Source organism: Pseudomonas sp. PvP009 (assembly GCF_017832995.1).
GTDB lineage: Bacteria > Pseudomonadota > Gammaproteobacteria > Pseudomonadales > Pseudomonadaceae > Aquipseudomonas > Aquipseudomonas syringae.
Genome location: NZ_JAFIBG010000001.1, coordinates 3,719,323 through 3,834,665, shown reverse-complemented (window position 1 = coordinate 3,834,665; position 115,343 = coordinate 3,719,323). Strand labels below are relative to the sequence as shown.

Sequence of the window (115,343 nt, the reverse complement as noted above, 5' to 3'; positions counted from 1 at the left end):
ACACCCGTTCGGGCTAATGACGGGGTCTCCCAGATTTTCAGCCAAGCCTTTTTCCCATCTGCTAGAGGCAGTCCAGAGGCTGCCAATACCAATGCATGTTAATAATAAGAAATGCCTTTTGGAATGTTTCATGTTTTCGGCTCTACAGCTACTGGCTGGTCGCCTATGCATTCAGGAAAGTTTGGGCCGATATAAATTATTCCTGCTGTCACTTTCGGTATTGATGGATAGCCCCAATTTAATGACCCGCTTGTGTACTGAAGGTCATAGATTTTGCTTTCGCCGATCAATGCGCCGGTATGATTATTATATAAGCGATAAAAACCAGGGTACCCCCACAACGGAAACCACTTGGGCTCGATATCCTCATTAGGATCGGACTCTCGATGAAATATACCGGGCAGTACCCAGTATGGTTTAAATCGTTCAACACGATAGCAACCATTTGGACTGACCGTGTCTGCGCCCAGTTTTGTAGCCAGCGCTTTTTCCCACCATTCCGATGCGGTCCAGAGACTGCCCGCTAGGGTGGCGTACGTTAGAAAAAAGGCTATTCGGCGCGATGAGGTTTTCAAGCCAACCCCTTAAGTTCGATAGTCTGGTTGACTGGCTTCCATAATATATCCGAATAGATTAGAAAGTCGCCTCCGTTACCTGTTTTTTCTCTATATCCACGGAAGTGCATGTTTGTAATTGCGGAAAAAGGCCCGTCCTTCAAGCGTATTACGAGATGCCCTTGTGGTGTTAGAGTAATAATGGATTCTGCCTTAGTCAGTACTCGGTCTTCTGTCCAAGTGCCTAAGTATTGCAGTCCATTAAAGTCATAGTGGTCTCGAATGTAAAAACCAATGTGTTCTATATTGAAATATATTTTTTGTTGTTGCGTGATAATGTTTTCTTTGGTTTTTGTTTTTCCTACTAATCCGACTTTTAATGTTGCTTTTCCTAAGGCGCCATACATGTCATCCAATGCGTCCCATGTGTCTCCAAGTAATGAAAAATTAATTTGGGACATAGAATCCATTTCTCTTGCTGACATACCATAAAATCCCAGATTTATCTGATTATTTTGCTGCCAGCCAGCTTTTCTTAATCGTGTTTCCAACTGCTCCAAGGCGTTAGGTGTACTTAGCCTCGACTCAGCCACCTCAACAGCCTGCCTGCATCGATCAAACTGCATTGCCCATTCCATCTTCACGATGCTTTCATCGCACTGCGCGGGAGACAGGCTCATTGGGTCAGGCTGTGTTTCCTGCTCCTTCCACTCCTCCGGCATCTCCCACGCTGGACTGTCAAACCGTCTTTGCATCAGCGCCGCTGCCGTATTCCACCCCATGTTGCGCATGGCTCCTGGGATGCGGGAGAGGGCGAGGCTTTGGATGATGACTTCTTTGGCCGGGGTGTCTGTCGGGGCGTAGGTGTGTGAGGCGCCTTGGGGCAAGGCGAAGTAGGTGTCGGGGCCCAAGGCGTTGGTGCGCTGGAAATCGTTCAGAGACATTGGGGTTACTCCATGACCGGCCAGGGTGCGGTGGTTGCGAGTTGTAGAGCGGTGACCGCAGGGCTTGCATGGCTGCGGCTGTAGCCCAGCAGGTCAAGCGCGCCGACGGCAGTGCAGCGTTGGTCTTGCATGACCAAATAGCCCAGATGGCCAAGGCTGGAACGCTGTTGGTTGAACAGACGAAATCGTTCGTCGCATGCCATTGAGTTCCGCTGGCTCGGCAACGAATCAACGGCCTGCACACCGCCATCCAACGCACCTTCGCTGGCCACCTCCTGATGATGACCAGCCGAAGTATCGGGCACAGGCTTCACAGCACCGGATCGCCTCTCGACCCGAAAGAAGTTTTGTTGCCTGGATATCAACCGGGCCCCGCAACTGGTCAGGTCGCCTTCCAGTGCGATGATGTTTCCGTCGATATGGAAGTTGTTTTTTTCTCCGAGGATTTTGCTGGCGCCATGCAGCGGACAGATAACGTCACAGCCTCTGTGCGCTAAGGCGAAACCATTGATACGCTTTGTTTGATCGCCGTTGATGACAGACCCTCCGTGGTCTGTGGTATCGCCCTGAACGATGGCCAGAAGTTTCATGCAATGCTCCCTGCACACTTTTTATCAGCTGCACGAATTCCTGACGTCCGATAGGTTTAATCGACGTGTATGAACAGGCGCAGTGTTTTTATTAATGTGCTGGCAGAGATACCATTACTTTATATGTTCGCAAATAGCAGATCGCTATCTGGAGTGATTAAGGACTGAGCTTACGCTGGGCTAATAAAAATCTTACGAATGGGCTGGATATTTCCCACGGAAATAGAACGTTCAGCGGCGGGTACCAGCAATCGTCAGGGTTCGCCATGCCTGATTAATAAACACGACGAATAGACAGGCGCAGGAAGTTATCGATTCGGTCGAGCCTGTCGATCAACCGCCCCCGAGTACCACACTCAGCGCATTGCGCGCATCGTCCAGTTGCACCAGTGAAGCGTGGCGTGCGCCCAGTGCGTCGCGGTTCTGGATGGCGGTGAGGATCGCCTTGTGGCGTGGCATGGCCAGTTCGTGCAGGTTGGGACGCTTGTTGGAGTATTTGAGCGCTTCGCGCAACGCCAGTGACAGCATGTTGCACAAGTGCGCCAGCAGGTCGTTGTGGGTGGCGTCGGCGATGCGGCTGTGGAAGTCGAGGTCGGGTTGCAACAGGTCTTCCGGCGTCGGCGCAGCTTCCATGCGCAGATAGGCTTCGTGGATCGACTCGATCTCTGCGTCAGTGGCATGCTGCGCGGCCAGTGCGGCAACCGCTGGCTCGATGACCGCGCGTACGCTGGTCAGCAGATGGAAGAACTCATTCTGCGGCGAGCTTTGCATGACCCAGTGCAGCACGTCCGGGTCCAGCAGATGCCATTCGCGGCGCGCCTTGACTACCGTGCCCACACGCGGACGCGAATAAACCAGACCCTTGGCCACCAGAACCCGTGTCGCTTCGCGCAGGACCGGGCGGCTGACGGCGTACTCTTCGCAGAGCAGCGCTTCGGCAGGCAGCTTTTCGTCAGGCTTGAAACGGCCGGATACGATCTGCATGCCCAGTTCCTGGACGATACGGGCGTGCATGCTTTTTCGGTCGGAAGGCTTTCGATAATCCATGGGAACGCTGGTCGGTCCTGGCGGTAATTGCTGGGCATCATACCATTGCGTAACACTTGCGGCGGCTGCCTGAGTCAGGCAAACCGCCGCTTTTGTCAGTGCGAGTGGCGGGGCACTTCGGAGCCTCTGCAACCGACCAGGAAGTCGAAATCACAGCCCTGATCCGCCTGCATCACCCGGTCTACGTACAGCTGGCGATAGCCACCCAGCAGCAATTGAGGCGGAGCCTGCCAGTCGGCGAGGCGCGCAGCCAGTTCGGCTTCCGGGATGTCCAGATGCAGACGCCCGCCAGCGCAGTCCAGCTCGATCCAGTCGCCTTCCTTGACCACCGCCAGCGGTCCGCCCGCTGCGGCTTCCGGCGCCACATGCAGAACCACTGTGCCGTAAGCCGTGCCGCTCATGCGCGCATCGGAAATGCGCACCATGTCAGTCACGCCCTGCGCCAGCAGCTTGGCTGGCAAGCCCATGTTGCCGACCTCGGCCATACCCGGATAGCCCTTGGGGCCGCAGTTCTTGAGCACCATGACCGAGTTGGCATCGATGTCCAGATCCGGATCGTTGATTCGCGATTTATACATCTCGAAATTCTCGAACACCACTGCGCGGCCACGGTGCTGCATCAGTGCCGGCGTCGCGGCCGAGGGCTTGAGCACGGCACCCAGCGGCGCGAGGTTGCCGCGCAGCACGCAAATCCCGCCGTCGGCGCGGATCGGGTTGTCCAGCGCGCGGATCACCTGATCTTCACCATAGATCGGTGAGTTGCAGGTGTTTTCACCGATGCTCTTGCCATTGACGGTCAAGGCATCCGGGTTGGGCAGCAGCCTGGCTTCGTTCATGCGGCGCAACACGGCGGGCAGGCCGCCGGCGTAATAGAATTCTTCCATCAGGAAGCGCCCCGACGGTTGCAGGTCGACAATCGTCGGCATGCCACGGCCCATGCGTGACCAGTCATCCAGGTCCAGATCGACGCCGATACGTCCGGCGATGGCTTTCAAGTGGATGACTGCGTTGGTCGAGCCACCGATGGCCGCGTTGACCCGGATGGCGTTTTCGAAAGCGGCCTTGGTGAGAATCTTCGACAGGCGCAGGTCTTCGCGGACCATGTCGACGGCCCGCATGCCGGACATGTGCGCCAGCACGTAACGCCGCGAATCCACCGCCGGAATGGCCGCGTTGTGCGGCAGAGAAGTGCCCAGCGCTTCAGCCATGCAGGCCATGGTCGAGGCCGTGCCCATGGTGTTGCAGGTGCCTGCCGAGCGCGACATGCCGGCTTCTGCGGAGAGGAATTCATCAAGGCTGATGGTCCCGGCCTTGTAGGACTCGTGCATCTGCCAGACGATGGTGCCGGCGCCGATGTCCTTGCCTTCATGCTTGCCGTTGAGCATCGGTCCGCCGGTGACGACGATGGCGGGGATGTCGCAACTGGCAGCCCCCATCAACAGAGCAGGGGTGGTCTTGTCACAGCCGGTCAACAGCACGACCCCGTCGATGGGGTTGCCGCGAATCGCTTCTTCAACGTCCATGCTGGCCAGGTTGCGGGTGAACATAGCGGTAGGGCGCAGGTTGGATTCGCCGTTGGAAAACACCGGAAACTCCACCGGCCAGCCGCCTGCTTCGATCACGCCACGTTTGACATGCTCGGCGATCTGCCGGAAATGCGCGTTGCAGGGGGTCAACTCCGACCAGGTATTGCAGATGCCGATGATCGGCTTGCCCTGAAACTGGTGGTCGGCAATGCCCTGATTCTTCATCCAGCTGCGGTACATGAAGCCATTCTTGTCGGCAGTGCCAAACCACTGGGCAGAACGGAGGGTCGGTTTTTTATCGGAGTCAGACATGATCGGCTCTCTTATTGTAAGACTTAATGGCGATACTGCTGGCTAAGGTAAGCCTAAAAAACGCGTATTGGAAGAGTTGTCAGTTTAAATAGTATTACTATATAGTCGTTCGTAGACGAGGGATCATCCTGGCGCATGTACAGCGTTATTCAGCACCCAGGCACAGAGGCGATCCCCGCAGGTTCCATAACAAAAACAATGGGAGACCGCCTACATGAGCCAGGAACTGCGGCTTATACGCCGCATCACGCTGAAACTGATTCCTTTCCTTATTCTGCTGTACCTGATCGCTTATGTAGACCGCTCTGCCGTAGGCTTTGCCAAGCTGCACATGGGCGCAGACATCGGTATCGGCGACGCCGCCTACGGGCTGGGTGCCGGACTGTTCTTCATCGGTTATTTCCTGCTGGAGATCCCCAGCAACCTGATGCTCGAGCGTTTCGGCGCACGCCGCTGGTTCGCGCGGATCATGATCACCTGGGGCGCGATCACCATCGGCATGGCCTTCGTCCAGGGGCCGCACAGCTTCTACGTGATGCGGTTTCTGCTGGGCGCTGCCGAGGCGGGCTTCTTCCCCGGTGTGCTGTACTACATCACCCAGTGGTTTCCGGTGCGCCATCGCGGCAAGATCCTTGGCCTTTTCATCCTCTCGCAACCCATCGCCATGATGATCACCGGGCCCGTTTCCGGTGGTTTGCTGGGCATGGACGGCATACTCGGCCTGCATGGCTGGCAGTGGCTGTTCATCGTCATCGGCACGCCGGCGATTCTGCTGACCTGGCCGGTGCTGCGCTGGTTGCCGGATGGCCCGCAGCAGGTCAAATGGATGGACCAGGCCGAGAAGGACTGGCTGACCGGTGAGCTGAAAAAGGATCTTGAAGAGTACGGCCAGACTCGTCACGGCAATCCGTTGCATGCCCTGAAAGACAAGCGTGTGTTGCTTCTGGCGCTGTTCTACCTGCCGGTGACCTTGAGCATCTACGGTCTGGGCCTCTGGCTGCCGACGCTGATCAAACAGTTCGGTGGCAGTGACCTGACCACCGGCTTCGTGTCGTCGGTGCCGTACATTTTCGGCATCATCGGTCTGCTGATCGTGCCGCGCAGTTCCGACCGCCTCAACGACCGTTACGGGCATCTGGCCGTGCTGTATGTACTGGGCGCCATCGGCCTGTTCTGCAGCGCCTGGCTGACCATGCCGGTGGCGCAGCTGGCTGCATTGTGCGTCGTGGCGTTCGCACTGTTTTCCTGCACGGCGGTGTTCTGGACCTTGCCAGGACGGTTCTTTGCCGGTGCCAGTGCCGCAGCCGGTATCGCGCTGATCAATTCGGTCGGCAACCTGGGCGGCTACATCGGTCCGTTCGTGATCGGTGCGTTGAAGGAAATCACCGGCAGCCTGGCATCGGGCCTCTATTTCCTGTCGGGCGTCATGGTCTTCGGGCTGCTGCTGACCGGCATCGTTTATCACGTGCTGGAGCGCAAGCATGTGCTGCCAGTGTCCGACTTCGCGGCGAGTGCCAAGGCGAGATAGGTTTTCAGCGGCCCATTATCTGAAAGGAGAATTTCATGCGGTTAGTACAGTTTGAATTGAGCGACGGTCAGCGTCGGGTCGGTCTGGTCGACGGTGACCAGGTGCGTGAGGTCCAGGGCGTCGAGAGTGTTCGCGAGCTGGCGCTGGCGGCGATCGAGGCGGGTTCGGCTCTGGCGCATCAGGTCGAGCAGCGGGGCGTTGGCGAAACGCATGACTATTCACAGTTGCTTGAGGAGCTGCGGATCCTGCCGCCGCTCGACCATCCTGATCCGGCGCACCTGCTGGTCAGTGGCACCGGGCTGACCCATCTGGGCAGTGCGTCGGCACGCGACAAGATGCACCAGCAGTCCGGCGACGAAGCCTCGATGACCGATACCATGCGTATCTTCAAATGGGGCGTCGAAGGCGGCAAGCCGGCGGCGGGGCAGGCCGGTGTTCAGCCCGAGTGGTTCTACAAGGGTGACGGCAGCATTGTCGTGCGCCCCGGACATTCGTTTTCGTTGCCGCCCTTTGCCGAAGACGGCGGGGAAGAGCCCGAGCTGAGCGGCCTGTACGTCATCGGTCATGACCGCAAGCCTTATCGCCTGGGCTTCGCCATCGGTAACGAATACTCCGATCACGTCATGGAGCGTCGCAACTACCTGTATCTGGCGCATTCGAAACTGCGCGCCTGTTCGTTCGGGCCGGAGTTGCGCGTGGGCGACTTGCCACAAAGCCTGTCGGGCACCAGCCGGGTCTGGCGCGATGGCAAGGTGCTTTGGGAGAAAGAGTTCCTCAGTGGCGAAGCGAACATGTGCCACAGCCTGGAAAACCTCGAATACCACCACTTCAAGTACGCACAGTTCCTCAGGCCCGGTGACGTGCATGTGCATTTCTTCGGCACCGCGACCCTGTCGTTTGCCGATGGCGTGCGCACACAGCCTGGCGATCGTTTCGAGATCAGTCAGGCCGAGTTCGGTAAGCCGCTGGTCAATGGCCTGGCACCGAGCGAGCCAGTGTTCCAGCCGGGCGGCATCGGCAAGCTGTAATCACAAACGCGCCGTACCTGTTTGATTGCCCACCGTACCAGCGCTCGGCGCTGGTACGGCTCTACTTGCGCGCCGACTGTATCTGCGCCTGCCTTTTGCCCTATCATTCGCGCTTTTGCTGGCCGGATGAATTTCATGACTACCACACCCACCACACTGCTCGCCGCACTCGAAGCCTCCACCATGCTGGAAATCGACGGTCTGCACGCCTGGGATTTCTCTCTGGGCGAGGAACTGAACGTCGAATGTATGGACGGCCGCGAGCGCAAGGTATGGCGCTTCACCAAGGCGCAAGTCGAGGCTGCGACCTTCGATGAGTCCCTGCAAAGCTGGGTGATCAATGACGGCAACGCCGATCACCGGATCATCTGCCTGGATGCCTTTACCCCCTCCGATGAAGATGATTCTGCGCAGGATTGAGTAAATGCGGGCTGGCGCTGTCATAGACCCCGACAGTGCCGTAACAGGCATCAATAACTTCGATAACAAGGGATGCCCCCATGCCCCATAAATTTCTGCCGTGGCTGGCGATTGCCAGTGCCATGAGCGCATTTACCCTGCAGGCCCAAGCCATGCCCGATACTGAATTGCTGATAGGTTCCTACACGCAAGGCAAGAGTGAAGGGATCTATCGTTTTGCCTTCGACAGCAAAACCGGGATGATCGATGCCAAGCCGTTGCAAGTGGTCAAGGCCGAAAACCCGTCCTGGCTGACCGTCTCCAGAGACCAGCGCTATCTGTTCGCGGTCAATGAAAACGGCCCCGGACAAAAAGACGTGGTCGGTAAGGTCAGCAGCTTTGCGATCGACCCGAAAACCCGTCAGATCACGCCGATCAACCAGGTTCAAAGCCGCGGTGAAGAACCGACGCACTCCAGCCTGAGCTATGACGGTCGCTACCTGTTCGTAGCCAACTATGCGGTAAACCCTGACCCGGGCGGCGCGCTGACCGTGGTGCCGGTGGGCAAGGACGGCACGTTGAGCGAAGCCGTTCAGGTGCTGCCGCTGGGGCCTGGAAGCAAGGTCAACAGTGAGCGGCAGATGTCGTCGCATGTGCACCTGGCCGTACCGACCCCGGATGACAAGTACGTGGTGACTGCCGACCTGGGCGCTGACAAGCTGTTCGTGTATCACTACGACGCAAGCCAGGCCAAGCCGTTGCAGCCAGCCAAGGTACCGTTCGTGCAGTTGCCGGGCGGTTCCGGACCCCGTCATACCCTCTTCAGTGGCGATGGCAAACATGCCTGGCTGGTACTGGAGATGACGGCTCAGGTGGCGGTGTTCGACTACCATGACGGCGCCTTCAAGCAGACCCAACTGGTCGACATGAAGAACAAGGGCGTGGAAGAGAAAAACGGTGGTGGCGCCTTGCACACTTCACCGGATGGCAAGTTTCTGTACGTGACCAATCGGGGTGACGCGAATCAGGTTGTGGTGTTCCGCATCGATCAGGCCAGCGGCAAGCTTGAAGAAATTCAGCGTCGTTCCCTGGAAGGCAAGGAGCCCCGCGAGTTCGCATTCGATCCGACTGGCCAGTTCATGCTGTTCGCCAATCAGAAGAGCAACCAGATCGTGACCGTTCGCCGTGATCCGCAGAGCGGGAAGATCGGTGAAACGGTACAGAAATTCGATGCAGATGCACCTTCTTACCTGCGTTTTCTGACTGACAAGTAAGCCGCCCCGGCTCCAGCCCTTACGATATAAGGGCTGGAGCCGTTATCATTCTTGATGATATGGGTTAGTGCTACAAAAGATTTCTGCTGAACCACCCTCGGGCGTAAGTTTGAGTCACGGCCATAACGGTCAGGACTTCAAACCAGCGTAAAGACAGACAAGAGGGGTGACCGACATGAATTTCAATCTTTTCTCCATCATCGCTGCATCTGCTATCTCGGCAAGCGTCGCTCTCCCGGCCAGCGCCAGTGTCGAAGTGAACGACAAGAAAGCCCACGCCGCTCAGACCTACACTGCGACCTATACAACCAAATACCTGCAACAGAGCGCTAATTTCTACGCAGCGCTGGACCACAAATCCGCCCAGTGATTGATCAGCCGTCACGCTTTCGCGAGCATGTTCGCCCACACAGGTCCCTGCGACTTACTGCCCAATGCGTGGCAGACCATGCACGGAATGTCAGGCGAGCCTGTTCGCGAAAGCGCTGGTGGCGGCACATCCACGCCTGGAAACGAGGCTTCTGCCCAGCGGGCGTAGGAGCGAACTTGTTCGCGAAGGCGGTACTTCGGGCGCTACATTTTCTCTGAATTTAACGTCCCTTTCGCGAACAAGCGAAGCGTCGCCCGGTCCGCTCCTACGCCCTCCCGGGCAGAATCAAAAGCTGGAGACTGCCAGGCGAGCCTGTTCGCGAAAGCGCTGGTGGCGGCAACATTCAAGAGCGGACGCAGAGCGTCCAGAACGGCATTCCCTCGCGGTGCGTGAGGAACGACAACCAACTGCCGTGCCTCACGTTCCGCGTCACAGGTCTCTCAGTGCCCCACCTCGATGGTGCTCAATCCATTGCCCTGACGACGCACCCTGATCTGCACCGGGATTCGTTCGTGCATTTCCTGGACGTGGGAAATCACGCCGACCTTGCGACCCTGCGCCTGCAGGCCGTCGAGGGCGTCCATCGCCAGTTGCAGTGACTCCGGGTCGAGGCTGCCGAAGCCTTCGTCGATGAACAGTGACTCGATGCGCAAGGTGCTGGATGCCATCGAGGCGAGGCCCAGCGCCAGTGCCAGCGAGACAAGGAAGGTTTCCCCGCCGGACAGCGAATGAACCGAGCGCAGTTCGTCGCCCATTTCCGTGTCCATGACCAGCAGACCGAGCATGCTGCCGCCGCGTTTCAGGCGGTAACGGCGCACCAGTTGCCTGAGCTGCGCATTGGCGTGGTGGACCAGCAGATCCAGGTTGTAGGCCTGGGCGATTTTGCGAAACCTGTCGCCTTCTGCCGAGCCGATCAACGACGCCAGACGTGCCCAGCGCAGGTATTCGCTGTTGGCATCGGCGATGCGCGCCTGCAGTTCGCTGTTGGCGTTGCGGCGACGCTGATCTTCACTGAGCTCGGCACGCAGGTCGGCGCAGTGCTGCTCACTGAGCGCCGACTGTTCATGGGCCTGTTGCAGCGCTGCCGCCAGTTGCGCACTGTCGGTCAGATCACTGTGTTGCGCCTGATGCTGTTGCAGGCGCTGATCGCGTTCCAGCTGCAACACTTTTGCCTGTTCCAGCGCCTTGTCGGTGCTGCTCAATTGCACACGCAGTTGCTCGACATGCGCATCGTCGTAGGTCAGCAACGTATCCAGCGCGCTGTCGTCGAGCTGCGGATGCTGAGCGCGCCATTCGCTGATCTGTACATCAAGTTCAGCCAGTTCCTGTTGCAGGGCCTGCTGCTGTTGCTGTCCGGACTTGAGTTCGGCAGCCAGTTGAATCAGTTGATTGTGGATGTCCTGCAGCGCCTGCGCTGCCAGACTTTCTGCCTGTCTGGCCTGCTCGATGGTTTGCTCCAGCGCCTGCTGCCATTGCTCTGCGCTCGCGTGCTCGCCCAGCAGACCGGCAAGCGTCTGCTGACTGTTCTGCCGTTGCTCGCCGAGTCGGGTGACTTCCTGCGCCAGTTCGGTCTGGCGATGCACGCGAGTCTGCTGCTCGACCTGCTGCTTCTCGATCTTCTGCTGGCGCTCGGTTTGCTCTTGCTGCTCTTCGTGTTGCTGCTCCAGTTGATCGAGACGCTGGGTCACCTGCTGTTCGAGCTGCAGCACGGTCGCTGATGCATCACCGCGCAGCCCTTCAAGCACCTGCGACGATACCAGCGGCGTGAATGCCGTCAGTTCTTCTTCCAGTCGCTGCCCGTCGGCCTCCAGTTGCTTGAGCTGCTCGGCAACATGACCCGCAGCGGTCTGGCTGGCTTCGGTCGCTGCCTGAAGCTGCTGCTGCAGGCGGGCAGCGTCTTTTTGCAGGGCCAGCAAGGCTTGCTGACGTTGCTCGTCACGGCTGATGACTTCGCTCAGTTGACTCAATTGCTGGCTCAACCAGCCGTCGCGCTTGTCGGCGTCGCGGTCGAGCAATTGGGCGGCGAGGGGATGTGACTCCAGGTCCGGTGCCAAAGCCTGATGGCGCGCGGTGAGCTGCTCATGCTGGCGCAGCAGCTCTTTCTGCCGGGCGATCACGCCGCCGACCTGTTCACGCAATTGATTGCGTTGCTCGGTCAGTACGTCCACGGCTTTCTGCGCGTTGGCCTGCTCGTTGTCGTCGTGTTGCGTGAGGCTTTCGAGCAGCGCCTCCGGCTGATGCCAGGGGTGTTCGATGCTGCCGCAGACCGGGCAGGGCTGGTCGTCCTGCAACTGCACGCGCAACTCCTCGACACTGGCGCTGCGGGCCAGGCGTTGGCGCTCCAGCAGTTGCCGGGTGACGGTCAGGGTCTGCTCGGCGACGGTCAGTTCATCACGAACGCGAAGGCCTTCGCTGTTGAGCTGTTCGCGTTGCTGCTGGGCGCTCTGCTGTTGCTGGGTGAGGTCGGCAAGCTGCCGGTCGACGTCCTGCTGACTGGCCCACAGACGGGCCAGCTCCTCGAAGGCACGCTGCTGTTTGCGGTTGTCCTGCAACAGGCTGCCGAGAATTTGCACCTGCTCGGTCACTGCCTCCACTTCGCAATCGGCTTCGCGGTACAGCAACTCCAACGCGCTGCGTTGCTCGGTCAACTGCTGATCGGCAGCGTTGGCACGTTGCTGCAGCGCAGGCAGCTCACTGTGGCCGTGCTTGAGACGATTGGCGATCAGCGTGAGGGACTTCAGGCGGTCACGCCACGCGTTCCAGGCCTGAGCCAGTGGCGCCAGTTCGCTGCTGTGCTGCAGTTGCCCGGCAATACGCTCAAGACGTTGCGCTACCTGCTGTTGCTGATCGAGCAGGGTTTGCAGGCTGGTCTGGCCCTGAACGCAGAGCTGCTCGCTTTGCTGGTGCAGGTCGGACGCCTTGGCCAGTTCCTGGGCCAGGTGATTCAGGGTGTTCTGTGCTTCGAAAGCCTGCAGCAACAGCGGTTTGGCGCTGCTGTGCGCTTGCTGGGCGTCCAGCAGGCTGGTCTGCGCCTGAGTACGGCGGCTTTCCAGCTGTTGCTGCTGGTCGTGCAGCGAGGTCTGCTGTTGCTGATACTGGCGAATCTGTTCAGCCAGCGGATCAAGCTGAGCATTCAACGTGACCCGACGCGCGAAGCGATGGCGCTGCGGGCCCAGGCGCTCAAGCTGGCCGAGGGTCTGGCGTGCTCCGCTGTGGTCGTCCCAGGCCTGTTGCGCACTGTTCAGGGCTTCCTGGGCAGCGAGCTGTTCGTCACGCAGGCGGTGCAGCTCGGTCAGCCACTGCTGTTTGATTTCCAGTTGCCGTTGCTGTGTCTGATGGGCCTTGAGCTGCTGCTGCGCGTCGCTCAGGCGTTGTTCCAGTTCAGCCAGCAGTTCCGGGGCCAGCGGGATGATGTTGCTGGCCTGCGCGGTCAGGGTTTTCAGGGCGTCTTCGGCTTCCTTGCTTTTGCTGTAGGCGCGCCGACCGAGCTGGCTGTAGATCGCGGTGTTGGTGAGCTTTTCCAGCAGTTCGCTGCGTTCCTTGTCATCTGCCTTTAGGAACGCGCTGAACTCGCTCTGGGCAAGCATCACGGCGCGGGTGAACTGTTCGAAGTTCAGGCCCAGGCGGTTTTCGATCAGTTGCTCGAATTCGCGTTTGCTCTGGTTGCTGAGGATTTGCTCACTGTCCAGATCGGTGAGGGTCTGGCGGCTGGCCTGCAGCTTTTTAGTGGCATTGTCGCGCGCGCGATTGGTTTCCCAGCGCGCGCGATAACGCCGCTGATCGATGCCGATGAAGTCCACCTCGGCGTAACCGCTGCCCGTGCCGCGGCGCAGCAGGGTACGTGGGTCGCTGGTGGTGATGTCGCCGTCGATGTCCGGGACCTTGGACTGACCGATATTGCTCAGCCGCGGAATCGCGCCGAACAGCGCCAGGCACAGGGCATCGAGCAGCGTGCTTTTGCCCGCGCCGGTTGGGCCGGTGATGGCAAACAGTCCGGCGCTGGCCAGCGGCTCGGCAGTGAAATCGATTTCAAAGGGGCCGGCCAGCGAGGCCAGGTTTTTCAGGCGAATGGCGAGGATTTTCATGGTTGCTCGCTCTCCTGCTGGACTTCACGCAGCAGCGTGGCGAAATCGGTCAGCGTCTGTTCGTCGACCTCGCTGCCGAAGTTGTCCTGCCAGGCACGGCTGAACAGTTCCTGAGGCGTAAGCTGGTCCAGCTCAATCAGCGTGGCGTCACCCTCGCTGCCGTCCGCGCTGCCCTTGCCGGCGTATTCGGCACCGATGCGTACCAGCCGCACAGCCTTGCCCTGTAGGGCGTTTTCGATCTGGTTGCGCAGGTCCGGCTGGGGTTCATCCAGGCGCACGCGCACTTCCAGCCATGGCTGGCGATCCGGGTCGGCAAGCAGGTCGATGTCCGGCAACGCCTTGAGCTGCACCAGCAAGTCGGCCAGCGGCGCAGGCCCGAGGCGCTGCAGATTGACGGCGCGAGGGATCAGCAGCGGCTCGACACTGGTCAGCGTCTCGCCGTCGCAATTGATTTCCAGAATCTGGTGCTGATAGCTGATTTCCGAAAAGGACAGCGGGATCGGCGAGCCGCTGTAGCGAATGCGCTCTTCGCCGTTGACCCGCTGCGGTTTGTGCAGATGGCCCAGCGCAACATAGGTGATGCTCGGCCCGAACAGGCTGGCCGGCAGCGCTTCGGCGTTGCCGATGATCAGGCTGCGCTCGGAGTCTTCCGAGACCGAGCCACCTGCCATGTGGGCGTGACTGATGGCTATCAATGCCTGACCGGGCTGGCGCTTGAGGTCAGCCGCCGCGATCAGTAGCTCATGCACCCGGCCGATGCCACGCAGGTAGTCATCGCCCAGGGTCGGGCCGGTGACCTCGGCGGGACGCAGAAAGGGCAGCGCCAGGCACCAGGCCTTGATGTCGCCATTGGCGTCCGGCAACGGCAACAGCAGGCGTTCGGCATCCAGCACGCCATCGTCCAGCCACATCACCCGGCCCAGCGCGTGGGTGCGCAAGCGGCGCATCAGCGGGGCGGGAAGTTCGATACGCGAGCCGGAGTCGTGGTTGCCGGCGATCATCACGATGGTCAGCAAGGGTTGCTGTTCGTGGGCGTTGACGATGAAGTCGTACAGGCGCTCCTGCGCTTTGACCGGCGGGTTGACGGTGTCGAAGATGTCGCCCGCGATCAACAGTACATCCGGTTTACGGTCGGCCAGACGGGCCAGCAGCCAGGTCAGAAAGCAGGCGTGTTCGAAATCCCGCTCCTGGCCGTGCAGGTTCTGACCCAGGTGCCAGTCAGAGGTGTGAAACAGACGCATTGGTTTACCTTGTCGTATAGGGGTGTTGCCTGAGCTGCATCATTTGGGATACAGCGGCGGCAACCCGGCATCACCTGCCGGGTCCTGAATATGTTCGGCGGCGGGCAGCTTGCGCACCGCGCGCCAGAGGTCCTCGCCCAGCCACAGCTTGCCGGTTTCGCTGTAAAGCGCACCGTTGAGACCGTCCAGAGCATCGGACAGCGGCACGAAACGCGCGGCCATTTCGGCCAGGGTTTCCGGCTGCTGACGTGCCCAGGCGTCGAGCGCCTGACGGGTGCCCTGCGGGTCGTTGGCCAGGCAGGCGCGCTTGAGGTCATCGAGTACGGTACGCGGGCTGGGCCCGGTCTGCACGGCCCGGGCGATTGCCGGCTGTCCACGGGCGCGCCACCACAGGCCGAAACCGAGCAATGTTGTGCAGACCAGCAGCAAGGTGCTCATCTGCCACGGCCAGACTGGCGGGCCGATTACGGTCACGCCGTTTGTGTCGTTGTTCACCGGCGTGTCCACCGCCAGACCCGGGTTGACGCTGATCTGCAGGGTGCGCGCGGGCAGGCTGCTGTGCTCCAGATGATCTTCGCGGGTATTCCACCAGGTCACTTCAACCGCAGGCAGGTCGATTGCGCCGGCGCGGGCGGGCACCAGGGCCTCGCGTTCTTCGCGCGTGCCGATCAGGCCGCGCTCGCTGGGCAGGTTGCGCAGTTGTGGCTGATCCGGGTAACGCCGCAGGCCGGGTACTTCTGTGGGCGGCAAGGGGGGCAGCTGCGCGCCGGCCAGCCCTTCGGCCTTGAGCGTCAGGGTGCGGGTCAGCGAATCGCCGACCTGCGTAGTGCCGGGTTCCGGGCTCCAGTTTTCTTCCAGATTGATACTGCGTGCCGGCAGCCAGGCGACATCGGCCGGGTAGTCGGCAGGCTTGGGCTTGACGGTCAACGGCACTTCGGCGGACTTGACCCGCACCGACCGGCCCGGCTGCGGGCCGAACGGATTGGCGTCCTGGGCTTGCGCACCCTCGGCAGGCGTCTGCACCAGCGTTGCACTGAACACTTGCGCCGGTATCTTCAGCACGCCGCTCTGCTGCGGGTAGATCGCGTAGCGTGTCTCGATCACCCCGTGGCGCACGCCGTTGATCAGCTTTTCGTAGGTGCGCGAATCACCCAGTTTTTCGACCCGCGCGTCCGGCACTTGCAGCGGGCTCAGGCTACTGTCGTCGAACAGTGACACCGAGTGGTAAACGCGCAGGGTCAGCACGGCCTGAGCCTGAACATACACGCTGTCCTGATCCAGGCTCGCTTCGATGAAGATCGATGCCAGATGGTTGCTTTGTTCCTGGGGCTCGCTCTGCAGGACCTGCAGGGTCAGCGGCTGGCTTTTCAGCTCGCCCAGTTGCAGCGACGGAATCAACACGCTTCCGGTCTCGCGGGGCAGCAGGGTCACGATCCAGCGCGTGGTGGCCTGGCTGCTGCCATCCAGAGTTTTCAGGCTGTTGAGCTGACGTGTGTCACGCACCTCGAAACTGCTTTCCAGCGCGCTCATGTCCGGCTTGCCGAACTGCGTCACATCGTCGGTTTCCAGCGTCAGCTCGACGGTCTCCCCGGCGTTGAGGCGCGTGCGGTCAACGCTGGCGGTCAGTTGCGCAGCCTGCAGCGATAAGGTGACCAGGCTTAGCAGCAGGCCGATCAATAAGGTGTACACGCGACTCATCGGGTCTTTTCCTGATGTTGCTGTTCGTAGCGAAATTTGCGCCGCAACAGTTCGCCCGGGTCATCCGGAATCTGCCTCAGCCACTGCTCCAGTTCCTGACGCCGCTCGCCGGTCATGGGGCTGTCGGCGGACTGTAGCGCAGGACGGGTGGTCTGTTCGTCGTCGGTCGACTCGCCCGCGGTGGCCTGGCCGCTGTTGTCCGGCGGCAGGCTTTCGCTGGTGCCGGGTTGATCCGATCGGGACGGATTCTGCTCGGCGGGCGATGCGCTGCTATTGGGGTCTTGCGACGCCTGCTGACCTTCTTCGCCCTGATCGGCCTTGTTCTGTTCATCCTGGGCAGGCTTCTGCTCATTGGCCTGATCCAGCAGGCTTTGCACCAGCGCCCGATTGGTTTGCGCTGCAGGGAAATCGGGCTGTCGGTCCAGGGCCTGCTCGTAGGCATCCAGTGCCGCTGCCAGCTCGCCGCTGCGGGCCAGGGCATTGCCACGATTGTAGTGGTCGGCGGCGCTGTTGCCTTCGGCAAACTGCCGGGCGGCGCTGGCGTAGTCTTGCGCCTGGTACAGCGCCACGCCTTTCCAGCGCGAGTCTTCGAAGCGCTGCGCTGCCTCGGCTGGACGATGCTGTTCCAGCAGTCGCTGGCCCTGTTGATCGGGACGCAGCCAGAGGTCCTGAAACTCGAACGCCTGGCTGTTCTGCGGAAACATGAACATCAGCGGCAGGCAGAACAGCCAGCCGCGCCGGCCGGCCAGTGCCGCGATCAGCAACAGCGGCAGCAGCAACCAGTGGCCCTGGTCAGCCCAGGTGTCGAGTTGCACGACCTGGCCGTCGCGGCTCATGTGTCGAGGGCTGGCCAGCAGACCGAGGCTGCGCAAGTCTTCTTCATCGCCGCGTGCCTGACGATAGCTGCCGCCGACCTGATCGGCGAAGTCGTTGAGGCTGGTACTGTCCAGACGCGGCACCAGAATCGCACCCTGATCATCCTTGAGCAGGCTGCCGTTTTCCTGCGTGACCGGCGCGCCTTCGGCCGTGCCGACCCCGAGAATCAACAGCGGCGGCGATTTTCCGCGCAATGCGGCGCGGATGCCCTGACGTTCCTGTTCGCTCAGCGACGAGGTGATCAACAGTATCCGCCCCTGACCCAATGCGCCCTGTTTGAGCAGGTGCAGCGCTTTCTGCACAGCCAGATCGGCGCGCTGGCCGGTCACCGGCATGATCGACGGTCTGATGGCTTCCAGCAGGTTGTGGCTGGTGACCAGATCATCGGACAGCGGCACCAGGGTGTGTGCGCTGCCTGCATAGACAACGATGGCGGTCTGCGCATCGCTGCGTTTTTGCAACAGGTCCAGCAGCTTGCGTCTAGCCTGTTCCAGGCGGGTAGGGGGCGTATCGGTGGCGAGCATCTGCGGGGTGAGTTCGAGAATGACCACCAGCGGATCGACCGGCTTCTGGCTGATCTGTTCGACGCGCTGCCAACTGGGGCCCAGCAAGGCGAAAAGGGCCAGCAACCAGGCGAGCCCCAGCGCGACCCATGGCAGTTTGCTGTTGCTGCCGCGCCCACCGTTGAGCAACACCTCATGAAAGTGAGTGGGCAGCAGCATTTGCCAGCGTCCGGCGCGTTTCTGCCGGCGCCAGAGTCGCCAGATCAGCAGCGCCAGCAAGGGCGTGATCAGCAGCCATTCCGGGCGAAACCAGTGCGGCCAGAGCCCGCTGATCATCGCGACCTCCACAGGCTTTTGCAGCGCTCTCGCCAGTTAATAGAACGCACCGCCGTCAGCAGGCGTTGCACTGCGTTGTTCGGCCACAACTCACGCAGCACCAGCAGCACACTCAATAGCAGCGCTGTCGCCAGTGGCCATTGATAAAGTGCTTGCGCCGGGCGCGCCTGGGTGGGCTGCTGTGCGACCGGCTCCAGGGCATCGAGGGTGGCGCGGATTTTTTCCAGCTGGTCGCCATCGCGCGCGCGGAAATACTGGCCACCGCTGAGGCTGGCGATTTCCTTGAGCGTCGGTTCGTCCAGATCAAGGCTGGGGTTGAGGCCCAGCACGCTTTGCAGCGCGTCCTTGTCCGGGTCCGAGCCGATGCCGATGGGGTAGATTTTTACGCCTTCTTCGGCAGCCAGCCGTGCGGCGGTGATCGGATCGATCTGACCGGCGTTGTTGGCGCCATCGGTGACCAGCACCAGCGCACGACTGGTGGCCGGACGCATACGCAGACGTTTCAGGGCCAGGCCGATGGCATCGCCTAGTGCGGTGTTTTTGCCGGCAATGCCTATCCTCGCCTCGTCGAGCCAGACCCGCACGGTGCGGCGGTCATAGGTCAGTGGTGCCTGGACAAACGCCTGGCTGCCGAACAGGATCAGGCCGACCCTGTCGCCCTTGCGGCCTTCGAGAAAGTCACCGAGCAGTTGTTGCACCAGCACCAGCCGGCTGACTTCATCGCTTTTCCATTGCATGTCCGGGTAGTCCATAGAGCCGGACACGTCGACCGCCACCAGCAGGTCGCGGCCACTGGCAGCCACCGGCAGTGGCTCGCCCAGCCATTGCGGTCGCGCTGTGGCGATCAGCAGCAACAGCCAGATCAACAGAAACGGCGCACGCTGTCTCCACACCGGTAGGTTGGCTTTGGCGCGGCGACCGCTCAGGCCTTCGAGTTCACTGAGAAAGCTGACCTTGAGCGCCGGCTCGCCACTGTCGGCCATGGGCAGCAGGGCGCGCATCAGCCATGGCAATGGCAGCAGGGCGAAGACCCACGGCCAGGCGAACTCAAACATGTTTGCGGATCCAGGTATCGACCGCCTGAGTCAGGCCGGTGATGGCCTTGTCGTCCAGTTTGCACTCGGGCTTGTACGCGCCTTCGACCAGAATCATCCAGCGCGTCAGGCCGGCAGCCGGGCAGCGGTTGTCGAGGAACGCCAGCCATTTGCGGCCGTTGAGGGTATGGCTCTGGCTGTGCGGGTAATGGTTACGGCACAGGCGTTTGAGCAGGCCGTTGATCTGCTGCAGCCAGGCACCGGCCGGCGCGCCGTCGTAGGGTTTCGGCAGGCTGGCCAGTTCCGCCAGCGCGGCGAGGCGAACCGGGTCCAGCGGCTGTTCGCTGCGCACTTTGCGGGCCTTGACCGGCAGCAGTTTGCGCAAGCGCCACAGGCCCCAGCCTGCCACGGGGATTAGCAACAGCAGCAGCCACCAGCCCGGCGCGAGCGGCCAGAAGCCGACGGCTTCGGGCGCAATCAGCGGCTCCAGCTGATCGAGGGGATTCATTTGCGCTTCACCGGACGACGCGCACTGAGGTATTCGCGCAGTTGTTCGACGAGCTCCGCCTGGGTGCTCAATGGCATGAGCAATACCCGCAGCTTCTGCGCCAGCAACTCCCAACGCGCCGTGCGCTCCTCGCCCTGTTGCCGGTAGGCGCGGCGCAGTTCAGGGTTGAGGGTGTCGATCTCCAGTTGCGCGCCGCGTTCGGCAAAACGCAGCAAACCGGCAGCGGGCAGAGCCCGGTCCAGCGGGTCGGACAGCGGCAGCAACAGCAGGTCGCTGTGGCGAGACAGCAGGCTCAGTTGTTGTTCTGCGGCATCGGACAGGGCGCGCTCGTCGCACAGGACGATGACCAGACTGCCGGGGCGCAGCACTTCCCGCGCGCGACGCAGCGCAGTACCGAACGCATCGCGGTCTGGCGGAATCTCGGTATGCAGCGACTGATTGACCCGTACCAGCCGGTTGAGCAACTGCAGCAGGCTTTGTTTGCTGCGTCGCGGCTTGATCTCGTAGTGTTCGTTATCGCCAAACACCAACCCGCCGACCCGGTCGTTGTGTTCCAGCGCCGCCCAGCCGATCAGCGCGGCCGCCTGAGCCGCGAGTACCGACTTGAACATCAGGCCGGAGCCGAAGAACAGCCGTTGGCTCTGTTCCACAAGAATGAAAATGGGCCGTTCGCGTTCCTCATGGAACAGTTTGGTGTGCGGCTCCTGCGTGCGTGCCGTCACGCGCCAGTCGATGCTGCGCACGTCGTCACCGGCCTGATAGACCCTTACCTGATCGAAGTCCACGCCACGTCCGCGCAGCTTGGAATGGTGCAGGCCGATCAGCGGGCTGCGCTGGCTTGGGGTGGAAAACAGCTGCACTTCCCGCACCCGATGACGCATCTCGATCAGCTCGCTGAGGCTGACGCGGATGCCCGACTGGGGGATCAGGTAGGGTTGCATGGGGTCAGGCGACGGCCACGACGTCGAGGATGCGCTGAATCACGCGATCCTGATCGATACCGGCAGCTTCGGCCTCGAACGACAGAATGACCCGGTGGCGCAAGACATCGAACAGCACCGCCTGAATGTCTTCGGGGCTGACGAAGTCGCGTCCGGCCAGCCAGGCATGCGCACGGGCGCAGCGGTCCAGCGAGATGGAGCCCCGCGGGCTGGCACCGTAGGCAATCCATTCGGCCAGTTCCGGGTCGAACTTGGCCGGGGTACGGGTGGCCATGACCAGTTGCACCAGGTATTCCTCGACCGCATCGGCCATGTACAGGCCAAGGATTTCCTTGCGTGCGGCAAAAATCGCCTGCTGGCTGACGCGGCGCTCCGGCTTGGTTTCGCCATTCAGGGCTTCGCCACGCGCCTGTTGAAGGATCTTGCGTTCGACGGCGGCATCCGGGAAGCCGATCTTGACGTGCATCAAAAAACGGTCGAGCTGGGCTTCTGGCAGCGGGTAGGTGCCTTCCTGCTCGATAGGGTTCTGGGTCGCCATGACCAGAAACAGCGGCGACAGGTCGTAGGTGCTGCGCCCGACACTGACCTGGCGCTCGGCCATGGCTTCGAGCAACGCCGACTGGACCTTGGCCGGCGCACGGTTGATTTCGTCGGCCAGCACCAGATTGTGGAAGATCGGCCCTTGCTGGAACACGAAGCTGCCGGTTTCCGGGCGATAGATTTCCGTACCGGTGATGTCGGCAGGCAGCAGGTCGGGGGTGAACTGAATGCGGTGGAACTGGGCTTCGATACCTTCTGCCAGCTCCTTGATGGCCTTGGTCTTGGCCAGGCCGGGAGCGCCTTCGACCAGCATGTGGCCATCGGCAAGCAGGGCAATGAGCAGACGTTCGATCAGCTTTTCCTGGCCAAGGATCTGCGTTGAAAGAAAAGTTCGCAGCGCAATCAGCGCTTCACGATGTTCCATCGGTGACGGTTCCTGGCAGGGCGAACAGCTGTGTCTGACGACTGCTGAGCTGGGGGCGATACTTTAATCCATCCAGGCAGGTATCGACTAACGACTCCCGCGTTTTTTATTGCATTTAAAGAAGTGCCTGTCATTTATGCAGGTATTGTCCTACGTGATCTATGGGGGGCCATGTAGGAAGGTTGGCTCTGGCTCCCGGAGCCACGGCGTCAGAGTCGATAGAAGCTCGCCGCGTTCTCCCACAGCGCCTGACGAGCGCCGCTTTCGCCCAGTGCGTCGATCAACAGCTCGATATCGTCGGGCCGGAAGGGGCGGGGGGCGCGGGTCGACGGCAGGTCGGTGCCGAACATCAGGGCATTCGGGTTGGCGGCGTGGATATCCCTGAGGGCCTCGCGCACCGGAAAGTCCACTCGCCCGAAACCACAGGCCTTGATCCGTACACCGCGCTCGGCAAGGCGCAGGACCACGGGCAGCCCTTCGGCACTCAGCCCCAGGTGATCGATGCTGATGGCCGGGAGTTTGCGCAGGCGTGTTTCGATGGGCGCCAGTTCCCGCGAGTCGATGTACAGCTCGGAGTGCCAGCCTGCGCGTTCATGGACACGCACGGCCAGTGCCTCCAGCTGGTCGAGCTGCTCCGAGCCGCCGCGCTTGAGGTTGAAGCGCAACGCACGCACGCCTGCCGCGTTCAGGGTGTCCAGCTCTGCATCGGTGACGCTGGCGGGCAATTGCGTGACACCGACGAAACCCGGTCCCAGCAGGCGCAGCGCCTGAAGCAGATAGCCCTGATCAAAGCCCTGAAAGGAGCCGGACACCACCGCACCGCCGTGAACGCCCAGCGGCTGGACCGTCGCAAGGTAGTCAGCGACACCGAACGGCTCCGGCAGATAGCCGTTATTGGCGATCAGCGGGAAATGCGGGTCGATGATGTGGCAGTGGGCGTCGAAAATGCGGTTCATGACACACTCCTGTTCGGCGAAGTGCTCACTCTAGCGCTTTTTTGATCATCAACTGATTGTGCTGGTGTAATTACCGACGTTTTCGAGAATGATCTGTAACGTCTGGTGAACGTCCTGCAACTCGCCTGCATCGGTGGCGTGGAGAATTTCATACTGATGGTGGCCATCGAGCTGCTTGGCGTCCTGCGCGTCGATTTCCACCAACAGGCGCTCGGCACTGAAGGTGACCTTCAGGCTGGACACGTTCAGTGACTTGTCGTCGCTGACGGTGATTTCCACTTCGTTCTCGTCCGGGAAACGGGTCAGGGAAAACAGCATGCCGTTTTCTGCGTGGCAGCAGAGCAGCGCCATATCGTCGTATTCGTCGTCGCACGGGTTGGCGATGAGGCTGGCGGTCTTGATTTGCATGGGTGGCTCCGGGTCTGTCCAGGTAAGGCGTGAGTGAATTTTGCCAGTCCCGGGCAAATAATGTCGGGCGATATTGGCACCATCGTACGCAGTGTATCGCGACCTGATGACCGAATATGTCGCAGCCTCGTAAGCAGTGTGCGCTCAGCTCTCGTTAAGCTGCATGACGGACAAGTGGTGTACGGTGTCGGGTGCGCGTAGCGTTTTTTCACCGCGCTATACAAATGTGACTACCCTGACACAGCGCGCGTTACTACTTTAGCTTTACACTCGATCAGGTGATGCCCACGCGATTGACTGCAAGGGCACCCTGGTTTCAACACCTTCTTCAAGCCTCCCCAATAAAAGCCAAAGCGGAGTACCACAGATGGCGTTCTTCACCGCAGCCAGCAAGGCCGACTTCCAGCATCAACTGCAAGCGGCACTGGCTCAGCACATCAGCGAACAGGCACTGCCACAAGTGGCGCTGTTTGCCGAGCAATTCTTCGGCATCATTTCTCTCGACGAACTCACCCAGCGGCGGCTCTCCGACCTGGCAGGCTGCACCTTGTCCGCGTGGCGCCTGCTGGAGCGTTTCGAACATGCTCACCCGCAGGTCCGGGTCTACAACCCCGATTACGAGCGCCACGGCTGGCAATCGACTCATACCGCCGTTGAAGTGCTGCATCATGATCTTCCGTTTCTGGTCGACTCCGTACGTACCGAGCTGAACCGCCGCGGCTATAGCATCCACACCCTGCAGACCACCGTGCTAAGCGTGCGTCGCGGGGCTGCTGGCGAATTGCTTGAGCTGCTGCCCAAGGGCACCACTGGCGACGACGTGCTGCAGGAATCGCTGATGTACCTGGAGATCGACCGCTGCGCCAACGTCAGCGAGTTGAACGTGCTGGCGCGCGAGCTGGAGCAGGTACTTGGCGAAGTACGCGCGGTCGTCGAAGATTTCGGGCCGATGAAAGCGCGTCTGCATGAGTTGCTGGCCAGTATCGATGCCAACGAGTCCAACACCGATGTCGAGGAAAAGGCCGAGATCAAGGTCTTCCTGCAATGGCTGGTGGACAACCACTTCACCTTCCTCGGTTACGAAGAGTTCGAAGTGCGCAACGACGCCGAAGGCGGCCAGTTGGTGTACGACGAGTCGTCCTTCCTCGGGCTGACCCGCCTGCTGCGCCCCGGCCTGACCCGCGAAGAACTGCACATCGAAGATTACGCGGTGAAATACCTGCAGGAACCGGTGTTGCTGTCGTTTGCCAAGGCGGCGCATCCAAGCCGCGTGCACCGTCCGGCGTACCCGGATTACGTTTCGATCCGTCAGATCGACGCGTCGGGCAAGGTCATCAAGGAATGTCGTTTCATGGGCCTGTACACCTCGTCGGTGTATGGCGAGAGCGTGCGGCAGATTCCGTACATCCGTCGCAAGGTCGCCGAGGTCGAGCGTCGCTCCGGTTTCGACGCCAAGGCGCACCTGGGCAAGGAACTGGCGCAGGTGGTCGAAGTACTGCCGCGTGACGACCTTTTCCAGACGCCGGTGGACGAATTGTTCACCACGGTCATGTCCATCGTGCAGATTCAGGAGCGCAACAAGATTCGCGTGTTCCTGCGCAAGGACCCGTACGGCCGTTTCTGCTACTGCCTGGCTTATGTGCCGCGCGACGTGTATTCCACCGAAGTACGCCAGAAGATCCAGCAGGTCCTGATGGACCGCCTCAAGGCCAGCGATTGCGAGTTCTGGACGTTCTTCTCTGAATCGGTGCTGGCGCGTGTGCAGTTGATTCTGCGCGTAGACCCGAAGATCAACCTGGACATCGACGTCGCCCAACTGGAAAACGAAGTTATTCAGGCGTGCCGTTCGTGGAAGGACGACTACGCCAGTCTGGTGGTCGAAAGCTTCGGTGAAGCCCACGGCACCAACGTGCTGGCCGACTTCCCGAAAGGCTTCCCGGCGGGCTACCGCGAGCGCTTTGCGGCGCATTCGGCAGTCGTCGACATGCAGCACGTACTGAGCCTCAGCGAAGCCAATCCGCTGGTGATGAGCTTCTACCAGCCGCTGGCCGGTGGCCGCCAGCAATTGCATTGCAAGCTGTATCACGCCGACACACCGCTGGCGTTGTCCGACGTGTTGCCGATTCTGGAAAATCTTGGCCTGCGCGTGCTGGGCGAGTTCCCGTACCGCCTGCACCATGCCAACGGTCGCGAGTTCTGGATTCACGATTTCGCCTTCACCTACGGCGAAGGACTGAACCTCGATATCCAGCAGCTCAATGACACCCTTCAGGATGCGTTCGTGCACATCGTGCGCGGCGATGCCGAAAACGATGCGTTCAACCGTCTGGTGCTCACCGCCGGCCTGCCGTGGCGCGATGTGGCGCTGCTGCGTGCCTATGCGCGTTATCTGAAGCAGATTCGTCTGGGCTTTGACCTGGGTTACATCGCCACCACGCTGAACAACCACACCGACATCGCCCGCGAGCTGACGCGTCTGTTCAAGACCCGCTTCTATCTGGCGCGCAAGCTGGGTTCCGACGATCTCGACGACAAGCAGCTGCGTCTGGAACAGGCGATTCTGACTGCGCTGGACGACGTGCAGGTGCTCAACGAAGACCGCATCCTGCGTCGTTATCTGGACCTGATCAAAGCCACGCTGCGGACCAACTTCTATCAGGCCGATGCCAACGGGCAGAGCAAGAGCTATTTCAGCTTCAAGTTCAACCCGCGCCTGATTCCCGAACTGCCCAAGCCGGTGCCCAAGTTTGAAATCTTCGTTTATTCGCCGCGTGTCGAAGGCGTGCATCTGCGCTTCGGCAACGTGGCGCGTGGCGGCCTGCGCTGGTCGGACCGCGAGGAAGACTTCCGTACCGAAGTGCTGGGCCTGGTAAAAGCCCAGCAGGTTAAGAACTCGGTCATTGTGCCGGTAGGTGCCAAGGGCGGCTTCGTGCCGCGTCGCCTGCCGACCACCGGCAACCGCGACGAAGTGCAGGCCGAGGCAATCGCTTGCTACCGCATCTTCATCTCCGGGCTGCTGGACATCACCGACAACCTTAAGGAAGGCGCGCTGGTGCCGCCGGTCAACGTCGTGCGTCATGACGATGATGACCCTTATCTGGTGGTGGCCGCCGACAAGGGCACGGCAACGTTCTCCGACATCGCCAACGGCATTGCCATCGACTACGGCTTCTGGCTGGGCGACGCCTTCGCTTCCGGTGGTTCTGCCGGTTACGATCACAAGAAGATGGGCATCACCGCCAAGGGCGCATGGGTGGGCGTGCAGCGTCACTTCCGTGAACGCGACATCAATGTGCAGCAGGACAGCATCAGCGTGATCGGTATCGGCGACATGGCCGGTGACGTGTTCGGCAACGGCCTGCTGATGTCTGACAAGCTGCAACTGGTCGCAGCGTTCAATCACCTGCACATCTTCATCGATCCGAATCCGGACCCGGCCACCAGCTTTGCAGAGCGTCAGCGCCTGTTCAATCTGCCGCGCTCGTCCTGGACCGACTACGACACCAGCATCATGTCCGCTGGCGGCGGGATCTTCCCGCGCAGCCTGAAAAGTATCGCCATCACCGAACAGATGAAGGCGCGCTTCGACATCAAGGCTGACAAGCTTACCCCGACCGAATTGCTGAACGCTTTGCTCAAGGCACCGGTCGATCTGTTGTGGAACGGCGGTATCGGCACCTACGTGAAGTCCAGCGATGAGTCGCACGCTGATGTCGGCGACAAGGCCAACGATGCGCTGCGCGTCGACGGCAACGAGCTGCGTTGCAAGGTGGTGGGCGAGGGCGGCAACCTGGGCATGACCCAGCTGGGCCGTGTCGAGTTCGGCCTCAATGGCGGCGCGACCAACACCGACTTCATCGACAACGCGGGCGGTGTGGACTGCTCCGACCACGAAGTGAACATCAAGATCCTGCTCAACGAAGTGGTGCAGGCCGGTGACATGACCGAGAAGCAGCGCAATCAGCTGCTCGAAAGCATGACCGACGAAGTCGGTCACCTGGTGCTGGGCAACAACTACAAGCAGACCCAGGCGTTGTCGCTGGCAGCCCGTCGCGCCTACGAGCGGATTGCCGAATACAAGCGCCTGATGAGTGACCTGGAGGCACGTGGCAAGCTTGATCGCGCCATCGAGTTCCTGCCCGCTGAAGAGCAGATTGCCGAGCGGATTGCGGCCAAGCAGGGCTTGAGTCGTGCCGAGCTGTCGGTGTTGATCTCGTACAGCAAGATCGACCTCAAGGAAGCGTTGCTGGAATCCCGTGTGCCGGATGACGACTATCTGGCGCGTGATATGGAAACCGCGTTCCCGCCTTCGCTGGGCGCCAAGTTTTCCACGGCCATGCGCGGCCATCGCCTGAAGCGCGAGATCGTCAGCACGCAGATCGCCAACGATCTGGTCAACCACATGGGCATCACCTTCGTGCAGCGGCTCAAAGAGTCGACCGGCATGAGCGCTGCTGCGGTGGCCGGTGCCTACGTGATCGTGCGTGACATCTTCCACCTGCCGCACTGGTTCCGTCAGATCGAGGCACTGGACTACAAGGTTTCGGCCGAAGTCCAGCTGGCGCTGATGGACGAGTTGATGCGTCTGGGGCGTCGTGCAACGCGCTGGTTCCTGCGTAGCCGTCGCAATGAGCTGGACGCCGGTCGTGACGTAGCGCACTTCGGTCCGCACCTCGCTGCACTGGGCCTCAAGCTTGACGAGCTGCTGGAAGGTCCGACCCGCGAGATCTGGCAAACGCGTTATCAGGCGTATGTCGAAGCCGGTGTGCCGGAACTGCTGGCGCGCATGGTCGCCGGTACGACGCATCTGTACACACTGTTGCCAATCATCGAAGCCTCCGACGTGACCGGGCAGAATGCTGCCGACGTCGCCAAGGCATACTTCGCCGTCGGCAGTGCGCTGGACATTACCTGGTACCTGCAGCAGATCAGCAGTCTGCCGGTGGAAAACAACTGGCAGGCGCTGGCGCGTGAAGCGTTCCGGGACGATGTCGACTGGCAACAGCGGGCAATCACCGTGTCGGTTCTGCAGATGGCCGATGGTCCTTCGGAAATCGATGCGCGTCTGGCCCTGTGGCTGGAGCAGCACACGCTGATGGTCGAGCGCTGGCGTGCCATGCTGGTCGAGCTGCGTGCGGCAAGCGGCACGGATTACGCGATGTACGCCGTTGCCAACCGCGAACTGCTGGACCTGGCCATGAGCGGGCAGGGCATTACCGTGTAACCAGGCTGTAAAAGCTGTACCCATAAAAAACCCGCATCGAAAGATGCGGGTTTTTTTATGCCTGACTGATAGGTTCGATCAGCCGCTTACTGCGCCGCAGACAGGTGCTCGTAAAGAATCGTCGCCCCCACCACGATCAACACGATACCGCCAATGATTTCAGCGCGTTTGCCGACCATGGTGCCCAGCACCCGGCCCAGCATCACGCCGATGGTGACCATGACCGTGGTCGCCAGGCCGATGGCCAGGGCGGCAACCACGATATTGACGTCGACAAACGCCAGGCCTACGCCGACTGCCAGTGCATCGATACTGGTGGCGAATGCGGTAACGGCGAGAATCCAGAAAGAATGCTGCCCCGGCTTTTCCTGCTCTTCGTCATCGTCGTGCTTGATGCCGTTGTAGATCATGTGCAGGCCGAGCACCAGCAACAGGGTGAAGGCGATCCAGTGGTCCCAGCTCTCGGCGAAGCGCGCAGCCACCTGGCCAATGCCCCAGCCGATGACCGGCGTGATGGTTTCGATGGCGCCGAATATGAGGCCCGTGCGCAACGCTTCGAGAAAGCGCGGTTTATGCAGGCTTGCTCCTTTACCGAGGGCCGCAGCAAAGGCGTCCGTGGACATGGCAAGCGCGAGAAAGAGGAGGGAAATCGGGTTCACGGTTATATCCAGTCGGGCTATGAGTCAACGACGCAACCACACGCCCGACTTTAGGCATGGATGCATCGTTGGTCTCGCCAACCAGAAGGTGTTCGCACCACGGCATGCTGCCGAGAATGTTGATACGAACGCTCTGTGACCGGAGTCAAGAGCAGGCTACTCCCCAACAAGGGCCGCCACTATAGCCATGTGAATGTGAAAAATATATGTACGGGGCCGAGTGAGGGCAAAAAAAACCCCATCACGAGGATGGGGTTCTTCTGATGCCTGCTTTCGTGCTTACACTTGAACAGCCGGGATGTTGGCGTTCGCAGCGGCTTCACGGAACTCGGCGATCTGATCGAAGCTCAGGTAGCGGTACACGTCCGCTGCCATGGTGTCGATCTGGTTGGCGTAGCCCATGTACTCTTCGACCGTCGGCAGACGACCCAGAATCGAGGCAACGGACGCCAGCTCGGCCGAGGCCAGGTAGACGTTCGCGCCGTCACCCAGACGGTTCGGGAAGTTACGGGTCGACGTCGACACCACGGTCGCGTTCGGTTCCACGCGTGCCTGGTTACCCATGCACAGCGAGCAGCCCGGCATTTCCATGCGTGCGCCAGCCTTGCCGTAGATGCCGTAGTAGCCTTCCTCGGTCAACTGGTGAGCGTCCATCTTGGTCGGCGGCGACAGCCACAGACGCGTCGGCAGCTGGCCCTTGACCTGATCCAGCAGCTTGCCCGCAGCGCGGAAGTGGCCGATGTTGGTCATGCAGGAGCCGATGAACACTTCGTCGATCTTCTCGCCCTGTACCGAAGACAGCAGGCGTGCATCGTCCGGATCGTTCGGCGCGCAGAGCACAGGCTCCTTGACGTCGGCCAGATCGATTTCGATGATTTCGGCGTACTCGGCGTCCTTGTCGGCTTCCAGCAGCTCTGGATTGGCAACCCAGGCTTCCATCGCCTGAGCACGACGCTCCAGGGTGCGAGGATCACCGTAGCCCTGTTCGATCATCCAGCGCAGCAGGGTGATGTTCGAATTCAGGTATTCGATGATCGGCTCTTTGGCCAGCTTGATGGTGCAACCGGCAGCCGAACGTTCGGCAGAGGCGTCGGACAGCTCGAAAGCCTGTTCGATGCTCAGGTTGTCGAGGCCTTCGATCTCCAGGATACGACCGGAGAATGCGTTCTTCTTGCCTTTCTTCTCTACGGTCAGCAGGCCAGCCTGAATCGCGTAGTAAGGAATGGCGTGAACCAGGTCGCGCAGGGTGATGCCAGGTTGCATCTTGCCCTTGAAGCGAACCAGGATCGATTCAGGCATGTCCAGCGGCATGACGCCCGTTGCAGCAGCGAACGCCACCAGGCCGGAACCGGCCGGGAAGGAGATACCGATCGGGAAGCGGGTGTGCGAGTCGCCACCGGTACCGACGGTGTCGGGCAGCAGCATGCGGTTCAGCCAGCTGTGGATGATGCCGTCGCCCGGACGCAGGGAAACGCCGCCGCGGGTCATGATGAAGTCAGGCAGCGTGTGGTGCGTCTTGACGTCGATCGGCTTCGGATAGGCCGCGGTGTGACAGAACGACTGCATGACCAGATCGGTCGAGAAGCCCAGGCACGCCAGGTCTTTCAGTTCGTCGCGAGTCATCGGGCCAGTGGTGTCCTGGGAACCGACGGTGGTCATCTTCGGTTCGCAATAGGTACCCGGACGAACGCCCGCTACGCCGCATGCCTTGCCGACCATCTTCTGCGCTAGGGTGTAGCCCTTGGTGCTTTCGGCTGGCTGGTCAGGTGTCTTGAATAGGTCGAACTCCGGCAGGCCCAGTTCGGCGCGCGCCTTGCTGGTCAGGCCACGGCCGATGATCAGTGGAATACGGCCGCCAGCGCGGACTTCGTCGAGCAGCACCGGGGTCTTCATTTCGAAGGTGGTGATGACTTCGTCGCTGTCGTGCTTGCAGACCTTGCCAGCGTAGGGATAGACGTCGATCACGTCACCCATGTTGATGTTCGAGACATCGAATTCGATTGGCAGAGCGCCCGCATCTTCCATGGTGTTGTAGAAGATCGGAGCAATTTTGCTGCCGAAGCAGAAACCGCCGGCACGCTTGTTCGGGACGTAAGGGACGTCGTCGCCGAAGAACCAGAGTACCGAGTTGGTCGCCGATTTACGCGAGGAACCGGTACCGACCACGTCACCGACGTAGGCAATCGGGAAGCCCTGACCGCGCATTTCTTCGATCTGCTTCATCGGGCCGATGGCGCCCTGCACGTCAGGGACGATGCCTTCACGGGCCATTTTCAGCATTGCCAGCGCGTGCAGCGGGATGTCCGGGCGCGACCAGGCATCAGGGGCAGGGGACAGGTCGTCGGTGTTGGTTTCGCCGGTGACCTTGAAGACGCGCAGGCTGATCTTGTCGGCCAGCGTCGGGCGCTTCTTGAACCACTCGCCGTCAGCCCAGGACTGCAGAACAGCCTTGGCGTGCGCATTGCCGCTCTTGGCTTTTTCGGCCACATCGTGGAAGGCGTCGAACATCAGCAGGGTGTGCTTGAGTTGCTCGGCAGCGACCGGCGCTAGGGTGGCGTCGTCGAGCAGTTCAACCAGGGTGACGATGTTGTAGCCACCTTGCATGGTGCCGAGCAGTTCGGTGGCGCGTTTTCTGTCGATCAGGGGAGAAGTGGCTTCGCCCTTGGCCAGGGCAGACAGGAAACCGGCCTTGACGTAGGCAGCTTCGTCAACGCCTGGCGGAACGCGATTGGTGATCAGATCGACAAGGAAAGCTTCTTCGCCAGCCGGGGGATTCTTCAGCAGCTCGACCAGGCCTGCAGTTTGTTCGGCGTTAAGCGGCTGGGGCACGATGCCCTGGGCGGCACGCTCTTCGATATGTTTACGGTAGGCTTCAAGCACAGTATTAACCCTCATCAGTGGTCCCAAATGGGTGTCCGGGACGCTCATCCAGAAATCGCCCGTACCCACGCAAGGCTTATTGAGCCTTGTTGGCAGGGTGTCGGTGATTCCTAACAGAAGCTGTTTTCAAAGTTTTACGCCTGCAGGGCGGGGGGAGTGGCGGTCGACACGGCCATTCGTGATGAGGGAATGGCCTGTCGACGCCGCACTGCGGGATTAACTTGACTGTGCTCGTGACGCTTTGAAAACAGCTTCCAACGGACATTGGCGCCTTAAAAGGCTCGCTGATTCTACGCCAAAACTTTGCCAAAGGTAAGTTAGCCCCTACATCTTCGGGGGTGAACTTGCTTAGACAAAGGGCTAACATGAGCCCTTGTTTCGCCTTCCCCAGTCCTGCCTGACATGCCCGATTACATTATCAAAACCCCCTGCGTCGGCCTTTGCTCCACTGTTTACGGGGATCTGGTGTGCCGTGGCTGCAAGCGCTTCCACCACGAGGTCATCCACTGGAACGGCTACAACGAAGACGAAAAAAGAGCCGTCTGGCTGCGTCTGGAGCAACTGCTGGTCCAGGTGATGACTGCCAAGCTCGAAGTCTTCGATGCCGACAAGCTGCGTGCGCAGCTCACCCAGCGCAAGATCCGCTTTGTGCCGCACCAGTCCGAATATTGCTGGGCTTACCAGTTGATCGCCCGTGGCGCGCGGGTCATCAGCCAGGTCGAGGCCTACGGTTTCGTGCTGTTGCCGGAGTTTCGCGACTGGACGCTGCCGGAACTGCGCGATGCGATCGACCGCGAGTTTTTCCTGCTGTCCGAGGCGCACTATCAGCGCTATATCGCGCCAGGGTTTCTGCGCGACGCATTCGGCGCCTGACACACCCGGCATGCTTTTGTGTCGCGAGGCATCGTTACTGCTCGTATAATGCGCGGCCGTGCCTCTCCGTCATTCTGTGAGCCTATGTACCCGATCCCTGAAATCGAAGCCTTTCTGCTTTGCCGCACACCCGACAGCTGGGTCCAGGCCGCGCTGCGCAATCTGGACATCCTGCTGATCGACCATGCGAACAACGAGAAGAAGGCCGCCGGGGCTGCGTTCCAGTTCATGTTTCAGTACAACGACAAGTTCGACCTGTTGAGCAAGATGTCACGTCTGGCCCGGGAAGAGCTGCGCCATTTCGAGCAAGTCATCAGCATCATCAGAAAGCGCCAGATCCCCATGGCCAACATCAGCTCGGCCCGCTATGCCGGAGCTCTGCGCAAGCTGGTGCGCAATCACAACCCGTACCGGCTGACCGATGCGCTGATCGTCGGTGCCATCGTCGAAGCTCGTTCCTGTGAGCGCTTCGCCGCGCTGGTGCCGCATCTGGACGAAGAGCTGGCCAAATTCTATGGCGGTCTGCTCAAGTCCGAAGCGCGGCACTTTCAGGACTACCTCAAGCTGGCTTACAGCTACGGCGACAAGGCTGATGTCGATGCCAAGATCGAGGAGATCCGTCTGGCCGAGCGTGAGCTGATCGAAAGCCCTGACGAAGAGTTCCGTTTTCACAGTGGCGTACCTGTCGCCGCCTGATTCCTCTCGCGTTCCCTCCAAAAACGACCGTCTTGCCAGCGGTCGTTTTTTTATGGGCATTTAGTAAGCAAGCTAATAAATGCTTTGACAACGGCTGCCTAGGCAGTAATATTTTGCAATCACTGCTTAGGCAGCTATCTGGGTCAGTTCATGAAACATTTCAGCCCCGACAATTTTGAATCCAGCCTTATCGGGCTGCTGGTCGGTCGTACCAATGCGCTCAAAGACCGCATGCTCGACAAGTACCTGCTGCCCTATGACGTGACGTTCGCGCAGTTCAAGGTGCTGATCATCATTGCCCAGTTTTCTACCGATACCCCCGTGGAATTGTGTCGGCACCTGTCGCTGGACAGCGGTTCGATGACCCGCATGCTCGATCGCCTGGAACAGAAAGGGCTGGTGGTGCGCCAGCGCTCCGCGACGGATCGTCGTCAGGTGCGTCTGGCGCTGACCGAGCAGGGGCAGGCGCTCTGCGATCTGCTGCCGCAGATTGGCGCGGACGCGATGAACGACACGTTCGCGGCGCTCGACAGTGAAGAGGTCGAGAGCCTGAACAGAATTCTCACCAAGGTGCTGGTGGCGGCTGATGACCACATCACCCTGACTCGTTTGAGCTTCAACCCCAAAGCTAAACGCTGAGCGGCCGACGCATTGGCAGGCGTGAGCCTGATCGCCGTCGTTCCGTCGCTTCGCTGATTAAAGGTAACTGCCATGGCCACTGCTGCCGCTGAAAACACATCTGCCCCGGCTCCTGAACAGGAGCCGAAGTCCGGCAAGCGCAAGTTCATGCTGATCGGGCTTGCCATTGTCGTGGTGATCCTCGCACTGGGCATCTGGGCCTGGTACGAGATCTACGGCCAATGGAGCGAAGAGACCGACGACGCCTATGTCAATGGCAACGTGGTCGAAATCACCCCGCTGGTCACCGGAACCGTCATCAGTATTGGTGCGGACGATGGTGATCTGGTGCACGCAGGGCAGGTTCTGCTCAAGTTCGACCCGAGCGATGCCGAAGTCTCGCTGCAAAGCGCCGAGGCCAATCTGGGCAAGGTTGTGCGCCAGGTGCGCGGCCTCTACAGCAACGTCGATGGCATGAAAGCGCAGCTGGCCGCACAGCGTGCTGCGGTGCAGACCGCTCAGGACAACTACAACCGTCGTCGCAGCCTCGCAGCCGGCGGGGCGATTTCCCAGGAAGAGCTGTCGCACGCCAGAGACAGCCTGACCAGCGCGCAGAGCGCCCTGAACAACATTCAGCAGCAGTTGAGCACTAGCGTGGCACTGGTCGATGACACCGTGGTGTCCTCGCACCCGGACGTCAAGGCCGCCGCCGCGCAGTTGCGTCAGGCCTACCTGGCCAACGCGCGTTCGACGCTGGTGGCACCGGTCACCGGTTACGTCGCCAAGCGCACCGTGCAGTTGGGGCAGCGCATTCAACCGGGCACTGCAACCATGGCGGTCATTCCGCTGGACCAGTTGTGGATCGATGCCAACTTCAAGGAAACCCAACTGGGCAAGATGCGCATTGGTCAGCCGGTGGAGATCAGCTCCGACCTGTATGGCAGCGATGTGAAGTACAACGGCACCATCGACAGCCTGGGGGCCGGCACCGGCAGTGCCTTTGCATTGCTGCCTGCGCAGAACGCCACTGGCAACTGGATCAAGATTGTCCAGCGTGTGCCGGTGCGGGTGCACATCAATCCTGAAGAGCTGGCGAAGTACCCATTGCGCATCGGCCTGTCGACCACGGTTGAGGTCAACCTGCACGACCAGAGCGGTCCGGTCCTGGCGCAACAGCCGCGCAAGCAGGCCGCTTTCAGCACTCAGGTGTACACCGAGCAACTGGCTGACGCCGACGCGCTGATCGCCCGCCTGATTCACGAGAACAGTGCGCCCGGTGGCAAGACTGCCGTTCAGCGCTGAACCGCTAATCCGTGAGCCCCGGCCTGCCGGCCGGGGTGTCGCATTCGTCTTCAGGGATTCGCGATGAGCAACAACGCCCCCGCTTCTTTTACCCCGCCAAGCCTGCTGCTGTGCACCATCGGTCTGTCGCTGGCGACCTTTATGCAGGTGCTCGATACCACGATTGCCAACGTGGCGCTGCCGACCATCGCCGGCAACCTGGGGGTCAGTTCGGAGCAGAGTACCTGGGTGATCACCTCGTTTGCGGTCAGCAACGCGATTGCCTTGCCGCTGACCGGCTGGCTCAGTCGTCGCTTCGGTGAGGTCAAGCTGTTCCTGTGGGCCACCATTCTGTTCGTGATCGCTTCGTTTCTGTGCGGCATTTCCCAGTCCATGCCGGAACTGGTGGGCTTCCGGGCGCTGCAGGGGATGGTCGCCGGCCCGCTGTACCCGATGAGTCAGACTCTGCTGATTGCGGTGTACCCGCCCGCCAAAAGGGGCATGGCCCTGGCATTGCTGGCGATGGTGACGGTGGTGGCACCCATTGCCGGGCCGATCCTCGGTGGCTGGATCACCGACAGCTATAGCTGGCCGTGGATCTTCTTCATCAACATCCCCATCGGCCTGTTCGCTGTGTTGGTGGTACGTAGCCAGATGGCCAAAAGGCCGGTCAGCACAGCCCGTCAGCCGCTGGACTACATTGGCCTGCTGGCGTTGATTATCGGTGTGGGCGCGCTGCAGATAGTGCTCGACAAGGGTAATGATCTGGACTGGTTCGAGTCGAACTTCATCATCTTCGGCTCGCTGATTTCGCTGGTCGCGCTGACCTTCTTCGTCATCTGGGAAATGACCGACAAGCACCCGATCGTCAACCTGCGCCTGTTTGCCTACCGCAATTTCCGCATCGGCACACTGGTCATGATCGGCGGCTATTCCGGCTTCTTCGGCATCAACCTGATCTTGCCGCAGTGGTTGCAGACCCAGATGGGCTATACCGCGACCTGGGCGGGGCTGGCCGTCGCGCCGATTGGTATTCTGCCGGTGCTGATGTCGCCCTTTGTCGGCAAGTACGCGCACAAGTTCGACTTGCGTCTACTGGCCGGGCTGGCGTTCCTGGCGATGGGGCTGAGCTGCTTCATGCGTGCAGGCTTCAACACCGACGTGGATTTCGAACACGTGGCGATGGTGCAACTGTTCATGGGCATCGGCGTGGCGCTGTTCTTCATGCCCACTCTGAGTATTCTGCTGTCCGACCTGCCGCCCAATCAGATCGCCGATGGATCTGGACTGGCAACCTTCCTGCGCACCCTGGGCGGCAGCTTCGCAGCCTCGCTGACCACCTGGATCTGGATCCGCCGCGCCAACCAGCATCATGCCTACCTGAGCGAAAACATCAGCACCTTCGACCCCGCCACCCGCCACGCCCTCGACAGCCTGGGCGGCGCGAGCCCACAAGCCTACGCGCAACTGGAACGCACCCTCAACGCCCAGGCCTACATGATGTCCACCGTGGATTACTTCTACCTGCTGGGCTGGATATTCGCAGGACTGATCCTGCTCGTCTGGCTGGCCAAACCCCCATTCGCCGCCAAGGCCGGGCCTGCGGCAGGGGGCGGGCACTAGTTTCTTGTGCGCCTATCTGAACCGTGCCTTTGGCCAAACTGCTCTAAAGTGCTTTTTCAACCGCGATGGCACTGACGACGCAGAACCGCTATGTGACGCAGAGCGTCACGAACTGCATTCCCACGCGGAGCATGGGAACGATAGTCAACCGTCCAGCTTTTCGGGGTCAGTTCACGCGATCCCGCATCATCAATTCAACAGCGCAAGCGTCTCGGGCACAAAGTCGAACGAACTCAGATTGAAACCCTGCTCATCCACCTGCAACACCCAGCCCTGACGATCCCAGTCACCCAACACAATGCGTCTGGCCGCCTGATCGCCAATCTGCAACTTATGAATCGCCGGACGATGAGTGTGACCGTGGACCAACGTACGCACACCGAACTGCTGCATGATCCGCGGCACCTCGTCCGGCGTCACATCGACAATATCATTGGCTTTCATACGGGTTTGCGCACGGCTCTCACTACGCAACTTGCGCGCCAGCTTGTGCCGAGTGCCCAGCGGCAAATGGCGCAGAATGAACAGCGTCAGCGGATGGCGCAGATAGCGACGCATCCGGATATAGCCTTCATCGCGCGTGCACAGACTGTCGCCGTGCATCAGCAGCACCGGCTCACCGTTCAACTGCACGACGCTGGGGTCACTCAGCAGCGTGCAGCCCGCTGCTTTGCAGAAACCCTTGCCGAGCATGAAATCACGGTTGCCGTGCATCAGAAAAATTCGTGTGCCGCTGTCGCTCAATTCGCGCAGGGCCTTGCAGATCGAAAGCTGGAACGGCGACATCGCATCGTCACCGATCCAGACTTCAAAGAAATCCCCGAGGATGTACAGCGACTCGGCTTCGCGAGCGCGTCCTGCGAGCAGATCCAGAAACGCCCGGGTAATGTCCGGGCGCTCCTGTTCAAGGTGCAGATCGGAGATCAGCAGTATCACTCAACGATCTCGGCTTTCTCGATGATCACGTCTTCTACCGGGACGTCCTGATGGCCGGCCTTGCTGGAAGTCGCCACGCCTTTGATCTTGTCGACCACGTCAGTGCCTTCGATCACTTCACCGAATACAGCGTAACCCCAGCCCTGAACGGTCTTGGCGCTGTGGTTCAGGAAGGCGTTGTCAGCGACGTTGATGAAGAACTGCGCAGAGGCCGAATGCGGCTCCATGGTGCGGGCCATGGCGACGCTGTACTTCTTGTTCGGCAGACCGTTGTCGGCTTCGTTCTGAATGCTCGGGCGCTTGTCTTTCTTTTCTTTCATGCCAGGCTCGAAACCGCCGCCCTGAACCATGAAGTTGCCGATCACACGGTGGAAAACCGTGTTCTCGTAGTGGCCGGCTTTAACGTATTCGATGAAGTTGGCAACGGTCTGCGGCGCCTTTTCTTCGTTCAGTTGCAGCACGATGTCGCCGTGGTTGGTAGTCAGTTTTACATTAGGCATTTGGGAAGTCGCTCTCTAGTCATGCATGAATGGGCAGATTATGACCCTGACGCGCAGTTTACAGACGAGGTTACATTTTTCAGCGCTTTTGCAGCTTTTATGCCTTCAAATACGCAGTCTGTTGTCAGGGACTTGACAGCTTCGGCTATGATAAGCGCTTTGATTTAGTCGGCCTACCCTGGCCGCGCACGTATGTCCAAGGATCCTATGAGCAAGCCCACTCCAGAACCCGCTGCCCATTCAAAGGCAGGTCCAGCCGTACCGACCAATTTCCTGCGTCCTATCGTGCAGGCAGACCTGGACTCGGGCAAGCACAGCAAAATCGTGACCCGCTTTCCGCCGGAGCCCAATGGCTACCTGCACATCGGTCACGCCAAGTCGATCTGCGTGAACTTCGGTCTGGCCAAGGAGTTCGGTGGCGATACGCACCTGCGTTTCGATGACACCAACCCGGCCAAGGAAGACCAGGAATACATCGACGCCATCATGAGTGACGTCAAGTGGCTGGGCTTCGAGTGGGCGGGCGAAGTGCGCTACGCCTCGCAGTATTTCGACCAGTTGCACGACTGGGCGGTCGAGCTGATCAAGGCAGGCAAGGCCTATGTGGACGATCTGACCCCCGAGCAGGCGCGCGAATATCGCGGCACCCTGACCGAGCCGGGCAAGAACAGTCCGTTCCGCGAGCGTGGCGTCGAGGAAAACCTCGACCTGTTCGCGCGCATGAAAGCCGGCGAATTCGAGGATGGCGCGCGTGTATTGCGCGCCAAGATCGACATGGCCTCGCCGAACATGAACCTGCGTGATCCGATCATCTACCGCATTCGTCACGCGCATCACCATCAGACCGGCGACAAGTGGTGCATCTATCCGATCTATGACTTCACCCATGGTCAGTCGGATGCCCTCGAAGGCATCACCCACTCGATCTGCACCCTGGAGTTCGAGAGCCATCGTCCGCTGTACGACTGGTTCCTCGATAACCTGCCGGTGCCGTGCAAGCCTCGTCAGTATGAGTTCTCGCGCCTGAACCTGAACTACACCATCACCAGCAAGCGCAAGCTCAAGCAACTGGTCGACGAGAAGCACGTCAGTGGTTGGGATGACCCGCGCATGTCGACGCTGTCGGGCTTCCGTCGCCGTGGCTACACGCCAAAATCGATTCGCAATTTCTGCGAAATGATCGGCACCAACCGCTCCGACGGCGTGGTCGATTTCGGCATGCTCGAATTCAGCATCCGCGACGACCTGGACCACAGCGCGCCGCGCGCCATGTGTGTACTGCGCCCGCTGAAAGTCGTGATCACCAATTATCCGGAAGGCCAGGTCGAGAAGCTGGAGTTGCCGCGCCATCCGAAAGAAGACCTCGGTGTACGCGAGCTGCCGTTCTCGCGGGAGATCTACATCGACCGCGACGATTACATGGAAGAGCCGCCGAAAGGCTACAAGCGTCTGGAGCCGAACGGTGAAGTGCGTTTGCGTGGCAGCTATGTGATCCGCGCCGATGAAGCGATCAAGGATGCCGACGGCAACATCGTCGAGCTGCGTTGCTCCTACGACCCGGAAACGTTGGGCAAGAACCCAGAGGGCCGCAAGGTCAAGGGCGTCGTGCACTGGGTGCCGGCAGCCGAGAGCGTAGAGTGCGAAGTGCGTCTGTACGATCGCCTGTTCCGTTCGCCGAACCCGGAAAAAGCCGAAGAGGGCGCAAGCTTTCTGGACAACATCAACCCGGACTCCCTGCAAGTACTGACCGGTTGTCGCGCCGAGCCCTCGTTGGGCCAAGCGCAACCGGAAGACCGTTTCCAGTTCGAACGCGAAGGTTATTTCTGCGCGGACATCAAGGACTCCAAACCTGGTCGACCTGTCTTCAACCGCACCGTGACGTTGCGGGATTCCTGGACCTGATGCTGTACGTTTGAGGGGGAGCACGTGCTTTCTATCTACAACACGCTCACCAAGAGCAAAGAAGTTTTCAAGCCGCTGGATGGCAACAAGGTGCGCATGTATGTCTGCGGGATGACCGTGTACGACTACTGCCACCTGGGCCATGGCCGCAGCATGGTTGCGTTCGATCTGGTGACGCGCTGGCTGCGTTTCAGTGGTTATGAACTGACCTATGTGCGCAACATCACCGATATCGACGACAAGATCATCAACCGGGCGCGGGAAAACGGTGAGTCGTTCGACGCACTGACCGCGCGCATGATCGATGCCATGCACGAGGACGAGGCGCGCCTCAATATCCTAAAGCCGGACATGGAGCCGCGTGCCACCGATCATATCCCTGGCATGCACGCCATGATCCAGACCCTTATCGACAAGGGCTATGCCTACGCACCGGGTAATGGCGATGTGTATTATCGGGTCGGCAAGTTTCAGGGTTACGGCAAGCTGTCGCGCAAGAAGATCGAAGACCTGCGCATCGGTGCTCGCATTGAAGTGGACGAGTCCAAGGAAGATCCGCTGGACTTCGTGCTCTGGAAAGGCGTCAAGCCGGGCGAGCCGAGCTGGGAGTCGCCCTGGGGTGCAGGACGTCCAGGCTGGCATATCGAGTGCTCGGTGATGTCGACCTGCTGCCTGGGCGAGACCTTCGATATTCATGGCGGCGGCAGCGACCTCGAGTTTCCGCACCATGAAAACGAAATCGCCCAGAGCGAAGCGGCCACCGGCAAGACCTACGCCAATGCCTGGTTGCACTGCGGCATGATTCGCATCAATGGCGAGAAGATGTCCAAGTCCCTGAACAACTTCTTTACCATTCGCGACGTGCTGGAAAAATATCACCCGGAAGTGGTGCGTTACCTGCTGGTGTCGAGCCACTACCGCAGCGCGATCAACTATTCCGAAGACAGCCTGCGTGAGTCGAAAGCGGCACTGGAGCGGTTCTATCACGCGCTCAAGGGCCTGCCGGTCGCCGAACCTGCGGGTGGCGAGGCGTTCGTCGAGCGTTTCAGCACGGCGATGAACGATGACTTCGGTACGCCTGAAGCCTGTGCGGTGCTGTTCGAGATGGTTCGCGAGATCAATCGTCTGCGCGAATCCGATATCGCAGCAGCGGCGGGTCTGGCGGCGCGCTTGAAGCAACTGGCCAGCGTGCTGGGTGTCCTGCAACTCGAAGCCGACGACTTTTTGCGCGCTGGCGCGGAAGGGCGGGTCGATGCGGCTGAAGTGGAGGCGCTGATTCAGGCGCGTCTGGCTGCGCGTGCCGCGAAAGACTGGGCTGAGTCCGACCGTATCCGCGACCAGATCACCGCCATGGGCGTGCTGCTGGAAGACGGCAAGGGCGGCACCACCTGGCGTCTGGCGGACTGATCAAGGACTATCCCTGAAACACTATCGTGCCCACTCGCGTGGGCATGCTGTTCTGGACGCACCGCGTCCTGTCCTCGATGATGTGCGGCCTGCCGAGCGTCAAACACTAAACGATCCGCTGCTCCCGCAACCGCTTGTACAGCGTGTTGCGGCTGACGCCCAGACGTTTGGCCAGCTGTGAAATATTCCCGCCTGCCGCTTGAAACAATTGGCCGAGGTCTTCGCTTGAGTGAAGGCGCGTGGCCGACTCCTGAGTCCTGACCGGGGCACGGCATTCTTCATACGCGTGAGCATCGAGCAGAAAGTCCTCGGGCAGATGGTCAGTGCCGATCGGCTGTTCGTCGGCCAGTGCCAGTGCTACCTGAATCACACTGTTGAGCTGGCGCAGGTTGCCCGGCCAGGGGTGACGCTCGAACAACTCAAGCACTTCTCTGGAGAAGCCCGCGCGCTGATGAGCATCACGGTGCCGCTCCCAGATTCGCTGGACAAGCGCATGTTTGTCCGTCCGCTCGCGCAGGGGTGGGAGTTCGATGCTCAGGCCGCTGATCCGGTAATAAAGATCCTGGCGAAAAAGCCCCGCCTGGACCTGATCGCGCAGGCCTCGGTTGGTGGCTGAAATCAGCCGTATATCGACCGGATACAACTCGCTGCTGCCCAATGGCTGAACGCAGCGCTCTTGCAGCACACGCAGCAGTCGCGCCTGCACCGGCATCGGCATGTCGCCCACCTCATCCAGAAACAGCGTGCCTTTGTCGGCCTTGCGGATCAGGCCGATGCTGCCTTTCTGGTTGGCCCCGGTGAAGGCGCCTCTTTCATAGCCAAACAGCTCGGCCTCGACCAGTTCGGCCGGGATCGCCGCACAATTGACCGCGATCAGCGGCTGGCTGGCGCGCGCACTGGCCTGATGCAGGGCTTTGACAAAGACTTCCTTGCCGACCCCGGTTTCACCATGAATGAGCAGCGGGATGTCTTTTTCCAGCAGCCGCTGCGCCTGACGCACAGCCTTCTCGACCTTCTCATCGCCCAGGCTGATCGCCTGCAGATCAAGGTTTCGTGGTGCAGCAGGCACTTGCGCAGCCTGGACGCAATGCAGCTTCAATGGTTTGCGAGTCGGACGCTTGAGCAGGCATTGAAAGCGATTGTTGCCAAATGCATGCAGCGCAAACGGACGCGCTTCGGTTTCGCTGAGCAATTGCAGGATCGGACATTTGAACAGCGTCTCGATGCTGGCACCGGCCGGAGCCGTCCCCAGCAAAGTGTCGGCACGCCGATTGGCGCACAGGATCTGGCCACTTTCGTCAAAAATCAGCAGGCCGGCCCACTGGCTGTCGAGGTTGTTCAGACCGGTATTGAAGATCAGCTGGAAGTGGGAGTCGCGAAACTGGTCGAGGATCAGGCGGTTTTCCACCGACTGGCTCATCATCTTGACCATGCCCAGCGTGTGCGAGGGTGGCAGGAAGCTGTCACTGGACACATCCAGCACGGCAATGATGCGCCTATCAGCATCGAAGATCGGTGAGGCCGAACCGGTCATGAAGCGGTTGGCCTTGAGGAAATGCTCGTCCGGTTCGATATGAATGGCCTGCTCGCAGGCCAGCGCTGTGCCGATGGCATTGGTGCCCGTGCCGCGCTCGCTCCAGCTGGCACCTGGCATGAAGCCCTGAGCCTGGGACGATTCGACGAAGCGCTGCGCCCCCCATGACTTGAGCAACTGACCTTGAGGGTCGGCCAGCAGAATCAAACAGCTGGAGTTGCTGAGAATGTTTTCGTAGACCGGCAGGACCTCCTGATGGGTGGTCTGTACCAGTCCGTTATGGCGCTCCAGCAACCTGGAAACCTCCGCCCCCGGTAATTGGCCGAATGACGGGCGCGTCTGATGACTGAGGCCGAAGTCCCGGCAACGGGTCCATGAATCCTGAACGATGATGTCGTGAGCAAGCGAAGCGCTGGTTTGAGACATGAGGATGCCTGCGAATATGACGTATTGTTTTTGTTTTTAGGTCCCGTCGGCGTGACCATCCTTGCCCGCAACGTCCGTCCAGTGTCGTTCAGTTTTGTTCAAAGTCAATGTTCATTTTGTTCAAGTGTTCAGTATTTTCTGTTCATTATTGTTCAGCTGTGAAAGGCGTTTCGTCCCCTGAATACGGGCGAACGCTCTGTTTCGGGCTTCACCGGCAATTTGCCTGAGCTGGCACGAATGTCGCTATCTGCAAACAGTCACGCATTCACCCTTAAGAAAAAAACAACAAAGGGCACGCCATGTCACTCACGCTGGAGCATGTCAGTCGCGCCGTCGATGGCCAGGTCTGGATCGACGACGCTTCCCTGAGCTTTGAGCCGGGATCATTCAACGTTCTGCTGGGGCGCACCCTGTCCGGCAAAACCAGCCTGATGCGCCTGATGGCCGGGCTGGACAAGCCGGATAGCGGGCGAGTGCTGATGAACGGAGTCGATGTCACCAATCGTCCGGTTCGCCTGCGCAACGTCTCGATGGTTTATCAGCAGTTCATCAATTACCCGAGCATGACGGTGTTCGAAAACATCGCTTCGCCGCTGCGCCAGGCGGGTCTTTCCAAAGACGTGATCCACAGCCGGGTGCAGGAAACCGCGAAGATGCTACGCATCGAAAAATTCCTGCAACGCCATCCCCTCGAACTGTCCGGTGGGCAGCAGCAGCGCACCGCGATGGCCAGGGCGCTGGTCAAGGACGCCGAGCTGATCCTCTTCGACGAACCGCTGGTCAACCTCGATTACAAGTTGCGCGAAGAGCTGCGTCAGGAAATGCGCGAGCTGTTTGCCGCTCGCCATACCATCGCCATCTACGCCACCACCGAGCCCAATGAAGCGCTGGCGCTGGGCGGCACCACCACCATCCTGCATGAAGGGCGGGTGGTACAGAGCGGCAAGACCCCCGAGGTCTATCATCGACCTGCGACTGTGCTGGCCGCCGAGCTGTTCTCCGAACCGCCGATCAACCTCATGCCGGGCCGTATAGAGGGTAATGAAGTCAGCTTCGCCAATTTCGTGCACTTCCCGCTCAACGTCGACCTGCGTGCCGTCGGCGATGGCGAGTATCGTTTCGGCGTGCGCCCCAGCCATTTGAGCCTGGTGCCGTCCAACGATGACGATCTGGAGCTGGCGGTTACTGTTGAGCTGGCGGAAATCAGTGGTTCGGAAACCTTCCTGCATGTGCGCAACGAGCTGTTCTCACTGGTCCTGCATCTGCCGGGCGTGCATGCCTACGACGTCGATGCGGCGATCCGGGTGTACATCCCGACCCACAAATTGTTTGTATTCGATCAGCAGGGCGGCCTGATTCAGGCGCCGGGCCTGCGTATGGCGAGGGTTGCCTGATGGCCGAGATCCGCTTGCAGAACCTCGCGCACAGCTACAGCGCCAAGCCTGGTCCTGACGACTATGCAATTCGCGAGATGAGTCACGTCTGGGAGCAGGGCGGTGCTTATGCGCTGCTCGGGCCTTCCGGGTGTGGCAAGTCAACCCTGCTCAATATCATTTCCGGCCTGCTCAGTCCGTCGCAGGGGCAGGTGCTTTTTGACTCGAAAGTGGTCAATGAGCTGCCTCCTGAGCGCCGTAACATCGCTCAGGTTTTCCAGTTTCCGGTGATCTACGACACCATGACGGTGTTCGACAATCTGGCCTTTCCATTGCGCAATCAGGGCATGGACGAGGCGCGGATTCTCATCAAGGTCAACGAAATTGCCGATGTTCTGGACCTGCAGCCGCTGCTGAAAAAGAAGGCGCGCAACCTCAGTGCGGACGAAAAGCAGAAGGTCTCTATGGGTCGCGGGCTTGTGCGCGATGACGTGTCGGCGATCCTCTTCGACGAACCGCTGACCGTGATCGACCCGCACCTGAAGTGGAAACTGCGGCGCAAGCTCAAGCAGATCCACGAGCAGTTCAATATCACCATGGTTTACGTCACCCACGATCAACTGGAGGCGTCGACCTTCGCCGACAAGATCGCCGTGATGTATGGCGGACAGATCGTCCAGTTCGGCACGCCGCGGGAGCTGTTTGAAAAGCCGTCGCATACCTTTGTCGGCTATTTCATCGGCAGCCCGGGGATGAATCTGATTGATGTCACGCCGCAGCCGGGCGGCGTCGGTTTTGCCGATATTCACCTGCCGCTGCCTGAGTCGTTGCAGCAGAAGCTCGCCAATACGCCGTGGAAAACTCTGAAAGTGGGTATTCGTCCTGAGTTCGTGCATGTCTGGGACGGGCCTTACGACGATGCGATGTGCGCCGACGTGACCTATGTGGAAGACCTCGGCACTTACAAGATCATCACCCTGAAACTGGCCGGACAACTGCTGAAGGTGCGTCTGCAGGAAGACAAACCGGTGCCGCAAGGCCAGGCCTGGATCAGCTTTCCGGGGCAATGGCTGATGCTCTATGCAGATGATTACCTGATCGAAGCCGGCCCTGCCAGTGAGGTGTCCCATGCGTAAGGTTCAGAACAACAAGGCCTGGTGGCTGGTGATGCCGGTGTTTCTGCTGGTGGCATTCAGCGCGATTATCCCGATGATGACCGTGGTCAACTATTCGGTGCAGGACATTTTCGATCAGTCCAGCCGTTATTTCGTCGGCACCGACTGGTTCCGGCAGGTCTTGCAGGACCCGCGACTGCACGACTCGCTGTTGCGTCAGTTCATCTATTCGGGCTGCGTACTGCTGATCGAGATTCCGCTGGGCATCGCGATTGCCCTGACCATGCCGACCAAGGGGCGCTGGTCGTCGTTGTGCCTGATCGTGATGACCATTCCACTGCTGATCCCGTGGAACGTAGTCGGCACTATCTGGCAGATCTTCGGCCGTGGTGATATCGGCTTGCTGGGTTACACGCTGAACAACGTGCTGGGCATCAACTACAACTACGCCGCCAATGCCTCGGATGCCTGGGTGACGGTGCTGGTCATCGATGTCTGGCACTGGACCTCGCTGGTGGCCTTGCTCTGCTATTCGGGGCTGCGGGCGATTCCGGATGTGTATTACCAGGCGGCGCGTATCGATCGTGCGTCAGGCTGGGCGATCTTCCGGCATATCCAGTTGCCCAAAATGAAAAGCGTGCTGCTGATTGCGGTGATGTTGCGCTTCATGGACAGCTTCATGATCTACACCGAGCCGTTCGTGCTGACCGGTGGCGGGCCGGGTAACTCCACCACCTTCCTCAGTCAGACCCTGACCACCATGGCGCTCGGGCAGTTCGACCTAGGGCCTGCGGCCGCGTTCTCGCTGGTGTATTTCCTGATCATTCTGTTGGTGTCATGGGTGTTCTACACCGCCATGACTCACAGCGAAAAGAATTGAGGGGCTGGTCATGAGTCTGCGCAAAATCATACCGCTGTGGATTTACCTGTTGTTTCTGCTGGTGCCGATCTACTGGCTGATCAACATGTCGTTCAAGACCAATACCGAGATCCTCGGTGGCCTGACCCTGTGGCCGCAGGATTTCACCCTGGCCAACTACAAGGTGATCTTCACCGACGAGAGCTGGTACAGCGGCTACCTCAACTCGCTGTACTACGTGTGCCTCAATACCGTGATATCGCTAAGCGTCGCATTGCCGGCAGCCTACGCGTTTTCACGCTATCGTTTTCTCGGCGACAAGCACCTGTTCTTCTGGCTGCTGACCAACCGCATGGCGCCACCGGCAGTCTTCCTGCTGCCGTTTTTCCAGCTGTATTCGTCCATCGGCCTGTTTGACACGCACATCGCCGTGGCACTGGCGCACTGCCTGTTCAACGTTCCGCTGGCTGTATGGATTCTGGAGGGCTTCATGTCCGGCGTTCCCAAGGAAATCGACGAAACGGCCTACATCGACGGTTACAGCTTTCCCAAGTTTTTCGTGAAGATTTTCATTCCACTGATTGGTTCGGGTATCGGCGTCACCGCGTTTTTCTGCTTCATGTTCTCTTGGGTCGAGCTGTTGCTGGCGCGCACCCTGACGTCGGTGAACGCCAAGCCGATCGCTGCGGTGATGACCCGCACCGTGTCGGCATCGGGTATCGATTGGGGGGTGCTGGCGGCGGCAGGGGTGTTGACCATTCTGCCGGGCATGCTGGTGATCTGGTTCGTTCGCAACCATGTGGTCAAGGGCTTTGCTCTTGGTCGTGTCTGAGGAGTCGAAAAAATGGAGTGGATGTCCTGGACACTGCCCACTGCGGCCTTCTTTATCAGCATTGCGCTGCTGCTGGCAGGGATGACCGTATGGGAATTGCGCTCGGCAAGTATCGAGCGTCGTGGTTTTTTGCCGATTGCCACCACCCGTGGCGACCGTCTTTTCATTGGGCTTCTGGGCAGCGCTTATCTGCATTTGCTGGTAATCGGCGCGACGGACTGGAGCATCTGGATCGCTTCGGGGGCTTCCCTGGTGTGGCTGTTGGTGGTGATGCGATGGGGTTAGAGAGCGGCCGGGCGCGGTTGCCGGGGTGATCCGGTCGGCGGCATTGGAAAAGCGGGACTACATGAAAGCAACCTGGAGATGACTATGTTCAATAAGAAAAACAAGCTGCAACATAGCGTGACGCTGGCGACCATGATCATGCTCAGCGGGTTGAGTGTGTCGGCATGGGCGGATCAGTACGAAGATGCGGCGAAGAAGTGGGCGGCGAGCGAGTTCAAGCCGAGCACGCTTTCCGATGCCGAGCAATTGAAAGAGCTGGAGTGGTTCATCGAAGCTGCCAAGCCGTTTCGTGGCATGGACATCAAGGTGGTGTCGGAAACCCTGACCACCCATGAATACGAATCCAAGACCCTGGCCAAGGCGTTCACTGAAATCACCGGTATCAAAGTCACCCATGACTTGTTGCAGGAAGGCGATGTCATCGAAAAACTGCAGACCGCCATGCAGTCGGACAAGAGCATCTATGACGGCTGGGTCAACGACTCGGACCTGATCGGTACGCACTTCCGCTACGGCAAGGCCCTGTCTCTGACGGATCTGATGGCCAGTCCGGAAGGCAGTAAAGTCACCTCGCCGACGCTGGACCTGAAAGACTTCATCGGCACCTCGTTTACCACCGCTCCAGACGGCAAGCTTTATCAGCTGCCTGATCAGCAGTTCGCCAACCTGTACTGGTTCCGTGCCGACTGGTTCGAACGTCCCGACCTGAAAAAGAAATTCAAGGACAAGTACGGCTATGAGTTGGGCGTTCCGGTCAACTGGTCGGCTTACGAGGACATTGCCAAGTTCTTCAGCGAAGACGTCAAGGAGATCGACGGCAAGAAAGTCTTTGGTCACATGGACTATGGCAAGAAAGACCCGTCACTGGGCTGGCGTTTCACCGATGCCTGGTTCTCCATGGCCGGCAGCGGCGACAAGGGTTTGCCTAACGGTCTGCCGGTGGACGAGTGGGGTATTCGCGTCGAAGACTGCCATCCGGTCGGCTCCAGCATTACCCGGGGTGGTGACACCAACGGCCCGGCGGCAGTGTTCGCCACACAGAAATACATCGACTGGCTGAAAGCCTATGCGCCGCCGGAAGCTGCGGGCATGACCTTCTCCGAATCCGGACCGGTGCCTTCGCAGGGTAACGTCGCGCAACAAATCTTCTGGTATACCGCCTTTACCGCCGACATGACCAAGCCAGGCCTGCCGGTGATGAATGCTGACGGCACGCCGAAGTGGCGCATGGCGCCTTCGCCAAAAGGCCCTTACTGGAAAGAAGGCATGAAGCTCGGCTATCAGGACGTTGGTTCATGGACGTTCCTGAAGTCGTCCGACGAGAAAAAGCGCCTGGCCGCCTGGCTGTATGCGCAATTCGTGACCTCGAAAAGCGTTTCGCTGAAGAAAACCATCGTTGGCCTGACGCCGATTCGCGAGTCGGATATCAATTCCAAGGAGATGACCGAGCTGGCGCCTAAACTGGGTGGTCTGGTGGAGTTCTATCGCAGCCCGGCACGCGTGCAATGGTCGCCTACCGGCACCAATGTGCCTGACTATCCGAAGCTGGCACAGCTGTGGTGGAGCCATGTGGCCGAGGCGGTCACCGGCGAGAAGACTGCGCAGGAGGCCCTCGACGGTCTGGCCAAGGACCAGGATGCAATCATGACGCGCATCGAGCGTTCCAAGGTTCAGGAAGCCAGCAAGTGTGCGCCGAAGATGAACCCGGAAACCACTGCAGAAGCCTGGTACAAGAAGGCCGAAGAGAGCAACGGCAAGTTCCTCGCGCCACAGCGTAAGCTGGCCAACGAGAAACCCAAGGGTGAAACCATCGCCTACGCTGACCTGCTGAAAAGCTGGGAGGCAGCCAAGAAGTAAGGTTTTGTCGAGGTAAAAAAACGGCACCTTCAAGGTGCCGTTTTTTATCGCCGCAGGCTGATCAGTCGTGCAGGGTTTCTGCCGCGTACAGCGTGTTTTCCAGCAGGCAGGCGCGGGTCATGGGGCCGACGCCGCCTGGAACCGGAGTGATCCAGCCGGCGCGGGGCAGGGCAGTCTCGTAAACCACGTCGCCTACCAGCTTGCCGTCTTCCTGGCGATTGATGCCGACATCAATGACGATCGCGCCCTGCTTGATCCATTCGCCTTTGACGAGGCCCGGCTTGCCGGCGGCAACCACCACAAGATCGGCACGACCCACGTGGCCTGCCAGATCCTTGGTGAAACGGTGGGTCACCGTGACGGTGCAGCCTGCCAGCAGCAGTTCCATCGCCATCGGGCGGCCGACGATGTTGGACGCGCCGACGACGACGGCATCCAGACCGTACAGGTCGACACCGGTGCTTTCGAGCAGGGTCATGATGCCTTTGGGCGTGCACGGACGCAGCAGCGGAATGCGCTGGGCGAGGCGACCCACGTTATAAGGATGGAAACCGTCCACGTCCTTGTCCGGGCGAATGCGCTCCAGCAGCAGCGAAGCGTCAAGGTGCGCGGGCAAGGGCAGTTGCAGCAGGACGCCGTCGACAGCGGCATCCTCATTGAGGCGGTCGATCAGATCGGTCAGTGCTGCCTGAGTGGTATCAGCGGGCAAGTCGTAAGCCTGGGAGATAAAACCGACTTCCTCGCAGTCCTTGCGCTTGTGAGAGACATAGACCTGGGAGGCGGGGTCGCTGCCGACCAGAATCACCGCGAGGCCCGGCGTACGCAGACCTTGCTGGCTACGTTCGGCGACACGTTTGGCGATCTGCTGGCGCAGGCTGGCGGCGATCGCCTTGCCGTCGATTAGTTTTGCAGTCATGACGCGTGATTAACCATCGAGAGGAAAAAAATGAGCGCGCATTCTCTCATGACATGGCGCGAGGGCAAAGGCGATTGCTTTGCATATTCAGCTAACTCCTTTATCTAGCTGAATTTTTTTCAAAAAAAGGTTGACGACCCCAGGGGGCGTCTATAAGATTCGTCGCACTTGCCGGGCAGAGCCCAGCACTGGTTAAGCTAGCACTGGTTGATTCGGTCAGGCAGAGTTGCAAATCAGCTCGGTGTGATTGATTGAAAGCCTTTTAGTTTGTTATCGCAAGAGTACAAATTATATAAGTGCCCGTAGCTCAGCTGGATAGAGCATCCGCCTTCTAAGCGGATGGTCGCAGGTTCGAGTCCTGCCGGGTGCGCCATTCAAGGCAGCTTTGGCACAGCAAGTAGGTTGTATCGTCACGCGCAATATGGTGGGCGTAGCTCAGTTGGTAGAGCACAGGATTGTGACTCCTGCGGTCGTGGGTTCGAACCCCATCGTCCACCCCATATTAAGAAGGGCGCCAGATTCATAGTCTGGCGCCTTTGCTTTAAAAGTCTGAAATGCGGATGTGGTGGAATTGGTAGACACACTGGATTTAGGTTCCAGCGCCGCAAGGTGTGAGAGTTCGAGTCTCTCCGTCCGCACCAGATGTACTTTCGTCGGGTTCCAGTGAGCACCGCGAAAGCCAAGAGAAGCCCGCCAAGTGCGGGCTTTTTGTTGTCTCGGGTTTAGCATTTCTGTGGTTTGAAGATTGTTGAGCGGCAGCGGCGTGAGCAGGATGCTCTTGCTCGCGCCGCGATGTGCTGCTGTCTCAAGGCAGGAAGCGGTTTTTCTGATTATTCAATAACCAGCAATACCTTGCCTTGGCACAGGAGAGACGAGTTCGCTCCAGGGATCTCGATGGCTACGCTGTAGCCGCCGGGCTCCATGGAGGATAAATCTGCCGTGAATGAAAAGCCTGATTTCAAGAGTTTTTCATTGTTATAGGTCTTTACCAGGTCAATGCGATCAACGATGGCGGGGTCCTTGAATACAGTGGGAGTTCCTTTGTAGCCCGTCAGGCGAAGTCTCATTTCCTTTGGAGCGTCCTGATTGGCAGTGTCGATCGCCCAGCCGTTGAACACAGCGACGCCTCGCGGTACATAAATGCTCGCTCCTGTTCCTGCGCTAATCTGTCCAGCAATTGAGTCAATATTGCATTTGTCTGATGAATAATAATTGGTTTTGGTGGTTGCTGCGCTTCCCTGGCTTCCTTCTTTATCAGTGCACCCGGTCATTGTTGCTGAGGCTATAGCCAGAAAACTGAATGCAGCAATCATCTTGTACATGGTTTTTCCTGAGGGGTATCAATGTGTAGGGCATTGATTTGTTGAATATTTAAACGCTCTACCGCGCTATCGACGCAGCGCGAAATTGTACGACTCGCCAATCGCGCGGGTCTCTGTCCTTGCCGCTGGAATCTGGCCGGATTATGTAGCGGTTGACAGTGCTGTACAAGGCGCTGCCTTGAGCACAGGAGGCGCCCCGGCGCTTCCTTCTCCCCATGCAGTCGTATCCAGCCAGGCGCTCTGCTCTGGGATGCTGCCGTTCCTTTCGACAGCGTGCGGTGTTTCTATCGATGCGTTTGGCGTGTGTAAAACCTGGCAGGCACAGACGATTTCTCTGGTTGAAGGTAGCATTCGATTACGCATCGGCGTCGCATTCGATACACACCTTCTGGCGGTTGATCAAAGGACTTATTTGCATAAAAAATTGTCAGTCCCGTCAAATGCTTGCAATGGGTGGCGCGTCATCGCCACGTTGTGTACGATGCGCGCCGGGTTGAATCAGGCTGGAAGCTGCCTTGCGCCATTGAATCAGTACATCAAAAAGTGCATTGATTTCAGGCGTCAAGGCTGGAGCCTGGCGTGGCAGGTTTCTGGAGATTTCGTTTTGTACTCTCCGTTCGCCATGACACATGTGACGTCGAGTGAGTGCTCGGGTCGCGAGAAAAAAGCCGCCTCGAGCGGTTTTTTTGTTTCAGCGTATTCGCTTTACCGTCTCGCTGGTCGACCGGCCTTTTCGCCGTCGGTCGAGTGGGGCGCGCTACATGGACGGGGTCGGTCGTCTCCGGTGCTGATGCTTCTTTATATAGAAGCCGTGCCAGACGCGTCGCCGAGGGTGCAAGGCTCTGTTCTTCCTTGCGCCGCTGCGCTCCGCTTTCGTCCTATAAATCCGCCCTTTTTCAGTAGGGTGACTTCTTGAGTATGACCCACTAGAATGCATGCCCTTGATTCTGGGGTCGGAAACGGCCGGCTAACGTCTGTGCAACGAGGAATATCCATGCAAGTTTCTGTTGAAAACACTTCCGCTCTTGAGCGCCGCATGACCATTGGCGTGCCTGCCGAACGCATCGAGACTGAAGTCAACAAGCGTCTGCAGCAGACCGCGCGCAAAGCCAAGATCCCGGGCTTCCGCCCTGGCAAGGTGCCTATGAGCGTGATTCGTCAGCGTTACGAGGACGGCGCACGTCAGGAAGCACTGGGCGATCTGATTCAGGCTACTTTTTATGAAGCTGTGGTTGAGCAGAAGCTGAACCCGGCCGGTGCTCCTGCTGTAGAGCCCAAGTCGTTCGAAAAAGGCAAAGATCTGGAATACGTGGCTACTTTCGAAGTATTCCCGGAATTCACCGTTGCCGGTTTCGACAGCATCTCCGTAGAGCGCCTTTCTGCCGACGTGGCTGACAGCGATCTGGACAACATGCTTGAAGTGCTGCGCAAGCAGAACGTTCGTTTCGAAGTGGCTGATCGTGCTGCCCAGAACGAAGACCAGCTGAACATCGATTTCGTCGGCAAGGTCGACGGCGAAGTGTTCGCTGGCGGTTCCGCTACCGGCACCCAGCTGGTTCTGGGTTCCGGCCGCATGATCCCTGGTTTCGAAGACGGTCTGGTTGGCGCCAAGGCCGGTGAAGAGCGCGTTCTGAACGTGACCTTCCCAGAGGACTATCAGAACCTCGAGCTGGCCGGCAAGGCTGCCGAGTTCACCGTGACCGTCAACACCGTTTCCGAGCCAAAGCTGCCTGAGCTGAACGAAGAGTTCTTCAAGCAGTTCGGTATCAAGGAAACCGGTATCGAAGGCTTCCGCACAGAAGTTCGCAAGAACATGGAGCGCGAGCTGCGTCAGGCGATCAAGTCCAAGGTCAAGAATCAGGTCATGGACGGTCTGCTGGCCGCCAACCCGATCGAAGTGCCTAAAGCGCTGCTGGAAAACGAAGTCAACCGTCTGCGTGTGCAGGCCGTTCAGCAGTTCGGCGGCAACATCAAGCCTGACCAGCTGCCGGCAGAGCTGTTCGAAGAGCAAGCCAAGCGCCGCGTCGAGCTGGGTCTGATCGTTGCCGAGGTCGTCAAGCAGTTCGACCTCAAGCCTGATGACGCTCGCGTTCGCGAAATGATTCAGGAAATGGCCTCCGCCTATCAGGAGCCTGAGCAGGTCGTTGCCTGGTACTACAAGAACGAGCAGCAAATGAACGAGGTACGTTCTGTTGTGCTTGAAGAGCAAGTTGTAGATACTGTTTTGCAGAAAGCTAGCGTGACCGACAAATCGGTCTCCTACGAAGAAGCTGTCAAGCCGGTGGAAGCTCCAAAAGCCGACTGATTTCTCTTTTCGTGCGAAAACACCCACAAGCCAGCCTTCGCGCTGGCTTGTGCGTATTCAAGACTCGACTATTTGGGAGTGAATGCAGGACATGTCCCGCAATTCTTATATTCAGCAGAACTCTGACATCCAGGCCGCTGGCGGCCTGGTCCCGATGGTTATCGAGCAGTCCGCCCGTGGCGAACGCGCCTATGACATCTATTCGCGCCTTCTCAAGGAGCGAGTCATCTTTATGGTTGGTCCGGTAGAGGACTACATGGCCAACCTTATCGCGGCACAACTGCTCTTCCTTGAAGCGGAAAACCCGGACAAGGATATCCATCTCTACATCAACTCGCCGGGCGGTTCGGTGACTGCAGGCATGTCGATCTACGACACCATGCAGTTCATCAAGCCGGACGTTTCGACCATCTGTATCGGTCAGGCTTGCAGCATGGGTGCATTCCTGCTGGCCGGCGGTGCAGAAGGCAAGCGTCATTGCCTGCCCAACTCGCGGATGATGATTCACCAGCCGCTGGGCGGTTTCCAGGGCCAGGCGTCGGACATCGACATCCATGCCAAGGAAATCCTGCACATTCGTCATCGCCTCAACTCGCTGCTGGCGCATCACACCGGCCAGAGCCTCGAAACCATCGAGCGCGATACCGAGCGTGACAACTTCATGAGCGCAGAGCGTGCAGCCGAATACGGCCTGATCGACTCGGTGATCAACAAGCGTCAAATGCCTGCCTAAGCGGCTCAAAATGTAGGGGGTCGGCACAACCGACCGCCTGCGGACTTGAAAAAGCCCGCAATAGCCTTCATCTTGTGTTGCAAGCCTACCGGATTGGATCGATCGAATGACTGACACCCGCAACGGCGAGGACAACGGCAAATTGCTCTATTGCTCCTTCTGTGGCAAAAGCCAGCATGAAGTGCGCAAATTGATTGCCGGCCCCTCGGTCTTTATCTGCGACGAGTGCGTCGACCTGTGCAATGACATCATCCGTGAGGAGGTGCAGGAAGCTCAGGCCGAAAGCAGCGCGCATAAATTGCCTTCGCCTAAAGAAATCAGCGGCATCCTTGACCAGTACGTCATCGGTCAGGAACGTGCCAAAAAGGTTCTCGCAGTAGCGGTGTACAACCACTACAAGCGTTTGAACCAGCGTGACAAGAAGAACGACGACGTCGAACTGGGTAAAAGCAACATCCTGCTGATCGGCCCTACGGGCTCCGGCAAGACGCTGCTGGCCGAGACACTGGCTCGCCTGCTTAACGTGCCGTTCACCATTGCTGACGCCACCACCCTGACCGAAGCCGGTTATGTGGGTGAGGACGTCGAAAACATTATCCAGAAGCTGTTGCAGAAATGTGATTACGATGTCGAGAAGGCCCAGATGGGTATTGTCTACATCGACGAAATCGACAAGATTTCGCGCAAATCCGACAACCCTTCAATCACTCGTGACGTGTCCGGTGAAGGCGTGCAGCAAGCCTTGCTGAAACTGATCGAGGGCACCGTGGCTTCCGTTCCGCCTCAAGGTGGTCGCAAGCACCCGCAGCAGGAATTCCTGCAGGTGGACACGCGTAATATCCTCTTTATCTGCGGTGGCGCCTTCTCGGGCCTGGAAAAGGTCATTCAGAACCGTTCCACCCGTGGCGGCATCGGCTTCAACGCCGAGGTTCGCAGCAAGGAGGAGGGCAAGAAGGTTGGCGAGTCGCTGCGTGAAGTCGAGCCTGACGATCTCGTCAAGTTCGGTCTGATCCCCGAGTTCGTGGGCCGTCTGCCGGTGCTTGCGACGCTGGACGAGCTGGATGAGGCTGCGTTGATACAGATCCTCACCGAGCCGAAGAACGCGCTGACCAAGCAGTATGCCAAGCTGTTCGAGATGGAAGGTGTGGACCTCGAGTTCCGTACCGATGCGCTGAAATCGGTTGCCCGTCGCGCGCTGGAGCGCAAGACCGGTGCCCGTGGCCTGCGTTCGATTCTCGAAGGCGTTCTGCTCGACACCATGTACGAAATCCCGTCGCAGAGCGATGTGAGCAAGGTGGTGATCGACGAAAGCGTTATCGATGGCACGTCCAAGCCGCTGTTGATCTACGAAAACAGCGAGCCGCCTGCCAAGGTTGCTCCCGACGCATAAACGCATGTTCATATGCGTGAAGTAATACTGAAGGGGGCCTTTTTGGTCCCCTTTTGCATTTTTAAGCCGCTCATTCGTTTTGTATGAAGAAACTGATCTTTGCGGGTAGCGCCTCTAGAGCTTGTTTTTTTTGGACGCTACCCCCATCTTGGCTTCAAGCTAATTCCATCTGTCCCGGCCAATTGGCCGCCGTAGAGGCGAAATCATGAAGACCACTATTGAATTGCCTCTCTTGCCATTGCGTGATGTCGTGGTTTATCCGCACATGGTTATCCCGCTGTTCGTGGGGCGCGAGAAGTCTATCGAAGCCCTTGAAGCGGCAATGACAGGCGACAAGCAGATCCTGCTGCTCGCGCAAAGAAACCCGGCTGACGACGATCCTGATGAAAAGGCTCTGTACAGCGTCGGCACCATTGCCACCGTATTGCAATTGCTCAAACTGCCCGATGGCACCGTCAAGGTACTGGTCGAAGGCGAGCAGCGTGGTTCGGTAGAGCGTTTCATCGAAGTCGATGGCCACTACCGAGCAGACGTCGCGCTGATCGAAGAAGTCGACGCACCGGATCGTGAATCCGAAGTGTTCGTGCGCAGCCTGCTGGCTCAGTTCGAGCAATACGTGCAACTGGGCAAGAAAGTCCCGGCAGAGGTCCTGTCGTCGCTTAACAGCATCGATGAGCCTGGCCGCCTGGTCGACACCATGGCAGCGCACATGGCGCTCAAAATCGAGCAGAAGCAGGAAATCCTCGAGATTATCGACCTGTCAGCCCGTGTCGAGCACGTGCTGGCCTTGCTGGATGCCGAAATCGACCTGCTGCAGGTTGAAAAACGCATTCGCGGTCGTGTGAAGAAGCAAATGGAGCGCAGCCAGCGCGAGTACTACCTGAATGAGCAGATGAAGGCCATTCAGAAGGAACTGGGCGATGGCGACGAAGGCCACAACGAGATCGAAGAGCTGAAAAAGCGCATCGACGCTGCCGGCCTGCCCAAGGACGCTCTGACCAAGGCGAATGCCGAGCTGAACAAGCTCAAGCAAATGTCTCCGATGTCGGCCGAAGCGACTGTGGTTCGCTCCTACATCGACTGGCTGGTTCAGGTGCCGTGGAAGGCGCAAAGCAAGGTACGTCTGGACCTTGCGCGCGCCGAAGCGATTCTCGATGCCGACCATTATGGTCTGGACGAGGTCAAGGAACGCATCCTCGAATACCTCGCTGTGCAAAAGCGCGTGAAGAAGATTCGCGGCCCTGTGCTGTGTCTGGTAGGTCCTCCAGGTGTAGGTAAAACCTCCCTGGCGGAGTCCATCGCCAACGCGACCAATCGCAAATTTGTGCGTATGGCACTGGGTGGCGTGCGTGACGAGGCTGAAATTCGTGGTCATCGCCGGACTTACATCGGTTCGATGCCAGGAAGATTGATACAAAAGATGACAAAGGTGGGCGTTCGCAACCCGCTGTTCCTGCTTGACGAAATCGACAAGATGGGCAGTGACATGCGTGGCGATCCGGCGTCGGCACTGCTCGAGGTGCTTGATCCCGAGCAGAACCACAATTTCAACGATCACTACCTTGAGGTCGACTACGATCTTTCGGACGTGATGTTCCTCTGCACGTCGAACTCGATGAACATTCCGCCAGCGCTGCTGGACCGGATGGAAGTCATTCGCCTGCCGGGCTACACCGAAGACGAAAAGATCAACATCGCCGTCAAGTACCTCTCGCCCAAGCAGATTCAGGCCAACGGCTTGAAGAAAGGCGAGATCAGTTTTGACGAGGAAGCGATCCGCGACATCATCCGTTACTACACCCGTGAAGCGGGTGTGCGCGGGCTTGAGCGGCAGATTGCCAAGGTCTGCCGCAAGGCGGTCAAAGAGCACGCGATGGAAAAACGTTTCGCGGTGCAGGTCACTGCCGACATGCTCGAGCACTTCCTGGGCGTGCGCAAGTTCCGCTACGGGCTGGCAGAGCAGCAGGATCAGATCGGTCAGGTCACCGGCCTGGCGTGGACTCAGGTGGGCGGCGAACTACTGACCATCGAAGCGGCGGTCGTATCGGGCAAGGGGCAGTTGATCAAGACCGGTTCGCTGGGTGATGTCATGGTCGAATCCATTACCGCAGCCCAGACAGTGGTTCGCAGCCGCGCCCGTAGCCTGGGCATCCCCGCTGATTTCCACGAGAAACACGACACGCATATCCACATGCCGGAAGGTGCCACGCCGAAGGATGGACCGAGTGCTGGCGTGGGCATGTGCACCGCACTTGTTTCGGCGCTTACACAGATTCCTGTGCGGGCAGATGTGGCAATGACGGGCGAAATTACCCTGCGTGGTCAAGTGCTGGCGATTGGTGGTTTGAAGGAAAAACTTCTGGCCGCACACCGTGGTGGAATCAAGACGGTGATCATTCCAGAAGAAAACGTGCGTGATTTGAAGGAGATTCCTGACAATATCAAGCAGGATCTGCAGATCAAGCCCGTTAAATGGATTGACGAAGTCCTGCAAATTGCGCTGCAATACGCGCCGGAGCCTTTGCCGGACGTGGCTACAGATCTGGTCGCCAAGGAAGAGAAGCGCGAGTCTGACTCTAAGGACAGAATTAGCACGCATTAAGTCTGGGCAGGCTTCCTTGACAGCTTTTTAGAGCCCTTGTTATAAAGCGGCTCTTTAAAGCAATCACCGGCAAGCCTTCCAGCGCTCGTTTTGCTTAACACCTAAAACTTAGAAACATACTCAAAATAGAGATAAGGGGACTTAGAGTGAACAAGTCGGAACTGATTGATGCTATCGCTGCATCTGCTGATATCCCGAAAGCTGCTGCTGGCCGTGCGCTGGACGCAGTGATCGAATCCGTCACTGGCGCTCTGAAGGCTGGCGACTCGGTTGTTTTGGTTGGCTTTGGTACGTTCTCCGTGACTGATCGTCCTGCTCGCATCGGTCGCAACCCTCAGACCGGCAAGACGCTGGAAATCGCTGCTGCCAAGAAACCAGGTTTCAAAGCCGGTAAAGCTCTCAAAGAAGCTGTCAACTAAGCCTCTCGATGCCTTTGCCCGCTGGATCGGGCCTGTCCTGATCCAGTAGCGGAGCGGTGGTGCATTCGGTTGCGACACCGAAGGGTTCGAGCCCTACCGCTTCGTCAGTTACGAGAAGGCGCATCCTCGGATGCGCCTTTCTTCTATCCGCTTTCTACCCACGCTCCGCGGTTGGTTAGTCAGTACAACCGTTTTGGGGGACGCAATGCTGCAGAACATCAGGGACAATTCACAAGGCTGGATTGCCAAGACAATTATCGGACTCATCATCGCCTTGATGGCCTTCACCGGCATCGAAGCAATGTTTACCGCTACCAGCAACAAGCAGAACGCGGCTGAAGTCAACGGCGAGGACATCTCTCAGAATGAGTTGAGCCAGGCCGTCGACATGCAGCGCCGCCAGTTGGCTCAACAGCTTTCGCAACAGTTGGGCAAGGATTTCGATCCTGCCATGCTGGATGAAAAGCTGTTGCGCGAATCAGCGCTCAAGGGCCTGATCGACCGCAAGCTGCTGCTGCAAGGCGCGGCGGATGCCAAGTTCTCGTTTTCCGACGCGGCACTGGATCAGCAGCTTTTGCAGACGCCTGAGTTTCAGGTGGATGGCAAATTCAGCGCAGACCGTTTCGATCAGGTCATTCGCCAGTTGGGTTACAGCCGTCTGCAGTTCCGCCAGATGCTGGGTCAGGAAATGCTCATTGGTCAGGTGCGTGCAGGTGTTGCCGGCAGTGCCTTTGTAACCGACGCACAGGTTGAAGCCTTCGCACGCCTCGAAAAGCAGACCCGTGATTTTGCGTCGCTGACCCTGCCTGCCGATACCTCGGCGGTCAAGGTGACCGATGACGAAGTCAAGGCTCACTACGACGAGCATGCCAAGGAGTTCATGAGCCCTGAGCAGGTCGTACTCGACTACATCGAATTGAAGAAGTCGTCCTTCTTCGACAAGGTGCAGGTCAAGGACGAGGACTTGCAGGCGGCTTATCAGAAGGAAATCGCCAATCTGTCCGAACAGCGTCGTGCGGCACACATCCTCATCGAAGTGAACGACAAGCTGAATGACGAGCAGGCCAAGGCGAAGATTGAAGAAATTCAGCAGCGTCTGGCCAAGGGTGAGGATTTCGCGGCACTGGCCAAGGAATACTCGCAGGATCCTGGTTCGTCCAACAAGGGCGGTGATCTGGGCTACGCAGGCAAGGGTGTCTATGACCCGGCTTTCGAAGAGGCGCTGTATGCCTTGAACAAGGACCAGGTTTCGCAGCCGGTGCGTACCGACTTCGGCTGGCACCTGATCAAGCTGCTGGGCGTTGAAGCACCTTCGGTGCCGACCTTTGCCAGTCTCAAAGGCAAGCTGACCAACGATTTGAAATCGCAGCTGGTCGAGCAGAAGTTTGTCGAAGTGACCAAGCAACTGGAAGACTCGGCGTTTGAATCGTCGGACTTGTCCCAGCCGGCACAGGACCTGGGCCTGAAGGTTCAGACCACTGCACCGTTCGGTCGTGAAGGCGGCGAAGGCCTGACGGCCAACCGCGCGGTCATCCAGGCGGCATTCAGCCCTGAGGTGCTGGAAGAAGGCGCCAACAGCAACACGCTGGAGCTGGATCCGGAAACCGTTGTGGTGGTGCGCTCCAAAGAGCACTTGCAACCGCAGCAGTTGCCACTTGAGAGCGTTGCCAGCTCGATTCGCTCTCAACTGGTCAAGGAGCATGCTTCGGCCGCTGCCAAGGCCAAGGGCGAGGCGCTGCTGGCCGGTCTGCGTGACGGCAAGATTCCGTTGGCGGCCAAGCAGGAAGGTCGTGACTGGAAGATGATGGAAGCGGTCACTCGCAGTCAGGAAGGGGTTGACCCTCAAGTGCTGCAGACGCTGTTCCGCATGCCCAAGCCGACAGGTAAGGACAAGCCGGAGTTCGCCAGCATCACTGCGTCGGATGGCAGCTTCGTGATCGTCCGTCTCAATGGCGTCAATCAGGCGGCTGCGCCGACCGATGCCGAGAAGGCACAATATCGTCGCTTCCTTGCCTCCCGCGAGGGGCAACAGGATTTCGCGGCGTACCGTGCACAGCTGGAAAGCAAGGCGAAGATCGAGAAGTTCTAATCTCGAAACGCGCAAATAAAGAAGGCCGCTCATTGAGCGGCCTTCTTTTTGAGTCCGGGAAAGTGCCGCTCGCGAGGAGCGGCGTTTACCGTATCACTCGTCCATGCTGCCCATCGCGGTGGTGTTGAAGCCGCCGTCGACGTACATGATTTCACCGCTGATGCCCGACGCCAGGTCAGAGCACAGGAACGCGCCGGCGTTGCCGACTTCGTCGATGGTGACGTTGCGGCGCAGAGGAGTCTGCGCTTCGTTGGCAGCCAGCATCTTGCGGAAATTCTTGATGCCTGACGCGGCCAGGGTGCGGATCGGGCCGGCCGATACAGCATTGACGCGAGTACCTTCCGGGCCGAGGCTGCCGGCCAGGTAACGAACGCCGGCTTCCAGGCTGGCCTTGGCCATGCCCATGACGTTGTAGTTGGGCATGGTGCGCTCTGCGCCCAGGTAGGACAGGGTCAGCAGGCTGCCATTACGGCCCTTCATCATTTCGCGACCGGCCTTGGCCAGGGCCACGAAGCTGTAGGCGCTGATGTCATGAGCGATGCGGAAGCCTTCGCGCGTGGTGGCTTCGGTGAAGTCGCCATCGAGCTGGTCGCCAGGCGCGAAGCCGACCGAGTGAACGATCACATCCAGGCCGTCCCATTTCTTGCTCAGCTCTTCGAAGACCTTGTTGATCTCTTCGTCGCTGGCCACGTCGCAAGGGAAGCACAGCTCAGGACCCGAACCCCAGCCTGCAGCGAACTCTTCGACACGACCCTTGAGTTTGTCGTTCTGGTAGGTGAAGGCAAGCTCTGCGCCTTCACGATGCATGGCGGCGGCAATGCCGGATGCGATGGACAGTTTACTGGCGACACCGACGATCAGGACGCGCTTACCGGCGAGAAAACCCATGTGTTGTTCCTCTTCAGGTTAATCGACAGCTACCGGCGCCAAAAAGGCGGCCTCCAGCAGCTGCTGTGTATAAGGATGTTGCGGTGCGGCGAAGATATCCTGCGCTGCACCCTGTTCGACCACTTGGCCTTGCTTGACCACCATCAACTGGTGGCTTAGCGCTTTGACGACAGCCAGGTCATGGCTGATGAACAAATACGTCAGGTTGTACTTGGTTTGCAGCGAGCGAAGCAATTCGACGACCTGACGCTGTACGGTCCGGTCGAGGGCCGAGGTCGGCTCGTCCAGCAAAATCAGCGCCGGCTTCAAGACCAGCGCACGTGCAATGGCGATCCGCTGGCGCTGGCCACCGGAGAACTCGTGAGGGTAGCGGTGCCGGGTATCCGGGTCCAGACCAACCTCTTTGAGCGCTTCGATGATCGCCGTCTGCTGTTCGGCGGCCGTACCCATGCCGTGGATTCGCAAGCCTTCGCCAACGATTTCAGACACCGACATACGCGGACTCAAACTGCCAAACGGGTCCTGGAAAACCACTTGCATCTGCCTGCGCAGCGGACGGATCTGCTGTTGCGACAAGGATTCTAGCGCGTTGCCCTTGAACCGTATGGTGCCCTGACTGCCGATCAGCCTGAGAATCGCCAGGCCCAGCGTCGATTTGCCCGAACCGCTTTCACCCACAATACCCAGCGTTTGCCCTTCCGGCAGGCTGAAACGTATGCCGTCCACCGCCTTGACGTGGTCGACCGTGCGCTTGAGCAGGCCTTTTTTGATCGGGAACCAGACTTTCAGGTCCTCGATTTCAAGCAGCGGAGCACCTGCGGGGTTGGTCGAAGGACCGCCGCTGGGCTCGGCGCTGAGCAACACTTTGGTGTAAGGATGTTGCGGCGAACGGAACAATTCTTCGCACGATGCCTGTTCGACGATGCAACCGCGCTGCATGACACATACTCGATTGGCTATTTGCCTTACGACGTTCAGATCGTGGCTGATAAGCAGCAGTGCCATACCCAGGCGAGCCTGCAACTGCTTGAGCAATTCGAGGATCTTCAGCTGTACCGTCACATCCAGCGCGGTGGTCGGTTCATCGGCAATCAGCAGCTCGGGTTCGTTGGCCAGGGCCATGGCGATCATCACGCGCTGACGCTGGCCACCTGACAGCTCGTGTGGCAGCGCTTTGAGGCGCTTGTGTGGCTCAGGGATGCCAACCAGTTCAAGCAGCTCCAGCGTGCGCTCGGTGGCCGCCTTGCCGGTCAGGCCCTTGTGCAGGCCCAGTACCTCGTTGATCTGTTTTTCCACCGAGTGCAGCGGGTTGAGCGAGGTCATCGGCTCCTGGAAGATCATGGCGATCCGGTTGCCACGGATCGTGCGCAGTTTTTTCTCTTCCACTTTCAGCAGGTCTTCACCCGCGTAGCGGATCGTGCCGCTCGGGTGGCTGGCGATGGGGTAGGGCAGCAGGCGCAGGATCGAGTGCGCGGTCACTGACTTGCCCGAACCGCTTTCGCCGACCAGTGCAAGCGTTTCACCGCGACGAATATCGAAGCTGATGTTCTCCACCACGCGTTGCCGTGAGTCGCCCGTCACGAACTCGACCGCCAGATCGCGGATTTCGATCAGATTGTCATTGTTCATCTTATTTCCTTGGGTCGAAAGCATCGCGGGCGGATTCGCCGATGAACACCAGCAGGCTCAGCATGATGGCCAGCACAGCGAAGGCGCTGATGCCCAGCCAGGGTGCCTGCAGGTTGGACTTACCCTGCGCTACCAGCTCGCCCAGAGACGGCGAGCCGGCGGGCAGGCCGAAGCCCAGAAAGTCCAACGCCGTCAGGGTGCCGATGGCGCCGGTGAGAATGAACGGCAGAAAGGTCATGGTCGACACCATGGCGTTGGGCAGGATGTGGCGGAACATGATCGCGCCGTTCTCCATGCCCAGCGCCCGCGCGGCCCTTACGTATTCCAGATTGCGGCCACGCAGGAACTCGGCGCGCACCACGTCCACCAGGCTCATCCAGGAAAACAGCAGCATGATGCCCAGCAACCACCAGAAGTTGGGTTGTACGAAGCTGGCGAGGATGATCAGCAGATACAGCACCGGCAGACCCGACCAGACCTCGAGGAAGCGCTGGCCCAGCAGGTCGACCCAGCCGCCATAGAAGCCCTGCAAGGCACCGGCGATGACGCCGATAATCGAGCTGAGGATGGTCAGGGTCAGGGCGAACAGTACCGAAATCCTGAAACCGTAGATCACCCGTGCCAGCACGTCACGGCCTTGATCATCGGTGCCCAGCAGGTTCTCCCGCGAAGGTGGCGCCGGGGCAGGGACTTTCAGGTCGTAGTTGATGCTCTGGTAGCTGAACGGGATGGGCGCCCACAGGGTCCAGCCATCCTTCGCGGCGAGCAGTTCCTTGATGTACGGGCTCTTGTAGTTGGCTTCCAGCGGGAACTCACCGCCGAAGGTGGTTTCCGGGTAACGCTCGAAGACCGGGAAGTACCAACTGCCGTCATAACGCACGGCCAGCGGTTTGTCGTTGGCGATCAGTTCGGCACCCAGGCTCAGGCCGAACAGAATCAGGAACAGCCACAATGACCACCAGCCACGCCTGTTGGCCTTGAAGCGTTCGAAGCGACGGCGATTGAGAGGAGACAGCTTCATATCAATGCTTCCTGCTTTCGAAGTCGATGCGCGGGTCTACGAGGGTGTAGGTGATATCACCGATCAGCTTCACCACCAGCCCCAGCAGGGTGAAGATGAACAGCGTACCGAACACCACCGGATAGTCGCGGTTGATCGCGGCTTCAAAGCTCATCAGGCCCAGGCCGTCCAGCGAGAAGATCACTTCCACCAGCAGCGAGCCGGTGAAGAAGATGCCGATGAACGCTGACGGGAAGCCGGCGATCACCAGCAGCATCGCATTGCGAAACACATGGCCGTAGAGCACCTTGTGGTTGCTCAGGCCCTTGGCTTTGGCCGTGGTCACGTATTGCTTGCTGATTTCGTCGAGAAAGCTGTTCTTGGTCAGCAGCGTCATGGTGGCAAAGTTGCCGATCACCAGCGCAGTGACTGGCAACACCAGATGCCAGAAGTAATCGAACAGCTTGCCCAGCGTGCTCAGTTCGTCGTAGTTGTTGGAGGTCAGCCCGCGCAGTGGAAACCAGTTGAAGTAGCTGCCCCCGGCAAACACCACGATCAGTAGAATCGCGAACAGGAACGCTGGAATGGCGTAGCCGACAATGATTGCCGAACTGGTCCATACGTCGAACTGGCTGCCGTGGCGCGTGGCCTTGGCAATCCCCAGCGGGATCGACACCAGGTACATGATCAGGGTGCTCCATAACCCGAGGGAAATGGACACCGGCATCTTCTCGACAATCAGGTCTATGACCTTGGCATCGCGAAAGAAGCTGTCGCCGAAATCCAGCGTGGCGTAGTTCTTGATCATGATCCACAGGCGTTCCGGTGCCGACTTGTCGAAACCGTACATGCGTTCGATTTCCTTGACCAGTGCCGGGTCCAGGCCTTGCGCGCCGCGGTAGTTGGAGCCGGCCACCGATACTTCGGCGCCGCCTCCGGCAATCCGGCTGGTGGCGCCATCGAAGCCTTCGATCTTGGCGATCATCTGTTCGACCGGGCCACCGGGCGCAGCTTGAATGATGACGAAGTTGATGATCAGGATGCCAAGCAGGGTAGGGATGATCAGCAGCAGCCGTCGCAGAATATAAGCCAGCATGTTATTGCTCCGCGTTCGCAGGCTTGGCCTGATCAGGGGCTGACGGGGTCGCGGTCGCCGGTTTGACATCCGGCTTGGCCCACCAGGTCATCAGGCCGATATCGGAAAGCGCTTTGGCCTTCGGATGGTCGAGGTGATTCCAGTAAGCCACCCGCCAGGTCTTGATGTGCCAGTTCGGGACGACGTAAAAGCCCCACAGCAGTACGCGGTCCAGCGCCTTGGTATGGGTGATCAGGCTTTGCCGTGAGTCGGCGTTGATCAGGCCGGTGACCAGCGAGTCCACCGCAGGGTCCTTGAGGCCCATGAAGTTGCGGCTGCCCGGGTTGTCGGCGCTGGATGAGTCGAAGTACACACGCTGCTCGTTACCGGGCGAACTGGACTGCGGATAGCCCGTGACGATCATGTCGTAGTCGCGCGAGCGCAGGCGGTTGATGTATTGCGACACGTCGGCACGACGAATCACCAGTTCGATACCCAGGTCGCTCAGGTTGCGCTTGTAAGGCAGCAGAATGCGCTCGAACTCGGTCTGGGCAATCAGAAACTCGATTTTTACCGGGTTGCCCTGCGCGTCGACCATCTTGTCGTCGACGATCTTCCAGCCCGCTTCCTGCAACAGCTGGAAGGCCCGACGCTGCTGCGGCCGGATCATGCCGCTGCCATCGGTAACCGGCAGGGTGAAGGGGTCGCTGAACACGCGATCCGGAATCTTGCCGCGCAACGGCTCGAGAAGCTTGAGTTCTTCCGCAGACGGCAGGCCGCTGGCGGCCATTTCCGAGTTGTCGAAATAGCTTTTGGTGCGGCTGTACGAGCCGTTGAACAGCTGTTTGTTGGTCCACTCGAAGTCCAGCAGCAGAGTCAGCGCCTCGCGGACCCTGACGTCCTGAAACACAGGTTTGCGCAGGTTGAAGACAAAACCCTGCATGCCGGTCGGGTTGCCGTTGGGCAGCTCTTCCTTGATCAGCCTGCCGTCGCGCACTGCGGGCGTGTCGTAGGCGGTCGCCCAGTTCTTGGCGCTGGTTTCCATCCAATAGTCGAATTGCCCGGCCTTGCCAGCCTCCAGCGCTACCGTATTGTCGCGGTAGTAGTCGGTGGTCAGCACGTCGAAGTTGTAGAAGCCCTTGTTGATCGGCAGGTCCTTTGCCCAGTAATCCTTGACCCGCTCATAACTCACCGAGCGACCGGCCTTCACGTCGGCGACCTTGTAAGGTCCGCTGCCCAGCGGGAAATCCAGGTTGCCCTTGCTGAAGTCGCGATCGGCCCAGAAATGCTTGGGCAGCACCGGCAACTGACCAAGGATCAACGGCAACTCGCGGCTGCCCTTGTGCTTGAATTTGAACAGCACGCGCAACGGATCTTCGACGATGACCTGATCGACGTCGGCGTAGTAGCCCTTGTACATGGGCGAGCCGTGCTCCATGAGGGTCTTGAAGCTGAACTCGACATCGTCGGCGCGGATCGGGTGACCGTCATGAAAACGCGCCTCGGGTCGCAGATAGAAACGCACCCAGCTGTTGTCCGGGGATTTCTCGATCTTGCCGGCGACGAGTCCGTATTCGGTGAACGGTTCATCCAGGCTCGAGCGGGCCAAGGTGTCGTAGATCAGACCAATGTCGTCTGCCGGCACACCTTTGTTGATGAACGGGTTGAGACTGTCGAAGCCGCCGAAGCCTGCCTGGCGCAGCGTGCCGCCCTTGGGGGCATCCGGGTTCACGTAGTCGAAATGTTTGAAATCAGCCGGGTACTTCGGCGCTTCGTCATACAGTGTCACGCCATGCTGAGGTGCGGCCTGTACCGTGCAGGCGAGGCTGGCCAGCAGCAGGCCGGCTGCCTGCGAGCGCAGGGAGTGCAGAGGGTTCATCGGGGCTTCTCCAGAGTCTTGAGCCACCACGCACGCAGCCCCAGGGTGTAGGGCGGGGTAGTGACCATGGCGAATCGGTTGCGATAGGCAAGCCGATGATTGTTCAGGTACCAGTTGGGAATGCTGTAGTGCTGAGACAGCAGGACACGGTCCAGCGCCCGCGCCGCGGCGACCTGGTCGTCCCGGGTCTGCGCGGCCAGCAGCTTGTTCAGCAGGACATCGACCACCGGGTTGGCGATACCCGCGTAGTTCTTGCTGCCGTTGATCGCGGCCTGACTGGAGTGGAAATACTGCCACTGCTCCAGACCGGGGCTCAGGGTCTGCTGCAGGGTCATCAGAATCATGTCGAAATCGAAACGGTCCAGACGTTGCTTGTACTGGGCGCGGTCGACGGTGCGCAGCCCTGCAATGATCCCCAGGCGGCGCAGGTCTTCGATGTAGGGCTGCAGAATGCGTTCGAGGTTGGGGTTGACCAGCAGGATCTCGAAGCGCAACGGTTGCTTGTCGGCATTGAGCAAACCCTTGTCCGAGAGTGTCCAGCCAGCCTCGGCAAGCAGCTTCAGGGCCTTGCGCAAGGTTTCGCGCGGGATCCCGCCGCCATCGGTTTTTGACGGGCTGAACGGCTGGGTGAACAGGCTGGCGGGCAACTGATCGCGGTAGGGTGTCAAGAGCAGCCATTCGGCCCCGGTCGGCAGGCCCGTCGCGGAAAATTCGCTGTTGGGGTAGTAGCTGGTCGAGCGGTCATAGGCGTCGCTGAACAGTGTGCGGTTGGTCCATTCGAAATTGAACAACAGCCCCAAGGCCTCGCGCACGCGGATGTCGGCGAAGGCGGCGCGCCGGGTGTTCATGAACAGGCCCTGGGTCTGGGTTGGTATGCGGTGCGGAATCTGCGCCTTGATCACCTGACCGCTGGCGACTGCGGGGAAGTCATAGCCATTGGCCCAGTTCTTGGCCTGATGCTCGATGTAGATGTCGAATTCACCCGCCTTGAACGCTTCGAACGCCACGTCGCTGTCGCGGTAGAACTCGACCTCGACCCGATCGAAATTGTATTTGCCGCGGTTGACCGGCAAGTCCTTGCCCCAGTAATCCTTGACCCGCTCGAACACCAGTTGCCGACCCGGCTGCACGCGGGTGATGCGGTAGGGGCCACTGCCCAGCGGCGGTTCGAAGGTGGTCGCCTTGAAGTCCCTGTCTTTCCAGTAATGCTGCGGCAACACCGGCAGTTCGCCCAGGCGCAGGATCAGCAGCGGGTTGCCGGAGCGCTTGAAGACAAACCGGATGCGATGACGATTAAGGATGTCGACGCGCTGCACTTCCTGCAAGGCGGTGCGGTATTGAGGGTGACCGTCCTTAAGCAGGGTCCGGTAGGAAAACGCCACGTCGTAGGCGGTGATCGGCTTGCCGTCATGGAAGCGCGCCTGCGGGCGCAGGTTGAACACCACCCAACTGCGGTCCTCGCTATATTCCACGGACTGGGCGATCAGCCCGTAACTGGAGGTTGGTTCATCGCCGGACGGGTCGTACTGGCCTGTGCCGACCATCAGCGGTTCGTTCAGCTCGTTGACGCCATACTGCAGGAAGTTGCCGGTCGAGACCGGGCTACTGCCCTTGAATGTGTAGGGGTTGAGCGTGTCGAACGTGCCGAAGGCCATCATTCTCAGGGTGCCACCTTTCGGCGCCTCGGGATTGACCCAGTCGAAATGAGTGAAGCTGGCCGGGTACTTGAGAACACCAAACTGCGCGTAACCATGACTTTCAGTGATGGATGCGTTGGCGCAGAAGCTCAAGGCCAGGCTGAGGGTTAGCAGGAAGGGACGTATCACGATCCAGGCGGCTTGGGCTTTCGGGTCGCTAACAGTAACAGCTTGTTCCAGCTGGAAAAAGACTGCAGGTGATGGCGCTGCCAGGGCTGCGTCGGCCACCCGCCCCAAGGTTGTTGAAGGGCAAGTGGCCGCGCTCATCAATGTGGCAGGTAAACGGTCAGGGTCTGGCCGGGTTTGAGAGCCTGACCGCTACGCGGATTCCAGCGCTTGAGATGTTGCATCTCGACGTTGAAGCGCTTGGCGACCAGGTACATCGAGTCGCCTTTCTGGATCTTGTACTGCATGGATTTCTTTTCGCTGTCCTTGCCACCGGTGCTGGCGACCGCCTTGCTGGCCGCTTTGCCGGCAGGCTTGCTGGTGTCCTGCATGACCAGCGTCTGGCCGACCTTGAGCTTCTTGCCGGTCAGCTTGTTCCAGCGTTGCAGGTCTTCGACATCAACCTTGTTGGCTTGCGCGATGTTGGTCAGGTTGTCACCGCTGCGCACCTTGTAACTGCGGGTACGTGACGGCTTGTCGTTGCTGGCCAGCGCTTCGAACACGGGCTGTGAATTCTGCATGCCCGGCTTGACCGGTATGCTCAGCGACTGACCGATCTTCAGGCGGTTGCCGGACAGCTTGTTATTGCCCTTGAGCGAGCTGACCGTGACCTGGTAACGACTGGCCAGGCTTTCCAGGGTATCGCCCTTGCGCACCCGGTAAGGCTGCCAGGCGACCAGTTCTTCCTGTTTCATGGTCAGCAGGCTGGCCGTCAGCAATTGCGCCTTGGAGGTAGGCACCAGCAGGTGCTGGGGGCCATCGACGGTCAGGCGCTTCTTGTAAGCGGGGTTGAGCTGGATAAGCTCGTCTTCGTCGATGTCGGCGGCGCTGGCCACCTTGGACAGGTCGACACGCTTGTTGAGCTCGACGACTTCGAAGTAAGGCTGGTTGGCGATCGGGTTCAGATTGACGCCGTAAGCTTCCGGCGACAGCACCACCTGGGACAGGGCCAGCAGCTTGGGCACGTAATCGCGGGTTTCCTGCGGCAGCGGCAGGTTCCAGTAGTCGGTCGGCAGGTTGAGCTTGTCATTGCGCTCGATGGCACGGCTCACCGTGCCTTCGCCGGCATTGTAGGCTGCCAGGGCCAGCAACCAGTCACCGTTGAACATGTCATGCAAGCGGGTCAGGTAATCCAGTGCCGCAACGGTCGACGCCTGGATATCGCGACGTCCGTCATAAAAGCTGGTCTGGCGCAGGTTGAAGTAACGACCGGTCGACGGGATGAACTGCCAGAGGCCGACCGCCTGACTGCGCGAAACGGCCATCGGGTTATAGGCGCTTTCGATGACCGGAAGCAGCGCCAGTTCCAGCGGCATGTTGCGTTCTTCAAGGCGCTCGACGATGTAGTGCATGTACAGGCTGCCGCGCTCGCCAGCGTTTTCCAGAAAGGAAGGGTTGTTGGCGAACCACAGGCGCTGTTGATCGATGCGGGGGTTCTGATCGTTGCCTTGTTGCAGTTGAAAGCCCTGACGCATGCGCTCCCAGACATCCTGTGGAGGTGCGAGAGGGGTGGCAGGCTTGTGCGACAGGAAAATCGGTTTTTGCTTGATTCCGGCGGCCAGGTTAGGCGCGCGATGATTGCTGGCCGGGTCGACACTGGCGGTGCTCTGGCAACCGGCCAGAAGGGCACTCGCGGTGACGGCCATGGCCTGAGCCAACCGAGTCAATGCGTCCGAATGTGAAGGCTTGCTGGTAGATGACGACATTGTTCGGGGGGTACATCCAGACGAAAATGTCGGGCGATTCTAGGAAGCGGCCTGCCGTCGGTCAACCTTTCAGAATTTTATTGCGGTTTTAGGGTCGGGTCAGAACTTATCTTTCCATGCCCTCAGGCTTGCAAAGACCGCACTCTGCGAGGTGTTTTGCCCGCCGCTCCGTTCGTCCGCTTTTTCTTTAACGGATGTTTCCCCGGTACGCAGGAACGGATTGGTGCGTTTTTCCAGTGCCAGATTCGACGGAAGACTGATGCGATTTTCGCTGCGCCAGCGGGTCACTTCGGCCAGGCGTTCGGCAATATCGACATTGTCCGGCTCGACAGCCTGTGCAAAGCGCAGATTGCTCAGCGTGTATTCGTGAGCGCAGTAGATCAGTGTGCTGTCCGGCAGTTCGGCCAGGCGGCCGAGAGAATCGTGCATCTGTTGCGGCGTACCCTCGAACAGCCGTCCACAGCCGGCTGCAAATAGCGTGTCGCCGCTGAACAGCAGGGGGGTCGTGGCATCCTCATGATAAAACGCGATATGCCCCAGCGTGTGGCCTGGAACCGCATGCACCACAAATTCCAGGCCCAGCACGGTCAGTCGGTCATTGTCGACCAGCGCGATGTCGCGCGCCGGTATGGTCTCGGCCGCGGGACCCAGCACACGCGCCGCGGTCAACTGCTTGAGTTCCGCGACACCGCCCACATGATCATTGTGGTGGTGCGTGATCAGGATATCGGTCAGCCGGTAATCGGGATTCTGCGCCAGCCAGCCCAGCACCGGCTTTGCGTCGCCCGGATCGACGACAGCGCACTGCTGGCTCGAAAGGTCTTGTAACAACCATATGTAGTTGTCATTGAAAGCAGGAAGGGCGTGGATCTGTATCATGGCGCAGTTCGCATAGCGGCAGACAATGGTGCATCTTAGAGTCTGTTGCCGCTGTATGCGAGCACCTCTGGAGGAGAACTCATGACCGATGAAGCGTTCGCTCAGGCTGATCCTGAGTGGCTTGCATTGATCCGCGCTGCCCGTGAATGGCTTTCCGGGCCGCTCGGGCAGCTTCTGCTCGAAGAGGAGCGGCGCATTCTCGACGAAGAACTGGGCCGTTATTTCGGTGGCTATCTGGTGCATTACGGCCCATCGGCGCAAAGCCCGCCGGTGGCTCCCCAAGTGCAGCGCAATGTACGTCTTGGTGCGCCGTTACCGGGTGTCGAGATCGTCTGTGAGGAACAGGCGTGGCCATTGAGTGAGCACGCGGCCGATGTCGTGGTACTGCAACATGGCCTGGATTTCTGCCTGTCGCCCCATGGCCTGTTGCGTGAAGCGGCCAGCAGCGTGCGGCCGGGCGGGCACTTGCTGATTATCGGCATCAACCCCTGGAGCACCTGGGGCATACGCCATGTTTTCGCTCGGGATGCGCTGCGCAAGGCGCGTTGCATTTCATCCTCGCGGGTCGCTGACTGGCTGAATCTGCTGGGCTTCGCGCTGGAGAAACGACGCTTCGGATGCTATCGTCCGCCACTTGCCTCAGCAGCATGGCAGTCGCGTCTTGCAGGGCTTGAACGCCTTGGCGAGGGACGTCAGAGCCCTGGTGGCGGCTTCTATGTACTGGTGGCGCGCAAACTGGTGGTAGGCCTCAGGCCCTTGCGTCAGGTGCGCCGTGACCCTATCGGCAAGCTGATCCCCATGCCGATGGCCAAGGTCAGCCGCAACATTCAGGACCAGGCTTGAATAACGCCTTGCTGCACATGAAGCCCATCATTCTGGAAAGGTCGTAATGAGCGATAGCGTTGAACTCTTCACCGACGGTGCCTGCAAGGGTAATCCGGGCCCGGGCGGTTGGGGGGCCCTGCTGATATGCAAGGGCGTCGAAAAAGAGTTGTGGGGTGGCGAAGCCAATACCACCAACAACCGGATGGAACTGACCGGTGCGATTCGCGGGCTTGAAGAACTCAAGCGCCCCTGCGAAGTGACACTGGTGACCGACTCTCAGTACGTGATGAAAGGCATTACCGAGTGGATGGTCAACTGGAAGAAACGCGGCTGGAAAACCGCTGCCAAGGAGCCGGTCAAAAATGCCGATCTGTGGCAGCTCCTGGATGAACAGGTCAGTCGCCATACGGTGAAATGGCAGTGGGTGCGTGGGCATATCGGCCACCCTGGCAACGAGCGTGCCGACCAGCTCGCCAACCGTGGCGTCGACGAAGTGCGCGGCATCCGGCACGGCTAGACGCACACGGGCTTGCAACGGCCGCTGCGTGCTAGAATCGCGGCCTGTACATGAGGCAACAGTCAATGGCATTGCAAAACCTGGATAACAGATCCATCGTCCTCGATACCGAAACCACCGGTATGCCGGTGACGGATGGTCATCGCATCGTCGAGATCGGTTGTGTCGAGTTGATCGGTCGCCGCCTGACCGGTCGGCATTTTCACGTTTACCTGCAACCTGATCGCGAAAGTGACGAAGGCGCGATCGGTGTTCACGGTATCACCAACGAATTTCTGGTCGGCAAGCCGCGGTTTGCCGAAGTCGCAGATGAATTCTTCGAGTTCATCAAGGGCGCGCAGCTGATCATTCACAACGCAGCGTTCGACGTTGGCTTCATCAACAACGAATTTGCCTTGATGGGGTCGCAGGACAGGGCTGATATCACTCAGCACTGTTCGGTTCTCGACACCCTGATGATGGCGCGAGAGCGCCACCCGGGGCAGCGCAACAGTCTGGATGCACTGTGCAAGCGCTACGGCGTCGATAACTCGGGCCGTGAGCTGCACGGCGCATTGCTCGACTCCGAGATTCTGGCAGACGTCTACCTGGCGATGACCGGCGGGCAGACCAGCCTGTCGCTGGCTGGTAATGCCTCCGATGGCAATGGCTCGGGCGAAGGCTCCGGCAACCGTGCCAGCGAAATTCGCCGTCTGCCGGCCGATCGCAAGCCTTGCCGCATTATTCGCGCCTCTGAAAGTGAACTGGCCGAGCACGAAGTGCGTATGAGCACCATCGCCAAGGCTTGCGGTGCTCCTCCGCTCTGGGTACAGATGCTGGAAGCCGGAGCACAGGCATCTTCCTGACAGCAAGCGGCAAAGGTGAAATGAACGTGGCACATCCTGCTTTGAGCATTCGGGTTGCAGACGAATGCTTCGAGGACTACATCCTCAATAGCGAATTCACGTTTACAGTGCTTGGCTATGCCCAGCCGGTCATCGGCGAGTGCGTGGATTCATGGCCGGTCGAGCTGGTCGAGCCCTACAGCAAGAATTATGGTATCGACTCTCAGGAGTTTGCCGATCATCGTGACGCTGCCACCAGTTCGGTGATGGTCGCCTGGCTGGATGACCACCCCGTCGGCCATATTGTGATGAGCACTCACTGGAGCGGCTTCGCCTACATCGATGAACTGGCGGTAGACGAGTCGGCGCGCCGTCATGGCGTCGCACGTTCATTGCTCGATGCCGCGCAATTCTGGACTCGCAAGCGCAGTCTGCCGGGTATCGTTCTGGAAACGCAGAACAATAATCTGGGCGCCTGCAGGCTGTACGAGAGTTGCGGGTACGTGGTCGGCGGCGTGGATCACATGCGCTATCGAGGCATTGATCCGAACACTCGTGAAACGGCGATCTTCTGGTATCTGATCTTTTCGGACTAACAGCTTCCCGCTGGCGGTGTAGCCAAAGCGGGAATGCTGCCGTTATTACGTGGGTGTACGGGTAATTTTTATGCCCGATTGCACCAGCTCGAAGTCCTCACCACCCAAATGCTTGACCCGGTCGCCGATTGCCAGCCTGTAGGTGATCACCGGCTGCCCGCCCTGCGCCTCATTCGGCTGCGATTCCTGGAACTCATGAACCGGATAAACGCGACCTTCGGCGTCCCTGGCATGAAATTGTCCGACGAGAACTGAAGCCATTTGCTCTGTAACCTCTGAAACTGAATATAACTGCTGGTTTACGAATCCATCGAGGCTAGTAGACCACTGATCTATAGGTGAGTTTGCCTTTGAGGGAAAAAATAATCCCTGCTGTTCAAGTGCGTAGGGAATTGACTGGCGCACAGGTCGTCTAAACCCGGCTTCTGTTCTATACCTAACCTTCCCTTGAATCAGATGACGGATATTTCCATGAGCCAGGTTCACACCATTGCCGTATTGGTCGGCAGTCTGCGAAAAGAGTCCATCAACCGCAAGATTGCTCTTGCTCTGGCAGAACTGGCACCTGCCAGCCTGAAACTGAATATCGTCGAGATTGGTGACTTGCCGTTGTACAACGAAGACATCGATGGCGACTCACCGCCGCCTGCATACACCACCTTTCGCGAGCAACTGGGCGCTGCCGACGGCGTGCTGTTTGTTACCCCGGAGTACAACCGCTCGGTGCCGGGTGCCCTGAAGAACGCTATCGACGTGGGCTCGCGCCCCTACGGCAAAAGTGCCTTCAGCGGCAAGCCGGGCGCAGTGATCAGTGCCTCGCCGGGTGCTGTCGGTGGCTTTGGTGCCAACCATCACCTGCGCCAATCGCTGGTGTTTCTGGACGTGCTGTGCCTTCAGCAGCCCGAAGCCTACCTGGGCGGTGCCGGGAGCTTTTTCGACGAGTCCGGCGCACTGTCCGATAAAACCAGGCCCTTCCTGCAGAAGTTCATCGATGCCTTCGCCGCTTGGGTCGACAAGAACGGCAAAGCTGCCGCCAACTGATTTTTTAACGAAGCGCGTTTGCCGATTGATTGCTTTATGTAACGCAGGCGCGTCGATCCATCCCCATAAGCTGTTTCCTTTTTCTCTGCCACGCGCCTGGGCGCCGTGCGCAGAGGCGCCCTCCAAAGGAAACAGTACATGTCAGCCGCTCCCTATTTTTCCAGCGACGCGCTGCGCGCGCGATTCACACAAGACATTCAGGACGCCGTAACACAGTCTCGAATCAGCCGTGACGACGGCGCGTGGTTGCAGCTATTGGCTGCCGAAAGCACCGAGCCAACCAACGATGCGCTTCCCCGAGTCGACAGACTGCTGATAAACGACCAGTTGCCCGTCAATGCGGAACTGGCCGCGGCCTTGTTCGTCAGCGATGCCGCCAACCCCTCGGCACGGGTCTTTCTCATTACCCTGACCTTCGGCATCGAGCAATTCGAGAGTCGCAGCGCGCTGTTCAGCGCCTTGCAGCAACGATTCGACGATATCACGGCCTTGTCGATCGTCGAGAGCGAGCGCATCGAGGGCTCGCTGTTTGACGCCTGCACGCAGACGGTCATGCGTCAGCAGGCCGGGCATCTGCAGCGTCTGGCGGCCAGACTGGAGGCGCTGCCCGATCTTCGAGAGGCGGCCGGCAAGGCCTTGCAGGATGTGCTGGTAGAAAGGGGCATCGATGTCGTTGCCCAGACTGTCCAGCTTGTGCACACGCCCCCCGGTGCTGCACCTGCAGCGTCAACAGTCGTCGGGACTCAATACCTTGCCGAGGCCGCCATGCAGGCGTTTTCCTACGACGCCCTGCCGCAAGGCCAGACACGTCGCTATCTGGATACCAAGGGGGCGGCGTTGCCCGAGGCACAGGCGATCGTTTTCGATCAGGCACTGGCCGACTCGGCTGCTTCAGTCGGCACCGCGTATGAGCAATTGCTGTCTGACTACTGGACGTCTCAGTGGCAGGGTGGACGCACGCTGCGGGATCTTGGCGCTGATGCGCTTGCAGAGTGCTTTCGCCAGCATCTGTTATCGAGCAGGGCACACCGCACCATGACCGATGCCGAATACCGCTGGCTGCTGACCCTGTTGCCTTCGCCGCCTGGCGCGCCCGCTGCGCGGGTGCCTAGGGTACGCAGGTTATCAGTGGTCGTGGCCGGCGAGGACCCCGTCAAGCTGGTCGGTGTATTCCTCATCGACTTCCCCGGAGAAGCGTCATCGGCGGCGTTTCTCTATTCGTCACAACCGGGCTTCCTGCGCTTTGGTGATCAGGCTCAGGCCATCGAGCATGTGCTGAGGGGGCCTTCACGCGCCGGGCTGTTGTTTTATTCATCGCTGAACGATCATTCCGCGATCAGCCTGGGGGGGCAGCTCAAGCTGCGTCACGACACGCTCACCGAGGACTTTTTCAGCGAGTTCATCGATGCCCTGATCGCCTTGCAAGCGCGCGACTTGCGCTACGTACTTGACCTGCCAGCCCTTCATTCGGAAAAAAATCCGGCGCGGATTGACGATGCACTGGACATCCGCAAGCTGCTCGATGGTCGGTTATTGAACCTGCACGATGCAGGGCGCTGGCGTCAGGACCGGCTGAGCTTTGACAGCGTCTGGGGGGCAGCGGCCCAGAGCAGTATCAGTGAACGGTCGAACATGATTTCAGACCCGTCCTATAACTGGGTGGGCAAGCTGACAAAGCTCGACGCCTTGCTTGGCCACGTTGATGCCATGCATGCCGGTGCAGATGGCTGCATGCATCGCGCACTCAATCTTTATCTGGCCTTGATTGGCGGTCCGCTTCTGGATGCCCGCAAGCTCTGGGTATTGGCGGATGTCGCTGAGGCCAAGCCGGTGCCAGTGCTGACGCTGGCGCTGGACCGGGTGTGCGGTTACACAAGCGCTCCTCTGACTGACAGCGTCGTTCTTGCAGGACGGATCACCCCGGTGGCGGGTCAACCTGTGCAACGTCTGTCCCTGGCTTTGCTTGAGCAGATACTGATCTGCGTGCAGGCAGATTTCGCCCATCGTTTCGAGAGTCAGATCGGCGAGTTCTACTCACGCACGATTCGCCAACGGGACACCAGCATGCATCCCGGCGTGATATCCGCTCTGGTTCGGGAGTACTCGCTGCGCCTCGAATTGCTGGTCGAAAGGCGTACGGCCACGCTGCCTGTGGTTTTCATCGACAACATACAGCAGGTCATCGACAGGCCGTTGCCGGCACTTCGGGAGGGGCTGGGCGAGGCGCGCGTCGATGCATTCCGGGTGACGGTCGAGTATGACCCGCAGGCGCCTGCCATCAAGGTACCCAATGCTTTTGTGGTTACTGGCAGGCGTCCCGATAGCCAGCCCGTCCTGTGGATACTGGAGCAGGGAATCATCTGTTTCGAAACCCGGCAGTTACTGGAAGTGTATGTCGCCGGGCGACTGGCAGGGATAGAACTGGGCTCGCAGGTATCAGGGGTAATCGCCGAACCTGACCGACGCATGTTACTCGACCAGCGTACCCGTCGAGGGACGCTTGAGCTCAAGGTCGTCCTGCAACCCATTGAAGGGCATTTCATCGAGGCATTGCAGCGCGACGAGGTCGAGCGCCAGCAGCGCACGGTGGCCGATCTTTATCGGCAGTCCATAGCCTGGCAGGTGCCATCGGAACTGTTCGTCAACCTGCTGAGTGCTGCAGAGCGGGATGACCGAAATCGCCAGGCCCTCAACTCTTTGGGAGTCGCCATTCAATTCATCATTTACAAGGCGCTCGTACCTTCATGGGTCAGCGATGCGTCGAAGCGTGATCAGGTCATTCTGGTCGAGGTCCTGCGACGGTTTTATGTGACCTGTGTCGGCGAGAAGGACTTTCTGTTCGATATTCCAAGCTTCTACGATTATTCCCTCGAGCAGCTCAAACACAGGTTCGACAAGGACTTCGCAGAGCCCCGTCCTGATCCTGAAAATGTGTGTGTTTCCCTGACGCACTATGTTCCCGCCCCGGTAGCACCAGGCGAGGTGCCGCAGTCGGTGCCGGCGGCAGCCCAAAGCGTCAGCGAAAACCTGGTGGAGTTCGCAATCAACCGGTTTCTGTCCAGGCAGGACGGGGTCATTCTGCTTTCTTCGAGGGACGACACGCCGCTGCACGCGGCCCTGACACCGGCGTATCTGCGCGAACTGGTGACGTCGCTGGACATCGCCGCGAGTTACCGCAGGATGCTGAACTCGGTGCTGTCAGAGACGACGCCGGATTATATCGAACGCCGCAAACTGTTCGTCGAACAGGTTCCTTCGCTGGATATTCTGCGAGCCTTCACTTCCAAGCTGAAAAACGAGCTGTCCGAGCAGGCGTATCGGATTGTCGAAAACGTATTGACCATGCCTGATGCGGTCGCGCGCCTGCCAGTCAATGGCTGCCAGATAATCATCAGCCCCTTGAAACTGCTACCGGCCAAGGAGGGCTGGGAACCGACTGCGGTACTTAATACCTACGTGATGGGGCCAAAGGAAAATCAGCCGGGACCGTGGGTGCTTTACGCGCCCCTGCACGACGAGTTCGTGTTCAAGGAGTATCCCGACCAGGCTGCGCTGGTGCTGGATATTCACACTTCAGCCTATTTTCAAGCGTACATTCTGGACCGTATCGACCCCGATTTGCGCAAGATTTACGACAAGGGCGGTTTTGTGGAGCCGCATCTGCCTTTCAGCACCGAGTCCTCTTTCGATTTACCTTTGGAGCGCCCAGCCCCTGTCACCGTGCAAATCGACCCTTATGAGGGCAACTGCCTGTTGCTGATGTTCAAAGGCGCGCTGGATATCCTGACGCTGCAGGTCAAGCAGTACAGCGTCACCAATGCCGAACATCGCCGCGCGGCGACGCAGTACCTGTTCACGCTGGGCGCAGAGCAATTCATGGCGCTCATGCCCGGACGCCTGGGGGCACTGATTGGCATCATTCAGGGACAGACATTGTTGAATCTGTCACTCATCTCGGCAACGGATCAGCAATGGGGGCAGGCCATTTCGGAGTTCATGGCGGCCCTGAGCGTGATGATTTCTTCCGGACAGAACCCTGCGGAAGTCGCCTCCCTGACAGCTCGAGAGAACAGTACTCTGGTGGATGACGCCACGTCGCCCGACCCGCTGGTGCAATTGATCGAGGGCGCTGATACGCTCGAGTTCTCTTGGGGGAACAGCTCCCTGACACAACAGATACGGGAGCGCTTGCGCGAGTTCGAAGTTCACGACATGGCCTTGTACACGCTGCAGCGCGACGAGCTGTTAAGCGTCTACCGGGATCCTGTTACCGGCAGGTCGTATGCAGCCATCGGTGGGAAAACCTATGAGTTGCAGTCCGATGAAGATGGCTGGTTCATCGTGTCGGGCAGCAAAATCGGTCCCTCGGTGATCCTGGATGCGGATCAGCAATGGAGACTGGACATCCCGGGCGGGCTGCGCGGCGGAGGTGGGGCGCTGACCCGAATGGAAGGCAGCCTGGTCGACGACCTGGTTGACGAGATCATGGTTGTCAGCGCTCGAGGCATGCCAGAGATTCGTCATCGCCACCGGGATATGGCCCAGTCTATCGAAGATGCCTGCCTGCAGGCGCGGAGCTATCTCGAAAACGCCTTGGACAACCTGACCAGACGCTTGCCGGACAATACGCTGGATCCGCGTGCGGAAAAAATATTAAGTGATTTTTTTGCACAGAAGGTGCCCGACGATCGACTGCGTGAAGTCACTAAAAAGGCGGTCACCGACCTGTATCAGGAGTTGATTGACCCTTCGATGTCACCCATCGACTCGAAACGCTATGTAATCGGCGTCAATCGAATGGGTAACGAGTCGGCCAGCGCGTTCATGTTTGAAGCAGACCCGGCGCGACGGATTTTTCTGACAGAGCAGTTCTTTCGACTGCCGACCTATCGATTGAAGCTCAGCGCGCAACGTGCCGGGGAATTCAAGTTTCCTCAGCACTACCGGGCCGCGATCCTGATTCATGAGTTATCGCATATGGTGCTGAAAACGGACGACATTGCTTATGTGGACTCACAGGCCCCGTTCATTGACTTGCTTGAAGATGCCCCGACCTATCGACTGCGGATCAGGAATGAACTGATTTATCAGCAGCAAAAGACGCTGTCCTTTCATACTGATCGCGACAAGCTGTTCAAACAACTGGACGAAGATTCTTGGCGCGACCTGAGGCGTATGGACGGCAACGGAAAACAGACCATTCTGCGCATCTCTGGCAAGAGCACGCTGGAAAAAGCGCGTGACGTATTTTACGAAGACGTTCACAAACGGGCCGACATTATGCTCAAAAATGCCGACTCGGTGGCCTTGCTGGTCACGTTGCTGGGGCGAGAGCGATTTGTGAAGCCCTGACGCGCTGCCCCCTGCATATCGCATTGCCCGGCCGTTGCATCTGCATCAGACCAGATAATGACGCAGTTCCCGGGCGATCAGCAGACGCTGGATCTCGCTGGAGCCTTCGTATATCTGAGTGATGCGCGCGTCCCGGTAGTAACGCTCGACCGGATAGTCCTCCAGATAGCCATAGCCGCCATGGATCTGGATCGCCTTGGAGCACACCCATTCGGCCATTTCCGACGCGAACAGCTTGGCTTGAGAGGCTTCCGACAGGCACGCTTGCCCGGCGCTGCGCAGCCGCGCGGCGTGCAGGGTCAGCAGGCGCGCGGCGTTGATGCGGGTGTGCATGTCGGCCAGCAGATTGGCAATGCTTTGATGTTCGATGATCGGTTTGTCGAACTGCACGCGTTCCCGGGCATACGCCAGCGCTGCTTCGAAGGCAGCGCGGGCGATGCCCAGTGCCTGCGCGGCGATGCCGATGCGGCCGCCTTCCAGATTGGAGAGGGCGATAGACAGCCCCTTGCCACGCTCACCCAACAGGTTGGCGGCTGGGATTCGACAGTTGTTCAAGGTGACCGCGCAGGTGTCCGATGCGCGGATGCCCATCTTGTGCTCGCTGCGATCCACCACGAAACCGGGGTTCTCGGTCGGCACCAGAAAGGCTGACAGGCCTTTTTTGCCAAGCTGCGGGTCGGTCACGGCAAACACGATAGCCAGTTGTGCCCGTTTGCCATTGCTGACGAACTGCTTGGCACCGTTTATGACCCACTCATCGCCCTGCAAATCGGCACGAGTCCGCAGGTTGTGAGCTTCAGAGCCTGCATGCGGTTCGGTAAGGCAGAAGCAGCCGATGGCACGGCCTGTGGCCAGTTTTTCCAGCCAGGCATGTTTCTGGGCATCGGTCCCGTAATTGAGAACCGGCCCGCAGCCTACCGAGCTGTGAACGCTCATCAGCGTGCCGGTGGCCGCGTCGGCGGCGGAGATTTCTTCAACCGCCAGGGCGTAGGCGACGTAATCGATGTAGGTGCCGCCCCATTGCTCAGGCACTACCATGCCCAAGAGGCCTAGCTCACCGAGTTTGGCGACCAGCGCGTCATCGATCCAGCCGGCCTTTTCCCAGGCCTGGGCATACGGCGCAATTTCATTACGCGCAAAGTCGCGCGCCATGTCGCGAATCATTACCTGCTCTTCACTCAATTCAAGGTCGTGCACGGCTCAATTCTCCAGACCGCTGAAGAAACTCTGCACCTGCGCGGCACTGACATCCTGCGCGCTGGCGTGTTTCCATTGCGGCTTCTTGTCTTTATCGATGATCAGCGCGCGTATGCCTTCGATCAGGTCACCGCGTTCGAACCATTGGCGGTCCAGGTGCAACTCCATGGCGAAGCAGGCCGGCAGCGACAGATGACGACCACGGCGCAGCATTTCCAGGGTCACGGCCATACCCAGTGGCGAGTGAGCCTTCATTCGGCTGACGGTGTCCAGCGCCCACTCGCGTGTGTCGCCGATGACCACCTGTTGCAGTTGTTCGAGCATGCTGGGGACATCCGGGAGCCCGAAAAAGTGGTCGATGGCGTGGCGCAGGGCTTCCAGCGGCGGGGTGGGCAGACGCTGGGTAGCCAGCTTGGCCAGTGCACCCTGCAGGTCCTTGAGTGGGGTTGACTTCCACTTCAGGTGATCAAGCATGTGGTCGAGGCGCGGCAGCAGTTCGCTGTTCATGGACCAGTTGGCAAGGCCGCAGTACAACGCATCGGCGGCACCGATCTGCGACCCGGTCACGCCCAGCCACGCACCCAGTTCGCCCGGCAGCCGAGAAAGAAAATAACTACCGCCGACATCAGGGAAATAACCGATGGCCACCTCCGGCATGCCGAGGCGGCTGCGTTCGGTTACCACGCGCAGGTCGGCTCCCTGGACCAGCCCCATGCCGCCGCCCAGCACCAGACCGTCCATCAGGGCCAGTACCGGCTTGCGGTAACGGTGAATGGCCAGGTCCAGTTCGTACTCTTCGGCAAAAAATGTGTGATGCAGATCCTGGCCGTTCTGGTGGCTTTCATACAGCGAACGGATATCGCCACCGGCACAGAACGCCTTGCCCCCTGCGCCGCGCAGGACCACTGCATGAACCGAGGGATCGTCGGCCCAGCGGTCAAGCTGCTGGCGAAGTGTGCGGACCATGTCCAGATCGATTGCGTTCAGGCCTTCCGGACGGTTGAGGGTCAAGTGTCCGATGTGGTTACGCACGTCGATAACGATCGAATCCCGGCTGGCGGACGGTCGAACCGGGCGGGCGGATGAAACCTGTGAACTCATTCTGAACTCCTTGTTCGGTTGCGCTTTTTTCTTATTCGAGCGTCGCAGAAGATCCTAGCAGCGCAAATGTGCAAAGCAAAACTGCGTTTAAGCATAGTCTGAAGTTTCAGATAGCCACTGTTCAACGCCTTCGCAAGTGCCCGATCGTTGCTGTATTGCACTGACCGACGCGAATCATTGCCAGGTAGATGAGTATTATGACTGTCATTAATGTCACAAAAGGGAATTCCTCAGGTGTCCCCCATGAAAGTCCCCGTGTCAGTCGTTTATGAGCGATAAGTATGCCCCGCGCGAGTGGGCCGCCCACGAGCGTCCGACCATGCCAGGCTCACCGTCGACGCCGCTGCATTCGACTGCGCGGCGTTGGGCGTTTGCTGTCGTAGGGGTGATCGTCGCGCTGACCGGCGGGCTCGGCAACGCGCTGGTAGTCGCCAACCTGCCATATCTGCAGGGCGCATTGGGGGCGACCTCGCAAGACATCGCCTGGCTGCCGGCGGCCTACATCATGACTAACGTGTCGATGAATCTGCTGCTGGTGAAGTTTCGTCAGCAATTTGGTCTGCGTGCGTTCACCGAGCTGTTTCTGGTGCTGTATGCGCTGGTGACGCTGGCACATCTGTTCGTCAACGACATCGATTCGGCCATCGCTGTACGTGCGGCACACGGTATGGTCGGCGCTGCGCTCAGCACTCTGGGCCTGTATTACATGATTCAGGCTTTCCCGCAGAAGTGGCGGCTCAAGGCGCTGGTATTGGGGATTGGCACCGCCCAGTTGGCAACGCCGCTGGCCCGGCTGGTGTCGGAGGATTTGCTGCAGATTGCCCAGTGGCGTGGCCTGTATCTGTTCGAACTGGGCATGGCGCTGCTCTCGCTGGGCTGCGTGCTGATGCTCAAACTGCCGCCGGGCGATCGCTTCAAGGCGTTCGAGAAGCTCGATTTCCTGACCTTTGGCCTGTTGGCCACCGGCTTCGCGCTGTTCTGTGCGGTGCTGTCGCTGGGGCGTATCGAATGGTGGCTGGAAGCGCAGTGGATTGGTATTGCCTCAGCAGCATCGATTGCGCTGATCTGTGCCGGACTGGCTATCGAGCATAACCGCAGCAATCCGTTGCTGATCACGCGCTGGCTGGGCAGTGGCGCGATCCTGCGTCTGGGCCTGGCGGTTATCCTTTTTCGCGTGGTGCTGTCCGAACAGTCGGTCGGCGCTGTCGGTTTTCTTCAGGCGCTGAACATGGGCAGTCAGCAGTTGCACACCTTGTATCTGGTGATGTTGCTCGGCAGCGTTTCGGGGCTGGCGGTCAGTGCGCTGACCATCAACCCCGCGCATCTGATCAAACCTTTGTTGATCTCCTTGGCGATGATGGCAATCGGTGCCTGGATGGACAGTCATTCCACCAACCTGACCCGCCAATCGAACATGTACCTCAGCCAGTTTCTGTTGGCGTTCGGTGGCACGTTCTTCCTCGGGCCTACCCTGGTGCTGGGGATCAGCGGGGTGTTGGCGAACCCGCGCAATATGGTCAGCTTTTCGGTGTTGTTCGGGATCACCCAGAACATCGGCGGGCTGATCGGGTCTGCTGCATTGGGCACCTTTCAAGTGGTGCGCGAGAAGTTTCATTCCAGCCACGTCGTCGAACACTTGACCCTCATCGACCCGCTGGTTCAGGCGCGGCTGCAGAGCTACAGCGCCAGTTACAGCTCGGTGATTGCCGACCCTTCGTTGCGCAACAGTCAGGGTATCCGCGCGATGGCCACGGCAGCGACCCGCGAAGCCAACGTGCTGGCCTACAACGATGTATTCATGCTGATCGCGCTGATTGCCGTGCTGACCATGATCTGGATTTCAGCCAGGGTCCTGTGGCTGAAAATGACCACTCAACCTCTGGCGCTGGCACCCGTTGCACCTGCTGCTTCGCCCACCATATCCAACTCCGGCGTTAAATCTTCATGACCGAATCCAAGACCCCAGATACCGAAGCCCCCCGCAACTCGCCGCCACCGGCACCGTTGACGTCCCCGGTGACTAGCAAGCCGCGCTCGACCCGCAAGCGTGTCGTGTCTTCCGTGATTTTCGGCGTCGTTGCCCTGGCCGGAGTGCTGGTGGTGCTGTACGCCTGGCAATTGCCTCCGTTTGCCAGCCCGATCGAGAGCACCGAGAACGCGCAGGTCAAGGGCCAGACCACGCTGATCGGGCCGCAACTGAGTGGGTATGTTTACGAAGTGCCGGTGCAGGACTTCCAGTTCGTCAAGGCCGGTGATTTGCTGGTGCGTCTGGATGACCGTATCTATCGTCAGCGCCTGGACCAGGCCATTGCGCAACTGGCTGTGCAGAAGGCCTCGCTGGCCAACAATCTGCAACAACGGCGCAGTGCTGAAGCCACCATCGGCCAGCGCCAGGCCGAATTGCAGAACAGCATCGCCCAGAGCCGCAAGAGCGCTGCCGATCTGCGGCGTAATCAGGCGCTGGTGACCGACGGTTCGGTTTCGAAAAGCGAGCTGGATGTGACGCGTGCCGCCGACGCGCAGGCAAACGCCGCCGTCGCCGAAGCCAGGGCAGTCTTGCAGATCGCCCGTGAGGACCTGCAAACGGTCATCGTCAACCGTGGCTCGCTGGAAGCGTGGGTCGCCAATGCGCAAGCGGCCATCGAGCTGGCGCGCATCGACCTGGATAACACGCGTATCGTTGCCCCGCGTGACGGGCAGTTGGGGCAGATCGGCGTGCGTCTTGGTGCCTATGTCAATTCCGGTGCGCAACTGATGGCGCTGGTGCCCGAGCAGCGCTGGATCGTGGCGAACATGAAAGAAACCCAGATGGCCAACGTGCGCCTGGGCCAGCCGGTGAGCTTTACCGTCGATGCGCTCGACGGCCACGAGATGCACGGCCACGTACAAAGAATTTCGCCCGCCGCGGGCTCGGAATTCAGCCTGCTGCCCGCCGACAACGCCACCGGCAACTTCGTGAAGATTTCCCAGCGCATTCCGGTACGCATCGTGGTCGATGCCGATCAGCCCATGCTTGAGCACCTGCGGCCAGGGATGTCGGTGGTCGTGAGCATCGACACCAGCGCGGACGGCGACGTGCCGCCTGATCCGGCGGTGCGCTGAGCCTCTGGATGATCGCTGATGCTGGACGCTGGCCGGCTCTGATTTTTGAATATCGTGCCGACGCTCCGCGTCGGCATGCAGTTCATGACGCTCTGCGTCATCCACCTCTGACGCGAAACAATGTCATGCCTTACTCGTGGCTTCTGCCAACGCAGTGCTTTTCAACCGCGATGGCACAGACGACGCAGAGTGCGACGTAAGTGACGGCTGAGTCCTGGCGCTGATCCGGGGGTAGCCTGGCAGGACGCCAGGCTAGCCGCACCGGGCCATGGATGGCCCTTTGCGGCGACCCCCGGATCAGTGACAGGGCGAAGGAACCCGACGAAGTCGGGCCGGAAACGGAGCTTGGGGGTTTGCCTACTTTGGGCCCATCAAAGTAGGTCGCCGAGGGGCGAAAAGGTGACTTGAGTCGAACTCTAATTCACCTGATGTCACAGAACCGCTGTGTGATGCAGAGAGTCACGAACGACATGCCGACGCGGAGCGTCGGCACGATAGTCAAAGGGGGCGGACGCAACAGGCATCAGAACAGCTTGCTGAACACCCAATACAATGAACCTGACAAGAGGATCGCCGCCGGCAGGGTCAGCACCCAGGCCGTGGCCAGATTGCGCAGGGTACGCATTTGCAGCCCCGAGCCATTGGCGACCATCGAACCGGCCACGCCGGACGACAGCACATGCGTAGTGGATACCGGCAGCCCATGCATGTCCGCCGCCCCGATCGTGAACATCGCCACGACCTCTGCCGACGCGCCCTGGGCGTAAGTCATGTGCGTCTTGCCGATGCGCTCGCCCACAGTCACCACGATACGCTTCCAGCCGACCATCGTGCCCAGCCCCAAGGCGATGGCCACGACAATCTTGACCCAGGTCGGAATAAAGCGCGTGGCACTGTCGATCTGCCCCTTGAACGCCTCAAGCTTGGTCTTGGTGTCCGCGTCGAAATCGCCGACCTTGTTTTTCTCCATCAGGCGGATGCTTTCCGAGGTCAGATACATGTCGTTACGCACGTTGGTCACGGCTTCGGCAGGCACCTTGGACAGCGAGCCATAACTGGCGACCTGATCGCCGATCTTGCCAGCCATGACCGCCAGCGCAGGGATCAGCTCAGGACTCGCTTCCTTGCTGACCAGGTAATCCGACAGCGTCTTGCGCGCATCCCCGGGGGCCGGTTGAGGGACGCTGCGGATCAGCGCCTGCTGGGTTACTTCAGCCACCGCAGCGAACTGGGTAGCCTGTTCGGCGGGCATGGTGCGGTTCAGCGCATAAGCCATCGGCAGAGTGCCGACCAGAATCAACATGATCAGGCCCATGCCTTTCTGCCCGTCGTTGGAGCCGTGCGCGAACGAAACGCCCGTGCAGGTCACAATCAGCATGGCGCGAATCCACAACGGTGGTGGAGCATTGCCTTCCGGGGCTTTGTACAACGCACGGTTCTTGATGAACATGCGCATGGCCAGCAACAGCAACGCGGCACAGCCGAAACCCACCAAGGGAGAGAGCAGCAGTGAGTAACCGATCTTGGTGGCCTGCGACCAGTCCACACCGCTGGTGCCGTCGCGGCCGTGCATCAGGGCGTTGGCGATGCCGACCCCGATGATCGAACCGATCAGCGTGTGCGACGAGGACGCCGGCAGACCCAGCCACCAGGTGCCGAGGTTCCAGATGATCGCCGCGATCAATAGCGCGAAGATCATCGCGAAGCCTGCCGATGAGCCGGTTTGCAGGATCAGTTCCACCGGCAGCAGGGCAATGATGCCGAATGCCACCGCACCGCTGGAAAACATCACGCCGAGGAAATTGAAAAAGCCCGACCAGACCACGGCAAAGCCGGGCGGCAGGGAGTGGGTGTAGATCACGGTGGCGACCGCGTTGGCCGTGTCATGAAAGCCGTTGACGAACTCGAAGCCCAAGGCGATCAGCAATGCCACGCCCAACAGCACGAACGGGGTCCAGGTGGTGACCACCGTGCCCATGTCGTCAACGTCCTGTTTTAGGCTGTAGCCAGTGAACAGCAACCCTGCGATGAGTATCGTGAAGAAAAGTATCATGGTCATTCGGCTGGGCTTGCGACCGAATTGACTCGCTGACAGGCTCGCCTTGCCGAGAGCGTCCGGAGACAGTGCGTTTGTAGCCATGTTCGCAATCCTGGATTGAAAGAATATTGACATGGTCATTGCAAAATGTGACAGCGGTGAGACATGTAACAATTGATTGCGCTTTTGCGCCGGTTTTCTGACAACCGGCGGGTGCGGCTGCTTATTCAGTAGTCGCCGCGTTTGCGAAACGCCCAGCGCCCGGCTACCAGTGTGAACGTCGCGACCAGTGCCACCAGAATCCAGAAGCCTTCAGGGTCGGTGGCCAGCGGCACGCCCCCCACGTTCATGCCGAAAAAGCCGGCGACAATGTTGATCGGCAATGCCAAAACAGTCACCACGGTCAGGGTAAACAGGGTTCTGCTGCTCTGTTCGTTGAGGTTGGCGGCAATTTCTTCCTGCAACAGTTTGATGCGCTCGCCCAGCGCCGTAAGGTCGTTGATCACCAGCGAGGACTCTTCGATGGACTGACGCAACGCCTGGACATCCTGTTCGCGCAGCCATTGCGGAGGTTTGTGCAACAGGCGCATCAACGAACCGGGTTCCAGCGCCAGCAGGCGTTGCAGACGTACCAGTACCCGGCGCATGGCGCCGAGTTCGGAGCGATTATTGCTCAGTCGCTGCGAAAGCAACTGGTCTTCAATGCGGTCGACGTTGACGCTGGTCTTGCGCAGGAACTGCGTCAGCACTTCGCCCTGGTCGCTCAGCAGGTGAGCGAGGAGCTCCAGCGGTGAGTCGAATTGTTCGCCGCGCTTGACCGCCGAGCGCAGTTTGTCCACCGAGCGCAGCGGCTGCAGCCGGGCGGTGATCAGCAAACGCTGTCGGGCACAGACCCATAAAGTGGAGATGTCAGTCGAGAGCCTGTTGAAGTCGAACACCACATCGTTGACCACCGCCATCAACGTGGCGTCCACGTGCTCGATCCGCGTCGAGCGCGAGCCCTCGTGCAATGCTTCGAAAAACTCTTCCGGAAGATCCAGTTGGGTTTTCATCCAGCGCTCGCAGGCCGCATGCGAGAGGTTCAGGTGCAGCCAGATGAAGTCGTTCTCTTCGGGAGGGTTTTGCAGGTAATCCAGCGCGGCGGCTGAACCGATTTCCTGGCCACTTTCACCACGGCGAAAACGGAAGCCGTAGAGCAGACCGAAAAGGTCGGAGTCCTGATGGTGGTGAGCGATACTGTGGTTCATGGCTGTCCACGTGCGGCCTGGCCCGGGCAGGGAGGCGAAGGCCGCATGATGACAAGGCGTTATTTCATATTTGTGACAGCTTGTTGCCGGGTGTGTCATCTGTGATATCGGCAAGCGGCTGCATGGGCAGCCGTTCAGTCAATCGACAGCTCGCTATCGCATTGACAGCGATCAGACCATCGCCAGCGGCACCTTGCGAGTGGGCGCAGGCCATGCCAGATCGATATCGGCCAGGTCGCGCTCGGTCAGGCGAATCTGCTCGGCAGCGATGTTCAGACGAATATGTTCCGGGTTGGTCGCCTTGGGAATGGCGATCATGTTGTCCTGACGCAGCACCCACGCCAGGGAGATCTGCGCCGGTGTTGCATCGTGGCGTTTGGCGATTTCGTGCAGGGCAGGGTGGTAGAGCAGATCGCCAGCCTGGCCGATCGGGCAGTACGCCATCAACGGCAGATGACGGTCTGCGCTCCACAGCATCAGGTCGAACTCGATGCCGCGTTGCTCCGGATTGTAGAGCACCTGATTGGTGGCACAACGCGGATTGTTGAGTTCGATCATGTCCGGCACATCAAAGTTGGAAACACCCCAGGCACCGATTTTGCCCGCTTCACGCAGACGCTCGAATGCCTCGACCGTCTCGGTCAGCGGATACTGGCCGGGCCAGTGCAGCAAGTACAGATCGATGTAGTCGGTGTTCATGCGCCGCAGGCTGGCTTCGCACGCGGTCGGAATACCGGCGCGGCTGGCGTTGTGCGGGTAGACCTTGCTGACCACGAATACCTTGTCCCGCTGTCCGGCAATGGCTTGCCCGACAATTTCCTCGGCAGCGCCATCGGCGTACATCTCGGCGGTATCTATCAGGGTCAGGCCCTGTTCGATCCCGAGGCACAGGCCGGCGATTTCTGCCGAGCGCTGATGCCCTTTTTCACCCATGTGCCAGGTGCCCTGACCCAGCACTGGTACGGTTCTGCCTGCCAGTTCCAGTGTGCGCATGTGACCCCCTGCAGTTAAATAAGCAGCTAATGAGCGGTTGAATAAGCAGGTCTCAGGCAACAAGAGGCGCACGAGGTTCCGTGCCACCCCCCAAAATCGCAATGCAGATTTAAACCCGGAACTGCTTCAGCAAGGTGTTCAACTCTTCGCTCAACCCGCGCAGGTGCAGACTGGCCGAAGTCGATTGTTCGGCGGCCAGTGCTGTGCTCTGAGACAGTTGCGCGGCCTGGGTGACGTTCTGGTTAATATCATCCACCACGTGCGTCTGCTGCAGGGTGGCACTGGCGATGGAGGCGTTCAGGCTGTTGAGGTTGCGCAGCGCCTGACTGATAGAGGTCAGGCTCTGGCCGGCCTGATTGGCCTGCTCGATGGTCATCTGCGAAGAACGGCTGCTGTCACCGATCACCTTGACCGCTGCATCGGAATGCTTTTGCAGGCGTTCGATCATTGACTGGATTTCTGCGGTCGACTTCTGCGTGCGCTGGGCCAGCAGGCGCACCTCGTCGGCCACCACGGCAAAGCCGCGGCCTTGTTCGCCGGCCCGCGCTGCTTCGATGGCTGCGTTCAGCGCCAGCAGGTTGGTCTGCTCGGCAATCGAACTGATCACTTCCAGCACGCTGCCGATCTGCGTGCTCTCGCTGGCCAGACTCTGCATCACTTCCACGGCCTGACCGATGGTGCTGGAGAGGTGTTCGATCTGGCGCAGGCTGTTATCGATGTTGATTTGACCCTGCTGTGCCTGCGACTCGGCATCGCGCATTTCGCTGGCGGCATGTTCAGCGTTCTTGGCGACGTCCTGCACGCCGTAGGTCACTTCGTTGACCGCAGTGGCAACCAGGTCCATTTGCTGCGACTGCTTCTCGCTGCGGCTCTGCGCCTGTTCGGCGTCGCTGCCCAGATCGGTCGAGGCCTGGCCCAGCGCCACGGCTGAGTGCTGCAACTGACCGACGACATTGCGCAACTTGGCGACGAAGGCATTGAAATGCGTACCCAGCTCAGTGATTTCATCCTGGCCATGGGTTTCCAGCGTGCGGGTCAGATCACTCTCGCCACTGGCAATGCTGGCCATCGCACCGACCGCCGCTCTGAGAGGGCGCACGATGCTGCGCACGATCGTGACCAGCAGCAAGACCATGATCAGCACGATGCCGGCGATGAACATCCCGGCATTCCACAGCTGGGTCTTGAACTCAGCCGCGACGTCATCGACGTATACGCCGGAACCCAGAATCCAGCCCCATGGCTGAAACAGTTGCACGTAGGAGGTCTTTTTCACCGGCTCGCTGGCACCGGGCTTGGGCCAGCGATAATTCACCATCCCGGCACCCTTGGCTTTGACCAGCGTGACCATTTCGTTGAACACCGCAAAGCCATCCGGGTCCTTGATGGTCGACAGATCCTGGCCTTCGAGCTTGGAGTTGGTGGGGTGCATGATCATCACCGGGCGCAGGTCGTTGATCCAGAAATAGTCGCTCTGGCTGTAACGCAGGCTCTTTATCTCTTTCAAGGCCTGCTGTTGCGCAGCCTCGCGGGTCATGCCGCCGGCGGCTTCTAGCCCCTGATAAAACGACAGGATGCCGCTGGCCGTCTGCACCACGTGCATGGTTTTTTCGGCTTTGGCCTGATACAGGTCGTTATGCAGCTGTCTGAGCAGTGTCGCCGAGAGGACAAAGAGCATCAGCACTGAAACCACAAGAATCAGCCACAGACGGCGACTGATGGACAAACTGCGCATACTCATGATCGGCATCCCTTGCATTATTTTTCTTCTGATGACTCTGGCTCGCGCGGCGCGCGATTCAGGGTCTTTCAAGCATCTCGGCGCGTAACGTCCAAACATGAGCGGTCGGTCACATTTTTTAGCGGCGTACACGGGTATGGCAAAAGGCTTACAGCAACAGGCGCGATTGGCTCTATCGACTGACCCTCAGTGAATGTAGGATCCAATTCAGCAGCTGAAGCGAAGGAACGCCGCAGTGATCAGGGAGGATCGACCATTGCCAGGAGGCTACTGACAGGATGTCGGAATGGTCATGTTGCAAAACCACCCGCTTCGGCGGGTTTTTTGCGTCTGCAGGAAAGCAGGGTGGGCTCAGCGGTCCGGCTCGCAGCCCTTGAGTACCAGCCTGAGGATGGTCTGCGTTGCCGCCTCGTAATCGGCATCCTGCAGTTTTGCCTTGCCGGTGACCGTAGCGATCTGCCAATCGAAATCGGCGTAGGTCTGGGTCGCCGCCCAGATGGTGAACATCAGGTGGTGAGGATCGAGCGGGGCGATCTGTCCGCTGTCGATCCAGGCCTGGATGCATTCGATATTGTGCCGTGCCTGGCCGTTGAGCTGTTCGATCTGCTGCGCTGTCAGGTGCGGGGCGCCATGCATGATCTCGCTGGCGAACACTTTCGAGGCGAAGGGCAGGTCACGGGAAATCTGGATTTTCGAACGGATATAGCGGCTCAGGACTTCGGCAGGTACGCCTTCGGGATTGAAGGGCGTAGAGGCACGCAGAATGGGCTCGATGATGCTTTCCAGCACCTCGCGATAGAGGTTTTCCTTGGATTTGAAGTAGTAATAGACGTTGGGCTTGGGCACACCGGCCTTGGCTGCGATGTCGCTGGTCTTGCTGGCGGCGAAGCCTTTGTCGGCGAATTCCTCGCTGGCAGCGCGCAGGATGAGTTCTTTGTTGCGCTCGCGGATACTGCTCATGACCCGGTTATTCCCTTGCCTGCATGGCGGTCGCGCATGTTAGCACCGGGTTTGCGCAGCGCTCAATGTTGACGGCCCGGGGCAGGGTTGCAGCGGGCCATCTACTCAGACGCTCATCAGTTCCTGGACTCTGGCGGCCAAAGAGTCAATCGCAAACGGCTTGGTCAGCACGCGCATTCCTGGCCCGAGCTGTTCGTCACCGATGGCGGCGTTTTCCGCGTAGCCGGTGATGAACAGGGTTTTCAGATGCGGGCGGACCTCGCGTCCGGCATCGGCCATTTGTCGTCCGTTCATGCCGCCCGGCAAACCCACGTCAGTGATGAGCAGATCGATATGCACATCCGAACGCAGCAGCTTGAGGCCGGCCAGGCTGTCGGCGGCTTCGATCAGCGTATAGCCCAGGTCGCCGAGGGCATCGGTGAGCAGCATGCGCACCGTGGGTTCGTCGTCCACGATCAGGATGGTTTCCCCGGACTGGGTGAACTCGAACGGTGCCTTGTGCACATCGCCTTCGTCCTTGGCCGCAGTGCCCTCGTAGCGGGGCAGGTACAGTGATATCGCGGTGCCCTTGCCGACCTGTGACTGAATGAGCACGCGTCCGCCAGACTGATTGGCAAACCCGTAGATCATCGACAGACCCAGCCCGGTGCCCTGGCCAATGGGCTTGGTGGTGAAGAAGGGGTCGAATGCCTTGGCGATGACATCGGGTGTCATGCCGGTGCCGGTATCGGTCACGCACAGCGACAGATAGTGGCCCTCAGGCATATCGTGTGCGCGTGCCACATCACCGTCGATCCAGCGGTTGCTCGCCTCGATGGTGATGCGTCCGCCGTCCGGCATGGCATCGCGGGCGTTGATGCACAGGTTCAGCAGCGCGTTTTCCAGCTGGCTGGCATCGACCAGTGTCGGCCACAGCCCCGTGGCACCGATGGTCTCGACCACGATGCTGGGGCCGACCGTGCGCTGGATCAGGTCAGTCATGCCTTTCATCAGCCTGTTCACGTCGGTCGGCTGCGGGTCCAGGGTCTGGCGTCGAGAGAAGGCCAGCAGCCGGTGCGTCAGGGCCGCTGCACGTTTGGCCGCGCCCTGGGCGGTCACGATGTACTTGTCGACCTCGCCCCAGCGGCCTTGCTCGATACGGGTACCCATCAGTTCCAGAGCGCCGGAAATACCCGCCAGCAGGTTGTTGAAGTCGTGGGCCAGGCCACCGGTCAGTTGCCCGACCGCTTCCATTTTCTGTGACTGGCGCAGCTTCTCTTCGGCCTGCATGAGCTCGGTTGTACGGGCTGCCACGCGTTGCTCAAGCGTGTCGTTGAGGGCACGCAGCGCGGCAGTGGCACGGTCGCGTTCGGCTGCCACGGCGCGTCGTTCGTCGACGTTGATGAGCACACCGGGGAAGCTCAGTGGCGTGCCATCCTCGGCTCGGTCGACCCGGCCGTTGGCTTCGATCCAGTAGTAAATGCCATCATTACGACGAACACGGTATTGGTGGGCGTAAACACGCCCGCTGGTGATAACCGCATTGATCGCATGGATCAGGCCTTGCTTGTCTTCCGGGTGAACAGTGGCAATGACTTGCTCCAGGCTCAGGCCTTCACGGCCCAGCGCGGTGTCCAGACCGAAGGCCTTGGCGAAGGCTTCATCGACGGTAAAGCGATCGGTCGGCAAGTCCCAGTGCCAGGTGCCGATGATTGCACCGGCGGCCAGGGCGAGCTGAACGCGGTCGATGTTTTCACGCGCGACGGCCTCGCTGGTGCGCAAGCGCTCTTCGGCGTCGCGTCGCGCCGTCACATCGCTGAAGATCACCGCAATCTGCCGATCAGCCGGTTCACCGACACGCACCGCCTTGACTTCGAACCAGCGTTCGAAAGCTTTGGCATAGTTTTCAAAGTTGGCTGGCTCACCGGTTTTGGCGACGTTGCCATAGGCTTCGAACCAGAACCGCTCCAGGTCTGGCGCGAACTCGGTCACCCACTTGCCCCGCAGATCGACGCCGGCCTGACGTTCAAAGGCGGGGTTGGCCTCGATGAAGCGGTAGTCCACCGGGCTGTCATCGGCATCGAACTTGACCTGAATGATGGCGAATGCGGCTTCGATGGTCTCCAGCATCGCCCTTGAGCGCTCTTCGCTCTGGCGCAGCGCGGTCTCGGCCTTGCGCATCTGCGACATATCGAGCATTGCGCCGATCATGCGCACCGCCTGGCCGTCGATATCGCGTATCACATGGCCGCGGTCCAGCACGTCGGCATAGGCCCCGTCCAGACGACGAAAGCGGTATTCGTCCGTCCAGGCAGTGCCATTGCCGTCGATCACGGCATGAATGGAGTTGTACACGCGGGTACGGTCGTCGGGATGGATCTGGCCCATCCACCAGTCACCGGAGTTGTCCAGAGTTGCCAGCGGGTAGCCGTAGGCCTCTTCCAGCGCGTCGTTCCAGAGCACCAGGTTGGCTGCAAAGTCCCAATCCCAGATCGCGTCATTGGTCGCCTTGGCGGCGAGCCGGTGTCGTTCCTGGGCTTCTTCGGTCGCGCGGCCCGCCAGATGTTCGGGCGTGCGGTCGCGCAGGATTTTCACGAAGCCGAGGTGCGTATGCTTTTCATCGTAGAGCGGCATCATCTCGCCTGATGCCCAGAACAGCTGGCCGCCCTTGCGCAGGTGCCAGCGCTCGTCCGATGCCCGGCCTACGCTCAGCGCAAGCTGCATTTCATGCTCGATACGATCGTTGGCCACGTCCTCGGGCGTAAAGAAACGTTCGGCGCTCTGGCCAACCATCTCATCCTGGGTCCAGCCCAGAACCTGCTCTGCGCCCGGGTTCCAGTCGGTAATGATGCCGTCGCGATCGGTCAGGATCATGGCGAAATCCATCGCACTGTCAAAGACTGCGCGCTGGCGTGCCTCGCGGCCGATGGCTGCGGGTCGACGGGTATTCGTTGCGGCGTCGATGCCGGCTTCTTCAAGCATTCTGCGCAGGTCCACGATCTGCGTTTCAAGCTCTTCTCTTGTCAGGTCTTTCAGAGCGCCTCCCGCTCACACGTTATGTTTGGCATGGGCGGGCACTTGCCGGTGGCCTGCTTTGCACGTTGAAATCCGCTCGTTAGTAAGCTCTGCATTTGCCCGTTCGCCCTCGGCAGGCTGCACCTGATGTGCGTCATGCTATGTCGGCCATCATACGGTCATTGTCGCGCTTGAACTCACGGCCTGTCTTGACTGCATATCAGTGGCCGTGTCGGTGGACACCTGCCGACGAATCGGGTTTCGACGGATCAAGAATTTAAAGCAGCCAATGTGTCCTGCGCTGATTCAAGGGGCGTGTCCAAAAACAAGGCAATTTGCCCGGGTATTCATCGGCCTTTTTGCGGCTTTCTTTAGAGGGCATCAGGCCATGGGAACAACTTTGTTCGCAGGCTGCGCACATCGCTCATGACCTGATGCGAATTGTGCTTGCGGAGCAGCCTTTTTTCAGGGGTTCTGCGGAGCGCATGCTAGGATTTACCCTTTCGTTATGCGAAACGTGCCCTTCGTATGTCCATCGATGCAAACAGCTCCGGTACACCCAGCGCAGCCAAGCAGCCTCCAGCCAAACGTCGCCTGCCCAAGGGCGAGGTGCGCAAGGCCGAAATCATCAAGGCGGCCATGACCCTCTTCGCTCGGGATGGGTATGCCGGCGCCTCGCTGACCAACATTGCCAAGGTGGCAGGTCTCTCTCAGGTCGGCCTGCTGCACCACTTCCCGACCAAACTGGTGCTGCTGCAAGCTGTTCTCGAACATCGCGACCAGTACATTGCCGGCCGGCTGCAGGATGCCGATCAGGTCGCTTCTCTGCAGGGGTTCCTGTCGTTTCTGAAGCAGGTCATGAGTTTCAGTATCGAAGACGCTGCGGTCAGCCAGGCGCTGATGATCATCAACACTGAAAGCCTGTCGGTCACGCATCCTGCACACCGCTGGTTCAGCGAGCGTTTTGCAATTGTGCACGGTCATCTTCAGGCGCATCTGAAGTTGCTGGTCGAGGAAGGCGAAGTTCGAGCGGATATTGACGCAAGGCAGATCAGCCTGGAGATAGCCGCCATGATGGATGGCATGCAGATTCAATGGCTTCGATCGCCAGGGGATGTGCAGATAGAGGAGGGGTTTGCCAGGTTTCTCGAACGACTGGCGCGGGATCTGGCTGCACGCTGAGCTGCGAGCATTTGCCAGGCAGGCATCGGTGGTCCTGTCGACCACCGATGCCTTTGGCGTGTGATGAATGTTGCTTGGGATGAATGTCGCTTAGTAAGCCTGTTCTGCCTTGACCTGTACGGCCTTGCGCAGGGGAATCGGCAGCGGGTTGGAGTCGCGAGTGGTCAATTTCTCCGGGTACAACGCTACAACCGTGCGGTCGAGCGTCAGGTTTTCCGAGTCCTTGCCTACCAGCACCTTGAACTTGCCAGGGTCAACGTTCCAGCTCACCGAGTTGGCTGAGTAGTACGCGAACGAGCGCGAGTCCAGCGCAATGGTCACGGTCTTGCTTTCGCCAGGCTTCAGGTAAACCTTGGAAAAGCCCTTCAGCTCTTTCTCTGGACGATCAACCAGCGGCTTGGAAGGCTGCACGTACAACTGAGCCACTTCGAAACCGGCCTTGTCACCCGTGTTGGTAACCGTGAACGACGCTTGAATGGTCGCGCCCGGTGCCAGCACATTGCTCGACAGCTTCAGGTCGCTGTACGCGTAGGTGGTGTACGAAAGCCCGAAACCGAATGGGTACAGCGGTTTGGTGTGCTTCTTGTCGTAACCGCGATAGCCCAGGTAAAGGCCTTCGCTGTAGCTCATCTCGACAGGCGGGTTAGGGCTGCTGAAATAGTACGGCACCGGGTTCGAGTACGATGCATAGCTCGGATTGTCCTGCGCCTTCTTGTCCAGCGTGATCGGCAGCTTGCCCGACGGATTGACCTTGCCGAAGAGGATTTCAGCCAGTGCCTGGCCGCCCTGTTGCCCTGGATACCAGGCGTGCAGAGACGCAGCTACCTTGTCAGCCCATGGCTGCATGTCCATGCCACCGCCACCATGCAGTACCACGATGGTTTTCGGGTTGGCTTTCTGAATGAAACCGATCAGCTCGGACTGGAATTGCGGCAGTTCGAACGGACGATCGAGCGACTCACCCTCGTATTCGAAGTTATTGCCGGCGGCTACCACGACAGCGTCGTAATCCCCCAGGTTCTTCGGTGGACGCAACGATGCCCAGCTCATCTGCACGCCGTTCATGCCGCCCAGTACCGGGGTGAAGTTACCCTTGAGCCGGCGGTATTCGAGGCGCACGTTGTATTCGCTGCCGGCCTTGAGATTCGGTGTCTTGACGGTGCGCGGCACGACTGGAATCAGGTCGAACGAGACTTGCGCGCCTTCATCTTCAAGCACCAGCTCATCGTTGATCCAGAGTTTGTAAGGGCCGTCGGCACGTACCTTGAACACCTGGGGCCCGGTGATCGTCGGTTTGATCTTGCCGGTGAAACGGGCAGAGAACGCGCCTGGCGCAGGGGTATAACCGTTGACTGTGCTGGCACCGTTATCGGTCACGTTGGTATTGGTAATCCAGTCCAGGTTGACGCCCGGCTCGATGCGGGTTGCCACCGGGTCGCCGGACAGCGAGGTGTTGGCGTAGTACTCGGCTTTTACGCCGGTGTTGCTGATCGCCTGCTGGTCACTGCCTGGCTGATACCAGACCGATGATTTAGGGTTCAGGCTCATCTGTGGCAGGTAGTCCACATTCGACGGGCTAGACGCCAGTTGCTTGAGTCCGCTCACTTCGGTGACATAGCTGGCCGGCGCCGAATAGGCGGTGCCGAACGGCGCGGTCGGCGGCTGCATGGCCATGTCGCCAATGACGGCGATCTTTGCGTTTCTGGACAACGGCAGCAGAGGTTTCTGCCCGTCTACTGGCTCGTTGCGCAGCAGGACGATCGATTCTCTGGCGACGTTCAAGGCCGCCAGCTGACCGTATTCACGATGCTCCAGTGGCTGCGCCTTGTTGATCCCTTTGTCAAAGCCGTAGCTGACCAGCGCTCTCAGGTTCCTGCGCACCTTGTCGTCGATCACGTTCTGGTGCAACTGACCATTCCAGACATAAGGCAGCAGTTTGGCTTCGGTAAACTGAAGGCCGCTGGGCATGTCGATATCGGTGCCCGCCCAGGCACCCTTGAAGGCGTCCTGAACCGAGTTGAAATCGCTCATGACGTTACCCTGAAAGCCCCACTGGCCTTTGAGGATATCGGTGATGAGGTGGTGGTTTTCACACGCGTATTCGCCGTTGATCTTGTTGTAGCCGCACATGATCGAGGCGATATTCGAGTTCTTGACCAGCGATTCGAAGCCCGGCAGGTACAGCTCCTGCATCGCTCGTTCGTCGATCTTCACATCCAGATAATGACGGTTCGCTTCCTGCTCGTTCATCAGGTAATGCTTGGCGGCCGCCTGGATGCCTTGAACCTGGATGCCGTTGGTGACAGCTGGTGCCAGTACTGCGCCGAGAAACGGATCTTCGCCGCTCATGTACTCAGCTGCCCGGCCGTTGAACGGCGTGCGGTACAGGTTGATGGCCGGCGACAGCATCTGCTGACCGCCTGCGATGCGGGTTTCGTAGCCGATGGCCAGACCGAATTCCTTGGCCCGGTTAATGCTCCAGGTTGCGGCAAGGGCGGATGGCGAGGGGTACTGCGCGCCGAACGTCTTGCCGCCGACCAGTACGCCCATGGCCGAGTCATAGGCGACCGTGCCTTGGAGGTTGAACTTGTCCAGCTTGGGAATCATGCGGCCGTCGTCAACGCGCGAAAAATTGATTTTTTCCGATTGCGTCATGTTGTCCAGCATCGCGCCTACGCGCGCTTCCACTTCATTGCCGCTCATCGGCGTGACAGCGAATACGCTGCCTGCCTGGGCGATACCGAGCGCCAACAGGCTCAGGCCCAGGCCTTGTTTGATCATGGACACGGAGTTATTCCTTACGTCATTCATAGGTTGATCGGTTGCAGTCAGTGGGTCACTCAGCGGTCTTCATTGCCGGCAGGGGCGTCAGCAGTGTCGATCGGTGCATCCACCACCGTTTGCGCGCCATTGGGCGTTTTCTGTACGGCAGCGTCGGCACCCGTGATCTGCTCACGCTGTGCGTCGACTTCTGCGCGGCGCTCGCTCGACGTGGATGGCAGCGGGTTCTGCCCGTCAGCGGCAGACACCGGGAGGGCGGCAAGGGACATCAGTAAAGTGGCAACAACAGGTAGCAGGGGGCTGGCCATCGGGAGAATCTCCAAACAGAAATATGAAACAGGCAGACAGGCAAATCAGCAGCTCAGGGCCGCTGACAGTTCATTCAAGGCGTGCGTGACAAACAGAAAATTGCTGAAAGGTAAAATACACGAATGCAATTTTATTTATTTGATATTGGGTAAAATTCAATGGCAGCTATTTGGTTTTGATTTTGTTTTAATTTCAAAATATATAGTTAATATGCAATATTTTTCTGGTTTTTGTGTTTTTAAAGGCATTAATCTTCTTTTTAAAAAACAGAGTGATCACTCTGTTTTTTGGTTTTTAGATGATTTTCCGTGGGGTCGCGTGCTGATAAGTGAAAGTATTGCTGACGCCTGAATACTGGCAGTGAGTGTCAGCATCATTACGTCGCTGTCAGGCCCGTCGAATAAAGCCCGGACGCCACCGAAGAATGCCTACGCCTATCTGGACTGGAGTGAGCGTCTCCTCACATCGGCGGCGCTGCTGGAACTGATGCTCAAACGAGGTTGGGTAAGCCGCCATCTGGATTCCAGAGCACTGCAGCTGACGCCCAAAGGGGCAGGCGGGATGGCGAAGGCGTTTGGTATGGAAGGCGGTGCGTAACCGCTCAGGTAACCACGCTGCTGTCGGGCATGCCCGGTAGCAGCGTGGCTCAGGTTCAGAAGCTGTACTTGGCCGTCAACGCATAGCTGCGCGGGTTGCCGTAGACGTCGGTGGAGCCCCATACCGAGCTTGCGCCAATTGCCGTGTAGTAGGTGCGGTCGAAGATGTTGTTGGCGTTCAGTTGCACGTCGAGGTTCTTGCTCACCTGATACCCTGCCATCAGGTCGGCGACGGCGTAGCTACCCTGTTCCAGGCGATAGCTGCCATCGGTAAGCGCGATGTCGTTGTACATGCGGCTCTGCCAGTAAACGTTGCCACCGACGCGCATTTTCTCCAGTGCACCCTGCAGACGATAGACCGTCGACACCTTGAACAGATGCTCGGGTGTGTCGGTGTTGAATTGCTGGTTCTTGTTCGCCGGATCGGCGTCCTTGAGGTAGTGGGTGCGGGCGTAGGTATAGCCTGCGCCGACTTGCCAGTTCTCGGTCAGCGCGCCTTGCAGTTCCATCTCGATGCCTTGGCTGCGTACCAGACCGGCAGCGTCGTAACAGGTCAGAACCGCGCAGCCCGCCTGGGTCGGTGACTGGGTCTTGAGGTTTTTCTGGTCGATCTGGAACACCGCCAGGGAGGTATTGAGGGCGCCGTTGAAGTATTCACCCTTGATACCGACTTCATAGTTTTCGCCCACCACCGGCTTGAGCACTTTGCCGGACAGGTCCTGTGCGCTCTGCGGCTGAAAGACGTCGGTGTAACTGGTGTAAAGCGAGTGGTGTTCATCCAGCTTATAGATCAGCCCTGCGTAGCGCGTCAGGTTACGGGTGACTTTGTAGTCTTCATCGCCGACGCGGTCATCGTAGTCGTACCAGTCCAGACGGCCGCCGAGGATCAGGGTCAATGGATCGGCCAGGCTCAGGCGTGTGGTGAGATAGACCGCATCCTGGGTAGCGATGCTATGCGTCTTGCCATTGCGAACGAAGTCCGGCTTTGGCGCGCCGATGGGCAGGCCGGTGTCGTAGGGGCTGTACTCGTTGCTGGTCTGGTCGTACACGCGCCGGCTGGTGCCGACCACCACTTCATGAGTGCGGCCGAAGGCCTCGACCGGCCCACTGGCGTAGGCATCGAAGGCGGTCTGCTGCTCTTCCGGCTTCGACTGGTAGGCCGTGGTTTCCAGCGGGCCGTTGTAGCGAGACAGATAAGTCCCCGAAAACAGGCCGTCCAGCGACGAGCTCGAGCCTGCTACGCGCAGCTTCCAGTCGTTGTCGAAACGGTGCTCCAGCTCACCGAACACGGTGTCTATCTGGATTTTCTTGTTTTCCCAATCCGACCCTGAGTAGGTGGAGCGCGGCAGGTTCAGGTGGTGACCATCGACGCCCAGGGGCAGGCCGCCCCAGAAGTAGTTGGTCTGATCTTCCTGACGAGACAGGCCCAGGGTGGCGGTCGTCGCGTCACTCAGATCGGCTTCGACCACCCCGTAGAACACGCCGTGATCGCTCTTTTCCTTGTCGCGGAAACTGTTGGCATCCTGGTAGGAGCCGACTATCCGGCCGCGAACCGTGCGGCTGTCGTTCAGTGGGCCGGACGCATCGAATACGCCACGGTAATCGTCCCAGCTCCCGACCGTGCCGGTGAGGGTGACCTGTGGCACGGCGGTAGGGCGCTTGCGCACCATATTGATCGCTGCCGAAGGATTGCCAGACCCTGTCGCCAGGCCAGTCGCGCCCCTGATCACCTCGACATGATCGAACATGGCCAGATTGGGTTGAACGCCTGCCGTGTAGCCCGAGTAAGAGGCGGGCAGGCCGTCGTACATGATGTTGTCGATGTCGAAACCGCGGGACGTGTAGGTTTGCCGACCCGGTCCGCTGGACTGGTCCAAAAACAGTCCCGGCGTATACCTCACCACGTCATTGATGCTGGTCATAGCCTGATCGTCCATGCGTTGGCGGGTGACGACCGTTACAGCCTGCGGCGTTTCACGAATGGTCAGCGGCAACTTGGTCGCGGTCTGCATCGGGCCGGTGGTGTAGGACTGACTGCCCTCGGTTGTGGAGCCAAGTTGATCGCTGCTGATCTGCGTGGCACCCAGCTCCATGGTCGTGGCGGGCTGTGCTTCGCCAACCTGTTCTCCAGCGGCAAAGGCTGCCTGTGTGGTGGCAGCCCAGATGCCCATGGCCAGCAGACCCGGTGTGAAACGATTACGGCTTTGCGATTGTTGCCCCGACATGAACCCGACACTCCCTCGACGCCCTCCATGGCAGGATGATAATAATGTTGATAATGGTTCGCATTAGTGTGACAGGTTGTTTCGATCAGAAAAAGACACTGCGAACAAATAGTTAACAAAATTTTCACATTTCCATGCTGAGGCCGGGCGTGGGTCGCCCTGCGGGTCGGGCAGGTATCCCATCGAAAAACGCTATGAAAATCTTGTACATGAAATTACATTGGTACAAGTTTTATGGCTGCGGAGCCTCTTCCATTGACCCAAGCCCCTCGTCTCCACCTGATCCTCGGCGATCAGCTTTCCTTCGATCTCGCATCCTTGGCGGGTCTGATCCCCGAGCGCGATACGGTCCTGATGGTGGAGGTCATGGAAGAGGCGAGTCATGTGCCGCATCATCCGCAGAAGATCGTGCTGATCTTCAGCGCCATGCGGCATTTTGCCGAGGCGCTGCGTGAGCGTGGTGTTCGGGTGCAGTACGTCATGCTCGATGATCCGCAGAACACCGGGTCGGTGCCGGGTGAGTTACAGCGCTGGCAGGCTCTGTTGCGAGCAGAAGAGCTGCACATCACCGAGTGTGGCGACTGGCGTCTGGAGCAGTCGATCAAGGACTGCGGGTTGCCCATCCAGTGGCACGCCGATACGCGCTTTCTCTGTTCCCGTGACGAGTTTTCGTCATGGGCGCAAGGCAAGAAGCAGTTGCGCATGGAGTTCTTTTACCGGGAGATGCGCCGCAAAAGCAGGCTGCTGTTGAACGGCGACGGTACGCCGGTCGGTGGTGCCTGGAACTTTGATGCCGAGAACCGCAAGGCGCTGCCCAAGGGCATGGCCGCGCCTTATCCGCTGCGCTTTTCCGCCGACACCATCACCCGTCAGGTGCTGACGCTGGTGGGCGAGCGCTTTGCCAGTCATTACGGCTCGCTGGATAATTTCGACTATCCGGTTACGCACGCCGACGCTCAGGCGCTGTGGGAATACTTTCTGGACTATGGCCTGGCCGGTTTCGGTGATTATCAGGACGCTATGGCCACTGATGAGCCGTTTTTGTTTCATGCGCGCATCAGTGCTGCGCTGAACATCGGGCTGCTGGATTTACGCCAGGTGTGCAGTGACGTTGAATCCGCATACTGGTCGGGCAGGGTGGGGCTGAATGCCGCCGAAGGTTTCATTCGCCAACTGATCGGCTGGCGGGAATATGTGCGTGGCGTCTATTGGCTGAAAATGCCCGATTACGCGAGCGGCAATCTGTTCGGTAACAGCCGGCCGCTGCCCGAGTTTTACTGGACTGGCGAAACCAAGATGAACTGCATGAGTCAGGCGATTGGCCAGAGCCTGAAGCACGCCTACGCCCACCACATTCAGCGCCTGATGGTGACCGGCAACTTTGCCCTGCTTGCCGGCATCGTGCCGGAGCAGATCTGCGAGTGGTATCTGGCGATCTACATGGACGCCTTCGACTGGGTCGAGCTGCCCAATACGCTGGGCATGGTCATGCATGCCGATGGCGGCTATCTGGGCTCCAAGCCCTATTGCGCCAGCGGCCAGTACATCAAGCGCATGTCTGACTATTGCCGCGGCTGTGCGTACAAGGTCACTGAAAGCACCACTGAGGATGCCTGCCCGTTCAATGCACTCTACTGGCATTTCCTGATGCGCCACGGCGACCTGTTACGTCGCAATCAGCGCATGGCGATTATCTATAAGAACCTTGATCGTATGGCTGAGCCCAAGCAACAGGCGCTGTGGGAGCGGGGCGAGCATTTGCTGGCCAGGCTGGATGCCGGAGAAGCGCTTTGAAAAAGAGTGAGTTGCCGGTCAAAACCTGTGTGGTCTGCGGGCTGCCGTTCACCTGGCGCAAGAAGTGGGCGCGCTGCTGGGATGAGGTGCTTTATTGCTCTGAGCGTTGCCGGCGAAACAAGCGCACGGCACGCGAGTAGCGTCTTCAACATATTTCGAAATGAAAAGCGCTGAACTATCGCTTGCTCAGCATGATCCTTCCTTATGCGCATTCAGCGCGACCCCGACCTGCCAGTGCATCCGCACTGAGTTTTGATCCAGGGTCGCCGAACGAAAAGGAGCCGTCATGACCGTAACCACCCATCCCGTCTACCGCTACACGCCAGGCCCGCTACACGCGACCTTGCTTGCCGGAACCGTGCCTTTGTTTCTTGGCGGCTTGCTGAGTGATATTGCCTACTACCAGACCTTTCAGATTCAGTGGAGCAACTTTGCCGCCTGGCTGATTGCCGGAGGCCTGTTGTTCTGCGGGCTGGCGTTGCTGTTCGCGTTGGTCAATCTGGTTCGCGCCGATCACAAGGCCGGTCGTCCCGTGGTGTACTTCCTGTTGTTGCTGGTTACCTGGGTGCTGGGTCTGGTCAATGCCTTCGAGCATGCGAAAGACGCCTGGGCGGTCATGCCGTCTGGCTTGATCCTGTCGGTCATCGTCACTGTTCTGGCCTGCGTTGCGACGTGGACCGGGCTCACCAGCCTGCGTTCCGGAGGTGCAGAATGAGAAATATCCACGCATTGACTGCATTGAGCATGGCGCTGCTGCTGAGCGCCTGCGGTGGTGAAGCCGACAGCACTCAGGCGCGCGGACCGGATCCGAAACTTCCGGATCCGCAACGCGGCCTGTTGCCGAGCATGAAGATTGCCGAACCGACCGCATGGGGCGATCAGAAGCCTGCCGTGCCTGAGGGTTTCAGCATCACGGCGATTGCCAGTGACCTGAATATTCCGCGCCAGTCCATCGTCTTGCCCAATGGCGACATCATCGTTGCCGAAGGACGCGGCGGCAGCGCTGCCAAGCTCAAACCCAAGGACGTAATTGCCAGCGTCATCAAGGCCCAAGGCAACACCAAGGTCAAAAGCGGTAATCGTCTGACACTGTTGCGGGACGCGGACGGCGACGGCAAGTACGAGCTGAAGACGGTCTTTGCCGAGAACCTCAATGCGCCTTATGGCCTGGCCTTCGCGAACGGCAAGCTGTACGTAGCCAACCAGGATGCGCTGGTGAGCTTCGAATATCAGGAAGGCCAGACCAAGGCCAGCGGTGAACCTGCCAAGGTCACCGACTTGCCTGCGGCGATCAACCACCACTGGACCAAGGCGCTGACGGCAAGCCCTGATGGCCGCTACCTTTATGTCGGTATCGGCTCGAACAGTAACGTGACCGAGCGCGGCATGGAGGTCGAGATCGATCGGGCGATGGTCTGGCAGATCGACGCCGCCACCGGTGCCCACAAACCTTATGCGACCGGTCTGCGCAACCCGACAGCACTGGCGATTCAGCCGGGCACCGGCCAGTTGTGGACGGTGGTCAACGAGCGTGACGAACTGGGGCCTGATCTGGTTCCGGACTACCTGACCTCGGTGAAGGAGGGTGCGTTCTACGGCTGGCCTTACAGCTATTGGGGCCAGAATGTCGACACGCGTGCCCAGCCGCAGAATCCGGCCAAAGTCGCTGCGGCGATCAAGCCTGATTACAGCCTTGGTTCGCACGTCGCCGCACTGGGCGTGTCGTTCTCGATCCCGGCCATGGGCGACAAGTTTGCCGACGGCGTGTTCGTTGGCGAGCACGGCAGTTGGAACCGCGATAACCCAGTGGGTTACAAGGTGATCTTTGTGCCGTTCAGCAATGGACGTCCTGCGGGCGAGCCCGTGGATTTCGCAACCGGTTTCCGCGGAGCTGACGGTAAGACTCGCGGCCGGCCAGTGGGCGTGACGGTTGATCCGAAAGGCGCACTCATCATCGCTGACGACCTGGCAAACACCATCTGGAGAGTGACCCGCAACAAGTAGGTCACGATAGCCGGAAGTCGTTGTCGAATAATCGTTCCCAAGCTTTGCTTGGGAATGCCGTTCCTGACGCAGAGAGTCGGTACGATAGTCGGTGATTGATCGTTCCCATGCACTGCGTGGGAATGCCGTTCTTGACGCTCTGCGTCACCCATGCAACCTCGACGCGGGGCATCGGCCTGATGGCCAGCCTTCGCTGGGCTTACCTTGCGTCATCCACACAAAATTCTTTCGCAAGGTGGCTTCGATACGGACTTACACGTTAGGGTTGGCCGCTTCCACGCGCTGGCCCGAGCGGCCGGTCGCTGACATCCCTGAATTCTGGAACCGCTGTGAGTCGCTTTGAAACCGCTGGAAACGTAGAAACAAAACCCGCTTCATGGTGGGCCGTTGGCAGTGTATCGCTTGGGTCGTTCGCCACCGTCACCACTGAATTTCTGCCGGTCGGGCTGCTGCCCGATATCGCTCGCGACCTGGGAACGAGCATCAGCCAGACAGGCTTGATGATGGCCGTTCCCGGCATCCTTGCGGCCATCTCGGCACCGTCCTGTATTGCCCTGTTCAGTCATGTCGACCGCAAGCGCCTGTTGCTCGGGCTGCTGTCGATATTGCTGGCATCCAACCTGATCGTCGCGTTGTCTACGCACTTCTGGCTGACCCTCGCAGGCAGGGTCCTGCTCGGCTTCGCGCTGGGGGGATTCTGGACGATTGCCGGGTCACTCGGGCCGCGCTTGAGGCCCGGCAAGGAGGGCGTGAAGGCCACTGCTTATGTGCTGGCGGGCGTCTCGATTGGCACTGTCGCCGGGATTCCGGCCGGTACGTTGATCGGTGAAGCCTTCGGCTGGCGGGCAGCTTTTGAAACAGCGGCAGTGGTCACGGTTGCAGTGGGGTTGTTGATCGCAACCTTCCTGCCTGCGTTGCCGGGCGAACGTTCCGCCGGCATCAGCCAGATGTTGTCGCTGGCTGGCGAGCAGCGCATTCGTCGTATGTTCGCTGCCGCACTGTTGATCTATGTCGGGCACTTCGCGGCCTACACTTATCTAGCGCCCTTCGTGCAGGAATTCGCACATATCCAGGGTCAGGCGCTGGGGGCATTGCTCTTCGCGTTCGGCCTGGCGGCGGTTGCAGGCAATCTGGCCGGTGGAGCCCTGGCGGCCAGAAGCGCGCCGTCCTCGGTGCTGATCATGACCCTGCTGATGCTGGGTTCGCTGACTGCGCTGCTGATGTTCGTCGGTAACCCGTGGCTGCTCTGGCCGGTGATTCTGGTCTGGGGGTTCGCTTTCGGGATGATCCCCATCACCACACAGATCTGGTGTTTCGAGGCTTCCAATGATCGTGTCGAGGGCGTTCAGGCGTTGCTGGTGTGTGTGGTGAATCTGTCGATAGGCGGCGGGGCGTTCATTGGTGGTGTGGTGTCCGGTCGGGCCGGCTTTACCGCTGCCATCGTGATCGGCGCGGTATGTGCCGCGCTGTCCATGCTCACCGTGATACTGGCGATGCGCAACTCAAGGCCGGTCAGTTGCATAGACTGATCTGCCGATAATGGGATACCGCGGCGATGCTCAATCCATCGTCGCGATAACTCATCACTCCCTCAGCCTGCCTTGAAAAACGCGACCTTGCGGGTCAGGCGATCCGCAAGCTGTGCGAGCTCCTCACTGGCGGTTGCCACCTGCTGCGATCCATTGGCAGATTTGAGTGTCGAGTCGTGGATGCTGGTGATGTTTATCGCAACGTCTTCTGCCACCGCACTCTGTTGAACCGACGCGCTGGCGATCTGCGCGTTCATGTGATTGATCGCGCTCACTTCCTGATTGATTCTCGACAAGGCGCTTTGGGCATTGCGTGTCTGTTCCACGGCACGATTGACCAGTTCACAGCTGTCGCGCATGTTCTGTGCCGCAGTTTCAGTACCACCCTGCAGCGTGCTGATCATGTTCTGAATCTCCTGGGTCGACAGCTGGGTGCGATTGGCCAGCGAACGAACCTCATCGGCCACCACCGCAAAACCTCTGCCATGCTCGCCCGCGCGGGCGGCCTCAATGGCCGCGTTGAGCGCCAGCAGGTTGGTTTGTGAGGCAATCGAGTTGATCACCTCGATCACCTTTTCGATCTCCTCGCCGTGCCGTGAGACCTGCTCCACGGTACTGGTCGTTTCAGTCAGCGTGGCCGCCAGTTGTTCGATGGCAGTGGTCGTGCCTTCGACGAGCGTGTTGCCGTTCGCCACCTCACTGTCAGCCAGACGTGCAGCGTCTGCGGCCTGCGCTGCATAGCCCGACACTTCACTGACCGTCGCGGCCATCTCGCTGATGGCGGTGGCTACCTGTTCGGCTTCACGGGTCTGCACCATGATCTGCGCATTGTTGGCGGAGGATGCCGCCGACAGCACGGTAGAGGACTGGCTGACCTCTTGAGCGGCCATTCGTACGTCGGTGATGGTTTCCGAAAGACGGTTTAGCGCCGTTCTCAGCACGCCCATGACGCTGTCGGGATACGCCGTGGTGATGGTTTGCTGCAGATCGCCCGCTGCCAGTCGGCGAATGGCCTCGGCAACGTCAACCGGTTCTGCGCCAAGGGTCTTTTTCACGAAGCGGATGATGAACGCCGACAGCACGATGCTCAGCAGCACGGCGAACGCTGTGGCCAGCAGCATCAGGCCACGGAACTGGCTGGCGGTTGCCTGCACATTATCCAGCTGGACCCTGATCGAGGCTTCCTCATGGTCGATGAGCGCGTTGATGCGCTTCAGCCATTCACTGTAGTTACCGGAGGTCTGGCTCAGCAACAAGGCCTGCGCACCGGCGATGTCTCCGGCACGGCGCAAGGCAATCACGCTCGTGGTAGAGCTGAGCGTTTGCTGTTCGATCTCCTTGATGCCGCGCAGCAATTGGCGCTCTTCGGCACTGACATTGGGCTTGGTGAACAACTGCTCCATCGGTACGGCCGAGTCGACATAGTCCTTTTCAAGACGGGTCATCTCTGCCAGATGCAGCGCCAGGTCCTGGTCGTTGTTGACCAGTACTGCATCGCGCAGAGCGATCGCACGGTTATGCACGCTGCCCCGGAAGTTGATCGCATAGCGTTGCACCTTGGCGGCATTTTCGCCTACGTCTTCCAGAGTGCTGTCGATGAACCCGACCCGCTGAATGCCAACGGCGGTGATCACGATGAGCAGCGAGACGACAGCGGCGAATCCCAAGCCGATGCGCGTAGCCAGAGAAACCTGATTTTTCATGGAATGAACCCGAGCGAGGCAAGAGAAGACGTCGAATTAAATAATGGCGAAGAGCCTTTATTCAGAATCGCCTGACAATAGCGCCCAGTCGACTCGCTGCCCAATAGATATTTGCGCACGGTGACATAGACAGGTGTTATTTCAGAACTGTATGACAGTTACGAAAGCGCGCGGTGCGATCTTTAGGGGCGCTCGTCGTCGCTGTGTACCGCGGGTAACCGGCGAGGCTCATGACGTTCGCCGGTTCCGGGATTTTTTACAGCGTCGGTCAGACGAATCCGGTCACTGCATGGGGCACGTACGGAGCCTCGAGGCGTTTGATATCCTCATCACTGAGCACCAGTTGCAGCGCTGCGATGGCATCGTCCAGTTGCGTGGCCTTGGAAGCGCCGACGATGGGCGCGGATACACCGCGCTTGGCCAATACCCAGGCCAGTGCGATTTGCGCCATCGGCACCCCGCGCTCTGCGGCCAGCTGTTCCACGGTATCGATCACCCGACCGTCTTCCTTTTCCGTCGCCTCGTAAAACGACTGGCCGGAAACGTCGGTTCTGGTCCGCTCGGTCTGCTGACCATGGGGCCTGGTCAGCCTGCCGCGTGCCATCGGGCTCCACGGCATCAGGCCGACACCCTGATCGATACACAGCGGGATCATCTCGCGCTCTTCTTCGCGATACACCAGGTTCAGGTAGTTCTGCATCGAGACGAACCTGCTCCAGCCATGCGCGGTCGCGACCTGCTGGGCCTTGGCGAACTGCCATGCGTACATGGAGGACGCGCCGATGTACCTGGCCTTGCCGGCCTTGACCACATCGTGCAGGGCTTCCATGGTTTCTTCGATGGGCGTGTCATAGTCCCAGCGATGGATCTGGTACAGGTCGACGTAGTCAGTGCCGAGTCGCGTCAGACTCGCGTCGATACTGGACATGATGGCCTTGCGCGAGAGCCCCTTTTCGTTAGGACGGGTCGAGCCTTCCCACATGTTTGCCGGAAAGAACACCTTCGTGGCGATGACGGTCTCGTCGCGACGGGTGAACTCTTTGAGCAATTTGCCGACGATGGTTTCCGAAGTACCTGCCGAGTAGCTGTTGGCCGTGTCAAAAAAATTGATGCCTTGCTCGACGGCGTGTTTGATGATCGGCCTGCTTGCTTCTTCGCCCAGTGTCCAGGGATGCGTTCCGGCATCGGGCTCGCCGAATGTCATGCATCCAAGGCACAGTCTGGAAATATCCAGCCCTGTGTTGCCAAGCTTTACGTAGTCCATGAATCCTCCGTCTATCGTTGATTGATCAGCCGTCGAGCCGTTTCGGTGCCGTCCATAACATTTACAGTTGGGGTAATGTCTGCCCGGAACAACTCGCTTTGGCGCGATTGGTTCTATAGTTCTAGTTCTGTAGAACTATAAGCGACTGTGCACGATTCGGGAGAGCAATATGGCCAGACTGGAACAGATAGGGTTTCTCGGTTTCGATGTATTCGGCACCGTTGTCGACTGGCGAAACGGCGTGGCGCGGGCCGCTGCGCCATTTCTGCAGCAGCATGGCGTGAACGTCGACCCCCTTGATTTTGCCGATCAGTGGCGCGGTCTTTATCAACCTTCCATGCAGCGCGTGCGTGCGGGTGAGCGCCCGTACGTGACACTCGACGTGCTCAACCGGGAAAGTCTCGAAACCGTGCTGGCGCGCCACGAGGTGGATTTCGGCAGCATCTCCGACGCCGAGCTCGCCGAGCTGAACAAGGCCTGGGAAAGGCTCGATCCATGGCCCGACTCGGTCGCAGGCCTGACCCGATTAAAGCGCAGATTCTCGATCGGTACGCTATCGAACGGACACATCGCCGGAATGCTCAACCTGGCAAAGTTCGGCGGACTGCCCTGGGACGTCATCGTCGGCGCGGAGATCGCCGGCACCTACAAACCGATTCCCCAGGCCTACCTGAAGTCTGCAAAAGCAGTGGGTCTGGCGCCGCATTGCGTCGCCATGGTGGCTGCGCATAACGCCGACCTGACTGCCGCACGTGCGAATGGCTTCAAGACCGTTTTCGTCCGACGTCCCGCCGAGCACGGGCCAGGCCAGACGTCTGATCTGACCGCCGAACAGGACTGGGATGTGATCGTTGATTCCCTGACCGAAGCGGCTGACGCGCTCGATTGCTGAAGCGCCATTACCCGGGCGGGCCGTTCACCCGCGCAAGTCTTTCCACATGTGCACTTTGGCGACGAACCCGGTGCCTACAGCGACTGCAAGGGGTTCGAGGCCAAAGGTCACGAAGCCCATTCGCTCGTACAGTCCGACTGCTTCGGTGTTGCCCTGCGTGACAGTGAGCTGGACGACCAGAAGCTCGGGCCGGGTTCCGGCATGGTCGAGCACGCTGCGCACCAATCGAGCGCCGATGCCCCTGTTCCTGTGTGCCAGTGGCACGTACATGCCGAACAGGGTCGATTTGTGTCGGGCCTTCTTTCGGGTTTCGACGCAGAGGCCGGCGACGCCCAGCAGGTGACCGTTTTCAACGGCGGCAAACACTACTTCGCTTGCGCCAGCGCTGTCATCGAGCCTTTTCTCCCACCATTGCGCAGGCAGCACCTCGCGCTCTTTCACGTCAGAGGTAAAGGCGTCTGGATGACGTTCATAGGCCTCAAGCATCAAGGCGCGATAGGCAGGCGCATCGGCCGGGGTCAGTCGTAGGTAGTTCAGGGTCATAGAGGCCGGGCTCATGTGAATCAGGTTTCGAGTATTGCATCGGATGCCTGGAAAAGTCGTCGCCTGACACTGGAATTTGAAACAGATCCGGCGGCTGGACGGCCGTGCCGTTTGACGGACACTTTCGCGGTTTGTAACTTTTTGTTTGCCTCATCGCTAAAAATCGTGGTTATTATCCCCGGCGCTCAGGGCCAAAAACCCAGCGCCAATGACTGTCATGGGTCCACAGACTCCGCAGTCACAGCCGATCGGGTCCACCCTGGCGCTGACACCCCGGCGCAGGCCGTTCCCCGTCGTTGACCCTCGAACCGAAGGTGAGGTTTCAATTGGCCACGCGGTATGCAAACGTCAGTTCCAAGGGTAGAGCGATCAGTCTCGTCAACGAGCCAGCCAACCCCCTTTCTGTATGCGATTCGCGCCGTGCCGCGTTCGCCTGTCATCCCTCAGCGATCCCCCCGCGCGCTTGCATGTCAGGTCATGGCATGAGCCCGAGAGCCCGCGCCGCACCCTCTCCCTGAATCTCGATGTTCATCCGGCATTGCTCATGCCGTGCCTGACGGGCTTGCTGCTCTGCGCTCCCGTCTGCTCATAAAAAAATAATCTGCTCACGGACGGTGATTCCTGATGGTCGACAAATCTTCCTCGCGCGGGACGGGCTTCGCTCATCCTGATACAGAGCAACCCTTTGACCAAACCCAGTGTGTGCATGGCCTTTTCGAAGCACAAGCGCAGCTTAATCCTGACGCTATCGCGGCACGCTTGGGGCTGGACACGCTTGACTATGCGACGCTCAATACCCAAGCCAACCGCCTGGCCCATTACCTGCGCAGTCTTGGTGTCGGGCCGGATGTGCGTGTCGGGATTTGCCTGGAGCGCTCGCTGGACATGCTGGTCGGCGTGCTCGCGGTACTCAAGGCCGGCGGTGCCTACGTGCCGCTGGACCCCACGTACCCGAAAGCCCGTCTGGCCCACATGCTGGCAGACAGCGCGCCACGCGTGCTGCTGAGCCACGCCCCGGCGCGCGCGGTGTTGCTGGCGGCGCTGGAGCAAGGTGAGGTCGCAACGCAGGTGCTCGATCTGGCCGATACCTGGCTGTGGGCAGCGCAGCCGACGCACAACCCTGACCCGCACGCGGTCGGTCTGACGTCCCGCCATCTGGCGTACGTGATCTACACCTCGGGCTCCACCGGGACGCCCAAGGGGGTCATGGTCGAGCACCGTGGGCTGATCGCGGTGAGCGCTGCCTGGGAGCGGTTGTATGCGCTGCACAAGCCCCTCAATCACCTGCAAATGGCCG

Annotated in this window: 89 protein-coding genes, 3 tRNA genes and 2 pseudogenes (2 of these 94 only partly in view); 46 read left to right on the top strand and 48 right to left on the bottom strand. The window is 59.5% G+C overall.

Going from position 1 to position 115,343, the window contains the following annotated elements:
* From JOE29_RS16185 to JOE29_RS16160, 6 genes are all read right to left on the bottom strand, one after another.
* A protein-coding gene (locus tag JOE29_RS16185) for a hypothetical protein (protein WP_074997031.1) crosses the window boundary here: on the bottom strand, positions 1-132 show its start. Its footprint begins 306 nt before the window's first position; the window shows 132 of its 438 coding nt (coding positions 1-132); it begins with the start codon at positions 130-132; its stop codon lies beyond the left edge, outside the window.
* Positions 129-575: a hypothetical protein gene (locus JOE29_RS16180; protein WP_074997030.1), complete on the bottom strand. Its 447-nt coding sequence runs from the start codon at positions 573-575 to the stop codon at positions 129-131. Before JOE29_RS16180 ends, JOE29_RS16185 begins: the two co-directional genes overlap by 4 nt.
* Positions 572-1,498 carry a DUF6402 family protein gene (locus tag JOE29_RS16175; protein ID WP_210079699.1) on the bottom strand — a complete coding sequence of 309 codons (927 nt, stop codon included), beginning with the start codon at positions 1,496-1,498 and terminating at the stop codon, positions 572-574. Before JOE29_RS16175 ends, JOE29_RS16180 begins: the two co-directional genes overlap by 4 nt.
* Before the next feature lie 5 nt (positions 1,499-1,503).
* The gene (locus tag JOE29_RS16170) at positions 1,504-2,088 is read right to left on the bottom strand and encodes a PAAR domain-containing protein (RefSeq protein WP_057406650.1); all 585 of its coding nucleotides are present in this window, start codon (positions 2,086-2,088) and stop codon (positions 1,504-1,506) included.
* A 333-nt stretch (positions 2,089-2,421) separates the two neighbouring features.
* Positions 2,422-3,135: a FadR/GntR family transcriptional regulator gene (locus JOE29_RS16165; RefSeq protein ID WP_003318617.1), complete on the bottom strand. Its 714-nt coding sequence runs from the start codon at positions 3,133-3,135 to the stop codon at positions 2,422-2,424.
* A gap of 95 nt (positions 3,136-3,230) precedes the next feature.
* Positions 3,231-4,973 (bottom strand): IlvD/Edd family dehydratase, encoded by a 1,743-nt coding sequence (locus tag JOE29_RS16160; protein ID WP_003318618.1) that lies wholly within the window; start codon positions 4,971-4,973, stop codon positions 3,231-3,233.
* 214 nt (positions 4,974-5,187) lie between these two features.
* On the opposite strand from JOE29_RS16160, the gene JOE29_RS16155 reads away from it, so the two are divergent.
* From JOE29_RS16155 to JOE29_RS16135, 5 genes are all read left to right on the top strand, one after another.
* Positions 5,188-6,501 carry an MFS transporter gene (locus tag JOE29_RS16155; RefSeq protein ID WP_024959156.1) on the top strand — a complete coding sequence of 438 codons (1,314 nt, stop codon included), beginning with the start codon at positions 5,188-5,190 and terminating at the stop codon, positions 6,499-6,501.
* A gap of 35 nt (positions 6,502-6,536) precedes the next feature.
* A complete protein-coding gene (araD1, locus tag JOE29_RS16150; protein ID WP_004418549.1) occupies positions 6,537-7,529 on the top strand; it encodes an AraD1 family protein in 993 nt (330 codons plus the stop codon).
* 135 nt (positions 7,530-7,664) lie between these two features.
* Entirely contained in the window at positions 7,665-7,949 is a 285-nt protein-coding gene (locus JOE29_RS16145; RefSeq protein ID WP_003390727.1) for a DUF5629 family protein, read from the top strand.
* Between the two features lie 80 nt (positions 7,950-8,029).
* A complete protein-coding gene (locus JOE29_RS16140) occupies positions 8,030-9,202 on the top strand; it encodes a lactonase family protein (protein ID WP_044311705.1) in 1,173 nt (390 codons plus the stop codon).
* Positions 9,203-9,377: 175 nt separating this feature from the next.
* Entirely contained in the window at positions 9,378-9,572 is a 195-nt protein-coding gene (locus tag JOE29_RS16135; RefSeq protein ID WP_003390722.1) for a hypothetical protein, read from the top strand.
* Positions 9,573-10,012: 440 nt separating this feature from the next.
* On the opposite strand, the gene JOE29_RS16130 is transcribed toward JOE29_RS16135, so the two are convergent.
* The 10 genes from JOE29_RS16130 to JOE29_RS16085 form a co-directional block, all read right to left on the bottom strand.
* Positions 10,013-13,657, bottom strand: a complete 3,645-nt coding sequence (locus tag JOE29_RS16130; protein WP_210079698.1) for an AAA family ATPase — start codon at positions 13,655-13,657, stop codon at positions 10,013-10,015.
* Positions 13,654-14,898, bottom strand: a complete 1,245-nt coding sequence (locus JOE29_RS16125; RefSeq protein WP_003406534.1) for an exonuclease SbcCD subunit D C-terminal domain-containing protein — start codon at positions 14,896-14,898, stop codon at positions 13,654-13,656. The genes JOE29_RS16130 and JOE29_RS16125 overlap by 4 nt, the downstream gene beginning before the upstream one ends.
* Positions 14,899-14,937: 39 nt before the next feature.
* The gene (locus JOE29_RS16120) at positions 14,938-16,596 is read right to left on the bottom strand and encodes a BatD family protein (protein WP_024665158.1); all 1,659 of its coding nucleotides are present in this window, start codon (positions 16,594-16,596) and stop codon (positions 14,938-14,940) included.
* Positions 16,593-18,311: a VWA domain-containing protein gene (locus tag JOE29_RS16115; RefSeq protein WP_137983422.1), complete on the bottom strand. Its 1,719-nt coding sequence runs from the start codon at positions 18,309-18,311 to the stop codon at positions 16,593-16,595. Before JOE29_RS16115 ends, JOE29_RS16120 begins: the two co-directional genes overlap by 4 nt.
* Positions 18,308-19,366: a VWA domain-containing protein gene (locus JOE29_RS16110; RefSeq protein WP_024665156.1), complete on the bottom strand. Its 1,059-nt coding sequence runs from the start codon at positions 19,364-19,366 to the stop codon at positions 18,308-18,310. The genes JOE29_RS16115 and JOE29_RS16110 overlap by 4 nt, the downstream gene beginning before the upstream one ends.
* On the bottom strand, positions 19,359-19,853 hold the full coding sequence (locus JOE29_RS16105) for a DUF4381 domain-containing protein (RefSeq protein ID WP_003415732.1): 495 nt from the start codon (positions 19,851-19,853) through the stop codon (positions 19,359-19,361). Before JOE29_RS16105 ends, JOE29_RS16110 begins: the two co-directional genes overlap by 8 nt.
* A complete protein-coding gene (locus tag JOE29_RS16100; RefSeq protein ID WP_210079697.1) occupies positions 19,850-20,794 on the bottom strand; it encodes a DUF58 domain-containing protein in 945 nt (314 codons plus the stop codon). Before JOE29_RS16100 ends, JOE29_RS16105 begins: the two co-directional genes overlap by 4 nt.
* Before the next feature lie 4 nt (positions 20,795-20,798).
* The gene (locus JOE29_RS16095; RefSeq protein WP_003342804.1) at positions 20,799-21,758 is read right to left on the bottom strand and encodes a MoxR family ATPase; all 960 of its coding nucleotides are present in this window, start codon (positions 21,756-21,758) and stop codon (positions 20,799-20,801) included.
* 209 nt (positions 21,759-21,967) lie between these two features.
* A complete protein-coding gene (locus JOE29_RS16090; RefSeq protein ID WP_003318879.1) occupies positions 21,968-22,714 on the bottom strand; it encodes an amidohydrolase family protein in 747 nt (248 codons plus the stop codon).
* 48 nt (positions 22,715-22,762) lie between these two features.
* Positions 22,763-23,122, bottom strand: a complete 360-nt coding sequence (locus tag JOE29_RS16085; RefSeq protein ID WP_210079696.1) for a hypothetical protein — start codon at positions 23,120-23,122, stop codon at positions 22,763-22,765.
* Positions 23,123-23,489: 367 nt separating this feature from the next.
* On the opposite strand from JOE29_RS16085, the gene JOE29_RS16080 reads away from it, so the two are divergent.
* Complete coding sequence (locus JOE29_RS16080) at positions 23,490-28,346, top strand: NAD-glutamate dehydrogenase (RefSeq protein WP_016567604.1); 4,857 nt, start codon at positions 23,490-23,492, stop codon at positions 28,344-28,346.
* A gap of 86 nt (positions 28,347-28,432) precedes the next feature.
* Here JOE29_RS16080 and mntP read toward each other — a convergent pair whose 3' ends face one another.
* Positions 28,433-29,005: a manganese efflux pump MntP gene (mntP, locus tag JOE29_RS16075; RefSeq protein WP_003318883.1), complete on the bottom strand. Its 573-nt coding sequence runs from the start codon at positions 29,003-29,005 to the stop codon at positions 28,433-28,435.
* 279 nt (positions 29,006-29,284) lie between these two features.
* Complete coding sequence (gene acnB / locus JOE29_RS16070; protein WP_074953024.1) at positions 29,285-31,885, bottom strand: bifunctional aconitate hydratase 2/2-methylisocitrate dehydratase; 2,601 nt, start codon at positions 31,883-31,885, stop codon at positions 29,285-29,287.
* Between the two features lie 402 nt (positions 31,886-32,287).
* On the opposite strand from acnB, the gene JOE29_RS16065 reads away from it, so the two are divergent.
* The 5 genes from JOE29_RS16065 to JOE29_RS16045 all read left to right on the top strand — a co-directional run bounded on the left by JOE29_RS16065 (position 32,288) and on the right by JOE29_RS16045 (position 36,976).
* Positions 32,288-32,758: a DUF1289 domain-containing protein gene (locus JOE29_RS16065; protein ID WP_002554470.1), complete on the top strand. Its 471-nt coding sequence runs from the start codon at positions 32,288-32,290 to the stop codon at positions 32,756-32,758.
* 84 nt (positions 32,759-32,842) lie between these two features.
* Positions 32,843-33,454: a tRNA isopentenyl-2-thiomethyl-A-37 hydroxylase MiaE gene (gene miaE / locus JOE29_RS16060; RefSeq protein ID WP_003368536.1), complete on the top strand. Its 612-nt coding sequence runs from the start codon at positions 32,843-32,845 to the stop codon at positions 33,452-33,454.
* 150 nt (positions 33,455-33,604) lie between these two features.
* On the top strand, positions 33,605-34,093 hold the full coding sequence (locus JOE29_RS16055) for a MarR family transcriptional regulator (protein WP_057406769.1): 489 nt from the start codon (positions 33,605-33,607) through the stop codon (positions 34,091-34,093).
* A 72-nt stretch (positions 34,094-34,165) separates the two neighbouring features.
* Entirely contained in the window at positions 34,166-35,374 is a 1,209-nt protein-coding gene (locus tag JOE29_RS16050) for an HlyD family efflux transporter periplasmic adaptor subunit (protein WP_003390683.1), read from the top strand.
* Between the two features lie 42 nt (positions 35,375-35,416).
* Positions 35,417-36,976, top strand: a complete 1,560-nt coding sequence (locus tag JOE29_RS16045; RefSeq protein ID WP_256216349.1) for a DHA2 family efflux MFS transporter permease subunit — start codon at positions 35,417-35,419, stop codon at positions 36,974-36,976.
* Positions 36,977-37,165: 189 nt separating this feature from the next.
* Here JOE29_RS16045 and lpxH read toward each other — a convergent pair whose 3' ends face one another.
* Positions 37,166-37,912, bottom strand: coding sequence for a UDP-2,3-diacylglucosamine diphosphatase (gene lpxH / locus JOE29_RS16040; RefSeq protein ID WP_044311698.1), 747 nt, complete (start codon positions 37,910-37,912; stop codon positions 37,166-37,168).
* Positions 37,909-38,412 carry a peptidylprolyl isomerase gene (locus tag JOE29_RS16035; RefSeq protein ID WP_003390678.1) on the bottom strand — a complete coding sequence of 168 codons (504 nt, stop codon included), beginning with the start codon at positions 38,410-38,412 and terminating at the stop codon, positions 37,909-37,911. The genes lpxH and JOE29_RS16035 overlap by 4 nt, the downstream gene beginning before the upstream one ends.
* A gap of 207 nt (positions 38,413-38,619) precedes the next feature.
* On the opposite strand from JOE29_RS16035, the gene JOE29_RS16030 reads away from it, so the two are divergent.
* Both JOE29_RS16030 and cysS read left to right on the top strand, forming a co-directional pair.
* Positions 38,620-40,314, top strand: coding sequence for a glutamine--tRNA ligase/YqeY domain fusion protein (locus JOE29_RS16030; RefSeq protein WP_004418525.1), 1,695 nt, complete (start codon positions 38,620-38,622; stop codon positions 40,312-40,314).
* A 24-nt stretch (positions 40,315-40,338) separates the two neighbouring features.
* On the top strand, positions 40,339-41,721 hold the full coding sequence (gene cysS, locus JOE29_RS16025; protein ID WP_003315286.1) for a cysteine--tRNA ligase: 1,383 nt from the start codon (positions 40,339-40,341) through the stop codon (positions 41,719-41,721).
* A 106-nt stretch (positions 41,722-41,827) separates the two neighbouring features.
* On the opposite strand, the gene JOE29_RS16020 is transcribed toward cysS, so the two are convergent.
* A complete protein-coding gene (locus tag JOE29_RS16020) occupies positions 41,828-43,681 on the bottom strand; it encodes a sigma-54-dependent Fis family transcriptional regulator (RefSeq protein ID WP_024664903.1) in 1,854 nt (617 codons plus the stop codon).
* Positions 43,682-43,980: 299 nt separating this feature from the next.
* On the opposite strand from JOE29_RS16020, the gene JOE29_RS16015 reads away from it, so the two are divergent.
* The 6 genes from JOE29_RS16015 to JOE29_RS15990 all read left to right on the top strand — a co-directional run bounded on the left by JOE29_RS16015 (position 43,981) and on the right by JOE29_RS15990 (position 50,002).
* The gene (locus JOE29_RS16015) at positions 43,981-45,075 is read left to right on the top strand and encodes an ABC transporter ATP-binding protein (RefSeq protein WP_003315283.1); all 1,095 of its coding nucleotides are present in this window, start codon (positions 43,981-43,983) and stop codon (positions 45,073-45,075) included.
* Positions 45,075-46,190 carry an ABC transporter ATP-binding protein gene (locus tag JOE29_RS16010; RefSeq protein WP_003390667.1) on the top strand — a complete coding sequence of 372 codons (1,116 nt, stop codon included), beginning with the start codon at positions 45,075-45,077 and terminating at the stop codon, positions 46,188-46,190. Before JOE29_RS16015 ends, JOE29_RS16010 begins: the two co-directional genes overlap by 1 nt.
* The gene (locus tag JOE29_RS16005; protein WP_002552729.1) at positions 46,183-47,049 is read left to right on the top strand and encodes a sugar ABC transporter permease; all 867 of its coding nucleotides are present in this window, start codon (positions 46,183-46,185) and stop codon (positions 47,047-47,049) included. Before JOE29_RS16010 ends, JOE29_RS16005 begins: the two co-directional genes overlap by 8 nt.
* A gap of 10 nt (positions 47,050-47,059) precedes the next feature.
* Positions 47,060-47,860, top strand: a complete 801-nt coding sequence (locus JOE29_RS16000) for a carbohydrate ABC transporter permease (RefSeq protein ID WP_003315280.1) — start codon at positions 47,060-47,062, stop codon at positions 47,858-47,860.
* 12 nt (positions 47,861-47,872) lie between these two features.
* A complete protein-coding gene (locus JOE29_RS15995; RefSeq protein ID WP_003415748.1) occupies positions 47,873-48,145 on the top strand; it encodes a DUF2160 domain-containing protein in 273 nt (90 codons plus the stop codon).
* 84 nt (positions 48,146-48,229) lie between these two features.
* The gene (locus tag JOE29_RS15990; protein ID WP_003409726.1) at positions 48,230-50,002 is read left to right on the top strand and encodes an ABC transporter substrate-binding protein; all 1,773 of its coding nucleotides are present in this window, start codon (positions 48,230-48,232) and stop codon (positions 50,000-50,002) included.
* Between the two features lie 61 nt (positions 50,003-50,063).
* On the opposite strand, the gene folD is transcribed toward JOE29_RS15990, so the two are convergent.
* Positions 50,064-50,918: a bifunctional methylenetetrahydrofolate dehydrogenase/methenyltetrahydrofolate cyclohydrolase FolD gene (gene folD, locus JOE29_RS15985; protein ID WP_003304374.1), complete on the bottom strand. Its 855-nt coding sequence runs from the start codon at positions 50,916-50,918 to the stop codon at positions 50,064-50,066.
* Between the two features lie 296 nt (positions 50,919-51,214).
* Between folD and JOE29_RS15980 the strand changes: the two genes are divergently transcribed.
* From JOE29_RS15980 to JOE29_RS15970, 3 genes are all read left to right on the top strand, one after another.
* Positions 51,215-51,291 (top strand) — tRNA-Arg (locus JOE29_RS15980).
* 51 nt (positions 51,292-51,342) lie between these two features.
* A tRNA-His gene (locus JOE29_RS15975) sits at positions 51,343-51,418 on the top strand.
* Between the two features lie 56 nt (positions 51,419-51,474).
* Positions 51,475-51,559 (top strand) — tRNA-Leu (locus JOE29_RS15970).
* A 189-nt stretch (positions 51,560-51,748) separates the two neighbouring features.
* On the opposite strand, the gene JOE29_RS15965 is transcribed toward JOE29_RS15970, so the two are convergent.
* Positions 51,749-52,240, bottom strand: coding sequence for a hypothetical protein (locus tag JOE29_RS15965; RefSeq protein ID WP_210079695.1), 492 nt, complete (start codon positions 52,238-52,240; stop codon positions 51,749-51,751).
* A 994-nt stretch (positions 52,241-53,234) separates the two neighbouring features.
* Here JOE29_RS15965 and tig point away from each other — a divergent pair.
* The 5 genes from tig to JOE29_RS15940 all read left to right on the top strand — a co-directional run bounded on the left by tig (position 53,235) and on the right by JOE29_RS15940 (position 59,689).
* Complete coding sequence (gene tig, locus JOE29_RS15960) at positions 53,235-54,545, top strand: trigger factor (protein WP_003315274.1); 1,311 nt, start codon at positions 53,235-53,237, stop codon at positions 54,543-54,545.
* Positions 54,546-54,636: 91 nt separating this feature from the next.
* Entirely contained in the window at positions 54,637-55,278 is a 642-nt protein-coding gene (gene clpP / locus JOE29_RS15955; RefSeq protein ID WP_002552734.1) for an ATP-dependent Clp endopeptidase proteolytic subunit ClpP, read from the top strand.
* A gap of 106 nt (positions 55,279-55,384) precedes the next feature.
* Entirely contained in the window at positions 55,385-56,668 is a 1,284-nt protein-coding gene (clpX, locus tag JOE29_RS15950; protein WP_002552735.1) for an ATP-dependent Clp protease ATP-binding subunit ClpX, read from the top strand.
* A 205-nt stretch (positions 56,669-56,873) separates the two neighbouring features.
* On the top strand, positions 56,874-59,270 hold the full coding sequence (gene lon, locus JOE29_RS15945) for an endopeptidase La (protein WP_003423227.1): 2,397 nt from the start codon (positions 56,874-56,876) through the stop codon (positions 59,268-59,270).
* Between the two features lie 146 nt (positions 59,271-59,416).
* A complete protein-coding gene (locus JOE29_RS15940) occupies positions 59,417-59,689 on the top strand; it encodes an HU family DNA-binding protein (protein WP_002552737.1) in 273 nt (90 codons plus the stop codon).
* Here JOE29_RS15940 and JOE29_RS25595 read toward each other — a convergent pair.
* The gene (locus JOE29_RS25595; protein WP_010425731.1) at positions 59,682-59,813 is read right to left on the bottom strand and encodes a hypothetical protein; all 132 of its coding nucleotides are present in this window, start codon (positions 59,811-59,813) and stop codon (positions 59,682-59,684) included. The genes JOE29_RS15940 and JOE29_RS25595 overlap by 8 nt on opposite strands.
* 81 nt (positions 59,814-59,894) lie before the next feature.
* Between JOE29_RS25595 and JOE29_RS15935 the strand changes: the two genes are divergently transcribed.
* Positions 59,895-61,778, top strand: a complete 1,884-nt coding sequence (locus JOE29_RS15935; protein ID WP_058446925.1) for a SurA N-terminal domain-containing protein — start codon at positions 59,895-59,897, stop codon at positions 61,776-61,778.
* A gap of 93 nt (positions 61,779-61,871) precedes the next feature.
* Here JOE29_RS15935 and fabI read toward each other — a convergent pair whose 3' ends face one another.
* From fabI to gloB, 8 genes are all read right to left on the bottom strand, one after another.
* Entirely contained in the window at positions 61,872-62,666 is a 795-nt protein-coding gene (fabI, locus tag JOE29_RS15930) for an enoyl-ACP reductase FabI (protein WP_003368564.1), read from the bottom strand.
* Between the two features lie 18 nt (positions 62,667-62,684).
* Complete coding sequence (locus JOE29_RS15925) at positions 62,685-64,295, bottom strand: ABC transporter ATP-binding protein (RefSeq protein WP_016567612.1); 1,611 nt, start codon at positions 64,293-64,295, stop codon at positions 62,685-62,687.
* A 1-nt stretch (position 64,296) separates the two neighbouring features.
* The gene (locus tag JOE29_RS15920; RefSeq protein WP_003315267.1) at positions 64,297-65,316 is read right to left on the bottom strand and encodes an ABC transporter permease; all 1,020 of its coding nucleotides are present in this window, start codon (positions 65,314-65,316) and stop codon (positions 64,297-64,299) included.
* A gap of 1 nt (position 65,317) precedes the next feature.
* Positions 65,318-66,391, bottom strand: coding sequence for a microcin C ABC transporter permease YejB (locus JOE29_RS15915; RefSeq protein WP_003409733.1), 1,074 nt, complete (start codon positions 66,389-66,391; stop codon positions 65,318-65,320).
* A 1-nt stretch (position 66,392) separates the two neighbouring features.
* The gene (locus JOE29_RS15910; RefSeq protein ID WP_058446929.1) at positions 66,393-68,249 is read right to left on the bottom strand and encodes an extracellular solute-binding protein; all 1,857 of its coding nucleotides are present in this window, start codon (positions 68,247-68,249) and stop codon (positions 66,393-66,395) included.
* On the bottom strand, positions 68,246-70,075 hold the full coding sequence (locus tag JOE29_RS15905) for an extracellular solute-binding protein (protein WP_024647978.1): 1,830 nt from the start codon (positions 70,073-70,075) through the stop codon (positions 68,246-68,248). Before JOE29_RS15905 ends, JOE29_RS15910 begins: the two co-directional genes overlap by 4 nt.
* 137 nt (positions 70,076-70,212) lie before the next feature.
* Positions 70,213-71,817, bottom strand: a complete 1,605-nt coding sequence (locus JOE29_RS15900) for a LysM peptidoglycan-binding domain-containing protein (protein ID WP_024647979.1) — start codon at positions 71,815-71,817, stop codon at positions 70,213-70,215.
* A gap of 99 nt (positions 71,818-71,916) precedes the next feature.
* Entirely contained in the window at positions 71,917-72,696 is a 780-nt protein-coding gene (gloB, locus tag JOE29_RS15895) for a hydroxyacylglutathione hydrolase (RefSeq protein WP_003315258.1), read from the bottom strand.
* Between the two features lie 81 nt (positions 72,697-72,777).
* Between gloB and JOE29_RS15890 the strand changes: the two genes are divergently transcribed.
* From JOE29_RS15890 to JOE29_RS15875, 4 genes are all read left to right on the top strand, one after another.
* Complete coding sequence (locus tag JOE29_RS15890) at positions 72,778-73,539, top strand: methyltransferase domain-containing protein (protein WP_003315257.1); 762 nt, start codon at positions 72,778-72,780, stop codon at positions 73,537-73,539.
* Between the two features lie 46 nt (positions 73,540-73,585).
* Complete coding sequence (rnhA, locus tag JOE29_RS15885; RefSeq protein ID WP_003390623.1) at positions 73,586-74,038, top strand: ribonuclease HI; 453 nt, start codon at positions 73,586-73,588, stop codon at positions 74,036-74,038.
* A 65-nt stretch (positions 74,039-74,103) separates the two neighbouring features.
* Positions 74,104-74,883 carry a DNA polymerase III subunit epsilon gene (gene dnaQ, locus JOE29_RS15880; protein ID WP_003390621.1) on the top strand — a complete coding sequence of 260 codons (780 nt, stop codon included), beginning with the start codon at positions 74,104-74,106 and terminating at the stop codon, positions 74,881-74,883.
* Between the two features lie 20 nt (positions 74,884-74,903).
* Positions 74,904-75,458: a GNAT family N-acetyltransferase gene (locus JOE29_RS15875; protein WP_024683348.1), complete on the top strand. Its 555-nt coding sequence runs from the start codon at positions 74,904-74,906 to the stop codon at positions 75,456-75,458.
* 45 nt (positions 75,459-75,503) lie between these two features.
* On the opposite strand, the gene JOE29_RS15870 is transcribed toward JOE29_RS15875, so the two are convergent.
* A complete protein-coding gene (locus JOE29_RS15870) occupies positions 75,504-75,719 on the bottom strand; it encodes a hypothetical protein (RefSeq protein WP_003342876.1) in 216 nt (71 codons plus the stop codon).
* Positions 75,720-75,929: 210 nt separating this feature from the next.
* On the opposite strand from JOE29_RS15870, the gene JOE29_RS15865 reads away from it, so the two are divergent.
* Together JOE29_RS15865 and JOE29_RS15860 are read left to right on the top strand one after the other, a co-directional pair.
* A complete protein-coding gene (locus JOE29_RS15865) occupies positions 75,930-76,499 on the top strand; it encodes an NADPH-dependent FMN reductase (RefSeq protein WP_003423257.1) in 570 nt (189 codons plus the stop codon).
* Positions 76,500-76,637: 138 nt separating this feature from the next.
* Positions 76,638-81,851 carry a DUF6543 domain-containing protein gene (locus JOE29_RS15860; protein WP_210079694.1) on the top strand — a complete coding sequence of 1,738 codons (5,214 nt, stop codon included), beginning with the start codon at positions 76,638-76,640 and terminating at the stop codon, positions 81,849-81,851.
* Positions 81,852-81,896: 45 nt separating this feature from the next.
* On the opposite strand, the gene JOE29_RS15855 is transcribed toward JOE29_RS15860, so the two are convergent.
* Positions 81,897-83,048: an acyl-CoA dehydrogenase family protein gene (locus JOE29_RS15855; protein ID WP_210079693.1), complete on the bottom strand. Its 1,152-nt coding sequence runs from the start codon at positions 83,046-83,048 to the stop codon at positions 81,897-81,899.
* A gap of 3 nt (positions 83,049-83,051) precedes the next feature.
* Positions 83,052-84,149, bottom strand: coding sequence for an enoyl-CoA hydratase/isomerase family protein (locus JOE29_RS15850; protein WP_210079692.1), 1,098 nt, complete (start codon positions 84,147-84,149; stop codon positions 83,052-83,054).
* Positions 84,150-84,417: 268 nt separating this feature from the next.
* On the opposite strand from JOE29_RS15850, the gene JOE29_RS15845 reads away from it, so the two are divergent.
* Complete coding sequence (locus JOE29_RS15845) at positions 84,418-86,097, top strand: MFS transporter (RefSeq protein ID WP_029571952.1); 1,680 nt, start codon at positions 84,418-84,420, stop codon at positions 86,095-86,097.
* A complete protein-coding gene (locus JOE29_RS15840) occupies positions 86,094-87,251 on the top strand; it encodes an HlyD family secretion protein (protein ID WP_210079691.1) in 1,158 nt (385 codons plus the stop codon). Before JOE29_RS15845 ends, JOE29_RS15840 begins: the two co-directional genes overlap by 4 nt.
* A 523-nt stretch (positions 87,252-87,774) precedes the next feature.
* Here the strand turns inward: JOE29_RS15840 and JOE29_RS15835 are convergent.
* From JOE29_RS15835 to JOE29_RS15810, 6 genes are all read right to left on the bottom strand, one after another.
* Positions 87,775-89,391 carry an inorganic phosphate transporter gene (locus JOE29_RS15835; RefSeq protein WP_210079690.1) on the bottom strand — a complete coding sequence of 539 codons (1,617 nt, stop codon included), beginning with the start codon at positions 89,389-89,391 and terminating at the stop codon, positions 87,775-87,777.
* Between the two features lie 125 nt (positions 89,392-89,516).
* The gene (locus JOE29_RS15830) at positions 89,517-90,536 is read right to left on the bottom strand and encodes a transporter (RefSeq protein ID WP_057407149.1); all 1,020 of its coding nucleotides are present in this window, start codon (positions 90,534-90,536) and stop codon (positions 89,517-89,519) included.
* Between the two features lie 171 nt (positions 90,537-90,707).
* Positions 90,708-91,529: an aldo/keto reductase gene (locus tag JOE29_RS15825; RefSeq protein ID WP_003315245.1), complete on the bottom strand. Its 822-nt coding sequence runs from the start codon at positions 91,527-91,529 to the stop codon at positions 90,708-90,710.
* A 109-nt stretch (positions 91,530-91,638) separates the two neighbouring features.
* Positions 91,639-93,270 carry a methyl-accepting chemotaxis protein gene (locus JOE29_RS15820; protein WP_032660879.1) on the bottom strand — a complete coding sequence of 544 codons (1,632 nt, stop codon included), beginning with the start codon at positions 93,268-93,270 and terminating at the stop codon, positions 91,639-91,641.
* 351 nt (positions 93,271-93,621) lie between these two features.
* On the bottom strand, positions 93,622-94,230 hold the full coding sequence (locus JOE29_RS15815; RefSeq protein WP_003319640.1) for a TetR/AcrR family transcriptional regulator: 609 nt from the start codon (positions 94,228-94,230) through the stop codon (positions 93,622-93,624).
* Positions 94,231-94,335: 105 nt separating this feature from the next.
* Positions 94,336-97,191, bottom strand: coding sequence for a PAS domain-containing protein (locus tag JOE29_RS15810; protein WP_235592844.1), 2,856 nt, complete (start codon positions 97,189-97,191; stop codon positions 94,336-94,338).
* Between the two features lie 561 nt (positions 97,192-97,752).
* On the opposite strand from JOE29_RS15810, the gene JOE29_RS15805 reads away from it, so the two are divergent.
* Positions 97,753-98,406: a TetR/AcrR family transcriptional regulator gene (locus JOE29_RS15805; RefSeq protein ID WP_122335641.1), complete on the top strand. Its 654-nt coding sequence runs from the start codon at positions 97,753-97,755 to the stop codon at positions 98,404-98,406.
* A gap of 90 nt (positions 98,407-98,496) precedes the next feature.
* Here the strand turns inward: JOE29_RS15805 and JOE29_RS15800 are convergent, their stop codons facing one another.
* Both JOE29_RS15800 and JOE29_RS15795 read right to left on the bottom strand, forming a co-directional pair.
* Entirely contained in the window at positions 98,497-101,187 is a 2,691-nt protein-coding gene (locus tag JOE29_RS15800; RefSeq protein ID WP_210080021.1) for a glycoside hydrolase family 3 C-terminal domain-containing protein, read from the bottom strand.
* A gap of 59 nt (positions 101,188-101,246) precedes the next feature.
* Entirely contained in the window at positions 101,247-101,495 is a 249-nt protein-coding gene (locus JOE29_RS15795) for a hypothetical protein (RefSeq protein WP_003423303.1), read from the bottom strand.
* Between JOE29_RS15795 and JOE29_RS15790 the strand changes: the two genes are divergently transcribed.
* Entirely contained in the window at positions 101,464-101,847 is a 384-nt protein-coding gene (locus JOE29_RS15790) for a hypothetical protein (protein ID WP_210079689.1), read from the top strand. The genes JOE29_RS15795 and JOE29_RS15790 overlap by 32 nt on opposite strands.
* Here the strand turns inward: JOE29_RS15790 and JOE29_RS25660 are convergent.
* Positions 101,772-101,930 (bottom strand): annotated as a pseudogene (locus tag JOE29_RS25660) (MFS transporter); the annotation flags it as partial. The gene JOE29_RS15790 and the pseudogene JOE29_RS25660 sit on opposite strands and share 76 nt — an antisense overlap.
* A 34-nt stretch (positions 101,931-101,964) precedes the next feature.
* Between JOE29_RS25660 and JOE29_RS25485 the strand changes: the two are divergent.
* Positions 101,965-102,093, top strand: a pseudogene (locus JOE29_RS25485) (ArsR family transcriptional regulator); the annotation flags it as partial.
* Positions 102,094-102,148: 55 nt separating this feature from the next.
* Here the strand turns inward: JOE29_RS25485 and JOE29_RS15780 are convergent.
* Positions 102,149-104,317 (bottom strand): TonB-dependent siderophore receptor, encoded by a 2,169-nt coding sequence (locus JOE29_RS15780; RefSeq protein WP_024684517.1) that lies wholly within the window; start codon positions 104,315-104,317, stop codon positions 102,149-102,151.
* 234 nt (positions 104,318-104,551) lie between these two features.
* Here JOE29_RS15780 and JOE29_RS15775 point away from each other — a divergent pair, with 234 nt between their 5' ends.
* From JOE29_RS15775 to JOE29_RS15755, 5 genes are all read left to right on the top strand, one after another.
* Positions 104,552-106,111 (top strand): cryptochrome/photolyase family protein, encoded by a 1,560-nt coding sequence (locus tag JOE29_RS15775; RefSeq protein WP_080289365.1) that lies wholly within the window; start codon positions 104,552-104,554, stop codon positions 106,109-106,111.
* Complete coding sequence (locus JOE29_RS15770) at positions 106,108-106,251, top strand: DUF2256 domain-containing protein (protein WP_003423312.1); 144 nt, start codon at positions 106,108-106,110, stop codon at positions 106,249-106,251. The genes JOE29_RS15775 and JOE29_RS15770 overlap by 4 nt, the downstream gene beginning before the upstream one ends.
* Before the next feature lie 146 nt (positions 106,252-106,397).
* Positions 106,398-106,826, top strand: coding sequence for a DUF2231 domain-containing protein (locus tag JOE29_RS15765; RefSeq protein WP_003342934.1), 429 nt, complete (start codon positions 106,398-106,400; stop codon positions 106,824-106,826).
* Positions 106,823-108,115, top strand: a complete 1,293-nt coding sequence (locus tag JOE29_RS15760) for a sorbosone dehydrogenase family protein (protein WP_210079688.1) — start codon at positions 106,823-106,825, stop codon at positions 108,113-108,115. The genes JOE29_RS15765 and JOE29_RS15760 overlap by 4 nt, the downstream gene beginning before the upstream one ends.
* Positions 108,116-108,444: 329 nt before the next feature.
* On the top strand, positions 108,445-109,644 hold the full coding sequence (locus JOE29_RS15755; RefSeq protein ID WP_210079687.1) for an MFS transporter: 1,200 nt from the start codon (positions 108,445-108,447) through the stop codon (positions 109,642-109,644).
* A gap of 62 nt (positions 109,645-109,706) precedes the next feature.
* Here JOE29_RS15755 and JOE29_RS15750 read toward each other — a convergent pair whose 3' ends face one another.
* Both JOE29_RS15750 and JOE29_RS15745 read right to left on the bottom strand, forming a co-directional pair.
* Complete coding sequence (locus tag JOE29_RS15750; RefSeq protein ID WP_210079686.1) at positions 109,707-111,347, bottom strand: methyl-accepting chemotaxis protein; 1,641 nt, start codon at positions 111,345-111,347, stop codon at positions 109,707-109,709.
* 268 nt (positions 111,348-111,615) lie between these two features.
* A complete protein-coding gene (locus JOE29_RS15745) occupies positions 111,616-112,611 on the bottom strand; it encodes an aldo/keto reductase (RefSeq protein ID WP_003315226.1) in 996 nt (331 codons plus the stop codon).
* A 169-nt stretch (positions 112,612-112,780) separates the two neighbouring features.
* Between JOE29_RS15745 and JOE29_RS15740 the strand changes: the two genes are divergently transcribed.
* Entirely contained in the window at positions 112,781-113,503 is a 723-nt protein-coding gene (locus JOE29_RS15740) for a haloacid dehalogenase type II (RefSeq protein WP_210079685.1), read from the top strand.
* A 24-nt stretch (positions 113,504-113,527) separates the two neighbouring features.
* Here the strand turns inward: JOE29_RS15740 and JOE29_RS15735 are convergent, their stop codons facing one another.
* Positions 113,528-114,046, bottom strand: a complete 519-nt coding sequence (locus tag JOE29_RS15735) for a GNAT family N-acetyltransferase (protein ID WP_058446944.1) — start codon at positions 114,044-114,046, stop codon at positions 113,528-113,530.
* Positions 114,047-114,670: 624 nt separating this feature from the next.
* On the opposite strand from JOE29_RS15735, the gene JOE29_RS15730 reads away from it, so the two are divergent.
* Positions 114,671-115,343: the 5' end (the start) of a non-ribosomal peptide synthetase gene (locus tag JOE29_RS15730; protein ID WP_210079684.1), read on the top strand. The gene runs 8,393 nt beyond the window's last position; 673 of the gene's 9,066 nt are visible here — the first part of the coding sequence; its start codon is at positions 114,671-114,673; its stop codon lies off the right edge, out of view.

Excerpts from the sequence above, each read along its gene's own strand:
- JOE29_RS16175 (WP_210079699.1), bottom strand. The coding sequence starts at position 1,498 with ATGTCTCTGAACGATTTCCAGCGCACCAACGCCTTGGGCCCCGACACC.
- JOE29_RS16170 (WP_057406650.1), bottom strand. The coding sequence starts at position 2,088 with ATGAAACTTCTGGCCATCGTTCAGGGCGATACCACAGACCACGGAGGG.
- JOE29_RS16165 (WP_003318617.1), bottom strand. The coding sequence starts at position 3,135 with ATGGATTATCGAAAGCCTTCCGACCGAAAAAGCATGCACGCCCGTATC.
- JOE29_RS16160 (WP_003318618.1), bottom strand. The coding sequence starts at position 4,973 with ATGTCTGACTCCGATAAAAAACCGACCCTCCGTTCTGCCCAGTGGTTT.
- JOE29_RS16155 (WP_024959156.1), top strand. The coding sequence starts at position 5,188 with ATGAGCCAGGAACTGCGGCTTATACGCCGCATCACGCTGAAACTGATT.
- araD1 (WP_004418549.1), top strand. The coding sequence starts at position 6,537 with ATGCGGTTAGTACAGTTTGAATTGAGCGACGGTCAGCGTCGGGTCGGT.
- JOE29_RS16145 (WP_003390727.1), top strand. The coding sequence starts at position 7,665 with ATGACTACCACACCCACCACACTGCTCGCCGCACTCGAAGCCTCCACC.
- JOE29_RS16140 (WP_044311705.1), top strand. The coding sequence starts at position 8,030 with ATGCCCCATAAATTTCTGCCGTGGCTGGCGATTGCCAGTGCCATGAGC.
- JOE29_RS16135 (WP_003390722.1), top strand. The coding sequence starts at position 9,378 with ATGAATTTCAATCTTTTCTCCATCATCGCTGCATCTGCTATCTCGGCA.
- JOE29_RS16130 (WP_210079698.1), bottom strand. The coding sequence starts at position 13,657 with ATGAAAATCCTCGCCATTCGCCTGAAAAACCTGGCCTCGCTGGCCGGC.
- JOE29_RS16125 (WP_003406534.1), bottom strand. The coding sequence starts at position 14,898 with ATGCGTCTGTTTCACACCTCTGACTGGCACCTGGGTCAGAACCTGCAC.
- JOE29_RS16120 (WP_024665158.1), bottom strand. The coding sequence starts at position 16,596 with ATGAGTCGCGTGTACACCTTATTGATCGGCCTGCTGCTAAGCCTGGTC.
- JOE29_RS16115 (WP_137983422.1), bottom strand. The coding sequence starts at position 18,311 with ATGATCAGCGGGCTCTGGCCGCACTGGTTTCGCCCGGAATGGCTGCTG.
- JOE29_RS16110 (WP_024665156.1), bottom strand. The coding sequence starts at position 19,366 with ATGTTTGAGTTCGCCTGGCCGTGGGTCTTCGCCCTGCTGCCATTGCCA.
- JOE29_RS16105 (WP_003415732.1), bottom strand. The coding sequence starts at position 19,853 with ATGAATCCCCTCGATCAGCTGGAGCCGCTGATTGCGCCCGAAGCCGTC.
- JOE29_RS16100 (WP_210079697.1), bottom strand. The coding sequence starts at position 20,794 with ATGCAACCCTACCTGATCCCCCAGTCGGGCATCCGCGTCAGCCTCAGC.
- JOE29_RS16095 (WP_003342804.1), bottom strand. The coding sequence starts at position 21,758 with ATGGAACATCGTGAAGCGCTGATTGCGCTGCGAACTTTTCTTTCAACG.
- JOE29_RS16090 (WP_003318879.1), bottom strand. The coding sequence starts at position 22,714 with ATGAACCGCATTTTCGACGCCCACTGCCACATCATCGACCCGCATTTC.
- JOE29_RS16085 (WP_210079696.1), bottom strand. The coding sequence starts at position 23,122 with ATGCAAATCAAGACCGCCAGCCTCATCGCCAACCCGTGCGACGACGAA.
- JOE29_RS16080 (WP_016567604.1), top strand. The coding sequence starts at position 23,490 with ATGGCGTTCTTCACCGCAGCCAGCAAGGCCGACTTCCAGCATCAACTG.
- JOE29_RS16065 (WP_002554470.1), top strand. The coding sequence starts at position 32,288 with ATGCCCGATTACATTATCAAAACCCCCTGCGTCGGCCTTTGCTCCACT.
- miaE (WP_003368536.1), top strand. The coding sequence starts at position 32,843 with ATGTACCCGATCCCTGAAATCGAAGCCTTTCTGCTTTGCCGCACACCC.
- JOE29_RS16055 (WP_057406769.1), top strand. The coding sequence starts at position 33,605 with ATGAAACATTTCAGCCCCGACAATTTTGAATCCAGCCTTATCGGGCTG.
- JOE29_RS16050 (WP_003390683.1), top strand. The coding sequence starts at position 34,166 with ATGGCCACTGCTGCCGCTGAAAACACATCTGCCCCGGCTCCTGAACAG.
- JOE29_RS16035 (WP_003390678.1), bottom strand. The coding sequence starts at position 38,412 with ATGCCTAATGTAAAACTGACTACCAACCACGGCGACATCGTGCTGCAA.
- JOE29_RS16030 (WP_004418525.1), top strand. The coding sequence starts at position 38,620 with ATGAGCAAGCCCACTCCAGAACCCGCTGCCCATTCAAAGGCAGGTCCA.
- JOE29_RS16020 (WP_024664903.1), bottom strand. The coding sequence starts at position 43,681 with ATGTCTCAAACCAGCGCTTCGCTTGCTCACGACATCATCGTTCAGGAT.
- JOE29_RS16015 (WP_003315283.1), top strand. The coding sequence starts at position 43,981 with ATGTCACTCACGCTGGAGCATGTCAGTCGCGCCGTCGATGGCCAGGTC.
- JOE29_RS16010 (WP_003390667.1), top strand. The coding sequence starts at position 45,075 with ATGGCCGAGATCCGCTTGCAGAACCTCGCGCACAGCTACAGCGCCAAG.
- JOE29_RS16005 (WP_002552729.1), top strand. The coding sequence starts at position 46,183 with ATGCGTAAGGTTCAGAACAACAAGGCCTGGTGGCTGGTGATGCCGGTG.
- JOE29_RS16000 (WP_003315280.1), top strand. The coding sequence starts at position 47,060 with ATGAGTCTGCGCAAAATCATACCGCTGTGGATTTACCTGTTGTTTCTG.
- JOE29_RS15995 (WP_003415748.1), top strand. The coding sequence starts at position 47,873 with ATGGAGTGGATGTCCTGGACACTGCCCACTGCGGCCTTCTTTATCAGC.
- JOE29_RS15990 (WP_003409726.1), top strand. The coding sequence starts at position 48,230 with ATGTTCAATAAGAAAAACAAGCTGCAACATAGCGTGACGCTGGCGACC.
- folD (WP_003304374.1), bottom strand. The coding sequence starts at position 50,918 with ATGACTGCAAAACTAATCGACGGCAAGGCGATCGCCGCCAGCCTGCGC.
- JOE29_RS15965 (WP_210079695.1), bottom strand. The coding sequence starts at position 52,240 with ATGTACAAGATGATTGCTGCATTCAGTTTTCTGGCTATAGCCTCAGCA.
- tig (WP_003315274.1), top strand. The coding sequence starts at position 53,235 with ATGCAAGTTTCTGTTGAAAACACTTCCGCTCTTGAGCGCCGCATGACC.
- clpP (WP_002552734.1), top strand. The coding sequence starts at position 54,637 with ATGTCCCGCAATTCTTATATTCAGCAGAACTCTGACATCCAGGCCGCT.
- clpX (WP_002552735.1), top strand. The coding sequence starts at position 55,385 with ATGACTGACACCCGCAACGGCGAGGACAACGGCAAATTGCTCTATTGC.
- lon (WP_003423227.1), top strand. The coding sequence starts at position 56,874 with ATGAAGACCACTATTGAATTGCCTCTCTTGCCATTGCGTGATGTCGTG.
- JOE29_RS25595 (WP_010425731.1), bottom strand. The coding sequence starts at position 59,813 with ATGCGCCTTCTCGTAACTGACGAAGCGGTAGGGCTCGAACCCTTCGGT.
- JOE29_RS15935 (WP_058446925.1), top strand. The coding sequence starts at position 59,895 with ATGCTGCAGAACATCAGGGACAATTCACAAGGCTGGATTGCCAAGACA.
- fabI (WP_003368564.1), bottom strand. The coding sequence starts at position 62,666 with ATGGGTTTTCTCGCCGGTAAGCGCGTCCTGATCGTCGGTGTCGCCAGT.
- JOE29_RS15925 (WP_016567612.1), bottom strand. The coding sequence starts at position 64,295 with ATGAACAATGACAATCTGATCGAAATCCGCGATCTGGCGGTCGAGTTC.
- JOE29_RS15920 (WP_003315267.1), bottom strand. The coding sequence starts at position 65,316 with ATGAAGCTGTCTCCTCTCAATCGCCGTCGCTTCGAACGCTTCAAGGCC.
- JOE29_RS15915 (WP_003409733.1), bottom strand. The coding sequence starts at position 66,391 with ATGCTGGCTTATATTCTGCGACGGCTGCTGCTGATCATCCCTACCCTG.
- JOE29_RS15910 (WP_058446929.1), bottom strand. The coding sequence starts at position 68,249 with ATGAACCCTCTGCACTCCCTGCGCTCGCAGGCAGCCGGCCTGCTGCTG.
- JOE29_RS15900 (WP_024647979.1), bottom strand. The coding sequence starts at position 71,817 with ATGTCGTCATCTACCAGCAAGCCTTCACATTCGGACGCATTGACTCGG.
- gloB (WP_003315258.1), bottom strand. The coding sequence starts at position 72,696 with ATGATACAGATCCACGCCCTTCCTGCTTTCAATGACAACTACATATGG.
- JOE29_RS15890 (WP_003315257.1), top strand. The coding sequence starts at position 72,778 with ATGACCGATGAAGCGTTCGCTCAGGCTGATCCTGAGTGGCTTGCATTG.
- rnhA (WP_003390623.1), top strand. The coding sequence starts at position 73,586 with ATGAGCGATAGCGTTGAACTCTTCACCGACGGTGCCTGCAAGGGTAAT.
- dnaQ (WP_003390621.1), top strand. The coding sequence starts at position 74,104 with ATGGCATTGCAAAACCTGGATAACAGATCCATCGTCCTCGATACCGAA.
- JOE29_RS15875 (WP_024683348.1), top strand. The coding sequence starts at position 74,904 with ATGAACGTGGCACATCCTGCTTTGAGCATTCGGGTTGCAGACGAATGC.
- JOE29_RS15870 (WP_003342876.1), bottom strand. The coding sequence starts at position 75,719 with ATGGCTTCAGTTCTCGTCGGACAATTTCATGCCAGGGACGCCGAAGGT.
- JOE29_RS15865 (WP_003423257.1), top strand. The coding sequence starts at position 75,930 with ATGAGCCAGGTTCACACCATTGCCGTATTGGTCGGCAGTCTGCGAAAA.
- JOE29_RS15860 (WP_210079694.1), top strand. The coding sequence starts at position 76,638 with ATGTCAGCCGCTCCCTATTTTTCCAGCGACGCGCTGCGCGCGCGATTC.
- JOE29_RS15850 (WP_210079692.1), bottom strand. The coding sequence starts at position 84,149 with ATGAGTTCACAGGTTTCATCCGCCCGCCCGGTTCGACCGTCCGCCAGC.
- JOE29_RS15845 (WP_029571952.1), top strand. The coding sequence starts at position 84,418 with ATGAGCGATAAGTATGCCCCGCGCGAGTGGGCCGCCCACGAGCGTCCG.
- JOE29_RS15840 (WP_210079691.1), top strand. The coding sequence starts at position 86,094 with ATGACCGAATCCAAGACCCCAGATACCGAAGCCCCCCGCAACTCGCCG.
- JOE29_RS15835 (WP_210079690.1), bottom strand. The coding sequence starts at position 89,391 with ATGGCTACAAACGCACTGTCTCCGGACGCTCTCGGCAAGGCGAGCCTG.
- JOE29_RS15830 (WP_057407149.1), bottom strand. The coding sequence starts at position 90,536 with ATGAACCACAGTATCGCTCACCACCATCAGGACTCCGACCTTTTCGGT.
- JOE29_RS15825 (WP_003315245.1), bottom strand. The coding sequence starts at position 91,529 with ATGCGCACACTGGAACTGGCAGGCAGAACCGTACCAGTGCTGGGTCAG.
- JOE29_RS15820 (WP_032660879.1), bottom strand. The coding sequence starts at position 93,270 with ATGAGTATGCGCAGTTTGTCCATCAGTCGCCGTCTGTGGCTGATTCTT.
- JOE29_RS15815 (WP_003319640.1), bottom strand. The coding sequence starts at position 94,230 with ATGAGCAGTATCCGCGAGCGCAACAAAGAACTCATCCTGCGCGCTGCC.
- JOE29_RS15810 (WP_235592844.1), bottom strand. The coding sequence starts at position 97,191 with ATGCTTGAAGAAGCCGGCATCGACGCCGCAACGAATACCCGTCGACCC.
- JOE29_RS15805 (WP_122335641.1), top strand. The coding sequence starts at position 97,753 with ATGTCCATCGATGCAAACAGCTCCGGTACACCCAGCGCAGCCAAGCAG.
- JOE29_RS15800 (WP_210080021.1), bottom strand. The coding sequence starts at position 101,187 with ATGATCAAACAAGGCCTGGGCCTGAGCCTGTTGGCGCTCGGTATCGCC.
- JOE29_RS15795 (WP_003423303.1), bottom strand. The coding sequence starts at position 101,495 with ATGGCCAGCCCCCTGCTACCTGTTGTTGCCACTTTACTGATGTCCCTT.
- JOE29_RS15780 (WP_024684517.1), bottom strand. The coding sequence starts at position 104,317 with ATGTCGGGGCAACAATCGCAAAGCCGTAATCGTTTCACACCGGGTCTG.
- JOE29_RS15775 (WP_080289365.1), top strand. The coding sequence starts at position 104,552 with ATGGCTGCGGAGCCTCTTCCATTGACCCAAGCCCCTCGTCTCCACCTG.
- JOE29_RS15765 (WP_003342934.1), top strand. The coding sequence starts at position 106,398 with ATGACCGTAACCACCCATCCCGTCTACCGCTACACGCCAGGCCCGCTA.
- JOE29_RS15760 (WP_210079688.1), top strand. The coding sequence starts at position 106,823 with ATGAGAAATATCCACGCATTGACTGCATTGAGCATGGCGCTGCTGCTG.
- JOE29_RS15750 (WP_210079686.1), bottom strand. The coding sequence starts at position 111,347 with ATGAAAAATCAGGTTTCTCTGGCTACGCGCATCGGCTTGGGATTCGCC.
- JOE29_RS15745 (WP_003315226.1), bottom strand. The coding sequence starts at position 112,611 with ATGGACTACGTAAAGCTTGGCAACACAGGGCTGGATATTTCCAGACTG.
- JOE29_RS15740 (WP_210079685.1), top strand. The coding sequence starts at position 112,781 with ATGGCCAGACTGGAACAGATAGGGTTTCTCGGTTTCGATGTATTCGGC.
- JOE29_RS15735 (WP_058446944.1), bottom strand. The coding sequence starts at position 114,046 with ATGACCCTGAACTACCTACGACTGACCCCGGCCGATGCGCCTGCCTAT.